100 protein-coding genes are annotated in these 115,343 nt (G+C 64.1%); 72 read left to right on the forward strand and 28 right to left on the reverse strand.

All coding sequences use genetic code 11. From position 1 onward, the window contains the following. The 9 genes from P9254_RS17755 to P9254_RS17795 all read left to right on the forward strand — a co-directional run. On the forward strand, positions 1 to 1,892 hold a 1,892-nt coding region (locus tag P9254_RS17755; protein ID WP_278056086.1), incomplete at its 5' end, for a VCBS domain-containing protein. Positions 1,893 to 2,028: 136 nt separating this feature from the next. Next, complete coding sequence (locus P9254_RS17760) at positions 2,029 to 3,768, forward strand: type I secretion system permease/ATPase (RefSeq protein WP_278056085.1); 1,740 nt, start codon at positions 2,029 to 2,031, stop codon at positions 3,766 to 3,768. Further along, positions 3,765 to 5,105: an HlyD family type I secretion periplasmic adaptor subunit gene (locus P9254_RS17765; protein ID WP_095824821.1), complete on the forward strand. Its 1,341-nt coding sequence runs from the start codon at positions 3,765 to 3,767 to the stop codon at positions 5,103 to 5,105. The genes P9254_RS17760 and P9254_RS17765 overlap by 4 nt, the downstream gene beginning before the upstream one ends. Positions 5,106 to 5,598: 493 nt before the next feature. Beyond that, positions 5,599 to 8,040, forward strand: a complete 2,442-nt coding sequence (locus P9254_RS17770; RefSeq protein WP_278056084.1) for an ATP-binding protein — start codon at positions 5,599 to 5,601, stop codon at positions 8,038 to 8,040. Between the two features lie 5 nt (positions 8,041 to 8,045). Then, positions 8,046 to 8,432 carry a response regulator gene (locus P9254_RS17775; RefSeq protein ID WP_095801341.1) on the forward strand — a complete coding sequence of 129 codons (387 nt, stop codon included), beginning with the start codon at positions 8,046 to 8,048 and terminating at the stop codon, positions 8,430 to 8,432. Between the two features lie 183 nt (positions 8,433 to 8,615). Next, positions 8,616 to 9,008 carry a response regulator transcription factor gene (locus P9254_RS17780; RefSeq protein WP_067000929.1) on the forward strand — a complete coding sequence of 131 codons (393 nt, stop codon included), beginning with the start codon at positions 8,616 to 8,618 and terminating at the stop codon, positions 9,006 to 9,008. Then, positions 9,008 to 10,756, forward strand: coding sequence for a YaiO family outer membrane beta-barrel protein (locus P9254_RS17785; protein WP_278056082.1), 1,749 nt, complete (start codon positions 9,008 to 9,010; stop codon positions 10,754 to 10,756). Before P9254_RS17780 ends, P9254_RS17785 begins: the two co-directional genes overlap by 1 nt. Before the next feature lie 2 nt (positions 10,757 to 10,758). Continuing rightward, entirely contained in the window at positions 10,759 to 11,796 is a 1,038-nt protein-coding gene (locus tag P9254_RS17790; protein ID WP_278056081.1) for a HEAT repeat domain-containing protein, read from the forward strand. Continuing rightward, on the forward strand, positions 11,793 to 13,220 hold the full coding sequence (locus P9254_RS17795; protein WP_067329678.1) for a glycosyltransferase family 2 protein: 1,428 nt from the start codon (positions 11,793 to 11,795) through the stop codon (positions 13,218 to 13,220). Before P9254_RS17790 ends, P9254_RS17795 begins: the two co-directional genes overlap by 4 nt. A gap of 15 nt (positions 13,221 to 13,235) precedes the next feature. On the opposite strand, the gene P9254_RS17800 is transcribed toward P9254_RS17795, so the two are convergent. Beyond that, on the reverse strand, positions 13,236 to 13,541 hold the full coding sequence (locus tag P9254_RS17800) for an Hpt domain-containing protein (protein ID WP_082954100.1): 306 nt from the start codon (positions 13,539 to 13,541) through the stop codon (positions 13,236 to 13,238). A gap of 42 nt (positions 13,542 to 13,583) precedes the next feature. On the opposite strand from P9254_RS17800, the gene P9254_RS17805 reads away from it, so the two are divergent. Then, on the forward strand, positions 13,584 to 14,336 hold the full coding sequence (locus P9254_RS17805) for a class I SAM-dependent methyltransferase (protein WP_278056080.1): 753 nt from the start codon (positions 13,584 to 13,586) through the stop codon (positions 14,334 to 14,336). Positions 14,337 to 14,491: 155 nt separating this feature from the next. Next, the gene (locus P9254_RS17810) at positions 14,492 to 16,264 is read left to right on the forward strand and encodes an SLC13 family permease (protein ID WP_127325847.1); all 1,773 of its coding nucleotides are present in this window, start codon (positions 14,492 to 14,494) and stop codon (positions 16,262 to 16,264) included. 51 nt (positions 16,265 to 16,315) lie between these two features. Here P9254_RS17810 and P9254_RS17815 read toward each other — a convergent pair whose 3' ends face one another. After that, positions 16,316 to 17,395, reverse strand: coding sequence for a mechanosensitive ion channel family protein (locus P9254_RS17815; RefSeq protein WP_127239984.1), 1,080 nt, complete (start codon positions 17,393 to 17,395; stop codon positions 16,316 to 16,318). Positions 17,396 to 18,063: 668 nt separating this feature from the next. On the opposite strand from P9254_RS17815, the gene P9254_RS17820 reads away from it, so the two are divergent. From P9254_RS17820 to P9254_RS17845, 6 genes are read left to right on the forward strand one after another with little or no spacing between them, the layout of a single operon-like run. Beyond that, a complete protein-coding gene (locus tag P9254_RS17820; RefSeq protein ID WP_067330146.1) occupies positions 18,064 to 18,840 on the forward strand; it encodes an amino acid ABC transporter ATP-binding protein in 777 nt (258 codons plus the stop codon). A 41-nt stretch (positions 18,841 to 18,881) separates the two neighbouring features. Next, positions 18,882 to 19,700, forward strand: a complete 819-nt coding sequence (locus P9254_RS17825) for a transporter substrate-binding domain-containing protein (RefSeq protein WP_278056079.1) — start codon at positions 18,882 to 18,884, stop codon at positions 19,698 to 19,700. A gap of 54 nt (positions 19,701 to 19,754) precedes the next feature. Continuing rightward, positions 19,755 to 20,468 carry an ABC transporter permease subunit gene (locus P9254_RS17830; RefSeq protein ID WP_095801181.1) on the forward strand — a complete coding sequence of 238 codons (714 nt, stop codon included), beginning with the start codon at positions 19,755 to 19,757 and terminating at the stop codon, positions 20,466 to 20,468. Between the two features lies 1 nt (position 20,469). Continuing rightward, the gene (locus P9254_RS17835; protein WP_067329696.1) at positions 20,470 to 21,189 is read left to right on the forward strand and encodes an ABC transporter permease; all 720 of its coding nucleotides are present in this window, start codon (positions 20,470 to 20,472) and stop codon (positions 21,187 to 21,189) included. Continuing rightward, complete coding sequence (locus P9254_RS17840) at positions 21,177 to 21,530, forward strand: cupin domain-containing protein (protein WP_278056076.1); 354 nt, start codon at positions 21,177 to 21,179, stop codon at positions 21,528 to 21,530. The genes P9254_RS17835 and P9254_RS17840 overlap by 13 nt, the downstream gene beginning before the upstream one ends. Before the next feature lie 47 nt (positions 21,531 to 21,577). Next, positions 21,578 to 22,909, forward strand: a complete 1,332-nt coding sequence (locus tag P9254_RS17845) for an NAD(P)/FAD-dependent oxidoreductase (protein ID WP_278056075.1) — start codon at positions 21,578 to 21,580, stop codon at positions 22,907 to 22,909. Positions 22,910 to 23,095: 186 nt separating this feature from the next. On the opposite strand, the gene P9254_RS17850 is transcribed toward P9254_RS17845, so the two are convergent. Next, positions 23,096 to 23,770 (reverse strand): FadR/GntR family transcriptional regulator, encoded by a 675-nt coding sequence (locus P9254_RS17850; protein WP_095783156.1) that lies wholly within the window; start codon positions 23,768 to 23,770, stop codon positions 23,096 to 23,098. A gap of 164 nt (positions 23,771 to 23,934) precedes the next feature. On the opposite strand from P9254_RS17850, the gene P9254_RS17855 reads away from it, so the two are divergent. From P9254_RS17855 to P9254_RS17880, 6 genes are all read left to right on the forward strand, one after another. Next, the gene (locus P9254_RS17855) at positions 23,935 to 25,404 is read left to right on the forward strand and encodes an NAD-dependent succinate-semialdehyde dehydrogenase (protein WP_278056099.1); all 1,470 of its coding nucleotides are present in this window, start codon (positions 23,935 to 23,937) and stop codon (positions 25,402 to 25,404) included. A 324-nt stretch (positions 25,405 to 25,728) separates the two neighbouring features. Continuing rightward, positions 25,729 to 26,784: a LacI family DNA-binding transcriptional regulator gene (locus P9254_RS17860; RefSeq protein ID WP_278056073.1), complete on the forward strand. Its 1,056-nt coding sequence runs from the start codon at positions 25,729 to 25,731 to the stop codon at positions 26,782 to 26,784. Positions 26,785 to 26,857: 73 nt separating this feature from the next. Then, positions 26,858 to 28,096 (forward strand): ABC transporter substrate-binding protein, encoded by a 1,239-nt coding sequence (locus tag P9254_RS17865; protein ID WP_442920332.1) that lies wholly within the window; start codon positions 26,858 to 26,860, stop codon positions 28,094 to 28,096. A gap of 396 nt (positions 28,097 to 28,492) precedes the next feature. After that, positions 28,493 to 29,416 carry a carbohydrate ABC transporter permease gene (locus P9254_RS17870; protein ID WP_095801185.1) on the forward strand — a complete coding sequence of 308 codons (924 nt, stop codon included), beginning with the start codon at positions 28,493 to 28,495 and terminating at the stop codon, positions 29,414 to 29,416. Next, entirely contained in the window at positions 29,416 to 30,273 is an 858-nt protein-coding gene (locus tag P9254_RS17875) for a carbohydrate ABC transporter permease (RefSeq protein ID WP_127241144.1), read from the forward strand. Before P9254_RS17870 ends, P9254_RS17875 begins: the two co-directional genes overlap by 1 nt. 28 nt (positions 30,274 to 30,301) lie before the next feature. Continuing rightward, entirely contained in the window at positions 30,302 to 32,299 is a 1,998-nt protein-coding gene (locus tag P9254_RS17880; RefSeq protein ID WP_127246872.1) for a glycoside hydrolase family 127 protein, read from the forward strand. Positions 32,300 to 32,309: 10 nt separating this feature from the next. Here P9254_RS17880 and P9254_RS17885 read toward each other — a convergent pair whose 3' ends face one another. Beyond that, complete coding sequence (locus P9254_RS17885; RefSeq protein WP_082954104.1) at positions 32,310 to 33,110, reverse strand: endonuclease/exonuclease/phosphatase family protein; 801 nt, start codon at positions 33,108 to 33,110, stop codon at positions 32,310 to 32,312. Between the two features lie 25 nt (positions 33,111 to 33,135). Continuing rightward, complete coding sequence (locus P9254_RS17890) at positions 33,136 to 34,593, reverse strand: phospholipase D-like domain-containing protein (protein ID WP_278056071.1); 1,458 nt, start codon at positions 34,591 to 34,593, stop codon at positions 33,136 to 33,138. Positions 34,594 to 34,628: 35 nt separating this feature from the next. Between P9254_RS17890 and P9254_RS17895 the strand changes: the two genes are divergently transcribed. Both P9254_RS17895 and P9254_RS17900 read left to right on the forward strand, forming a co-directional pair. Next, entirely contained in the window at positions 34,629 to 37,553 is a 2,925-nt protein-coding gene (locus P9254_RS17895) for a PAS domain S-box protein (RefSeq protein WP_278103895.1), read from the forward strand. A gap of 40 nt (positions 37,554 to 37,593) precedes the next feature. Then, positions 37,594 to 38,055 (forward strand): response regulator, encoded by a 462-nt coding sequence (locus P9254_RS17900; RefSeq protein WP_082954105.1) that lies wholly within the window; start codon positions 37,594 to 37,596, stop codon positions 38,053 to 38,055. Here the strand turns inward: P9254_RS17900 and P9254_RS17905 are convergent. Together P9254_RS17905 and P9254_RS17910 are read right to left on the reverse strand one after the other, a co-directional pair. After that, a complete protein-coding gene (locus P9254_RS17905; RefSeq protein WP_245322385.1) occupies positions 37,986 to 38,315 on the reverse strand; it encodes a hypothetical protein in 330 nt (109 codons plus the stop codon). The genes P9254_RS17900 and P9254_RS17905 overlap by 70 nt on opposite strands. A gap of 76 nt (positions 38,316 to 38,391) precedes the next feature. Further along, complete coding sequence (locus P9254_RS17910; protein ID WP_067329733.1) at positions 38,392 to 39,141, reverse strand: DUF899 domain-containing protein; 750 nt, start codon at positions 39,139 to 39,141, stop codon at positions 38,392 to 38,394. Positions 39,142 to 39,276: 135 nt separating this feature from the next. Here P9254_RS17910 and P9254_RS17915 point away from each other — a divergent pair, with 135 nt between their 5' ends. From P9254_RS17915 to P9254_RS17925, 3 genes are all read left to right on the forward strand, one after another. Further along, positions 39,277 to 40,497: a helix-turn-helix domain-containing protein gene (locus tag P9254_RS17915; RefSeq protein ID WP_278056068.1), complete on the forward strand. Its 1,221-nt coding sequence runs from the start codon at positions 39,277 to 39,279 to the stop codon at positions 40,495 to 40,497. Between the two features lie 31 nt (positions 40,498 to 40,528). Next, positions 40,529 to 41,188 (forward strand): Vgb family protein, encoded by a 660-nt coding sequence (locus P9254_RS17920; protein WP_067329739.1) that lies wholly within the window; start codon positions 40,529 to 40,531, stop codon positions 41,186 to 41,188. A gap of 109 nt (positions 41,189 to 41,297) precedes the next feature. Next, positions 41,298 to 41,486 carry a DUF1059 domain-containing protein gene (locus tag P9254_RS17925; RefSeq protein ID WP_278056067.1) on the forward strand — a complete coding sequence of 63 codons (189 nt, stop codon included), beginning with the start codon at positions 41,298 to 41,300 and terminating at the stop codon, positions 41,484 to 41,486. Between the two features lie 13 nt (positions 41,487 to 41,499). On the opposite strand, the gene P9254_RS17930 is transcribed toward P9254_RS17925, so the two are convergent. The 3 genes from P9254_RS17930 to P9254_RS17940 all read right to left on the reverse strand — a co-directional run bounded on the left by P9254_RS17930 (position 41,500) and on the right by P9254_RS17940 (position 44,662). Beyond that, on the reverse strand, positions 41,500 to 42,588 hold the full coding sequence (locus P9254_RS17930; RefSeq protein ID WP_278056066.1) for an acyltransferase family protein: 1,089 nt from the start codon (positions 42,586 to 42,588) through the stop codon (positions 41,500 to 41,502). 113 nt (positions 42,589 to 42,701) lie between these two features. Then, entirely contained in the window at positions 42,702 to 43,934 is a 1,233-nt protein-coding gene (locus P9254_RS17935) for an MFS transporter (RefSeq protein WP_442920328.1), read from the reverse strand. After that, complete coding sequence (locus tag P9254_RS17940; RefSeq protein WP_278056065.1) at positions 43,931 to 44,662, reverse strand: MBL fold metallo-hydrolase; 732 nt, start codon at positions 44,660 to 44,662, stop codon at positions 43,931 to 43,933. The genes P9254_RS17935 and P9254_RS17940 overlap by 4 nt, the downstream gene beginning before the upstream one ends. Before the next feature lie 101 nt (positions 44,663 to 44,763). On the opposite strand from P9254_RS17940, the gene P9254_RS17945 reads away from it, so the two are divergent. The 8 genes from P9254_RS17945 to P9254_RS17975 all read left to right on the forward strand — a co-directional run bounded on the left by P9254_RS17945 (position 44,764) and on the right by P9254_RS17975 (position 52,765). Continuing rightward, a complete protein-coding gene (locus tag P9254_RS17945; RefSeq protein ID WP_067000409.1) occupies positions 44,764 to 45,429 on the forward strand; it encodes an ArsR/SmtB family transcription factor in 666 nt (221 codons plus the stop codon). 285 nt (positions 45,430 to 45,714) lie between these two features. Next, positions 45,715 to 45,843, forward strand: coding sequence for a twin-arginine translocation signal domain-containing protein (locus P9254_RS29105; protein ID WP_095801195.1), 129 nt, complete (start codon positions 45,715 to 45,717; stop codon positions 45,841 to 45,843). 123 nt (positions 45,844 to 45,966) lie between these two features. Continuing rightward, complete coding sequence (locus P9254_RS17950) at positions 45,967 to 46,986, forward strand: ABC transporter substrate-binding protein (protein ID WP_278056062.1); 1,020 nt, start codon at positions 45,967 to 45,969, stop codon at positions 46,984 to 46,986. Between the two features lie 46 nt (positions 46,987 to 47,032). Then, positions 47,033 to 48,040: an ABC transporter substrate-binding protein gene (locus P9254_RS17955; RefSeq protein ID WP_127215904.1), complete on the forward strand. Its 1,008-nt coding sequence runs from the start codon at positions 47,033 to 47,035 to the stop codon at positions 48,038 to 48,040. Positions 48,041 to 48,060: 20 nt separating this feature from the next. Continuing rightward, positions 48,061 to 48,621 carry an SCO family protein gene (locus P9254_RS17960; RefSeq protein WP_156751159.1) on the forward strand — a complete coding sequence of 187 codons (561 nt, stop codon included), beginning with the start codon at positions 48,061 to 48,063 and terminating at the stop codon, positions 48,619 to 48,621. Then, the gene (locus P9254_RS17965; protein ID WP_278056061.1) at positions 48,587 to 51,241 is read left to right on the forward strand and encodes a GAF domain-containing protein; all 2,655 of its coding nucleotides are present in this window, start codon (positions 48,587 to 48,589) and stop codon (positions 51,239 to 51,241) included. Before P9254_RS17960 ends, P9254_RS17965 begins: the two co-directional genes overlap by 35 nt. Next, positions 51,238 to 51,603: a response regulator gene (locus P9254_RS17970; protein WP_095783172.1), complete on the forward strand. Its 366-nt coding sequence runs from the start codon at positions 51,238 to 51,240 to the stop codon at positions 51,601 to 51,603. Before P9254_RS17965 ends, P9254_RS17970 begins: the two co-directional genes overlap by 4 nt. 13 nt (positions 51,604 to 51,616) lie before the next feature. Further along, complete coding sequence (locus P9254_RS17975) at positions 51,617 to 52,765, forward strand: response regulator (protein ID WP_127335691.1); 1,149 nt, start codon at positions 51,617 to 51,619, stop codon at positions 52,763 to 52,765. Positions 52,766 to 52,961: 196 nt separating this feature from the next. Here P9254_RS17975 and efp read toward each other — a convergent pair whose 3' ends face one another. Next, on the reverse strand, positions 52,962 to 53,531 hold the full coding sequence (efp, locus tag P9254_RS17980) for an elongation factor P (protein ID WP_067000944.1): 570 nt from the start codon (positions 53,529 to 53,531) through the stop codon (positions 52,962 to 52,964). A 129-nt stretch (positions 53,532 to 53,660) separates the two neighbouring features. Here efp and epmA point away from each other — a divergent pair, with 129 nt between their 5' ends. The 7 genes from epmA (at position 53,661) to lpxK (ending at position 60,577) form a co-directional block, all read left to right on the forward strand. Further along, on the forward strand, positions 53,661 to 54,704 hold the full coding sequence (epmA, locus tag P9254_RS17985; RefSeq protein ID WP_278056060.1) for an EF-P lysine aminoacylase EpmA: 1,044 nt from the start codon (positions 53,661 to 53,663) through the stop codon (positions 54,702 to 54,704). A gap of 217 nt (positions 54,705 to 54,921) precedes the next feature. Next, entirely contained in the window at positions 54,922 to 56,265 is a 1,344-nt protein-coding gene (locus P9254_RS17990; RefSeq protein WP_278056059.1) for a TldD/PmbA family protein, read from the forward strand. Between the two features lies 1 nt (position 56,266). Beyond that, positions 56,267 to 57,061 (forward strand): 3'(2'),5'-bisphosphate nucleotidase CysQ, encoded by a 795-nt coding sequence (locus P9254_RS17995; protein WP_128293274.1) that lies wholly within the window; start codon positions 56,267 to 56,269, stop codon positions 57,059 to 57,061. A 75-nt stretch (positions 57,062 to 57,136) separates the two neighbouring features. Next, positions 57,137 to 57,382, forward strand: coding sequence for a DUF4170 domain-containing protein (locus P9254_RS18000; RefSeq protein WP_040973997.1), 246 nt, complete (start codon positions 57,137 to 57,139; stop codon positions 57,380 to 57,382). Positions 57,383 to 57,387: 5 nt separating this feature from the next. Then, on the forward strand, positions 57,388 to 58,164 hold the full coding sequence (locus P9254_RS18005; RefSeq protein WP_278056058.1) for a lysophospholipid acyltransferase family protein: 777 nt from the start codon (positions 57,388 to 57,390) through the stop codon (positions 58,162 to 58,164). Then, a complete protein-coding gene (waaA, locus tag P9254_RS18010; RefSeq protein ID WP_095824794.1) occupies positions 58,161 to 59,477 on the forward strand; it encodes a lipid IV(A) 3-deoxy-D-manno-octulosonic acid transferase in 1,317 nt (438 codons plus the stop codon). Before P9254_RS18005 ends, waaA begins: the two co-directional genes overlap by 4 nt. Positions 59,478 to 59,539: 62 nt before the next feature. Next, on the forward strand, positions 59,540 to 60,577 hold the full coding sequence (lpxK, locus tag P9254_RS18015; protein WP_278056055.1) for a tetraacyldisaccharide 4'-kinase: 1,038 nt from the start codon (positions 59,540 to 59,542) through the stop codon (positions 60,575 to 60,577). 6 nt (positions 60,578 to 60,583) lie between these two features. Here lpxK and P9254_RS18020 read toward each other — a convergent pair whose 3' ends face one another. Further along, positions 60,584 to 60,817 carry a DUF2093 domain-containing protein gene (locus P9254_RS18020; RefSeq protein ID WP_278056054.1) on the reverse strand — a complete coding sequence of 78 codons (234 nt, stop codon included), beginning with the start codon at positions 60,815 to 60,817 and terminating at the stop codon, positions 60,584 to 60,586. A 113-nt stretch (positions 60,818 to 60,930) separates the two neighbouring features. On the opposite strand from P9254_RS18020, the gene P9254_RS18025 reads away from it, so the two are divergent. Next, positions 60,931 to 61,518 carry a hypothetical protein gene (locus P9254_RS18025; protein WP_278056052.1) on the forward strand — a complete coding sequence of 196 codons (588 nt, stop codon included), beginning with the start codon at positions 60,931 to 60,933 and terminating at the stop codon, positions 61,516 to 61,518. Between the two features lie 10 nt (positions 61,519 to 61,528). Here the strand turns inward: P9254_RS18025 and P9254_RS18030 are convergent, their stop codons facing one another. Next, positions 61,529 to 62,455 carry a LysR substrate-binding domain-containing protein gene (locus P9254_RS18030; protein WP_127335420.1) on the reverse strand — a complete coding sequence of 309 codons (927 nt, stop codon included), beginning with the start codon at positions 62,453 to 62,455 and terminating at the stop codon, positions 61,529 to 61,531. A gap of 90 nt (positions 62,456 to 62,545) precedes the next feature. On the opposite strand from P9254_RS18030, the gene P9254_RS18035 reads away from it, so the two are divergent. Then, on the forward strand, positions 62,546 to 63,439 hold the full coding sequence (locus P9254_RS18035) for a DMT family transporter (RefSeq protein WP_095801347.1): 894 nt from the start codon (positions 62,546 to 62,548) through the stop codon (positions 63,437 to 63,439). A 184-nt stretch (positions 63,440 to 63,623) separates the two neighbouring features. Here P9254_RS18035 and mutL read toward each other — a convergent pair whose 3' ends face one another. Together mutL and P9254_RS18045 are read right to left on the reverse strand one after the other, a co-directional pair. Beyond that, the gene (gene mutL, locus P9254_RS18040) at positions 63,624 to 65,501 is read right to left on the reverse strand and encodes a DNA mismatch repair endonuclease MutL (RefSeq protein WP_278056048.1); all 1,878 of its coding nucleotides are present in this window, start codon (positions 65,499 to 65,501) and stop codon (positions 63,624 to 63,626) included. 45 nt (positions 65,502 to 65,546) lie between these two features. Then, positions 65,547 to 66,449 (reverse strand): LysR substrate-binding domain-containing protein, encoded by a 903-nt coding sequence (locus P9254_RS18045; RefSeq protein ID WP_067000463.1) that lies wholly within the window; start codon positions 66,447 to 66,449, stop codon positions 65,547 to 65,549. 90 nt (positions 66,450 to 66,539) lie between these two features. Between P9254_RS18045 and P9254_RS18050 the strand changes: the two genes are divergently transcribed. Further along, positions 66,540 to 68,090 carry a trimethylamine methyltransferase family protein gene (locus P9254_RS18050; RefSeq protein ID WP_095801209.1) on the forward strand — a complete coding sequence of 517 codons (1,551 nt, stop codon included), beginning with the start codon at positions 66,540 to 66,542 and terminating at the stop codon, positions 68,088 to 68,090. A gap of 52 nt (positions 68,091 to 68,142) precedes the next feature. On the opposite strand, the gene P9254_RS18055 is transcribed toward P9254_RS18050, so the two are convergent. Further along, positions 68,143 to 68,826 carry a GntR family transcriptional regulator gene (locus tag P9254_RS18055; protein ID WP_278056047.1) on the reverse strand — a complete coding sequence of 228 codons (684 nt, stop codon included), beginning with the start codon at positions 68,824 to 68,826 and terminating at the stop codon, positions 68,143 to 68,145. A 247-nt stretch (positions 68,827 to 69,073) separates the two neighbouring features. On the opposite strand from P9254_RS18055, the gene P9254_RS18060 reads away from it, so the two are divergent. The 5 genes from P9254_RS18060 (at position 69,074) to P9254_RS18080 (ending at position 74,036) form a co-directional block, all read left to right on the forward strand. Beyond that, complete coding sequence (locus tag P9254_RS18060) at positions 69,074 to 70,114, forward strand: trans-3-hydroxy-L-proline dehydratase (RefSeq protein ID WP_127246889.1); 1,041 nt, start codon at positions 69,074 to 69,076, stop codon at positions 70,112 to 70,114. Between the two features lie 217 nt (positions 70,115 to 70,331). Next, the gene (locus P9254_RS18065) at positions 70,332 to 71,981 is read left to right on the forward strand and encodes an ABC transporter substrate-binding protein (protein WP_067329806.1); all 1,650 of its coding nucleotides are present in this window, start codon (positions 70,332 to 70,334) and stop codon (positions 71,979 to 71,981) included. Between the two features lie 100 nt (positions 71,982 to 72,081). Then, positions 72,082 to 72,555: a DUF3828 domain-containing protein gene (locus tag P9254_RS18070; RefSeq protein WP_067000473.1), complete on the forward strand. Its 474-nt coding sequence runs from the start codon at positions 72,082 to 72,084 to the stop codon at positions 72,553 to 72,555. Between the two features lie 4 nt (positions 72,556 to 72,559). Then, complete coding sequence (locus P9254_RS18075) at positions 72,560 to 73,147, forward strand: hypothetical protein (protein WP_278056043.1); 588 nt, start codon at positions 72,560 to 72,562, stop codon at positions 73,145 to 73,147. Between the two features lie 124 nt (positions 73,148 to 73,271). Next, positions 73,272 to 74,036: an alpha/beta hydrolase gene (locus P9254_RS18080; protein WP_278056042.1), complete on the forward strand. Its 765-nt coding sequence runs from the start codon at positions 73,272 to 73,274 to the stop codon at positions 74,034 to 74,036. A gap of 16 nt (positions 74,037 to 74,052) precedes the next feature. Here the strand turns inward: P9254_RS18080 and queF are convergent, their stop codons facing one another. Beyond that, positions 74,053 to 74,514: a preQ(1) synthase gene (queF, locus tag P9254_RS18085; RefSeq protein ID WP_067330169.1), complete on the reverse strand. Its 462-nt coding sequence runs from the start codon at positions 74,512 to 74,514 to the stop codon at positions 74,053 to 74,055. Positions 74,515 to 74,713: 199 nt separating this feature from the next. On the opposite strand from queF, the gene P9254_RS18090 reads away from it, so the two are divergent. Both P9254_RS18090 and P9254_RS18095 read left to right on the forward strand, forming a co-directional pair. Then, positions 74,714 to 76,759, forward strand: coding sequence for an oxidoreductase (locus P9254_RS18090; RefSeq protein ID WP_095801215.1), 2,046 nt, complete (start codon positions 74,714 to 74,716; stop codon positions 76,757 to 76,759). Positions 76,760 to 76,864: 105 nt separating this feature from the next. Beyond that, positions 76,865 to 77,602, forward strand: coding sequence for a hypothetical protein (locus P9254_RS18095; RefSeq protein ID WP_278056040.1), 738 nt, complete (start codon positions 76,865 to 76,867; stop codon positions 77,600 to 77,602). A 124-nt stretch (positions 77,603 to 77,726) separates the two neighbouring features. Here P9254_RS18095 and P9254_RS18100 read toward each other — a convergent pair whose 3' ends face one another. Continuing rightward, a complete protein-coding gene (locus P9254_RS18100; protein ID WP_095801217.1) occupies positions 77,727 to 78,134 on the reverse strand; it encodes a hypothetical protein in 408 nt (135 codons plus the stop codon). 170 nt (positions 78,135 to 78,304) lie between these two features. On the opposite strand from P9254_RS18100, the gene P9254_RS18105 reads away from it, so the two are divergent. Next, a complete protein-coding gene (locus P9254_RS18105; RefSeq protein WP_127239989.1) occupies positions 78,305 to 78,733 on the forward strand; it encodes a MarR family winged helix-turn-helix transcriptional regulator in 429 nt (142 codons plus the stop codon). Here P9254_RS18105 and P9254_RS18110 read toward each other — a convergent pair. Further along, positions 78,730 to 80,799, reverse strand: coding sequence for a putative bifunctional diguanylate cyclase/phosphodiesterase (locus tag P9254_RS18110; RefSeq protein WP_278056037.1), 2,070 nt, complete (start codon positions 80,797 to 80,799; stop codon positions 78,730 to 78,732). The genes P9254_RS18105 and P9254_RS18110 overlap by 4 nt on opposite strands. A gap of 299 nt (positions 80,800 to 81,098) precedes the next feature. On the opposite strand from P9254_RS18110, the gene P9254_RS18115 reads away from it, so the two are divergent. From P9254_RS18115 to tdh, 3 genes are read left to right on the forward strand one after another with little or no spacing between them, the layout of a single operon-like run. Then, a complete protein-coding gene (locus P9254_RS18115; RefSeq protein ID WP_095801220.1) occupies positions 81,099 to 82,286 on the forward strand; it encodes a glycine C-acetyltransferase in 1,188 nt (395 codons plus the stop codon). 27 nt (positions 82,287 to 82,313) lie between these two features. After that, positions 82,314 to 82,757: an SRPBCC family protein gene (locus P9254_RS18120; protein ID WP_278056034.1), complete on the forward strand. Its 444-nt coding sequence runs from the start codon at positions 82,314 to 82,316 to the stop codon at positions 82,755 to 82,757. Positions 82,758 to 82,797: 40 nt separating this feature from the next. Then, positions 82,798 to 83,832, forward strand: a complete 1,035-nt coding sequence (tdh, locus tag P9254_RS18125) for an L-threonine 3-dehydrogenase (protein WP_067000502.1) — start codon at positions 82,798 to 82,800, stop codon at positions 83,830 to 83,832. Positions 83,833 to 83,914: 82 nt separating this feature from the next. Here the strand turns inward: tdh and P9254_RS18130 are convergent, their stop codons facing one another. Then, entirely contained in the window at positions 83,915 to 84,358 is a 444-nt protein-coding gene (locus P9254_RS18130) for a MarR family winged helix-turn-helix transcriptional regulator (RefSeq protein ID WP_164746692.1), read from the reverse strand. A gap of 135 nt (positions 84,359 to 84,493) precedes the next feature. On the opposite strand from P9254_RS18130, the gene hmgA reads away from it, so the two are divergent. From hmgA to P9254_RS18155, 5 genes are all read left to right on the forward strand, one after another. After that, a complete protein-coding gene (gene hmgA, locus P9254_RS18135; protein WP_095801224.1) occupies positions 84,494 to 85,807 on the forward strand; it encodes a homogentisate 1,2-dioxygenase in 1,314 nt (437 codons plus the stop codon). A 106-nt stretch (positions 85,808 to 85,913) separates the two neighbouring features. Next, positions 85,914 to 86,939: a fumarylacetoacetate hydrolase family protein gene (locus P9254_RS18140; RefSeq protein WP_278056031.1), complete on the forward strand. Its 1,026-nt coding sequence runs from the start codon at positions 85,914 to 85,916 to the stop codon at positions 86,937 to 86,939. 4 nt (positions 86,940 to 86,943) lie between these two features. Next, positions 86,944 to 87,480, forward strand: coding sequence for a DinB family protein (locus P9254_RS18145; protein ID WP_127246895.1), 537 nt, complete (start codon positions 86,944 to 86,946; stop codon positions 87,478 to 87,480). 75 nt (positions 87,481 to 87,555) lie between these two features. Then, positions 87,556 to 87,816, forward strand: a complete 261-nt coding sequence (locus tag P9254_RS18150; protein ID WP_095783194.1) for a BrnT family toxin — start codon at positions 87,556 to 87,558, stop codon at positions 87,814 to 87,816. Beyond that, positions 87,803 to 88,123 (forward strand): BrnA antitoxin family protein, encoded by a 321-nt coding sequence (locus P9254_RS18155; protein WP_095801227.1) that lies wholly within the window; start codon positions 87,803 to 87,805, stop codon positions 88,121 to 88,123. Before P9254_RS18150 ends, P9254_RS18155 begins: the two co-directional genes overlap by 14 nt. Before the next feature lie 29 nt (positions 88,124 to 88,152). On the opposite strand, the gene hppD is transcribed toward P9254_RS18155, so the two are convergent. Next, positions 88,153 to 89,268 (reverse strand): 4-hydroxyphenylpyruvate dioxygenase, encoded by a 1,116-nt coding sequence (gene hppD / locus P9254_RS18160; RefSeq protein WP_278054840.1) that lies wholly within the window; start codon positions 89,266 to 89,268, stop codon positions 88,153 to 88,155. A 138-nt stretch (positions 89,269 to 89,406) separates the two neighbouring features. Here hppD and P9254_RS18165 point away from each other — a divergent pair, with 138 nt between their 5' ends. Then, positions 89,407 to 89,874 (forward strand): Lrp/AsnC family transcriptional regulator, encoded by a 468-nt coding sequence (locus P9254_RS18165; RefSeq protein ID WP_278056030.1) that lies wholly within the window; start codon positions 89,407 to 89,409, stop codon positions 89,872 to 89,874. Between the two features lie 77 nt (positions 89,875 to 89,951). Here the strand turns inward: P9254_RS18165 and P9254_RS18170 are convergent, their stop codons facing one another. The 4 genes from P9254_RS18170 to aztA all read right to left on the reverse strand — a co-directional run bounded on the left by P9254_RS18170 (position 89,952) and on the right by aztA (position 93,095). Then, entirely contained in the window at positions 89,952 to 90,290 is a 339-nt protein-coding gene (locus P9254_RS18170) for a TIGR01244 family sulfur transferase (RefSeq protein ID WP_278056096.1), read from the reverse strand. A gap of 144 nt (positions 90,291 to 90,434) precedes the next feature. Beyond that, positions 90,435 to 91,376 (reverse strand): zinc ABC transporter substrate-binding protein AztC, encoded by a 942-nt coding sequence (gene aztC, locus P9254_RS18175; protein ID WP_127215372.1) that lies wholly within the window; start codon positions 91,374 to 91,376, stop codon positions 90,435 to 90,437. Between the two features lie 25 nt (positions 91,377 to 91,401). Next, positions 91,402 to 92,277, reverse strand: coding sequence for a zinc ABC transporter permease AztB (gene aztB / locus P9254_RS18180; protein WP_067000522.1), 876 nt, complete (start codon positions 92,275 to 92,277; stop codon positions 91,402 to 91,404). After that, the gene (aztA, locus tag P9254_RS18185) at positions 92,277 to 93,095 is read right to left on the reverse strand and encodes a zinc ABC transporter ATP-binding protein AztA (RefSeq protein ID WP_067330176.1); all 819 of its coding nucleotides are present in this window, start codon (positions 93,093 to 93,095) and stop codon (positions 92,277 to 92,279) included. The genes aztB and aztA overlap by 1 nt, the downstream gene beginning before the upstream one ends. Before the next feature lie 229 nt (positions 93,096 to 93,324). Here aztA and P9254_RS18190 point away from each other — a divergent pair, with 229 nt between their 5' ends. Continuing rightward, positions 93,325 to 93,669, forward strand: a complete 345-nt coding sequence (locus P9254_RS18190) for a RidA family protein (RefSeq protein ID WP_095778583.1) — start codon at positions 93,325 to 93,327, stop codon at positions 93,667 to 93,669. A gap of 51 nt (positions 93,670 to 93,720) precedes the next feature. Here the strand turns inward: P9254_RS18190 and hutC are convergent, their stop codons facing one another. Together hutC and P9254_RS18200 are read right to left on the reverse strand one after the other, a co-directional pair. Next, a complete protein-coding gene (hutC, locus tag P9254_RS18195) occupies positions 93,721 to 94,467 on the reverse strand; it encodes a histidine utilization repressor (RefSeq protein WP_095824772.1) in 747 nt (248 codons plus the stop codon). A gap of 5 nt (positions 94,468 to 94,472) precedes the next feature. Then, positions 94,473 to 95,828 (reverse strand): formimidoylglutamate deiminase, encoded by a 1,356-nt coding sequence (locus tag P9254_RS18200; protein WP_095824868.1) that lies wholly within the window; start codon positions 95,826 to 95,828, stop codon positions 94,473 to 94,475. 98 nt (positions 95,829 to 95,926) lie between these two features. Here P9254_RS18200 and hutI point away from each other — a divergent pair, with 98 nt between their 5' ends. From hutI to P9254_RS18240, 8 genes are all read left to right on the forward strand, one after another. Then, positions 95,927 to 97,156: an imidazolonepropionase gene (gene hutI / locus P9254_RS18205; protein WP_278056029.1), complete on the forward strand. Its 1,230-nt coding sequence runs from the start codon at positions 95,927 to 95,929 to the stop codon at positions 97,154 to 97,156. Further along, the gene (hutH, locus tag P9254_RS18210) at positions 97,153 to 98,688 is read left to right on the forward strand and encodes a histidine ammonia-lyase (protein WP_095801232.1); all 1,536 of its coding nucleotides are present in this window, start codon (positions 97,153 to 97,155) and stop codon (positions 98,686 to 98,688) included. The genes hutI and hutH overlap by 4 nt, the downstream gene beginning before the upstream one ends. 220 nt (positions 98,689 to 98,908) lie before the next feature. Further along, the gene (gene hutG, locus P9254_RS18215; RefSeq protein WP_067329862.1) at positions 98,909 to 99,724 is read left to right on the forward strand and encodes an N-formylglutamate deformylase; all 816 of its coding nucleotides are present in this window, start codon (positions 98,909 to 98,911) and stop codon (positions 99,722 to 99,724) included. A gap of 37 nt (positions 99,725 to 99,761) precedes the next feature. Further along, a complete protein-coding gene (gene hutU, locus P9254_RS18220) occupies positions 99,762 to 101,432 on the forward strand; it encodes a urocanate hydratase (protein WP_278056028.1) in 1,671 nt (556 codons plus the stop codon). A gap of 4 nt (positions 101,433 to 101,436) precedes the next feature. Beyond that, a complete protein-coding gene (locus P9254_RS18225; RefSeq protein WP_278056027.1) occupies positions 101,437 to 102,024 on the forward strand; it encodes a HutD/Ves family protein in 588 nt (195 codons plus the stop codon). Positions 102,025 to 102,294: 270 nt separating this feature from the next. Beyond that, positions 102,295 to 110,874, forward strand: a complete 8,580-nt coding sequence (locus P9254_RS18230) for a GH36-type glycosyl hydrolase domain-containing protein (protein WP_278056026.1) — start codon at positions 102,295 to 102,297, stop codon at positions 110,872 to 110,874. A gap of 373 nt (positions 110,875 to 111,247) precedes the next feature. Next, entirely contained in the window at positions 111,248 to 113,017 is a 1,770-nt protein-coding gene (locus P9254_RS18235; RefSeq protein WP_067000546.1) for a glucan ABC transporter ATP-binding protein/ permease, read from the forward strand. Positions 113,018 to 113,215: 198 nt separating this feature from the next. Next, the gene (locus P9254_RS18240) at positions 113,216 to 113,974 is read left to right on the forward strand and encodes a heme ABC transporter permease (RefSeq protein ID WP_067000549.1); all 759 of its coding nucleotides are present in this window, start codon (positions 113,216 to 113,218) and stop codon (positions 113,972 to 113,974) included. A gap of 236 nt (positions 113,975 to 114,210) precedes the next feature. Here P9254_RS18240 and P9254_RS18245 read toward each other — a convergent pair whose 3' ends face one another. Continuing rightward, complete coding sequence (locus P9254_RS18245) at positions 114,211 to 115,269, reverse strand: D-TA family PLP-dependent enzyme (protein WP_278056025.1); 1,059 nt, start codon at positions 115,267 to 115,269, stop codon at positions 114,211 to 114,213. Positions 115,270 to 115,343: the final 74 nt, after the last annotated feature.

Here is a 115,343-nt window from a genome sequence, read left to right on the forward strand (position 1 = left end):
GCTTCACGGTGACGAGCCAGGACGGCACGGCGACGGGAACGGTGACGGTGACCATCACCGGCACCAACGACGCGGCGGTGATCACCGGCGATGCGAGCGGCTCGGTCACCGAGGCCTCCGGCGTTGCCAATGGCACGGCCGGCACCTCGCCGGCGACCGGCGACCTCGACGCCAGCGACGTCGACAGCGGCACCGACTTCTCGGTGGTAAGCAACGGCGTGCACGGCACGCTGACCATCAATGCCGCCGGCGAGTGGAGCTACGCGCTCAACGAGAACGATGCCGCGGTGCAGGCGCTCAACGCCGGCGATCCGGCGCTGACCGACACCATCACCGTGCAGACCTCAGACGGCACCCAGCAGAACATCGTCATCTCGATCAACGGTGCCAACGACGCGGCGGTGATCACCGTCAACGGCGCCCAGGATGTCTCAGTCACGGAGAAGAGCGGCGTCGCCAACGGCACACCTGGCGATGCTTTCGCTTCGGGCGACCTCAATGCGACCGACGTCGACAATCCCGCGACCTTCAACATGCAGGCCGCAGTCGCCAAAAGCTATGGCACTTTCTCGATCGATGCCAACGGCGCCTGGAGCTACACGCTCGACGACAACAATGCGACCGTTCAGGCGCTCAACAGCAGCGGCGCGAACACCACGCTGCATGAACTGGTGACGGTCTCGACCGTCGACGGCACGCAGCAGGTGATAGACATCACCATCCACGGCGCCAACGACGCCGCGGTGATCAGCGGCACCTCGGCGGGGACCGTCATCGAAGCGGGCACCTCCAATGGCGGAGGCACGCCGACCGCCACCGGGGACCTTCTGTCGGCTGATGTCGACAACAGTACGGACGCCTTCCAGGCCGTCAATTCAGCGACGGCCAGCGCGCTCGGCTACGGCAGCTACACCGTGACCGCCGCGGGAGTCTGGACCTACACGCTCGACAACTCGAATCCGACGGTCAATGCCTTGACCGGCAGCCAGTCCTTGAGCGACAGCTTTACTGTCTTCTCCGAGGACGGCACGGCGAAACTGGTCTCGATTACCATTAATGGCGCTGACGACGGCGCACCGCGCTTTGCTCCGACTGACATCCAGCTTACACCAAGCACCACCACCGGGGATGTGAACTTCAGCTCGTTCCAGTTCACCGGAACACTAAGCGCCACCGATCCGGACCCCGGCAGCTTCGTCTACAGCATCACTTCGCAATCAGACCCGGGGCTGTTCTCGATCACCGGCAGCACGCTGAATTCCGGAGATCTTTCGCCGAGCAAGGCCTATTCCATCACCGTGCAGGCAACCCAAGTGGGCGACCCCGCAGGACCACCGTACCAGTATAGTGAGACGTTCCAGGTCATCACTGGCAGCAACGGCAATTCAAGCGACGCCCTTAACGGAGCCAACGGTGGCGATGACGTCCTCTACGGCAACGGCGGCGCAGACATCATTCTCGGCATGGCGGGCAACGACACGCTGTTCGGCCAAAGCGGCAATGACACGCTCAACGGTGGCGATGGCATTGACAAGCTTGTCGGCGGGGCCGGCACTGACACGCTTACGGGTGGTCTGGGAGCAGACACCTTCTACTATGGCTCAGCCTTTTCGGATTCGCCCGCAACCGCCGCAAACGACACCATCACCGACTTCGTGCACGGCGTCGACAAGATCGATCTCTCCTCGATCGACGCCAGCTCAGCAGCCGGCGACCAGGCTTTCCTGTTCGGCGGTCAGACCTCGGCCACCGTCGCCAACAGCATCACCTGGTCCGAAGTCGGCGGCAACACGATCGTCCGAGCCGACGTCAACGGAAGCGGTGGCGCAGAGTTTCAGATCACGCTGACCGGCGTCAACCTCGGACTGACGGCCAGCGACTTCGTGCTGTAACCAAAGAGGTGAGCCACGCCCGCGCGGCTCACCTGTATCCCGCTACAGGATTCAGCTTACGAATTAAGGTTTACGACAGGTTTACCAGCGGATCGCGTGGCCGGGCGAGGGATCCGGAGTAGTATCGTTCCGGGCCATGCAGTTTGGACAGGGGGCGGTTCTGCCGCTGGGTATTTTGAGTCTCGACAACAAATCCAGGATCGTCAGGGAAGCGCTTGGCGCCTGCCGCCGCTATTTCCTGTTTGCGGCGGTGTTCAGCCTGGCCATCAATCTGCTTTACCTCGCATCGCCGTTCTACATGCTGCAGATTTACGACCGGGTGGTCACCAGCGGCAGCGAGACGACGCTGGTGATGCTGACGCTGGTGCTGCTTGCGGCGTTCCTGGCGCTCGCCGGTCTGGACCTCGTGCGCGCCGCGATCCTGACGCGCGCCAGCGCGCGGCTCGACCGGCTGCTTTCGGCCAGGATCCTGGCGGCTTCCGTCGAGACCCCGTCGCAGGGTGCCTCGCCAAGCCAGCCGGTCCGCGATTTCGACACCTTCCGGCAGGTGATCACCGGCAGCGGTATTCATGCCCTGTTCGACCTGCCCTGGTCGCCGATCTATATCGGCATCATCTTCCTCCTGCATCCCTGGCTCGGCTTCTTCGCGTTGGGCTCCTCGCTGCTTCTCATCGCCATGGCGGTGCTCAACGAATATATCGTGCGGGCGGCGCTGAAGCAGGCCAACGACCTTGCCACGGCCAACTACAATTTCACCGAAATGAGCCTCAGGAACGCGGAAGTCATCCGCGCCATGGGCATGATCGACGGCCTCGTCCGGCGCTGGGGGCGCGATCGCGGCCTGGCGCTCGGCCAGCAGGGGCGGGCGAGCGACCGGGCAGCGGTCATGTCCGGGCTGATCCGCTTCCTGCGCCTCACCATGCAGTCGCTTATCCTCGGCCTCGGGGCCTATCTGGTGATCGAGCGACAGATCACCGGCGGCTCGATGTTTGCGGCCAGCCTGCTGCTGGGCAGGGGGCTGCAGCCGGTCGAGCAGATCGTCGGCCTCTGGCGCAGCCTGATCCTGGCGCGGGCCGCCCTTGGCAGGGTCGAGAGGCTGCTGGACGGCGGCGCGCAGGGCGAACGCTCGTTCAACCTGCCGAAGCCCTCCGGCAAGGTCGCCGTCGAGCAGTTGAGCTTCGCCATTCCCAGCCTGCAGAAGGTGCTGCTGCGCGATGTGTCGTTCCGGCTCGAAGCAGGCGAGGCGCTCGGCATCGTCGGCCCTTCCGGCGCCGGCAAGTCGACGCTGGCGCGTCACCTAGCCGGCATCATGCAGCCGAGCCGCGGCACGGTCAGGCTCGATGGCGCCGACATGACGCAGTGGGGAAGGGAGGCGCTCGGCGACCATATCGGCTACCTGCCGCAGGACATCGAGCTGTTTTCAGATACGGTGGCCGCCAATATCGGCCGCTTCAAGACCGATGTCGACCGCGAGGTGATCGAGGCGGCACGGCTCGCCGGCGTGCATGAGATGATTACCCGGCTGCCGCAAGGCTACGAGACGCAGATCGGCGAGGGCGGGGCGGTGCTGTCCGGCGGCTACCGGCAGCGCATCGCGCTTGCCCGCGCCGTCTTCGGCCTGCCGAACCTCATCGTGCTCGACGAGCCGAGCTCCAATCTCGATGCCGACGGCGATCGCGCGCTGGCCGAATGCGCGCTGGAGCTGAAGCGTCGCGGCAGCACGGTGATCATCGTCTCGCACCGGCCCTCGACTTTGGCCAATGTCGACAAGATCCTGCTCTTGCGGGATGGCGCGGTCGAAGCCTTCGGCATGAGAAACGAGATCGTGGCGCTGCTCAACCAGCGCGCGGCACCGATCACGGTGGCGGCCCAATGACCGATATCGCCGCTACCTATCGCAACCTCGCCGGCACCGAAGATGCGGGCGCCAATGCGGACTCGATCCGGGCACCGGTGTGGATCGGCCTGCTCATCATCGCCGCCTTCTTCGGCGTGTTCGGCGGCTGGGCCGCGGTCGCGCCGCTCAATGGCGCGGTGCTTGCCGATGCGGTGGTGAAGGTCGAAGGCAACCGCAAGAGCGTCCAGCATTTCGATGGCGGCACGGTGAAGGAAATCCGGGTCAAGGATGGCGACATCGTCAAGGCCGGCGATGTGCTGGTGCTGCTCGACGACACCCGCGCCCGGTCGGAATTCAACCTCTATTCCCAGCAATATGCGCTGCTGCGCGCCACCGATGCCCGCATCCGCGCCGAGCTGGACGGCCATGAGGCGGTTGCCTTCCCGAACGACATCACCGCCGAGCACCAGGCCTATCTGCAGGACGCCATGGCCAACCAGATTGCCGACCTCGAGAGCCAGCGCGCCTCGATGGCCGGCGCCAGGCAGATCCTGCAGAAGCGCATCGCCGAGCTCGACGAGCAGATCGATGGCAAGCAGGCGCGCGTCGAATCCTTTCGCGCGCAGCTCAAGTCGACGATCGACGAAAAGGCAAGCCTCAACAAGCTGCTGAAGGCGGGACTGACGACGAAGCCGCGTATCCTGGAGCTCGACCGCTCGGCCTCCGATCTGCAGGGCCTGATCGACCAGGCGCTCGGCGAGATCGCCGGAAATCGCCAGAGCAAGGCCGAACTCGAAAGCCAGATCGCGCAGCTCACCAACGAGCGTCGCGCAAAACTTTCGGCCATGCTGATCGACACCCAGTCGAACCTTGCCGATCTGGTGCCGAAGATGTTTGCCGCACAGGCCACGGTGGACCGCGCCGAAGTGCGCGCGCCCTATGACGGCCAGGTGATGGACTTGACCGTCTTTTCGACCGGCGCGATCGTCGCGCCCGGCCAGACCATTTTGGATATCGTGCCGACCAGGAATTCGCTGATCGTTCAAGCGCAGGTCAAGGTCGAGGACATATCCAGCCTGCGCGCCGACATGACGGCCGAGGTCCGCTTCACCTCGTACAAGCAGCGCACGACGCCGGTCATCCACGGCCGCGTCACCCGCGTCTCGGCGGACCGCGTCACCGATGCCAAGACCGGCTTTCCCTATTACGTTGCCGACGTGGCGGTGAATCAGCAGGAACTCGCCGCCGCGCCGCAGATCCAGCTCTATCCCGGCATGCCGGCGCAGGTCATGATCGTCACCGAGGAACGCACCGCGCTGGACTACATTCTGGGGCCGCTGACCACGTCGCTGCATACGGCCTTCCGGCAGAAGTAGCGCGCGGAACTGAAATCCTCGGGTCAGCTCTTCGGCTCTATGCGTCGGTACTCCAGCGCCACTACGCCGTTGCTGAACGGCACAGCAAAAACCAGCTTCAGTGCAAGCGGCTTGTAGACGGAAACAGCGGCTTGCCGCGGCCCGCAGCCGCAGGCCGTCGCCGAGGCCCGAATCTGCATGTCGTTGTGGCAGTTTGCCCGCTGATGTGGCCCACCTGGCAGCCGGCGGCAAGCTCACCGGCCTTCTGCCCGAAGCGGTCGCCAGTGTAAAGCAACAAAACGTCGGCAACCTCGATGTGGAGCGCAGCTTGAGCATTGCCCGACAATGCTCGGCCACGGGCGATGCAGGCCAGACACGATCAGGCCACTTTGACGGTCGATCGCTGCCCTTCGCCAAGCGCTCACCACCCCGCAAACTAGGCCGGTCCCGCTCCCTCTTTAGACCTCGGATAGGTTTTGCCGGTATTTGTCGGAAAAAACGGAGCCGGAAAATCATGACCGAGATCTGGCACTCACTGCTGGCCAATCTTGCGCTGGTCTCCATCCTTATCGTCGCCTGGGACCTTGTGGCGGATTTCACCGGGCGTCTCTCGCGGCGGGCACAGTCGCTGCTTTTGGGCGTGGTCATGTGCGCGGGCGCGGTCATTTCCATGGCGACGGCCTTGTCCGTCTCCGGCTTCATCGTCGACCTGCGTGCCGCGTTTATCGGCGCGGCCGCGTTCTTCGGCGGATGGCCGGCGATGCTCATCGCCGCTGCCGGCTCCATCGCCTATCGTCTTCACCTGGGCGGTCAGGGCGCCGAAGTCGGCGTCATGAGCATCCTGATCACCGCCGTCGTCGGTCTGGCCTGGCACCACATCGTCGCGGTCCGCTCGCGCACCATGTTCGACATATTCGGCCTCGGCCTGTCGGTCGCGCTGGCCGGGCTCATCACGCTTCTGGTCATTCCCTCGCAGGTCGTGACCGGCTTCGTGCAGCAGAGCACGTTGCCGTCGCTCCTGTTCCGCTTCCTGAGCACCTTCATCATTGCCGTGCTGCTCGACCGGCAGCAGCGGCGACGCGATCTCGCCATGTCCAACATGATATTCCGTGCCATGGTTCGCGAGCTGCCGGACAGTCTCAACGTGAAGGATGCTCAGGGGCGCTTCATCGCGGCCAATCCAGCCACCGCCGAACTGGTGCGCGCCGCCTCCGTCGAGGACCTCATCGGAAAGACGGATTTCGATTTCTATCCCAAGGACGTGGCCGAGCGCTTCAGGCAGGATGAAATGGGCGCGCTGGAGGCCGGGCAGACGTTGCGCATCGATCAGCCCGCGCTCCTGCCTGACGGCAGGCAGGGCTGGCTTTACACGCTGAAGGCGCCGTTCCGCGACGAGGCCGGCAAGATCGTCGGCGTCATCACCTACAATCGCGACATCACCGAGCAGAAGCGAAACGCCCAGCTCAAGAACGACTTCATTTCCACGGTCAGCCACGAATTGCGAACGCCGCTGACATCCATCCGCGGCTCGCTTGGCCTGATCGCAGCCGGCGTCGCGGGCGAGCTGCCGCCCAAGGCCGCCAACCTCGTCAACATCGCCCACAACAACAGCGAAAGGCTGGTTCTCCTCATCAACGACATTCTCGACATGGAGAAGATCGAGTCGGGCGTCATCACCTTCAAAATCAAGCAGATGCCAGTGCGTGCGGTCCTGGAGCAGGCCATCGCCGCCAGTTCCAATTACATGGCCGATAGCGGGATCCGCATCGTCCTGGTCGACGATGCCCCGCGCGCCGAAGCCAATATCGACCCCGATCGCCTGCACCAGGTGATGGCGAACCTGCTGTCGAACGCGATCAAGTTCTCCGATCCCGGCGGCACTGTCATGGTGAAGCTCCAGCGTCGCGAGCGCGACATGCTGCGCATCTCCGTTGTCGATGAAGGCGCCGGCATCCCGGAAGCGTTCCGCAGCCGCATATTCGGCAAGTTCGAGCAGGCCGATGCCTCCAGCACCCGCAAGAAGGGGGGCACCGGCCTGGGCCTGAGCATCGTCAAGACCATCGTGGAAAAGCTCGGCGGCGCCGTTTCCTTCGAAAGCGAGGAAGGCAAGGGGACCTCGTTTCAAGTCGATCTTGCCGAAGCGCAGAGAAGTGTCGAGAAGCCGGTTTTGGTCGAGCGCCGGTCGCGAAAGCGCGATGGCCGCCTGCGCGTCCTCATCTGCGAGGATGAGCCCGACATCGCTGCGGTGATCGCAGCGCTTCTCGACGCCGACGGCTTTTCCAGCGATGTCGCCCCCGATATCGGTACCGCAAAAGCGCTCCTGAACTCCCGCGACTATGTGGCGCTGACGCTCGACATCAAGCTGGCCGGGGAATCCGGCATCAAGCTTTTCCACGACATCAGGGTCTCACCGGTGAATTCCGAGATTTCGGTCATCGTCATCTCCGCCATCGCCGACGAGGCCAGGCGCTCGCTGAACGGAACCGCCATCGGCATCGTCGACTGGCTGGAGAAGCCGGTGGATTCAGCGCGCCTTCACGCCGCTCTCGCCAAGATCCTCGCCAGCAAGGTCGAGCGGAGGCCGAGGATCCTCCACGTCGAGGACGACGAGGGCGTCCTTGCCGTGATGTCAGCTGGCTTGGGTCCGGGCGTCTTGATCGCTTCCGCCAAAACGCTGCAGGAGGCGCGGAAGGCGGTCGCAAAGCATCGCTTCGACCTGGTCATCCTGGACATACTGCTTCCCGACGGATCGGGACTGGATCTGCTCATCGATCTGCCGCTGGAAACCCAAGTCATCGTGTTCTCGGCGGCCGAGTTGGATCAGAACCTCGGTGACCGGGTGCAGGCGATGATGACCAAGACTAAGGCGTCGGAGATCGATGTCGCCAGGCTGGTCAGGAGCATGTTGGTCTCATCGCTCGATAGCGCCAGACCCGCCTCCAGTGCCAAGGAGTGATGATTATGCCGGCAAGGATCCTCTATGTGGATGACGAGGACGACATCCGCGAAATCGCCCAGATGTCGCTGGAACTCGAGCCGGAATTCGAGGTGCGGTCCAGCGCCTCGGGCATCGCAGCGCTGACCGATGCCGCCGATTGGCGCCCTGACCTCATCCTGCTCGACGTGATGATGCCGGACATGGACGGGCCGGAAACACTGAGGCGCCTGGCCGATTCGCCGCTGACGGCCGCGATTCCGGTGGCGTTCATCACGGCACGCACCCAGACGCATGAGGTGGAGCGTTATCTCGCCATGGGAGCCGTGGGAGTGATCGCCAAGCCGTTCGACCCGCTGGCGCTTGCAGGCGAGGTGAGAAGGCTGCTTTTGGGGCGTTCCGGCCCGGTTTAGCCGGCGAGAAAGCCGCGCAAAAGATGCCTGTCGGCAAGGTCGGTTTTGCGTTTGCCGCTCCTATACCATGGCCCAATATTCATCTAGTGATTGTGTCGAAATGCGGCCGCCGCGAATCGGCTTTATCTAAGATCGCGCGGCGTCATCTCTCCGGGGGGCGATGGAACCGGAGCAGGACTGGTGGTGGATGGAGCGAAGGCAAGAGTTCTGATCTGCGATGATGATCCCTTGTTGCTCGAGCTGATGGAATTCAGGCTGAGGGCGAAGGGCTACGAGGTCATCAAAGCGGTAGACGGCGCCGAGGCGCTGGCGAAGGCGGAGCAGGATGGCCCCGACATCATCGTGCTCGACGCGATGATGCCCAAGGCCGACGGCATCGAGGTGCTGGCGCGCATCAAGGGCGACCCGGTGCTGTCGAAGACTCCGGTGGTGATGCTGACCGCGCGCAAGGCCGAGAAGGACATCGTTTCGGCGCTTGAGAAGGGCGCCGACGATTATCTGGTGAAGCCGTTCATTCCCGAGGAGCTACTGGCCCGGCTGGCGCGTCTCATCGCCCGCAAGGGCGGGAAGCGCTGATGCGGCGCGGCCGGCGCTCAGCCTTAGCCGCATGTCTGATCCTGGCGATCGCCGCCGCTCCCGGCGCGGCGCTGGCGCAGACTGTCGACGAGCTCTACGCATCCGGCGTCAAGGCCAGGCAGGCGCAGCATTTCGACGAGGCCGCCGATCGTTTCCGGCGCGCGCTGGCGTTGAAAGCTGACAATGCCGACGCTCTTGTGCAGCTTGGCTTCGCCGAGCTCGGCCGCAACGATCTGCCGGCGGCGCGCGACGCCTTTTCCAGGGCGCTTTCCCTTGCCCCGGCCTATCGCGATGCGAGCTTCGGCATGGCCCAGGTCGAATTCCGCTCCGGCAATCTGGATGCGGCGCTGCCGCTCGCCGAGAAGGTCGCTGAGGCAGAGCCCGGCAATGCCGACGCGGCAGCGCTTCTAGAGAACATCCGCAAGGCCAAGCAGGCCAGCCAGGCGAAGCCGGTTCCGGCTGCCGCGGCGCCGGCGAAGAAGCCGCCCCACCGGCGGCCCGATCCCGTCGCCATCCAGTTGGAGCAGGGCAGGCGGTTGCGGGCGGCGGGAAAGCTGCCCGAGGCCGAGACCGCCTATCGCCGCGCGCTCAAGCTGTCGCCCAGGAACACTGACACCCTGGTCGCGCTCGGCCTCGTCGTCGGCTCCACCCAGCGCTTCGACGAGGCCGGGCGGTTTTTCGACCGCGCGCTTGCGATCAGGCCCGGCCTTCTCGACGCGCGGTTGGGCAAGGTGCGCCTGGCGATCTGGCAGGGCGACGCGCCGCGCGCCCGCGCCCTGGTCGGTGATGTGCTGGCCTCGGCGCCGGACAATGTCGAGGCGCTCAGCCTTGATGCGAGAATCGCCTTGCTCGAGGCCGACTACCAGCGGGCCGGGCAATCGTTGCAGCGCGCGCTGGCGCTGGATCCACGCAATGCCGAGGCGCTGGTCGGGCTCGGCGATGTGCGCCGTGCCGAGGGCGACGACGAGGCCGCGCGGCAGGCCTACAGCCTGGCGCTCGCCATCGAGCCCGGTTCCGCCGATGTCGAGCAAAGGCTGGCCGTGCCGCCGCCGCGCAAATGGCGGCTCGACCTCGGCAGCGAGGTAAGCGATCTCACCGACGGGCTTGGCGACTGGACCGACAGTTCGGCCGGCCTTGCCTATCGCTTGTCGCCCCAAACGACGATCTCCGGCCGCACGCGGCTCGCCACCCGCTTCGACCACACCGACGTCCAGATCGAGGGCCGCGTCGACCAGGCCTTCTCGCCGGCCTTCTCCGCCTATGCGCTGGCCGCGGCGACGCCGGATGCCGACTTTCTGGCGCGCTATTCGCTGGGCGCCGGCGCTTCGTGGCAGGTCGTGGCGCCGGCGAAGGTCTTCGGCCCGCTGTCGCTCAACATCGACGCCCGCTACGACAATTTCGCCGACGCCGACGTCACCAGCATCCAGCCCTGGCTGCAGGGCTATCTCCTCGACGGCCGTCTGGGGCTTTCCGCCCGCTGGGTGCATGCCGAGGACGATATCGGGACGCGCGCGGACGGCTATGTGCTTCGTGCCGACCTCGCGGTGACGCCGCATGTCAATCTCTTCGGCGGCTATGCCGACGCCCCCGAAATCTCCGACGGCACGCTGGTGCCGACGCGCACCGTCTTTGGCGGCCTCTCCGTCGACGTCAGCGATCCGCTGACGCTGCGCGCCAGCATCGCGCATGAACAACGCCCGACATTCGACCGAAGCATATTCGGGCTCGGGCTGACGGCGCGGTTCTGACCATGTGGTACGTCTGGAATCTCTCCATACTGCTCAGCGCGCTCTCCCTGGTGATCATGCTGTTTTTGATCGCGCGCCGTTTGCTGCGGGAGCGCCGGGACAGCGCCAGAGCCGGACAGCGGCGCCAGCTTCTGACGGCGCTGATCGCCTTCACCGAAGATCGCGACCGCCAGACGCTGAAAACGGCCATTCTTTCGGTGCCGCCGGGCGTGGCGATCGAGGCCGGCTTCGAGTTCGTTTCGCTGCTGCGCGGCGAGGAGCGTGACGAGGTCCTTGTCGCCTTCAACGAATGCGGCCTGCCGGCCCTCGTCGGCAGGCAGCTGGAACGGGGCAATGTGGCCGAACGCATCCACGCGGCCGAGATGCTGGCGGCGCTGGGGTCGCAGAATGCGACGGCTAGCCTGCTTTCGGCGCTGGACCAGGACCGCTCGCGCGAAGTCAGGATCGCCGCCGCCATCGCGCTTTGCGATCTCGGCAGCCTGCCCCTGCTCGGCGTCGCGCTGGACAAGATCGGTGTGGCGGGACAGCGCTCGCGGCGCCTGATCGAACTGTTCAGGCGCTTTCCGCGCACGCGCTTCAACGAGCTTGCGATCCATGCATCGCGCGTCGACGCCGTGCCCTTCATCAGGGCGGCCGCGATCGACGCGCTCGCCCGCGCCGGCGGCTTCGGCTTTGCCGCCTTCTTCGCCGGCTTGGCCGGCGATGCCTCGCCCGAGGTTGTCGCCGCGGCGCTGCGCGCGCTGGGCCTCACCGGATACGCCGATGCGCCGGCGATCCTGACGAGCGCGATGGCAAACGACGACTGGGACGTGCGCGCCGCCGCCGCCGAGTCCGCGCGACGCCTCGGCCTTCCCGAACTTGCCCCGCCGCTGTCCAGGCTGCTGGACGACGAGGTCTGGAACGTGCGTTATGCCGCCGCCAAAGCGCTGCGCTCCTTCGGCCAGCCGGGCGAGCGGCTGCTGCGCCAGATTGCCGACAGCGAGGTCTCGCGCAGCCAGCGCACCGCCTCGCTCATTCTTGCCGAGGGGCCGGCCGCATGATTGCCGACTGGAGCGACGAGATCGTCCTTGCCGCCACCATCCTGTCCTGGTTAATCATCGCGGCGGGGCTGGCGCAGACGACAATCTATCTGCTGCAGCTCGTCCTCGCCGGCTATGCGCTGTCCAAGCGCCCGCCGGTGGCGCGCTCGGCGCTGCTCTGGCAGCGCTACGGCGAGGTCGCGCCGCCAATCGCGCTTCTGGTGCCGGCCTATAACGAGGAAGTGAATGTGGTGGAGAGCGTCCATTCGATGCTGGCGCTCGAATATCCGAATTTCGAGGTCATCGTCGTCAATGACGGCTCGAAGGACCAGACCTTGCAGCGCCTGATCGAGGGCTTCAAGCTGGTGAAGTTCCATCGTCCCTACGAGGACGCGCTGGCGCACAAGCCGATCCGCGGGCTCTATTCCTCGCCGATGACCGAGCGGCTGTTCGTGGTCGACAAGGAGAATGGCGGCAAGGCGGACGCGCAGAATGCCGGCATCAATGTCTGCCGCGCGCCGCTCTTTTGCGTGATCGACGGCGATTCCATCCTCGAACCCGACGCGCTGATGCGCGCCGCCCAGCCTTTCATCGACGATCCCGAGCGCACCATCGCGGTGGGCGGCACGATCCGCATCGCCAACGGCTCGAAGATCGAGGCCGGCAGGGTGCGCGAGGTCCATTTGCCGAGCCGCCTGCTGCCGCTCTTCCAGGTGGTCGAATATCTGCGCGCCTTCCTGATGGCCAGGCTTGCCTGGAGCAGCGTCAACACGCTGATGCTGGTCTCCGGCGCCTTCGGCATGTTCCGCCGCGCCGAAGTGGTGGCGGTGGGCGGCTTCACCAAGGGCTCGATGGGCGAGGACCTCGACCTCGTGATCAAGCTGCACCGCCACATGCGCGACAAGAAGCGCAAATACCGCGTTCAGTTCATTCCCGAGCCGGTGTGCTGGACCGAGGCGCCGGAAACGCTGAGCGTTCTGGCGAGGCAACGCACGCGCTGGCAGCGCGGCGCGCTCGAATGCTTCTTCCGCTACCGCGCCATGTTCTTGAACCCGCGCTATGGCCGCGTCGGCTTCCTCGGCTTCGGCCACATCTTCATCGTCGACGTTCTGGGGCCGGTGGCGGAGGTGCTGGGCTATATCCTGATCCCGGCCTTCTGGCTGCTCGGCATCCTGTCGGCCGAATATCTCCTGGCCTTCACTTCGCTGATCTTCACCTATGGCGTCTGCGTCAGCGTCTGCTCGCTCATCCTGGAAGAGGCCGAGCTGCAGCGCTTTCCGCGCGCCAGGGATCTCGCCGTTCTGACGGCGGCCGCCGTGGTCGAGAATTTCGGCTACCGCCAGCTCAACAATTTCTGGCGCGTGAAAGGCTGGTGGCAATTCTTGCGCGGCAACCAGGGCTGGGGCGAGATGACCAGGACCGGCCTCGGCGCCGCCAAAAAGTGAGCCCGGCGGGTGCCGTCAGGCCAGCGTCCGCTCGATCTCCCCGATTAAGGCATCGAGCGCCGCGCGGACATCGCCGCCTTCCGCCTGCTCGATGAGCAGCGTTTCCAGCTCTGACGCCCGCACGCTGATCTCCGCAAAGCCGAAAGTGCCGGCCGCGCCGGCGAGCGAATGCGCGAGCTTGGTCACGTCGGAGCCGGGCAGCGCCTCGCGCGCCGCCTGCAACTGCGCGAGCTGACCGGCGCAGCGGGTGAGGAAACGTTCGCGAAGAGGGGCGAAGGGATCGGTTGAGATGGAGATTCTCCCGAGCGAATGAGGAGATATTGAAACAGAAAGCGAGGCGAAGAGGAATGGCGGGTAGGCTGCTTGTTGCTCATCTGCCGCCCTTGCTTGGCTGCGTCGCCGGCCCCGCCGGTTACGCTGCGTTTAGCGCCGCCGTATAAGAAAGGGAATCCGGAGGGCAGCACACTGATGTTGGACAATTACGAGATGGACCGATTTGGCGTGATCCACCAAATCGACTTCACGCCGATCAAATACGACAAGCAATATATTTCCTATTACGAGGACCTGAGCGACCGGACGATCAAGCTCGGATATCAGCGGCTTGGCTGGGTGCTGGGATTGACCGGCGCGATCCCCCGCTCGGTGCTGGAGGTTGGATACGGCACCGGCACGTTCATCGAAGCCGCGAAGATAACCGGGGTCGCCGATTGCGCCGGCTACGACATCGCCGAGTTCCCGCTGCCCGCGGGCGTCCGCTTTGTCGGTTGGGACGAGGCGCTGGCCAGTTCGTGGGATCTGGTCGCCATGTTCGACGTGCTCGAACACATCCCGGATCTGGGTTTCCTCGGCCGCCTGCAGACCCGGCACCTGGCCGTCGCCGTCCCTTATTGCCGCTGGCGCGAGCTCGGCGCCGACGGCGACGCCTGGTTCCGAAGCTGGCGTATGCGTCTCCCCAACGAGCATTTGCACCACTTCGACCGCGACTCGCTGGTGGCGTTGCTCGCCCACAGCGGCTTCGAATGCGTGACGCTGAACTGCTTCGAGGACGGCATCAGGCTGCGGCCCGGCGAAGCCGGCCCGAACATTCTGTCCGGCTTCTTCAGCAAGCGATAGGGCAATTTCGCCCGCGCGCGAGGGCAGAGCCGGGCGATGGGCCGCGCTCATGCGCGATGGCCTTCAGCTCCGCCAGCAGCCCAAGACCGTCGGGCCAAAGCAACAAAGGAGCAGTCTGGGCGTTCTGATCAGCCGCTTGCGGAGCAGCCGAAGACATGACCATGCCGCAAATCCTGTCGTTCGCCGTCACCTTCGTGATGATGGCAGCGTTCGTATGGGGCCGCTATCGCTATGATCTCGTCGCTGCCGCGGCGCTGTTGCTCGCCCTCGCCGTCGGGATTGTGCCGTTCGACAAAGCCTTCAGCGGGTTTAGCGACGATATCGTGATCATTGTCGGCAGTGCTCTGCTGGTGAGCGCAGGCATAGCGCGATCGGGCATCATGGAACTCGCCATCGCGCGCTTTGCTCCGAAATTGTCGGGAGTTCGCTCGCAACTGGCGCTGCTGGTGATCGTGGTGACGTGCCTGTCTGCCTTCGTCAAGAATATAGGCGCGCTGGCGATCATGATCCCGATCGCCTTTCAGTTCGCGCGCCGGTCCGGCACCTCGCCATCGATATTTCTGATGCCCATGGCATTCGGGTCATTGCTCGGCGGTCTCATGACGCAGGTGGGCACGTCCCCGAACATTGTTGTCTCCCGGGTGCGAGAGCAGCTGACCGGAACGGCGTTCACAATGTTCGACTTCGCGCCTGTTGGAGCGGCCGTCGCCGCCGCCGGAATGATCTTTCTGCTGTCTTTCTATTGGCTGTTGCCGGTGCGCGAAAAGCTCGGCGGGGCGCTGAATGAAGCCCTCGACATCAAGGACTACCTTACAGAGGCGCGAGTTGTCGGCGATTCCACCGTGCTCGGGAAAACCGTCGCCGACGTCATCAAGCTTGCCGGAGGCGATGCCGTCGTGACGTCGATCCTGCGCAATCGCACGATGCGGATGACGCCGCTGCCCGATGCCGTCCTTAAGGTGAACGACATCCTGTTGCTCGAAGGCGACCCGGCAGCGCTGGATCGCCTTGTCTCGCAAGGCAAGCTCAGCGTCACGGGCGATCGGGTGAATGAAGAGGTCACCACCAGCGAGATGGTCGCTATCGAGGCCGTCATTGGCGAAAGCTCGCCTTTGATCGGCTGGACGGCCCAGCGACTTGCCCTCTACGATCGCTTCAACGTCAACCTCCTGGCTGTCAGCCGTCGCGGCCAGCGCCTCGATCGCAGGCTCGCCAAGGTCGAGCTAAGGCTCGGCGACGTCGTCGTGTTGCAGGGCAATGCAACCACAATGCCCGAGACACTGCGCGGACTAGGCTGCCTGCCGCTGGCGGAAAGGCCTATCCTTCTTGGCAGCGTGCGCAAGGGTATCGTGCCCGTGGTAATCCTCGCCCTTGCCATGCTCACGACTGCCGTGGGTCTGCTCCCTGTTCCCGTCGCTTTCTTTGCGGCCGCGGTCGGGATCGTGCTGTTCAAGGTCATCCCGCTCCGCGACGTCTACCAGTCGCTGGATGGCCCAATCCTGGTGATGCTCGCCGTTCTCATCCCGGTGAGCGATTCGCTGCGCACTACGGGGGCGACCGCGCTGGTCGCCGCAGAGCTTGCCAGGTTCGGGACCATTCTTCCGGCGCCCGGCGCACTGATGCTCATCCTCGTTGCCGCCATGGCCGTGACGCCATTCCTCAACAATGCCGCCACCGTGCTTGTCATGGCGCCCGTCGCGTCGGAATTCGCCGCCGATCTGGGCTACAGGCCGGAAGCATTTCTGATGGCTGTCGCCATCGGCGCCGGCTGCGACTTCCTCACGCCGATCGGGCACCAATGCAACACCCTTGTCATGGGGCCGGGAGGCTATCGTTTCAGCGACTATCCGCGTCTGGGGCTGCCGCTGTCGTTTCTTGTCGTCATTGTTGCCGTGCCGATGCTGGCGATCGTCTGGCCAATGAACTGACAAGCCATGGACGGATACGAACGACCTCGCTCTACCAAGCTGCCGGGAAGTTCACCGCAAATTGCTCTTCGGAAACAGCACGCGATCGGGTTCTGCATTCATTCGCGCCAGCATTTCCTTGATCAAGCGTGTTTTGGTGCGCCCAGCTTCCTTCGGCGGCACGAGGTAGCGCACGATGGCTTCGAGCCAGGTATTTTCACTGACGCGAAAATGCACCACCGGATGCTCCTTCACTTGCAACTCGTCCACCGGCGTTTTCGACAGGATGTCCTTATAGACCTTCACCTTCTGGCTCATGATGTCGCCGATCTGCTCGTCCACGACCTCTCGCATGGTTTTCGCCACGAATTCCAGATCGCTGTCGTAGGCGAGCTGGAACTTGATTTCGTTCCAGACATAAGGAAACAGCGGCCAGGAATAGTTGAAGACCGGCGTGTCGAACACGGTGGAGTTCGGGAATTTGATGACTCGTCCGCTCGGATGATCGGTCCAAAGATGTTCGCCGCCGAATTCCCACAACGTCGTGTCGAGATAGCTGACGTCGATGACATCGCCATGGGCGTCGCCGATGCGAATCCGGTCGCCGACGCGATAGGGCGCCCGGGCCAGAATATAGATCCAGGCGATGAAACTGGAGATCGGCATCTGCAGCGCGAAGCCGAGAGTCAGTGAAATCAGCCCGAGCGAAACGACGGCGGCGTACCAGTTCACGAACAGAACCGAGATGGCCACGAAGACGACGGCGACCACGACGATCAATCGAAAGATTCGTTTCAGGTTGAAGCGCGAAACGCGATTGGGAATTCGGCCGATGAGAAAGACTTCGACGATATTCGCTATCGTCAACATGACGAAGATGAGAAGGCCGCCCCAGACGTAGTTCAGCACGCGGGCGCGCAAAGGCGCCTCAAACCATTCCACGCGCCAATTGATGAGAAGTTGGACGGCAAAGAGCAGCAAGGCTACGGCAGCGAAACCAGCCGTCCACCAGAGGTCTTCCTTGCGGAAGCTGAAGCGGAACTTTTCCTCGGGCTTTTTCGCCTGCTGCTGGATCGTTTTCGGATCGGCAGTCCGCTGCGCGGCCCGTTCGAGCCGGGAAAGGTTCTCCTGTTCCTTGTCGCGCCGTTCCATGGATTCGCCATCCGATGTCGCATCAACATCGAGCAGCGGCTAATCGTTCCGCAACGGCGGCGTTGGAATGAGGCGTTTGCCGGCGCGTGGGATCTCGTCGCTATGTGGACGTGCTCGAACCGGATCGGGTTCCCCGACCGCTGCCGACCCGTCACCTTGCCGCCGCCGTCCCTTATTGCCGCTGGCGCGGGCTCGGCGCCGGCGGCGACGCGTGGGCGGCCCGGCGGAGCGGGCCCGAACATTCTGTTTAGGAAGCGATAGGCGAGTCTATGTTCGCCTGAGGCCGGGCGAGGGGCGGATTATCTGCGATGATCTTCATTCCGCGAATTGGATCCGACGCGCCAAATGTAAGCTGTTCCTGTAGATTTTTCTCGCAACCAATTTGATCTATCTTGACACCGGTTGCGATACCAATGTCATATTGGTACTAAGAATCCCGAGATTGGTTTCAAATAGTTGCTAGAGGCAGCGAGCCGATGAACGTGACTGACAGCAAGGGATATCGAACCGTTTCGAGGAGGAGCGCCATAGACGGCGCCGTCACCGACGAAAGTGGGAGCGATGGTCACAGTCGCCTAACACTTAACGAACTCGCGCAGACGATGGACAGCCGGGGCCAGCCCCATGTTGAGAAGGTGCGATCTGAATGGAACCGAAGACGCCATGACATGGCCCCGGTTCTAAAGGTCCATGAACTCAGTAAGAATTTCGGCGCGGTCAGGATCCTTAACGACGTCACTTTCCAGATGGCGGAAGGGGAGGTCATATCCCTTATCGGCGCGTCTGGCTCGGGAAAGAGCACGTTGTTGCGCTGCATAAATTTTCTGGAGACGCCGACCTCAGGGAGGATCGAGGTGATGGGCGACGCAATCTCCATCACCACCAATCGACCGGGCAAGAGCGAAATCACCAACCGCGCGAAGATCCGGCTCTTTCGCCAGCGGACTGGCATGGTGTTCCAGAACTTCAATCTCTGGCCGCACCGGACCGTGATCGGCAACGTGACAGAGGCGCTCGTCTACGTGCTCGGGAAAGGAAGGCGGGAGGCCGAGGATATGGCGCTTTCGGCGCTTTCCAAGGTGGGGATGGCCGAATTCCGCGACCGCTATCCCAGTCAGCTTTCAGGCGGTCAACAACAGCGCGTGGCGATCGCACGGGTGCTGGCGATGCGACCAAAGATCATGCTTTTTGACGAGCCCACATCCGCGCTCGATCCGGAACTCGTGGGCGAGGTGCTGAAGGTGATCCGCACGCTGGCCGAAGAGGGGGCGACCATCCTTCTCGTCACCCATGAAATGCGGTTTGCGCGCGACGTGTCGAGCCGAATGATATTCCTGCGCAAAGGTATCCTTGAGCAGGACGATGCGCCGGAAGAGTTGTTTCGCAACCCTGCCTCGGAGGCGGTGAAACGGTTTCTCTCCAGCGTCATGCCAGCCGCCGCGTGATCGCGGTTTTCTTCAGCAGAACAAGAAAAAGGGTAACACTCATGCTTTCAGTTCAAACGTTTCGTTCGATTTTCGTATCCGGTTTCATGCTCGCCGCCGCAGCCGGTGCCGCGCGCGCCGAGGAAGGCGTCCTACGCGTCGGCACGGAAGGGGACGCGCCGCTGTTCAGCATGGCCGACGCCAACGGAAACGTCACCGGCTTCGACGCCGACGTTGCCAACGGTATCTGCGCCGAACTCAAGATGAAGTGCAAATTCGTGGTGCAGGCTTTCAGTTCGCTGGTTCCCTCAATGGATAGCGACCGCTTCGACGTGATCATTTCCGGCCTTGGCATCACTGCCGAGCGCCAGAAGAAGATCGACTACTCCATCCCGTACGCCACCACGCCGCTCTATTTCGTGGTCCCCAAAGATTCCGCTCTTGCCGGTCTCAAGAGTCTCGAGGAGATCGAAAAGGCGCTCGCGGGAAAGAGTGTCGGCGTCGTGACAGGCACGACCTATGCCAAATTCATCGGCAAGCGGGCGACCAGCGCCGATCTCAAGACTTATGATGCCACCACTCAGCAGACCGCTGATCTTGCGGCTGGCCGCCTGGATGCCGCTTTCGGCGACTCCCCGACCTGGATGGATTTCCTCGCTACGCCGGACGGCGCCAACTTCACGAAGATCGATGTGAAGATTACGGCGATGAGCGATCCTGAAACCCTCGGCCACGGCATGGGTGTCGGCATGCGCAAGGGGAATGCCGAACTCAAGGCTAAGGTAGATGCCGCGCTCTGCAACATGATCGATGGAGGTAAGATCAAGGAGTCTTCCCTCAAGTGGTTCAAGGACGACTACACCATTCCGTGCAATAAGTGATCCTCTCGCAACAACTGGCCGTCGCAGCCCGCGGCGGCCCGACGGGTGTCATCCATGTTTGAAACTATCTGGTCGCTGGTTGTGGAGCAGGGCTGGGGACTCGCTTTGCTGCGCGGCGCCTTCGTGACGATCTGCATCGGGCTGGTCGGCATGATGATCGGGTTGATCGCAGCCGTCCCGTTTGCCATAGCGCGCTGGCAGCGGCTCCCGGTGCTGTCCCAGATGATCGATGTCTACAGCATCGTCGTCCGCGGCGTGCCGGGTCTTCTTGTGATCTATCTCCTGTTCTTTGGCTCTGTCGACTGGGTGCAGAAGATAGCCGTTGCCTTCGGCTACCGAGACATGGCTGAAAGTGCCTACCCGTCCATTATCGGCATCCTCGCCATCGCGACCATTTCCTGCGCCTATTCGATCGAGGTGATGCGAGGCGCTTTGGAAGCCGTTCCCAACGGTCTTCTTGAAGCCGCGAAATCTTTGGCGTTGCCTCGATCGGTCGCCTTTTTCAGAATCACGTTGCCGCTCGCGTTGAGACTTGCTCTCGGCGGGATCAACAATGTCTGGCAGATGACGATCAAGGATACTTCACTCGTTTCCATCGTCGGCATGCAGGAACTCATGCGTATGGCGGCTATCGCGGCGGGCATCACGCGCTCGCCACTTCTCTTTTACTGCATCGCTGCCTCGCTGTTCTTCGCCATGACAGCAGTCAGCCAGACCCTGTTCGGCCTGGCTGAGCGCCATATCAATCGCGGCTTCAGCGGAGGTTAGAATGGATTTCACCATTATTGCCTATGCGATTCCGTTCCTTCTCACCGGCGCAAAGACAACGCTTCTGATCTCGGTGTTCGGCGTGGGCTTAGGACTGCCATTCGGCATCCTGGTGGCGCTCGCGCGCACTTCGCGCAATCGCTTGGTTTGCACGGCGGCCGACGCCTATTGCGCCGTCTTTCGCGGCACGCCCATGCTGGTGCAGATATTCGTGATCTACTACGGATTAGGGCAGGTCGGGTTCTTTCGCTCCAACCCGGTGATTTGGTGGCTGATCGGCGACGGCCTGCACGCAGCCATTCTCGCGGTCCTGTTGAACACCGGTGCCTACACAGCCGAAATCTTTCGAACCGCGTTTTTATCCCTGCCGCGCGGGCTGATCGAGGCGGCGGAAGCCTGCGGCATGTCGCCTTGGATTATCTTGCGCCGGATTAAGTTCCCGCTGGCTTTGCGACAAGCGCTGCCATCCTACAGCAGTGAGGTTGCCATCATCGTCAAAGAATCCAGCCTCGCTTCGACCATCGCTGTGCTCGAAATCACCGGTTGGGCCAAACGCCTGATGAGCGAAACCTTCGCCATTATGGACATTTTCATCATCACCTCCGTCTTCTACCTCACCCTCAATGTCGTCGGACTGACTGCCTTGAAGCTTTTGGAGCGGCAACTTTGGTTCGAACGGCGTTCAACGCGCAGAAAGGCCACATCCCTATGTCCAAGTTGACGTTCATCGACCAGAATGTTCTTCCGCGCCCACGCGAAGGGCAGCCTCTGCCCGACCGCCTTGTGGAGGGCGATCCACGTTTTCTGAGCTGGGATATCGCCCAGACCGCAGACGGCGCCGTGAAGGCAGGGGTCGGGGAGGTCACGCCTGGCGCCTATCGTTCGATTAAGGGCGAGACTTTCGAGTTCTGCTACATCCTTTCGGGTGTCTCCGAACTCACTGAGGATGGCTGCCCGCCGCGCCGCATCGCGGCTGGCGACGCCTTCGTCATGCATCCGGGATTCACCGGCGTATGGCGTGCCATCGAAACCACGCGCAAACTCTGGGTCTCACGTGATTGACCGGTTTGCGCTTGCCCGCCGACCCGACCAAAAGCTGGTATGTTCCCATGACCGCCGATTCCGCTGGCCCCTTCAAATCCACGCCCTATTGGTGGGAGGATTGCACCTTCTCTCCCCTCCCAGTCCGCCGGGTCGCCTCCAAATGCGACGTGGCGATCGTTGGGGGAGGCTATGCAGGACTTTCGGCGGCCATCGAGCTTGCTCGTGCCGGTCGCAGTGTTCAGCTTTTCGATCGCCAGTCGCTGGGGCAGGCGGCTTCCAGTCGTAATGGCGGCATGGCGAGCGGGAGCATTCGACCCGGGCGCAAGGAATTGATCAGAAGATTCGGCGAGGCCCGCGCCACCGAGATCCTGATGGAGGGAAAGGCCGCACGGGAAGACCTGTGGGCCTTTCTGAAGGAGGAGAAGGTGGAGTGTGACTTCCATCTCTCCGGCCTGTTCGTCGGCGCGATCAACGCTGATGAATGCGACGAACTCAGCCGCTCCGCCGATCTACTGCGGCGCTTTCTGGGCATCGAGGCTCATCCCGTCGGCCGGTTGGACGTGCCGACCTATATCGGGACGGATTTCTACACGGGTGGATTCGTGCGGATGGATACCGGTGGCCTGCATCCGGCCAAGCTGCTTGCGGGTATTATACGGGTGGCAATGGCAACCGGAGCGGTAATCCATGAGAACACAGCCGTTACGGGAACCATCGCCGAGGCCGGCGGGGTCCGTGTGAGAACGTCGCGCGGTGACGTTCTCGCCAGGAAGGTGCTGATCTGCACGGATGCCTATACCGACGGCTTCGATCCTTGGCTGCGACGCCGTATTGTGCCGGTGCGCAGCCGCATCATCGCTACCGAGCCATTGGCAGAAGGCGTCATGGACCGGTTGATGCCGAAGCGCATGATGTATGGCGATATGCGCCAGCTCAGCTATTACTATCGCCCTTCGGCGGACGGATCGCACATCCTCTTCGGCGGCAGGGACGGCACCACGGCGGGTGACGCGCTGGCGCCGACCACTCATTTGCGCAGCGAACTTGGCCGAATTTTCCCCGAACTGAGGGGCGTCGGCCTGACGCATAGTTGGTTTGGCCAGGTCGCCATGCATCGCGACATGGTGCCTCGGATTTTCACCTCGGGCGATACGGTTTACGCCACCGGCTTCTGCGGCTCCGGAGTGGTCTGGGCCCGCTGGCTGGGCAAGAAGGCCGCCTTCAAGATCCTCGGCGAAACCGAAAAGGCGCAGTCCGCCTTCGATTTCGACCCCGCTCCGAAGGCCGTGCCGTTTTACCGCGGCAAGCCATGGTTCATCCCGCTTGTCTATTCCCTTTACGAATGGCGGGATAAGCGTGCGATGCGCCGTCGCCAGCCCGAAGCAAAGAGGCGATAACGTTGCTCTTCCTTGGGGACGGGCCCGCCGGGTACAGGAACCTCATCTTGTCTGGATGGCGCGCACCGCGTCCGTCGTGAAAACAGTGTCAGATGCCCCGCCTTGAATAGAACGACAGGCGATTAGCGTTCGAACGCGCCATTCCGCTCGGTTCGGCAATCTCAAAATTTTGGCGATGAGGCCTACTCACCCCATTGTCTCCGATCCGAGTATGTTGGCTCTCGCGGTCAAGATATGGCTATGCATTCTTTGTTCGGCCTGCCCACCATCGCGGTCAGTGATCGCCTGTAAGATCGCGCGATGATGAGCCGTATACTCCTGCATACGCTCTTTCGTCAGAGACAGCTCTTTCATGCGCCCCCAAAGACGCCCCGCCCGCAGCGAGTGAATACCTTCGTAGAGCGAGGCCAGCAATCCATTGCGGGCCGCCACCACTACCAGTTGATGGAACGCGGCGTCCCAACGCTCGAACTCCGCCAGCGTCGCGGCGGTACTGCCATGCTGGATGACCTTGTGCATCTCTTCAGTTTCATAGGGGGTCGCCCGCAACGCCGCGAGCGCCGCCACCTTCGGCTCGATGATTAATCGTGCTTCGAAGACCTCAGCGGGATAGGTCCACAGTTCTTTCCGGGAGGCATCGTGTGCGCGATACGGAGCGCTGGCAGTTGCCCCTCGCTCGGCGACGAAAGTGCCGCGCCCGACATGGCGAAGCAGGCGCCCCTCTTGCTCCATCTCGGCCAGCATGCGCCGGAGGGCCGTGCGGGGTAAACCTAGCTTGAGCGCGAGATCGCGCTCGGGCGGCAGCCGGTCGCCTGGCTGCAGTCCGGCCGCCTCGATGAAATCCCTCAAAACGACGGTCATGCGGCCACTCCACTAAGAAACGGGCGGATTTCTCTGCAACCAATTTGATCTATATTGACACCGGTTGCAATACCAATTTCATATTGGTTCCAGCAATCGACAGACTGGTTGCGCATGTTTTCTAAAGCCGCGAGAGGATGGGTGTGAGTCAGACAGCAAGAGATATCGAATCGTTTTGCGCGGATGCTGCGGCTATCATTGCAAGCGCTCCTGTGGATCTGCTGGTGGGCGGCAAATGGACAGGTGCAACCGGCGGCAATCGGTTTGATGTCGCCGATCCATCCAACGGGCTCACGATCGCGTCTGTCGCAGACGGCGCAGTCGCCGACGCAATCCGGGCGATCGATGCTGCGGAGGCTTCTGCGACGATGTGGAGGCAAACCCCCTCACGCCGGCGATCGGACATGCTGATGTGCTGCCATCAGCTCATGCTCGATCGTGCCGAATGGCTGGCGCAACTGATATCTCTGGAGAACGGCAAGGCCCTCCCAGACGCTCGCGCGGAGGTAACGTATGCCGCGGAGTTCTTCCGATGGTACGCCGAGGAGGGGGTGCGTACTCTCGGCGACATCGGCCACGCGCCGGGCGGTGCAAACCGAATCCTGGTTCAATACCAGCCGATTGGCATCGCCGTTCTCGTCACGCCCTGGAATTTCCCTGCGGCCATGGCGACCCGCAAAATCGCCCCGGCGCTCGCGGCGGGTTGCACGTGCGTACTGAAGCCGGCGGCTGAGACTCCACTGACCGCGTTGGCGATCGGTGCGATCCTCATGGAAGCCGGTTTGCCCGAAGGTGCCCTCAACATCGTGACGACCACGGCCGCGGGGCCTGTGGTGAGCGCGATGCTGCACGACAATCGGGTGCGCAAACTGTCATTCACGGGTTCGACCGCCGTTGGGCGCATCCTGTTGCGTGAGGCCGCCAACCGGGTCATCAGCTGTTCCATGGAACTCGGCGGCAACGCTCCTTTCATCGTGTTCGATGATGCGGATCTGGACGATGCCGTGGCCGGCGCCATGGTCGCCAAGATGCGCAACGGCGGAGAAGCCTGCACTGCGGCGAATCGCTTCTATGTGCAGCGCGGCATTTACGACGCTTTTGTCCGCCGGCTTACCCAGGAAATGTCGTCGCTTTCAGTGGGGCCGGGTCTTCAAGCGACGACCCAGCTCGGGCCCCTTATTACCGCGACGGCCGTGGAGAAGGTTGATCGCTTGCTGAAGGATGCCGTTGCCCGTGGGGCGCGTATCGAAACGGGCGGCAAACCGCGGCCTGGCGAGGGCTTCTTCTATCCTCCGACAGTCCTAGCTGACGTTTCCCCCGATTCCGACATCGCGAAGGAAGAGATCTTTGGGCCGGTCGCAGCGGTCACGCCGTTCGATACGGAGGACGAGGCTGTCCGGCTGGCGAACGACACGGAGTATGGCCTCATATCCTACGTCTACAGTAGTGATCTCAGACGCGCCCTGAGGGTCGCCGAACGCATCGAAAGTGGAATGGTCGGCGTCAATCGTGGCCTAGTTTCGGACCCGGCAGCGCCGTTCGGGGGGATGAAGCAAAGCGGGCTCGGCCGCGAGGGAGGGCATCACGGCCTGCTTGAATATCTCCAACCAAAATACATCGCGACCAACTGGTAAAACCGCAAAATCGCTTCTCCGCCGAGTTGCGCCACATATCGGTCGTGCAGGTTACGCTAGCTACTTCTGGGAAACCGACAAGCCTGCTTGCGGGCCCATCCGGTCCTTCGAGACTGGAACTTAAGATGTCCTCGCGCACGTCAACCATTAGGCGAAAAGCCGCGTCGCAGTTCCTGACCCCTTGCCAACCCCTCCCGCTTCCCCTAATCTCCCTTTTGAGAAAACCTTTTCCCAAATCGCCTCCCGGCTGCTGACCTCACCCGTCATCTTCGCGCAGGACGATAAGGGAAAACCTTTTCCCAACTTAGGGATGCGCCTCGAACTATGTCTTCCGACGCCGAGCCAGCGCCAGTTTCCGCCAAGCCGCCGGTGACGCTGCGCGAGGTGGCGGCTGCGGCCGGCGTCAGCGTGGCGACGGCGTCGAAGGCGCTGAACGGGCAGGGGCGGATGACCGCCGAGACGCGCGAGCGCATTCGTGAGGTGGCGCAGCGTCTCGGCTTCCGGCCGAACCACCTGGCGCAGAGCCTGCTGCGCAAGCGCTCCTTCACCGTCGGCCTGCTTACCAACGATACCTATGGCCGCTTCTCGCTGCCGCTGATGGCCGGCGTTTCGGATGCGCTGGTCGACAATGGCGTCTCGGTGTTCCTGTGCAATGTCGAGGACGACACGCGGCTCGGCCAGCTGCATGTCGAGGCTATGCTCGACAAGCGGGTCGACGGCATCATCGCCACGGGAAAGCGCATCGACCGCCATCTGCCGATCGATCTCTCCAATCTGCGCATTCCCGTCGTCTATGCCTTCACCCAGCCGGATCCCGGCGCGGTCGGCCTGGTTTCCGACGACGCCGGCGGCGCGCGGCTCGCGGTCGAGCATTTTTTGCGGCTCGGGCGCCGCCGCATCGCCCATGTCACCGGACCGGCGGGCTTCACCGTGGTGCATGCGCGGGCCGAGGCTTACCGGGAGGTGCTCGAGGCGCACGGCCTGCCGGTCGGCGAGCCGCTGCTCGGCGCCTGGTCGGAAGCCTGGGGCCACGATGCGGTGGCGAAACTGTTCGGCAACGGCCGGGGCAGGCAAGGCTGGCCGGATGCCGTCTTTTGCGGCAACGACCAGATCGCCCGCGGCGTCATCGACGCGCTGCGCGAGCGCGGCATTCGCGTGCCTGACGATGTCGGCGTCATCGGCTTCGACAATTGGGAGATCGTGGCCGAGGCGACGCGCCCGCCGCTGACCTCGGTCGACATGAACCTTTCAGCGCTCGGCCGCGAGGCCGGGCTCGCTCTGCTTTCGCTCGTGGGCGGCCAGCCGGCCGCGCCGGGCATCAGGAAACTGCCGTGCCGGCTGGTGGTGCGTCAGTCATGCGGCCGTCCGCCGGACGGCTGAGGCATCGAACGAACGGCCGTCGCGCAACGGCCAAATTGGGAGGAGAACCATGAGGAGGAATACCGTGAAAACCATGTTTGCCAAGCTGGCCTTGGCCGCAGCCGTGATCGGCGGCGGCCTGCAGGCGGCGTCCGCCGAGACCGCCAACATCTGGGTGCGCGCCGACGGCTCGAATTTCATGCCGCGCATCGTCGACGCCTTCAACAAGGCGCACAAGGACCAGATCAAGCTCGACATCATCCCGAACGCCGAGATCATCCCGAAATATGGCGCGGCCGCCGCCGGCGGCACCGCGCCCGACGCGCTGTCGCTCGACCTGATCTACACGCCGTCCTTCGCCGCCGCCGGCCAGCTGGAAGACATCACCGACTGGGCGAAATCCTTGCCCTATTTTTCGAGCCTGTCGCCGGCGCATGTGAAGACCGGCACCTATAAGGGCCGCATCTACGGCCTGCCGTTCTCGGCCGATTCTTCGGTGCTGATCTGGAACAAGAAGCTGTTCAAGCAGGCCGGGCTCGATCCGGAAAAGGGGCCGAAGACCTGGGCCGAGATCGAGGCCGACGCCGAGAAGGTCAACGCGCTCGGCGGCGACATCAAGGGCTTCTACTTCTCCGGCAATTGCGGCGGCTGCAACATCTTCACCTTCACGCCGCTGGTCTGGGCCTCGGGCGGCGACATCCTCTCCGAGGACGGCTCCAAGGCGACGCTCGATAGCCCGCAGCTGCGCGGCGCGATCGACCTCTACCGCTCGATGGTCAAGAAAGGACTGGTGCCCGAGGGTGCGCAGACCGACACCGGCGCCAACTTCTTCGCCGCCTTTGCCGGCGGCAAGATCGGCCTCTCGCCGTCCGGCGCCTTCGCCATCGGCGCGCTCAACACCCAATACCCTGATATCGACTACGGCATCACCTTCCTGCCGGGCAAGGATGGCGGCTGGTCGTCCTTCGCCGGCGGCGACAATTTCGTCGTCACCAAGGGCACCAAGAAGATCGCCGTGGTGAAGGAGTTTTTGGACTTCGCCTACTCGCTCGAGGGCCAGACCATCCTCGCCAAATATGGTAGCCTTCCGGTGCGCGGCGACATCGCCAAGGAAGCGCTCAAGGACCTCGATCCGCGCTACCAGGTGGCGGCCGAGGCGATGGCCAAGGGCCGCACGCCCTATTCGGTGGTGTTCAACGACCTGATCAACTCCGCCAACGGGCCGTGGACGCAGATGGTCAACGAGGTCTTCTTCGGCGACGATGTCGACGGCGCGATTTCGAACGCGCAGGAGACCATGCAGTCGATCATCGACCAGGCGCCGAACAAGTAAAGCGCGGCCCTAAACCTCCCCCTCGAGGGGAGGTCGGGCCGCAGGTCCGGGTGGGGTCGCCCGCGAAGTACGCCGACGCTATCTCCCCGTAGGCGCACTTCACAGCGGACCCCACCCCGGCCTTCGGCCGGACCCTCCCCTCAAGGGGGAGGGGGACGCCGCGCTAAATGGCAGGATTATCGCGTTGAGAAAGCTCACTCATCATCATCGTCAAGTTGAGGCGCCGCGAGGTTCGCTTCCTCTTCTCCCCTTGTGGGAGAAGGTGGATCGGCGCGCAGCGCCGAGACGGATGAGGGGCGTTCCAGGGAACACCAGCATCTCACTCCGCTGGAACACCCCGCATCCGTCGCCTTCGGCGACACCTTCTCCCACAAGGGGAGAAGGGGGAGCTCAGCCATGACCTCCATCGCCGCAACCCACGCGCCCGCCCGAGCCAGACGCATCGGCGTCAGCCGCCGGCAATGGGTGGGCCTGCTCTATGTCCTGCCGGCCGTCGCCTTCGTCACCGTCTTCTTCGTCATCCCGCTCGGCATGACGGCGTGGATGTCGCTGCACAACTGGCCGCTGATGGGCGAGCACGCTTTCATCGGCCTCGACAATTACTTTGCCATCCTGCGCGACACGCGCTTCTGGAACGCGCTCAAATTCACCTTCTACTACACGCTGATCGTCACCATCGCGATCTTCGCCGTCGCCTTCCCGCTGGCGATCTTCATCGAGCGGCCGCGCCCGCTCACCAATCTCTACCGCACAGCCTTCTTCATGCCGGCGGTGGTGGGCTTTGCTTCCGCAAGCCTGCTGTGGTCGTGGCTGCTGAACGTCGATTCCGGCCTGTTCAGCCCGGCCGCTTACGACCTCGGCCTGACCGAGAGGAAGGTCAATCTTCTCGCCACCTTCCAGCCGGCGTTCTGGTCGATCATCGCCATGGTGGTCTGGAAAGTGGCCGGCTTCACCATGATCATCCTGATGACCGGCCTGCAGTCGATCCCGCAGGACCTGCAGGAGGCCGCCGTCATCGATGGGGCAGGGCCGTTCGCCCGCTTCAGGGCGATCACCCTGCCGCTGATGCGCCGCACCTTGGCGCTGGCGCTGATCCTGTCGGTCGCGGGCTCGATCCTCGCCTTCGACCAGTTCTACATCATCCTGCGCGGCGGCCCGCGCAACCAGACGCTGACGGCGGTCTACTGGATCTTCAACCAGTCCTTCGTCTCGTTCAAGCTCGGCTACGGCGCGGCACTTTCCATGGTGCTGCTGGTCATCCTGGTGGCGCTCAGCCTCATCCAGCTCTGGCTGCTGCGCAAGCCCGAGGGGCTCGACTGATGGCCGAGACGATGTCGCAGCACCGCAAGGCGGCCTTCAGCCTCGCCAGGCATTCCACCGGCATCATCGCCTCGGTGCTGTTTTTGGCGCCGATTGTGTGGACGGTGCTCTCCACCTTCAAGCCGGCGCAGGAAGCGCGCCAGCCGCCGCTGCCGCCCTGGCCGACCACCGGCTTCTCGGTCGAGAACTATCAGACGCTGAACACCTTCGGCGACGGGCTTTGGGCCTCGGCGCAGAACAGCATCTATGTCTCGGTGATGACAGTATTGCTCTCCGTGCTGGTCAGCGTGCTCGCCGGCTACGGCTTCTCGCGTTTCCGCTTCCCGTTCCGGGACTTCTTCTTCATCCTCATCCTGTCGACGATCATGATCCCGTTCCAGTCGATCCTGACGCCGATCTTCCTGGTGCTGACGAAACTCGGTCTCCACAACACGCTGACCGGCCTGGTCTGCGTCTATGTCACGCTGCAGCTGCCGTTCTCGATCTTCATGATGCGCAACGCCTTCGACGCCGTGCCGCGCGAGATCGAGGAGGCGGCGCGCATGGATGGCGCCAACAATGTCACCATGCTGGTCAAGGTGATGCTGCCGCTGGTCTGGCCGGGCGTCGTCACCATTGCGCTCTTCGCCTTCCTCGGCGCCTGGAACGAGTTCCTGGCCGCGCTGGTGCTGATGACCGACCAGTCGAAATTCACCCTGCCGGTGATGATGACCGCGCTCCAGTCTGGCCGCTTCGGCGCCATCGATTGGGGCGCGGTGCAGGCGGGCGTCACGGTGATGATGGTGCCCTGCCTGATCCTGTTCCTGGCGCTGCAGCGCTTCTACATCCGCGGCCTGATGGCCGGGGCCGTCAAATGATTTTCCCGCATTCGAATGGAGTGACGTTATGACCGCAGCACAATCCGCCACCGCAGCCCAGGCAGCCGCGACCGCGAAGCCGAAGCTTGCCTTCCGGCCGCTGCCCGTGCCCCAGGTCGATGTCCGCGGCTTCTGGGGCGACCGGGTCGACGCGGTCGCCGCCAAGACCGCCGGCATCCTCTACGACCGCTGCGTCGAGGCGCGCATGCTGGAGCAGATCGATCCCGACCGGCCGTCGCCCGGCGTCGTCATTCCGTTCCATTCGCCGTCGCCGGACGAGGCCGACGTGCAGGGCGCCGAGTTCACCGGCTCGACGGTGACGACCCAGATGTTCTGGGATTCCGACTGGGGCAAGACCATCGAGACCGCCGCCTACTCGCTCTACCGGCGCCGCAATCCGGAGCTGGAGAAGAAGATCGACGCCGTCATCGACATGTACGGCAAGCTGCAGCAGGAGGACGGTTATCTCTCGAGCTGGTACCAGCGCATCCAGCCGGGTCTGCGCTGGACCAACCTGCGCGACTGCCACGAGCTCTACTGCGCCGGCCATCTGATCGAGGGCGCCGTCGCCTACTTTCAGGCGACGGGCAAGCGCAAGCTGCTCGACATCATGAGCCGCTACGCCGACCACATCGCCTCGATGTTCGGCCCGGAGCCCGGCAAGAAAAAGGGCTATTGCGGCCATGAGGAGATCGAGCTGGCGCTGGTGAAGCTCGCGCGGGCGACGGGTGAGAAGAAGTACATGGATCTGGCGAAGTACTTCATCGACCAGCGCGGCCAGCAGCCGCATTACTTCGACGAGGAGGCGCGCGCCCGCGGCGCCGACCCGAAGGCCTATCATTTCAAAACCTACGAATACAATCAGTCGCACAAGCCGGTGCGCGAGCAGGACAAGGTCGTCGGCCACGCTGTGCGGGCGATGTACCTCTTCTCCGGCATGGCCGACATTGCCACCGAATATGGCGACGACAGCTTGCGCGCGGCGCTCGACAGGCTGTGGGACGATCTGACCACCAAGAGCCTCTATGTCACCGGCGGCCTCGGGCCGTCGGCTCACAATGAGGGTTTCACCAGCGACTACGACCTGCCCAACGAAACCGCCTATGCCGAGACCTGCGCCTCGGTCGGCCTGGTGTTCTGGGCGAGCCGCATGCTCGGCATGGGGCCGAACCGCCGCTATGCCGACATGATGGAGCGGGCGCTCTACAACGGCTCGATCTCGGGCCTGTCGCTCGACGGCTCGCTGTTCTTCTACGAGAACCCGCTGGAAAGCCGCGGCGGCCACCACCGCTGGAAATGGCACCGCTGCCCCTGCTGCCCGCCCAATATCGGCCGCATGGTGGCCTCCATCGGCAGCTATTTCTACGGCCTCGCCGACGATGCGCTGGCCGTGCATCTCTATGGCGACTCCACCGCACGCTTCGAGATCGCCGGCCGGCCGGTCAGCCTGGTCCAGACCAGCAATTATCCCTGGGACGGCGCGGTCTCGATCGAGTTCGAGGCACAGACACCGGTCGAATTCACGCTTTACCTGCGCGTGCCCGCCTGGTGCCGCAACGCGGCGCTGAAGCTGAACGGCAACATGCTAGATCTCGATGCGGTCACGGTCGACGGCTATGCCGCGATCCGCCGCGAATGGCAAAAGGGCGACCGCGTCGAGCTCGACCTCGAAATGTCGATGGCCCGCCTCTTCGCCAATCCGGAAGTGCGGCAGGACATCGGCCGCGTCGCGCTGTCGCGCGGCCCGCTGCTCTACTGCGTCGAGGAGACCGACAATGGCGGTGGCCTGCACCGCATTGCGCTGCCGCGCACGGCCAGGCTGGAGGCGCACAAAGAGCCTAACCTGCTCGGCGGCATCGTCACGCTTTCGGCGATCGGCAGCCGGGCCAAGGCGGAGACCTGGGGCGGCGATCTCTACCGCCCCGAGCCGCCAGAAACCGAAGAGACGACGCTCAAGGCAATTCCTTACTTCGCCTGGGACAACCGCGATCCCGGCGAGATGCTGGTCTGGCTCAGGGAAGGATAAGCTACTCTCCCTATAGATGCACGTAAGCCGTGAGCGGCAGGTGGTCGGACGCCACGCGCGACAGCGGCGTGTCATGCGCTTCCACCGCCGACACCATGCCGTCGCGGTTCCCCATGATCCGGTCGAGCGCCAGCACCGGCAGGCCGGACGGAAAGGTGGGCACAGCGGGCAGCGAGGGGCCGAAGGTGGTGTGCAGCGTGTTGAGCGCGGAGCGGTTGCCCAGCCGCCATTCGTTGAGGTCGCCAAGCAGGAGCGTCGGCCTTTCGTCCGCGCTGCTCATGATATCGAGCACGACGCGCGCCTGTTCCGAGCGCGAGCGGCGCAACAGGCCGAGATGCGCCGCGATCACGCGCAGCGTCCGGTTCTCGTCGAGGTCGATCTCGGCGACCAGCGCCCCGCGCGGCTCCAGGCCGGGCAGCTTGATCTGGTGCACGTCGCGCACCGTGCCGCGCTTGAACAGAAGCACGTTGCCGCGCCAGCCATGTGCCTTGCCGTTTCCGGTGACCGGCACCGGGACCAGCCCTGTTTCGATTTCGAGGCGGTTGAGGTCGAGCAGTCCGGCGCGGTCGCCGAAGCGGTTGTCGGCCTCCTGCAGCGCGATCACATCGGGGCTGATCTCGCGGATGACGCGCGCGGTCCGCTCGGGGTCGAACTTGCGGTCGGTGCCGATGCATTTGTGGACGTTGTAGGAGGCGACCACCATCTCGGCGCCGCCGACCCGTTTCGGCGCCGTGGCTTTCGCTTTCCGCATCTTTCTGCCGCGGATCGACAGGAGCACGGTTTCGGGGAGGGTGCGTCCGTTTCTCTCCATGGTTCCTGCTGCTCGTCTTTCTTGCCTACAGATAGGGCGATCCCAGCCACAGCAATCGGTCGAGGACACGAATGACGAAGGCTCTGGCCCTCAGCATCTGCAGCGTCACCGGTTTCGCCGACGCGATCGCCGCGTCGATACGCGCCTCGATCGCCCGGGCGAAGTTGGCATCCAGGACCTCCATGTCGATCTCGAAATTCAGCCTGAGCGACCGGGCGTCGAGATTGGACGAGCCGACATAAGCCCACGCGCCGTCGATTGCCATAAGTTTCGAGTGATCGAAGGGGCCTTCGTGCCGCCACACCCGGCAATAATGCTTCAGCACCTGGTCGAATTGTGCCGTCATGGCGCGGTCGACGAGGAAAAGGTTGTTCACCGCCGGCACCACGATGTCGATCTCGACACCGCGCGCGCCGGCCGTGGTCAGCGCGCTGATCAGCTCGCGGTCCGGCAGGAAATAGGGCGACATGATGCGGATCGATTTGCGGGCGACCGAAAACGCACCCATCAGCAGCTTGTGGTTGGTTTCGTTCGCGGCATCCGGTCCTGTCGCCACGGCTCTGACCAGCATCGGCTGGCCGGGCGGCGGGGCGGTTCGCTCGACCTGCCAGGCGTCGCCCTTCAGCGCCTCGTTGCTGGCGAAGCGCCAGTCCTCGGCGGCGACTGAGAACAGGTCGGCCACCACCGGCCCGGTGACCTCGAAATGCGTGTCCCTGGAGCTGTCGGAACCGGCGAATTCGGCCGAGAACCCCTTGCGGATGTTCATGCCTCCGGTAAACGCCACTGTCGCGTCGATGACCAGGACCTTCCTGTGGGTTCTGAGATTCGCATAAGGAAGTCTCAAGCCCATGACGATGTTGCCGTTGAAGAGATCGACGGCGACGTTGGACTCCCTGAGCTGCTTCAGGATGCTGGGTACCGAATAGCGCACGCCGACGGCGTCGATCAGCACGCGCACGGCAAGGCCGCGTTTGACCGCGGCGGAGAGCGACTGCGCGAACATCTGTCCGACGGCGTCGTTGTCGAAGATGTAAGTTTCGAGAAGCACGCTCTTTTGCGCGCCGTCGATCGCCCGGCACATCGCCATATAGGCCTCGTCGCCGGTCTCGAGCACGGCGATCATGTTTCCCGAAGTCAGCGGACGCCGCGCCACCCTGTCGCCCAGTGTCTTCAATCCGACGAAGCGCTGGCCGAATTGGGCCTCGATCAAGGCTTCGACGGCGACGTCGCGATTGTGCCCCTCATCCGCCGAACCGGCGCTGGGCCGCATGGCGCTGATCGTCGCGCGGCGGATGCGGTTGATGCCGGCGATGGCGTAGATGATCGCGCCGAGGAAGGGCGACAGAAGCATCACGCCGACCCACCCCGTGGCGGCGCGCACGTCTTCCTTCGTCATGATGGCATGGACGATGCCGACCGCCGCCATCGCCAACGACAGGAGAAGGATAAGCGTCTGCCAGTGACTCGCTACCGCCTCGAACATCGGCCCGACTATTGTGCGAGCCGACGCGGAAGGCAATGCGCCAGGTCAAGGCGGCCCGGATTCGCATGCAGCTCTTCCACCGATTGCAGGAGCGGATCCCGCCAGGTGTGACCGGTCGTTCGGACGCTCGGCGCCTCTGTGCGAAAATCGGTCCACCAGGCAAGACGAAATCGTCGTCGGCATTATGTCGGCGCTGCCTCAGTGCCGAAGTGTCGGAGCTCACGCGGGAACCTTCGGCGATCCGATGCGTTTGGCTCTTCGTTGCCGAGCGGGAATGGGAGATGCGCATCGAAAGCCTTCAAGGAACCGAGGGGTTTATCCGTACCCCGCAGGACGCCGTCGCCCTGCAAATCCCGCCCGACTTCATCGAGACGCTGCCCATTGCGATCTACGCTTGCGACGCGCAAGGCCGATTGCTTTGGTTCAACAAGCGCGCTGCCGATTTGTGGGGGCGAACGCCCTTGCTTGGCTCGGACAGCGAACTCTATTGCGGATCCCACAGGCTCTATCTCGATGGACGGCAGATCGCGCGCGCCCAAACCCCGATGGCCGCGGTGCTGCGAACCGGCATTCCCGTCAGGGGGGTTGAAGGAAAGCTCGAGCGGCCGGACGGCACGGCGATATGGGTGATGGTCCACATCGAACCGATCGAAGACGAGGACGGTCGGGTCGTCGGAGCCATCAACTGTTTCCATGACGTCACGGACCGGCGTCTGACCGATGAGATCATTGGGCAACAGGAGCAGCGGCTCGCTGCAACTTACCAGCATGCGGCGATTGGCATCGCTGAAGTCAACGCGAAGGGCGAACTCGGGCGCGTCAACGGCTACCTGGCCGACCTGCTCGGCTATTCCGCCGATGAACTTGTCGGCAGGTCGGTGTTCGATGCCACTCTGGCGGAGAATGTCGATGCGGACCTGCGTCAGTTCGAGCGTCAGGTGCGAGGCGAGATCGACAGCTACCGGCACGAAAAGCGCTTCATCCGCAAGGACGGGGCAAGAGTCTGGGTCGCGGTCACGTCCTCGAGCGTAAGGGACTCCGAAGGCCGCTTCTTGTATGCGGTGCGCGTCCAGCAGGATATCACCGCCCGCAAGAAGGCCGAGGCCGCGCTCGTCCGGCATCTGGAGCAGCAGGCGGCGCTTTACGAATTCACGGACAGCCTTCAGCGCGCGGCGAATCTCGGCGAGGTTCACGAGATAGCCCTCAGCACCATCATTCGCGCATTGGGTGCGGACCGGGCCTCCATACTCTTCTTCGACAACACCGGCTTCCTCAGATTTGCCGCCTCGCGAGGCCTGTCGCAAGCTTACAGAACGGCCGTCGAAGGCCATTCCCCCTGGTCGCGCGACACACGCGATCCCGAACCGATCGCTATTGCCGACGTCGAGCAAAGCGGATTGCCGGACGACCTCAAGGCGGCTGTGCGGGACGAAGGCATTGCAGCGCTGGCTTTCATTCCGATCTCGGTGCGCTGTCAGCTGCTCGGCAAGTTCATGTCCTATTACGATCATCCGCACGATTTCGTGGAGTCCGAGCTTCGTTTTGCGCTGACAGTGGCCGGACAACTCGGCTTCGCGGTCGACCGCGTACGGCTCGAGACCGCCCGCCAGACGACGGAACGCGCGGCAAATCAGCTCGTGGCCGTTGTCGAATCCTCTCACGACGCGATCATCAGCAAGGACCTCAACGGCATTATCGCCTCATGGAATGCCAGCGCGGAGCGGCTGTTCGGCTTCACGGCCGACGAGGCGATCGGCAGGCACATCACGATGATCATCCCCGATGACCGGCTGGGCGAGGAGCCGGAGATCATCAGGCGCATCAGCAGCGGCGAAAACGTCGATCACTTCGAAACGGTGCGTCGCCGCAAGGACGGCAATCTCGTCGATATTTCCCTGACGATTTCGCCGATCCGCAACAGCCAGGGCCTCATCATCGGCGCCTCGAAGATTGCGCGCGACATCACCGACCAAAAGATGGCTGAAGCCAAGCTGCGGGCGAGCGAGCGTCAGCTGCGCGACCTGCTGGCGGCAATTCCGGCGGCGATCTACACGACGGATGCCGACGGCACGATAACCTTTTTCAACGAGGCGGCCGTCGAGCTTTCCGGGCGCGTTCCGCAGATCGGCAAGGATAAGTGGTGCGTGACGTGGAAACTGTTCTGGCCGGACGGAAGCCCGCTTCCTCACGACCAGTGCCCGATGGCGGTCGCCCTGAAGGAGGGGCGTCCGATACGCAACGCTGAAGCCGTCGCCGAGCGCCCGGACGGCGTGCGCATTCCCTTCATCCCGTATCCGACGCCGCTGCGCGATGAAGATGGCAAGATCGTCGGCGGCATCAACATGCTGGTCGATATCAGCGAACGCAAACAGGCCGAAACACAGCAGCGGCTGCTCTTCAATGAGCTCAATCATCGTGTGAAGAACAACATGCAGATGCTGCAGTCACTGCTGAGCTTGGCGGGTCAACGGGCAGCGAACCCGCAAGCGCGAGAAATCTTGCGTGAAGCCGGCAACCGCGTCGCGGCCATGGCCGCTGCTCAGCAGGTCCTGTACGAGACGGTCGATTCGACGCAGTTCAACGCGAAGGGTTTCTTGCTTGCGGTTTGCGGGACAATAAAGCAGACCTTCCCGAAGGAAGTCGCGGTTGAGTTCGAGGCTGATGATGCAAAGCTTTCGAATGACGTTGCAATGCCGCTGGCGCTGATCCTGAACGAGCTTCTGACCAACGCCATAAAATATGGAACTCCCGACGGAGCCGGCACAATCCGGGTCGGGCTTCGGCGCGATGTCGACGGCTTCCAGGTATTCGTCGAAGACAGCGGTCCCGGCTTTGACCTGGCTTCGGTCCGCGACCGTTCGTCCGGATTGAAGCTGGTTCAGGGCTTGGCGCGGCAGCTGCACGGCAAGCTTGTCGTTACCAAGGAACCGAAGACGCGCTGCAGCATTCGGTTCTCATGAAGCTCTTGCCGGCTCTTCTTCAGTTCCTGGATGGCTCTCGATGACCGAGCTTGCTGCCCCACACGGACGCCGTCGGCCAATCCCAACGAAAGCCGCGTCGGCCGAACCTGTGGCCGCCGCATTGCCCACGCGGATCTTGGTCGTCGAGGACGATTTTCTCATCTCCCTCGAGATGGAGAGCACTCTGACCGCGGCCGGTTTCGAGGTCGTGGTCGTTGGCTCGGGCGAGGAAGCGCTCGATAGCGCAGCTGCGGACCGGCCTGATCTGGTTGTGATGGATATCCGGCTGTCCGGCGCCATGGATGGAATTCAAACTGCCCTGGAGTTGTTTCGAATTTACGGTTTGCGGTCGGTTTTTGCGACGGCGCATTCCGATTCCGACGTCCGCGCCCGGGCAGCGCCAGCGGAGCCGCTGGGCTGGCTGGTAAAGCCCTACACGCCGGCATCCCTGCTCTCAGCCATCCGCTCCGCGCTTAGGTCCGGCAGCTCGTCGGCAGGTTGAAACGCCGAATCCGCCGCCCCTCTGGCGAGCAGCCGCAGCCAGGGCGCGAGGTGGAAGGCAGCCATCAGGAAATACATCGGCGCCATGCCGCTGAGCACGGAGGCTCCGGGCCCGGACATGCACATCGCGTCCGGTCCGCTACCGGCGGCCGTGAGCAACGCCATGACGGCAAAGGTCGGCGCCGCCGCGAGACATAACCAGTCGGCCAGGCCGAATCCGCTCAGGCCTGCCGGGCGAGGGGTGGGATTGTCGATGCTCATGATCTCCACCTTCCAACTGCTCTCAGGAAAGTTCGGCTCTGGCGGCGCGGGCGACGCCGCCAGAGTCGCTTCGCGTTCAGGCGTTCTTGTTGCGAAACGCCGCTTCGCCGGCATCCGAGACCTCGACCCATCGCTGGTCGGGCGCGGCGCCTTCCTCATAGTTGTCGTGCCAGTTCCACCACTTGTAGGTCTGGGTCTGCGGATAGCCCTCGGGCGAATCCTCCCACACCTCCTGGCGGCCGAGCGGGGTGACGTCGAGATAGCTCCACACCGTGCCGAACGCCTCGTCGCCGCGGTTGTTGACGAAATAGGTGCGGAAGATACGGTTTCCGTCATGGATGAAGACGTTGTGGCCGTGCCATTCGTCGACGCCGAAATCCTTGTCCCAGCTGTCGGTGATGGTGTACCAGGGCATCTTCCAGTCCATCCGCTGCTTCAGACGCTGAATGTCGGCCTGCGGCGCCCGGGACGCATAGGCAAGCGTAGTGTCGCGGGCGTTGAGATGGGCGAGGTTGCCGACCATGTCGGCGCCGAGCGAGCAGCCCCGGCAGGCGTGCTCCGGCCAGCCATAGACGCCGGGCTCGAAGAAGGCGCGGTAGATGACCAGTTGCCGGCGGCCTTCGAAGAGGTCGAGCAGGCTTGCCTTGCCGTTTGGGCCTTCGAACACATAGTCCTTCTCGACAGGCATCCACGGCATGCGGCGGCGTTCCGCAGCCAGCGCGTCGCGGGCGCGGGTGAGCGCCTTTTCCTTCACCAGCATTTCTTCATACGCGCCTTCCCAGGCTTCCGGCGAAACGACCGGTGGTGTCTTCATGTGTTGGGTCATTGCTCTTGTCCCGTTCTTGCGTTTGGTTGGGGGTGACAAGGGAAACTTACAGCCGGACGGCGCGATGGTGAGAGTTACAAGTGTGACGCGATTTGATCCGGCAGACCCGGAAGGGGGCATCGGGGCGGGCATTGCATGGACTCGATGATCAATGCCGCCGGCCGCGCGCTCGCGACCGGTGATCCGCTGGGCGCGCTGAAGCGCGTCGCGTTGCGCGACGACGCCCCCGCGCTGGCGCTGCGCGGCATCGCGATGGCGCAGCTCGGCGACTTCGCCAAGGCCAAGGCGTTGCTGAAGAGCGCCGCCCGCGCCTTCAGCCCGAAAGAGGCGGTGGCGCGCGCCCGCTGCGTCGTCGCCGAGGCCGAGATCGCGCTGGTCTCGCGCGATCTCGGCTGGCCGGACAAAGCGTTGCGAGCCGCCCGCACGACGCTTGCCGCGCATGGCGATCGGGTCAACGCCGCCTATGCCGGCAGCCTCGAAGCGCGCCGCCTCATCCTGATCGGCCGGCTCGACGAGGCCGAGCGGCTGCTTGCCGGCTTCGATCCGGGACCGTTGCCGCCGGTCGCACGCGTCGCGCATGAGCTCGCGGCCGCGGGCATCGCGGTCAGGCGCCTGCGGACGAGGGCCGCGCGCGCCGCGCTCGGCCGGGCCGCGCTCGCGGCCTACGAAGCCAATATCCCGGCGCTGAAGGCGGAGGTCGAAAGCGCGTCGCTGGTGCTGAACACGCCCGTCGCGCGGCTCGTGTCGAAGGGCACGGAGATGCCGCTGCAGCTCGACGAAGTCGAGGCGCTGCTCACCTCAGGCGCCCTCGTCGTCGATGCCTGCCGCAATGTCGTGCGCAAAGCCGACATGGTGGTCTCGCTGGCGACGCGGCCGGTGCTGTTTGCGCTGGCGCGCACGCTGGCCGAGGCCTGGCCCGCGGATGCGTCGCGGGAGGCGCTGCTGAAGCGCGCCTTTCGCGCCAGGCACGCCGATGAATCGCATCGTGCGCGGCTCAGGGTCGAGATGGGCCGGCTGCGCGCTGAAATGAACGCGCTGGCGGAAATCAACGCGACGGCGGCCGGTTTTGCGTTAATGCCGCTGACCGCAGCCGAGGTCGTGGTGCTGGCGCCGCCTGTCGAGGAGGAGCATGGCGCGGTGCTCGCCTTCCTCGCCGACGGGGAGTCCTGGTCGAGCTCGGCGCTGGCGATCGCGCTCGGTGCCAGCCCGCGCACCGTGCAGCGGGCGCTGGAAGCGCTTTCGGCCGACAACAAGGTGCAGGCGGTCGGCCGCGGCAGGGCGCGCCGCTGGATGACGCCGCCGGTGACCGGATTCCCGACTGTCTTGTTACTCCCGGGTCCGCTGCCGAGCGACTAGTCTGCGGCCATTGTTCGAATGGAGATCGAAAATGAAACGAGCCGCTGCCGAGATCCTGCGCGAATACGGCCCCTTTCCGGATGCCGAGCGCATCAATGGCGTCACCTATGACGGCAAGAATGTCTGGTTCGCCACCGGCGACAAGCTGAAGGCGCTTGACCCGGAGAGCGGCGCGATCGTGCAGTCGATCGACGTCGCCTCGCATGCCGGGACCGCCTTCGACGGCGAGCATCTCTACCAGATCGGCGAGGACCGCATCCACAAGGTCGACCCGAAGACAGGCAAGGTCGTCGCCACCATTCCCGCCCCCGGCAACGGCGGCGACTCCGGGCTTACCTGGGCCGAAGGTTCGCTTTGGGTCGGCGAATACAGGGCCCACAAGATCCATCAGATCGATCCTGAAACTGGCAAGGTGATCCGCACCATCGAGTCGAAGCGCGTCGTCACCGGCGTCACCTGGGTCGACGGCGAGCTCTGGCATGCCACCTGGGAAGGGGAGGAGGGCGATCTCTTGCGCATCGACCCCGAGACGGGCGATGTGCTGCAGGAGCTGGCGATGCCCTCCGGCGTGTCGGGACTGGAATCCGATGGCCGCGGCTGCTTCTTCTGCGGAGGCGGCAGCAGCGGCAAGATCAAGGCCGTGCGCCGTCCTGGGTACAACCATGACAAGGACACGACAGTCGGCAAATAGCCGGCCCTAGCCAGGCTTTGCACGGCGGTGGTCTTCAGTCTAAGACCAGTCCATTGACAAAGGTCTCGCCCCATCGCTCCATTAGGCGTTCCTAAAAACGGAGGCAGCGATGGCGTATACGTATCGGTGCAAGGACTATCCGGGAATGGAAGCCTGTCCCGGGACCTTCACGGCAGAAAACGCGGAAGAGGTGATGAAGCACGTTGAGCTTCATGCCCGGTCCGCGCATGGTGAAGACCCGAGCCAATGGTCCCAAGAGGACCGGAAGCAGCTAGAGGCGATGATAATCGGAAGCTAGGCGCGCTTCTGCATCAAGCCGCCTCGCGCGCCGGCCGGGCAACGCCCTTGTTTGAGATCTGGCCGGCAGTCGGTCTGTCGACATGCGCCCAGGCCGGTCGCTCGAACAGGAAGGTTCCGAAGCCGGTGCGCTTGACGATGAAGTAGAGAATGACCGGGCTGATGACCGAGACGAGCAGCACCGCGAGGCTGAGCATGCCGGTATCGGTCAGAAGCCCGCTTGCCAGCATGATCCCGCGGAAGATCGACATCGGGATGGTGAAGGCGACATAGACGACCAGTGAGTGCTCTCCCAGCCAGCGCAGCCATTCCATCGCGGCGAATTTCGACAGGAACCCGCCGGCTACGCAGAGCGCCACAGCGCCTGCGACGGCCAGCGCAAGATGAAGCGGCGGCCATGCCGCCAGGCCCATCTGCATGCCGACCGGCTCGACAGCGTAGCCCGGCGAAAACACGAGCAGGCCGTTGACGATGGCCCACACGATCAGCCCAGCAGCGGCGATCGCCGGACGGGCTTGCGTCCACGCGACCAGCCGGAACACCAGCGGCGCCATGACGAAGCCGAGATAGAAGAACACGAAATAGGCGGCGAATTGCGTGAGCGCATAGCTGTCCGAATGCGGCGCCCACATCTGCAGCGCGGCGGCAACCAAGATGACGATCCAGTGCGGCACGCCTAGGTCGCGCAGGACGCGCGCCACGAGGCCGAACACGGCCAGCATGTAGATGAACCACAGCACGCCATAGGGCTGGACGACAGCCACGGCGAGGTCGTGCAGCATGCCGGCGGGATCGCGGCTGAAGATGCCGATCTTCAGCCCGATCGAGATGACCGCCCACAGGACATAGAAATAGAGGTAGTGGACGACGCGCCGGTCGATATAGCGTCGCCAAGGCCGGTCGATCACCTGCGACAGGAACAGCCCCGAGATCAGGAAGAATTCCGGCATCCGGAACGGGGTCGCGAAGCCGATGACATAATGCAGGAAGCAGACGCCGCCGGTATATTCACCGGTGTTGTAGGCGGAATACATCATCACCACCAGGATGATCGAAAGACCTTTTGCCGTGTCCACCCACGGCATGCGCGTCGAAATGTTCATGAAAGACCCCGCAAAGGCACCCAGCGCCATAGTACCGGACAGGCGCGTCTCTAGCAGCATGAAGCTTCGGATATCGTAAACGCGGCGCTATCGGGCTGGAGCTCAGTGCCGGGTCAGCGGCTGGTCTCTCGCATCGCCACCGCCACGATTACACCCGAGAGGAAGGTCAGCGCCGCGATCGCCGCGATCGCCGCGGCGAAGCCGAAGAAGTCGGCGATGAGGCCCGCCGACAGCGCTCCGATTGCGTAGCCGAGATCGCGCCAGAAGCGATAGACGCTGAGCGAGCGCGCCCGCCAGGAGGGATGCGATGCGTCCGATACCGCCGCGATCAGGCTTGGATAGACCATCGCCGTGCCAAGGCCGAGCAAGAGGCTTGCCAGCAGCCACCAGCCGAAGTCCCGCGTCATGGCGGTGAGCAGAAGTCCGGCAGCCTGCACCCACATGCCGGCGACGATCAGGCCCTTGCGGCCCCAACGGTCGCTCAATGGCCCGGTTGCGACCTGCAAGACGCCCCAGACAGCGGGATAGACCGCCTTGAGGATGCCGATGCGCTCGACGCCAAGCCCGTTGGCGACGAAGAAGAGCGGAAAAAGCCCCCAGCTCATGCCGTCGTTCAGATTGTTGACCAGGCCCGCCTGCGAGGCCGCGAACAAATTGCGGTCCCGGAAAGAGGTCAGCATGAAGATCTCGCGAAAGCCGAGCGGGGAGACAGCTTTCGGATCGTTGGCCAGTTCCAGCCGCACATGCTCGCGCGTGTCGCGCACCAGAAGGATCGACAGCGCGGCACCCAGGATCGCATAGCCGATGCCGAGATAGATCGGCACCGGGCGCAGCCCGTAGCGGCTGGCCAGATAGCCGGTCAGAAATGCGGTGACGCCGACGGCGAGGTAGCCGGCGAACTCGTTGAGGCCGACGGCGAGCCCGCGCGATTTCGGCCCGACCAGATCGACCTTCATGATGACGGTCATCGACCAGGCAAGTCCCTGGTTGATGCCGAGCAGCGCGTTGGCGGCAATGATCCACCCCCAACTCGGCGCCCAGATGATCATGAAGGGCACCGGGAGGCCGAACAGCCAGCCGAGGATCAGCACGCGCTTGCGACCCCATGTGTCGGCAAGCTGGCCGGAGACGAGATTGGCGCAGGCCTTAACCACGCCGAAGCTCACGATGAACGAGGTGACGAGCGTCGTGGAAGCAACGTGGAATTCCTCCGCGCCGATCAGCGGCACGACGGTTCGCTCGATGCCGACCATGCCGCCGACAAAGGCGTTGATCAGCACCAGCAGCGCGAACTGTTTCCAGTTGGCCTTGAGGCCGAGCGCGACGGCAGGCGCCGTTGCGCTCACTCTCGCGATCCGGCGTTGGCGGCGCGGGTCCGGGCCGCGTCCGGCGGCGGGGGAGGGATGTCGGCGGTCATGGCGGCGATGAACTGGTCGACGTCCTCGATGCGGAAGGCCTTGTTGAAGCGCCGCTCAAAGCCGATGGTCGATGTCGGCTTGCCGCTGAGCGAGCGGCCGCACACCGAGCCGGAATAGGCGCCCGGCAGCACCTCGATGTGATCGGGCAATTCCTTCAGCCGGCGCACGCTGGCATAGAGCGCGCGGGCTCCGTCCTCGGCGCTCGAAGCAAGCTCGGTGCGACCGAGATCGCCAACCATCAGCGTGTGACCGGTGAGCACGAACCAGGGCTCGGTCGACCGCGTTCGGTCGGTGACTAAAAGGCTCAGATGCTCCGGCGTGTGGCCGGGCGTGTGCATCACGGTCGCCGTCACATTGCCGAGCTCCAGCACCTCGCCGTCCTTCACGTGGCGGAACGGGAAGCCCGCCTCGGCGCCTTCGAACAGCACGTATTCGGCGCCCGTCGCTTCGGCGAGCGCACGGCCTGCCGAGATATGGTCGGCGTGGATATGCGTGTCGACGACATAGAGGATGCGCATGCCTGTCGCGCGCGCCGCCTCGACATAAGGCGCGATCTCGCCGACCGGATCGACGACGGCAGCAGACGCCTTGCCGCCGCAGCCGAACAAATAGGAGGCGGCGACCGGGTCGGTATGCAGGAACTGCCTGAGAATCATCGCTTTTCTCCAAAGGGCAATTGCGGGTCGCTTGGCTTGACGGCAGGTCGAAACCATCATTCAATAATTACATTGAATGACGATGGGTCGCAGAAAGGTCGATGTCAATCCGCAATCCGAAGCTGGCGCTGTACGAACAGTTCGCGATCGTCGCCAAGGCGCTCGGCAATCCGCTGCGCCTGGAACTGATCGAGCATTTGGCGCAAGGCTCGCGCAGCGTCGAAGCGCTTGCTGCGAAGCTCGGCCAGCCGATCGCCAACATCTCCCAGCATCTGCAGGCGCTGCGCCGCGCCGGCATCGTCTCGGCCGAACGCGACGGCAAATACGTGCGCTATTCGCTGAGCGATGCGAGCGTGCTGTCGGCCTTTGCTGCGGTGCGCGGCATTGCCGAGCGGCAGCTTGCTGAGGTCGATCGCATTGTGCGCGACTGTTTCGAGGCACGTGACGACATACAGCCGGTCACGCGCGGCGAGCTTCAGGCGCTGATGCGCGACGGGCTGGTGACGCTGATCGACGTGCGCCCGCCGGACGAGTTCGCGCTTGGCCACGTGCCCGGCGCGGTCAATGTTCCCCTCGGAGAAGTCAAGGCCTGGTCCCAGGGTGCCGACCCCGGACGGGAAATCGTCGCCTACTGCCGCGGCCCATGGTGCGTGATGTCCTTCGAGGCGGTGGCCGCGCTGCGCTCGCTTGGCCATTCCGTGCGCCGCCTCGAGGACGGCATGCCGGAATGGAAAGCCGCTGGCCTTCCGGTGGAAATGGCGGCCTGACGGTGTCGCTAACAAATGCATGTCGCCCAAAAATGGGCAGCGGTTCTGGGGCAAGAGGCGCGAGCAAGTTTTGGGCTCGCAGCCGACGCAAATTGGGCGTATCGTGACATATCGTCGGTTGCTAATAAATGAGCCGGCGACTGAGAGCGCAAGACTCCCGCACCGGACTGGGCGCTAGCATCCACACCGCTCGTTGCGCCCACAAAACCACCTGCCTCTGTCGAAACCTCTTTTGCTCGGTTCCGGCCAGAATTGCCCTTCGCAATTCGGAATGGGAGCGTTCCGATGCAGCAGATCACGCAAACCCGCCGACGATTCCTAGCCGGTGCTGCCCTGGCAGGCGCTGCCGGTGTCGTCGTCCATCCGAGGTCACTCCATGCGGAACCGCCGCTGGAGCGAGGGCTGAAGATGTGAGCAACAGGCAAGCCCAGAGCCCGCCATGCAGGCATGGCCGACACTCGGGCTTGTGCAGAACATAGCGTCCACGGGTCAGCGTTCTCGGTGTCGCACTGGCCACCATCTGGAAAGGAGGTTCCCATGCATACCGTATATCCCGGACGGTTCAGCCGACGGAGGTTCCTGCGTGGGATTACGCTGGCGGGGACAGCGGGGCTTCTGGGCTGGCACCCCAGGCACGCCGCTGCGGAGCCACCGCCTGAGACGACGCGAATCCGGCTCGTCCGGATTCCCAGCATCTGTCAGGCCCCCCCGTATGTAGCCGAAGAACTGTTGCGCAGCGAAGGGTTCACCGAGGTGCACTACCTCCAAAGAGAGGGGACGGCAGACATCGCGCCGGCCCTCGCCTCCGGTGAAGCCGACCTCAGTGCGCATTTCGCCGCCCCGCTCCTTCTCCGCCTGGAGGCGGGGGATCCCATCGTCATCCTGGCAGGCCTCCACGTCGGCTGCTTTGAGCTGTTCGGGACCGATCGCATCCAGTCGATCCGCGACCTCAAGGGGAAGACCGTAGCCGTGCCTGCGCTAGATTCCAGCCGATACGTCTTCCTCGCCACTATGACGGCGTATGTGGGCCTGGACCTCCATAAGGACATACACTTCGTCACGCATCCGGGACCCGAGTCCATCCGGCTCCTAGGTGAGGGGAAGATCGATGCCTATCTAGGCTTTCCCCCTGAACCGCAGGAGATGCGGGAGCAGCAGATCGGCCATGTGGTGATCAGCAGCACCGTGGACCGGCCCTGGTCGCAATACTTCTGCTGCATGCTGGCTGGGGAGCGGGAGTTCGTCCGTACGCATCCGGTGGCCACCAAACGCGCCCTCCGCGCAATCTTGAAAGCGGCGGATTTCTGCACCGGCGAGCCCGAGCAGTCCGCCCGGTTCTTGGTGCAGCAGGGCTATACTAAGCGCTATGACCATGCCCTTCAGGTCATGAAGGCGATCCCCTACGGTTGGCGTGAGTATAGCGCTGAGGACACCCTGCGCTTCTACGCCCTGCGTCTCCACGAGGTCGGGATGCTGAAGAGCACCCCCCAGAAGCTGTTGGCCAAAGGCACCGACTGGCGTTTCTTCAACGAACTGAAGCACGAGCTGAAGACCTGACTAGGCGGCCAGCCGCGTGCCCATTTACCACGCGAGGGAGAACCCCATGCAAATCATCCAGAACCGTCGCCACTTCATGGCCGGAGCTGCGGCAGCAGGCGCTTCAGCTCTCATCGGCACAACGACTGACGCTTGGGCCGAGGCACTCCCTGAAACGACCTCCGTTCGCTTGCCGCGGTGGATCGATGGTGCCTACTGCTGGGCAGGCATGTACCTGGCCGGAGAGTTCCTCAAAGCGGAGGGCTTCACCGACGTCCGCTACGTGCAGGGCGACGAAAAAGTCGATCAGGCGGTGTGGATTGCGCGCGGCGACACGGATTTCAGCATGAACTACGCGCCGGTCCATGTCGCGTCGATCGACGCGGGCGTGCCAATCAGGGTGCTTGGCGGTCTGCATTCCGGGTGCCTCGAGCTGATCGCCAACGACAGCATCCAAGGCATCCCGGACCTCAAGGGCAAACGGGTAGGCATGCATGACATCCATGCGCCGTCGCGCGTGCTGGTCGCCCTGATGGCCGCCTATATTGGCCTGGATCCCGTCAACGACATCGAATGGGTCGAGGAAAGCAAGCCGGTGGAAGCCTTCGCCGACGGAAAGTTCGATGCATATCTCTTCACGCCTCCGGAGACGCAGCAACTGCGCGCCAAGAAAATCGGCCACACGATCCTCAACACGACCCTCGATCGCCCTTGGTCGCAGCACTTCTGCTGCATGACCTCGGCCGCTGCGGACTACGTGAACAGATACCCGGTGGCGACCAAGCGCGTGCTCAGGGCCATCCTCAAGGGCGCCGACCTATGCATTTCGGATCCCGCATGGAGTGCAGCGCAAATGGTCGATCGAGGTTTCGTCCCCAGCTACGAAATCGCGCTGCAAACGCTGAGCGACACGCGGTACGACGTATGGCGGGACTACGATGCCGAAGCCTCGATGCGCTTCTACGCGCTGCGCATGCAGGAGACGGGCATGATCAAGTCGAGCCCACAGCAGATCATCGCCGAGGGAACAGACTGGCGATTCCTGGAGCAGCTGAAGCGTGAGCTCAAGACGTGAGCGGGTTGGCGGCCCGCATCTTGCTGCTGGCGCTGATGGCCGGGCCAGCGCAGGCGCATGACGCGCAGCACGATGAGCGATTGCCGGCAATCGGACCGGCTCCAGACTTTACACTGACATCGCAGGACCGGGAGCGCGTCTCGCTGCACGACTTTCGCGGCAAGGTGATCGCCATCGCATTCATCTATACGTACTGTGCCGACGTCTGTCCCATGCTGACCGCCCAGATGGCCAGCGTGCAGGAAAAGTTGGGCAGTGCGTTCGGACCCAAGATCGCCTTCATTTCGATCACCGTCGACCCAGAGCGCGATACGTCCGATGTTTTGAAGCAATATGCGCAGAATTTTGGCGCCGATCTGAAGGGCTGGTCGTTTCTTACCGGCGATCCGGCGATTGTCCATGAGGTTGGACGGAAATATGGGGTCTTCGCGAAGCAGGCGGCGAACGGTGATGTCGACCATACCTTGTTGACCTCGCTCGTAGACCCGAATGGCATCTTGCGAGTACAATATCTTGGCGTCCGGTTCGACTTGGAGGAGTTCCGGGGTGACCTTCTCGGCCTCTTGGACGAAACCAAATAGCATAACGAACTGGCTCGTTGGCTGGGTTGCCCGGCTGCCGGCGCGCGTCCAGACCAAGCTCTTGATCGCGTTCCTGTCGATCGTCGGCCTCCTGATCGTTCTCGGTGCCGTCGGGTTGCAGGTGCTGAGTGGGGTCAACGATCAGACCAACGAGCTGATCAAGCTGCAGCGCAGGATCGCGGCCTACCGCCAAGTACAGCACGATACGACCACCCAGCTCTACGGTATATCCACCGCCCTGTTGCTACAGGATAACCGGATGCTGGATACGGCGCTGCGCCAGCTCAATCAGTTCGGCTACGACCTCGAGCGCATGGAGTTCGTCGCCAAAGCCGAGGTGGAAGTGCTTGGCCAGGTCAGGCAAGAGTACGAAAAACTGACGGCCGGGGTGACGCACGTGGCAGAGCTTGTCCGCGCGGGCCGTACCGAGGAGGCGCGCAAGGTTCAGCTTGATGAAATCATACCGTCGGCTGATCGCCTAGAGCGGCTGACAAACCAGCTGGTCAACATGGCCGAAGCCGACATGGTGGCGGCCATCGAAACGACCGAGGGTGCGTACGGCACGTCCAGATTGATGGTGGTTTCGTTTGCCGTGGGCAGTATCCTGCTGGCGTTGGGGCTCGGTTACATCATCTCCTGGTCGTTGATCGAACCGGTCAAGAAGATCGAGACGCGTCTCAGCCAGATAGCGGCCGGCGACTTCGCGCAACGGGTGGCCGTCGCCAATCGCGACGAACTTGGAGTGCTCGCCGCTAACGTCAACCAGACCTCCGACCAGCTGGGGCGCCTGTATCAAGAGATTGAGACACGCACGCAGCAGCTCGACGAAGCCCTTCAGCAGCAGACAGCCACTGCAGACGTTCTGAAGGTCATCAGCCGCTCTACCTTCGATCTACAGGTCGTGCTCGATACGTTGGTGGAATCTGCTGTCAGGCTCTGTCGCGCCGACAAGGGTGGCATCGTGCAGTTGCTTGATGGCGTATTCCGCTATGTGTCGACGCTTGGCTACCCGCCCAGTTTCCGTGCCTATGTCGACGCCAATCCACTTCCAGCGCTTGCCGCTGGGCGAGGCTCCGCCGTAGGGCGCGTAATCGAAGAACGGCGGGTCGTGCAAATCGAAGACGTGACCGCTGATCCGGACTACCGCGTCGCCTTGATCGCTGAGGCAGGCGGATTCCGCACCGTCCTCGCTGCCCCGCTGTTGCGGGAAGGTGATCTCATTGGCGTATTCGTCATGACGAGGGCTGAACCGCAACCGTTCAGTCCCAAGGAGATCGCGCTCGTCGAGACATTCGCCGACCAGGCCGTGATCGCCATCGAAAATGCGCGGCTCTTCGAGGCGGTGCAGGCACGGACGCGCGAGCTTGCGGCGTCGGTTGGTGAGCTCGAGGCGCTCGGCGAAGTGAGCAAGGCGGTCAATTCGACGCTGGATCTCGACACGGTGCTGAAGACGATCGTTGCCAAGGCGGTCCAGTTGTCGGCGACGGATGCTGGCACGATCTATGTGTTCAGCAGCACGCGGCAGCAATTCCGCCCTCGCGCAAACTTTGGGATGAGCGATGAGCTTATCGCCGCAGTCTCGCAGCAGACGATCGGGCTGGCCGATATGGGTATTGGCGACGCGCCCGGACGGTGCATGCCGGTGCAGTTTCCCGACCTCGGCAAGGAAACCTCATCCTTCCTTGTGAGAAAGACGATCCTCGACGCCGGATATCGCGGCATCCTGATCGTTCCGCTGCTGAGGCCCAACAAGATCGTCGGTGCATTGGTCGTCAGGCGCCACAAGCCAGGCGCCTTCGATGAGCAAGTTGTTCACCTGTTGGAGACCTTCGCAGCCCAATCGGTGGTCGCGATCCAGAATGCCAAGCTGTTCCGCGAGATCGAGGAGAAAGGCGAGGAGCTGGAAGCAGCCAGCCGCCACAAGTCCCAGTTCCTGGCGAATATGAGCCACGAACTCAGGACACCGCTCAATTCAGTTCTGGGCTTCACAGAACTGCTGGTCGACGGCATCTATGGCGAACTCCCGGACAAGGCAAAGGCGACCGTCGCGCGTGTGCAGGCAAACGGCCGTCACCTCCTCGGGCTCATCAACGACGTGCTCGACCTGTCCAAGATCGAAGCCGGCCAGCTCACGCTGGCGATCGAGGACTACTCCGTCGCGCAGATTGTCCGATCGACCCTTACGGCGGTCGAGCCGCTGGCACGGGCGAAGGGTCTTGAGCTTTCAGCGACTGTTGCCGAGAACCTTCCAATCGGCCGTGGGGACGAACGCCGTTTGACGCAGATTCTGCTCAATCTCGCAGGCAATGCCGTCAAGTTCACCGAAACAGGTGCAGTCGACATTCTTGCCGATGCGGTCGATGGGAACTTCGAGATCGCCGTCCGAGACACCGGTCCCGGCATTGCGTCCAAAGACCAGGCTCTCATCTTCGAAGAATTCCAGCAAGTCGACAACAGCAGCACCAGGCAGAAAGGTGGCACAGGTCTTGGCCTGGCGATCTCGAAGCGCATCGCCGAAATGCATGGCGGAACCTTAGACGTCGAGTCCGTGATCGGGTCAGGGTCGACATTCCGTCTGAAGGTCCCGATCAGGATGAATGAGGACGTGAGGGCCGCATGAGCAAACGAATCCTGATGGTCGAAGACACCGAGGACAACCGCCAAATCATCCGCGATCTCATTGCCACCACCGAGTACGAACTGATCGAGGCGGCGGACGGTGCCGCCGGCATCGCTGCAGCCGCAGCACACAGGCCAGACCTGATCCTTATGGACATTCAGCTCCCGGTGATCGACGGGTATGAAGCGGCCCGCCGCATCAAGGCCGACCCGGCGCTCCGGCACATTCCGATTATCGCCGTCACCTCCTACGCGTTGTCGGGCGACAAGGCGAAAGCCCTTGCTGCTGGGTGCGATGGTTACATTGCCAAGCCATTCAGTCCACGCCAGCTGCTTTCCGAGATTCGCGGTTTCCTTTCTTGAGGGAGGCAACACCTTGCACGATCCGCCTCGCATTCTCGCGGTTGACGATACTCCGGAAAACCTCGAGATCCTGCGCATGCGTCTCGAGGCGAATGGCTATGAAGTTGTAACCGCCGCCGATGGTGAAGAGGGGTTTGCGAAAGCCCGCGAACTCACGCCGGATCTGATCCTGCTCGACATCATGATGCCGAAGCTCGACGGCATCAGTGTGGTCCGCATGCTCAAGCAGGATCAATCGCTGCGATCGATCCCCGTCATTCTGGTCACCGCGAAAGCCGACACGCGCGACGTGGTCGAGGGGCTGGACGCCGGTGGCGACGACTATCTGACAAAGCCCTTCGAGCACAGGGCGCTGCTGGCGCGGGTGCGCTCGATGTTGCGCCAGAAGGCGCTTCACGACACTGTCGCGAGCCAAGCCAAGCGCCTTGAGGACCAAGCCGCGCAACTTTCCGACTGGAACCGCTCGCTCGAGGAAACCGTCGCCGGCCAGGTGACGGAGCTCGAGCGAATGGCGCGGCTCAGGCGGTTCCTGCCCGAACAGGTCGCCGACCTCATCGTTGCGGCGGGCAATGGAGATGCGCTCTTGCAGAGCCACCGCCGCGAGGTGACGGTTGTCTTTTGCGATTTGCGCGGCTTCACGGCGTTCGCAGAGACCGCCGAACCCGAAGAAGTCATGACAGTTCTGGCCGAGTATCATTCCTGTCTCGGCGAACAAATCGTCCGTCACGAGGGGACGCTCGAGCGGTTCGTGGGCGACGGTATCGTCGTGGTTTTCAACGATCCAATGCCATGTGCCGACCACAGTGAGAGAGCTGTCTCGATGGCTGCCGCAATGCGCGAAGCGATTGACGAGCATTCCGAGCGATGGCGCAAGCGGGACTATTTGCTTGGCTTTGGGATCGGCATTGCCAGGGGCCACGCAACCATCGGGCGCATCGGTTTTGATCAGCGCTCGGACTATGCCGTCATCGGCACTGTGTCGAACCATGCCGCCCGTTTATGCGAGGAGGCCAAATCGCGCCAGATTCTTGTTAGCCAACGAGTCCTCGGAGCTGTCGAGTCGTTGGTCGAATCCGTTCCTGTTGGCGAACTGACGCTGAAGGGCTTTCGCCGCCCGATGCCTGCCTATGAAATCGTGCGGTGGATCGGTCGGCCAATCTAGCGTTGAGCGCACTCCGGCTTCGTTCGAGAGATGCGGTGCGTCGAACCACCGGCGCCGCGGCGCGGATCTGCCGTTCACGTCGCGGCAACCGCAAATCCGCTTCGGGTCAGGGCCTCACGCCCAGACGGCGGACAAACCGTGCTGACGATAGGCCCGCCTGGCCGCAGGCGAGCTGTGATAGTTGACTGCTGTACCCTCAGTCCTTGGCGCGCTCGACATAGGAGCCGTCGGCGGTCATCACCACCACGCGCGTGCCGGTCGTGATGTGCGGCGGCACGGCCGTGCGCACGCCGTTGGAGAGCACCGCAGGCTTGTAGGACGAGGACGCCGTCTGGCCCTTGGTGACCGGCTCGGTATCGACCACCTCGAAGACAGCGCGCTGCGGCAGCGTCAGCGAGATCGGCGCGCCGTTGAACTGCGCCAGCTGCACCGCCATGCCTTCCTGCAGGTAGGGCGCCATGTCGCCGACCACGCTTTCTGAGGCCACGACCTGGTCGTAGCTTTCCGGGTTCATGAAATGGAAGCCTTCGCCGTCGGAATAGAGGAAGGTGTGCTCGCGCTCCTCGACATAGGCGCGCTCGACCATCTCGGTCGTGCGGTAGCGCTCCGAGATCTTCACCCCGTCGCCGATGCGGCGCATGTCGAGCTGCGTCACCGGGGTGCCCTTGCCAGGGTGGATGTTTTCGGCAAAGAGGATGACATAGAGCTTGCCGTCCTTATCGACGACGTTGCCTTTGCGTAGGGAACTGGCGATGACCTTGACCACGATATTCAATCCCAATCGAGTTTTTCGGCCTGCAAGCGTCTTTGCCCACGAAGCGCCGACGGCGGCCATCGCGTGCGCCGTAGCGCATCTTGCGTCGAACCGCCAGCCTCCTCGGCGATTTTCCCGCCCATGACCGCCGCTTCGCGATGGTGGACGCCGCATGTTCATGCCGACCGCCGGCCAAGGCTGATGGCGCGCAACGCCATTGCCGCCGCCTTGCGCGGTTGGTTCGCGGAGCGCGATTTCGTTGAGGTGACGACGGCCGCCCTGCAGGTTTCGCCCGGCAACGAGGCGCACCTTGCGGCCTTCGCCACCGAGGCGATCGCGCCGGACGCGTCGCGCCAGCCGTTATACCTTCACACCTCGCCGGAATTCGCCTGCAAGAAGCTGCTTGCCGCCGGCGAGAAGCGCATCTTCAGCCTGGGCTCCGTTTACCGAAACCGCGAGCGTGGGCCGCTGCATCATCCCGAATTCACCATGCTCGAATGGTACCGCGTCGGCGAGGCCTATGAGCGCCTGATGGCCGACTGCGCCGAATTTCTGGCGCTCGCCGCGGAGAAGGCCGGGGCCAAAAGCTTTCGGTTTCGTGGCCGCGAGGCCGATCCCTTCGCCGAGCCGGAGCGGCTGAGCGTGGCGGAAGCATTCATGCGCTATGCCGGCATCGATCTGCTGGCGACCGTCGGCGCCGACGGCAGCACCGACCGCGAAGCGCTCCACCAGGGCCTGGTCCGCGCCGGCCTGCGCACCGCGCCCGACGACAATTGGGCCGACCTGTTCAGCCGCGTGATGGTGGAAAAGGTCGAGCCGGCGCTGGGGCAGGGACGGGCGACAATCCTCTATGGCTATCCAGTCTCCGAGGCGGCCCTTGCCCGGCCGAGCGCGGAGGACCCGCGCGTCGCCGAACGCTTCGAGCTCTACTGCTGCGGCGTCGAGCTCGCCAATGCGTTTGGCGAGCTCACCGATCCGGCCGAGCAGCGCCGCCGCTTCGTCGCCGAGATGGACGAGAAGGAGCGCATCTATGGCGAGCGCTATCCGCTGGACGAGGATTTCCTCACCGCGCTTGCCATCATGCCGCAGGCGAGCGGCTCGGCCCTCGGCTTCGACCGGCTGGTGATGCTGGCAACCGGCGCCGCCAGGATTGAAGATGTGATCTGGGCGCCGGTGGCCGGCTAATCCGCACTGTTCACGCGGTTACGGCGGGGCAGTGCGCTGCGAAGGGCCGCGATTGCCTTGAGATTGCCGCATCCGCCATTGCACAAGCGGTGGTGGAACAATAGATGGTGCAGCAGCATCCAAACGATTGTGCGGGCTTCCAGAGATGGCGGCCCGACATCCATGGATGTGCGGCAGCATCTGCCCTCCCGCACAGCTTGAACAAACAGGACTAACCATGACCAACACGCTCGACGCAGGGAAACTGACCGGCCGCGTCGCGGCGCTCGTCGAGGCGGCCAAGCGCGCCGGGGCGGACGCCGCCGACGCGGTCGCCGTGCGCGCCCGTTCGGCCGGCGTGTCGGTGCGGCTGGGCAAGGTCGAAGGCACCGAATCGTCGGAAAGCGAGGACGTGTCGCTGCGCGTCTTCGTCGGCCAGCGCGTGGCGAGCGTCTCGGCCACCGCCGCCTCCGACCCGAAGGCGCTTGCCGAGCGCGCCGTCGCCATGGCGAGAGTCTCCCCCGAGGATCCGTTCCAGGGCCTTGCCGACTCGGCGCTGCTCGCCCGCAATTTGCGTGATCTCGACCTCTTCGATCCGACCGAGGTGTCGGCCGATCAGCTCAAGGAGGCGGCGCTGGCAGCGGAAGCGGCGGCCCTTGCCGTCAAGGGCGTCACCAATTCCTCCGGCAGCAGCGCCAGCGCCGGCCTTGGCGGCCTGGTGCTTGCGACCTCGCATGGCTTTGTCGGCCAATATGTCGCGTCGCGCTTTTCGCGCTCGACCAGCGTCATTGCAGGCCAAGGCACGGCGATGGAACGCGACTATGAATTCTCCTCGCGCCAGCATTTCGCCGATCTCGACGCGCCGGAGGAGATCGGCCGCAAGGCCGGCGAACGCGCCGTGCGCCGCCTCGGCGCCCGCAAGGCGGCGACGGGCCCGGTCGACGTCGTGTTCGACCCGCGTGTTGCGCGCGGCATTGCCGGCCATCTCGCCGGCGCCATCAACGGCGCCGCGGTGGCGCGCAAGACCAGCTTCCTGCGCGACATGATGGGAAAGCAGGTAGCCTCAAGCGAGATCACCGTCACCGACGAGCCGCTGCGGCGTCGCGGCCAGGCGTCGCGGCCCTTCGACGGCGAAGGCGTCGAGGGCGACAAGCTGTTGATGGTCGACAGAGGCGTGCTCAACCACTGGTTTCTGTCGACCTCGGCCGCGCGCGAGCTTGGTCTCGTCACCAACGGCCGTGGCTCGCGCAGCGGCTCTTCGGTTTCGCCGTCCTCGACCAATCTGGCCATCGAGCCCGGCGATCGCGCGCCGGAGGAGCTGATCGCCTCGCTGCAGCGCGGCTTCTACGTCACCGAGGTCTTCGGCCAGGGCGTCGACATGGTGACCGGCGAATACAGCCGTGGCGCCTCCGGCTTCTGGATCGAGAACGGCGCGCTTGCCTATCCGGTGGCCGAGGTGACGATCGCCTCCAATTTGAAGACCATGTTCCTCAACATGGTGCCGGCGAGCGATCTCGACCGCAATTTCGGCACTGCCGCGCCGACGCTGCTGATCGAGGGGATGACCCTTGCCGGCGCCTGACATGGTCATCTCAGCCGAGACGCACGAAGACCTTGCTCTGCTGCGCGACGCCGCCCGGGAGGCGGGCACCATCGCCATGCGCTATTTCGGTCAAAACCCCCAGGTGTGGATGAAGGGCGGGACCTCGCCGGTCAGCGAAGCCGACCATGCGGCCGACGCCTATCTGCGCGAGACCCTGCTCAAGGCGCGGCCGAATTATGGCTGGCTGTCCGAAGAAACCGCCGACGATCATGCCAGGCTGTCGGCCCGCCGCACTTTCGTCGTCGACCCTATCGATGGCACGCGCGGCTTTCTCGATGGCCTGCATTCCTGGTGCGTCAGCGTCGCCGTGGTCGAGGATGGCCGCTCGCTGGCCGGCGTGCTCGAATGTCCGGCCAAGCGCGAGACCTATTGGGCGCTGCCGGGCGAGGGCGCGTTCCTCAACGGCAAGCGCATCCAGGTCCGCCAACTCGGCGATACCGTCGAGATCGGCGGGCCGAAGCCGCTGGTCGAGCGCATGCCCGCTTCCTGGCAAGCCCGGATGCGCCGCGTCGCTTACATACCCTCACTCGCCTACCGGCTGGCGATGATCGCCAACGGCAAGCTCGACGCGACCTTCGTCAAGCCCAACGCGCATGACTGGGACATCGCCGCCGCCGACCTTATCCTCCGCGAAGCGGGCGGCGCCTTGCTCGACCGTACCGGCAAGCCGCCGCGCTATGCCGGCGAGGTGATCAACCATGGCGCGCTCGCCGCCGGCAGCGGCGAACTGCTGGGTGTCCTGGCCGGCGTCATTGCCGGAGCTGATCAAGGGTGAGTCGGCCCACGGTTTCAAAATCGGCGGCTTTGGTCTAAACGTTTCACAAAATTCATGAATCTGCGAAGGATCGGCATGGCCGTGGAAGACGGAAAGAAACAGCTTTTGCACCTGGTGTTCGGCGGCGAGCTGAAAAAGCTGGGTGGAACCGAGTTCCGTGATCTGGATGCGCTCGACATCGTCGGCATCTACCCCGACTATCAATCGGCGCACGCCGCGTGGAAGGCGAAGGCGCAGGCCAGCGTCGACAATGCCCATATGCGCTATTTCGTCGTTCACCTGCACCGGTTGCTCGACCCGGAAACAAAGGCAGCCGGTTGACATCGATGGAACATGAAGCGGTGAAAGGAGCGACGGGGCGCGCCGCCGGGCGGGGCGGGACTCGCACGCTGTGGCGCCGCATCCGAGAGCCGCTCGCCCAGTCGCGATTCGTCAAGAATTTCATCGCCAGCCTGTTCGCCTGGTTCGTGCGGCTGATTCGCATCACCAGCCCGCTGGTGAAAGGGTCGACGCAGGTCGCCGGCGGCGCCTATGCGCATCTCGAACCGGGCATCATCGCGCTGTGGCATGGCCAGCATCTCTTGACGCCGGCTTACTATCCGAAGGGCCGGCCGCTGGTCGCCATGGTCTCGCGCAGTGCCGACGCCGAGCTCAACGCGCTGATGCTGAACAGATTCGGCATCGACGCGGTGCGCGGCTCGGGTGGCCGCGACAGTTCGAGGCATCTCGACAAAGGCGGCGCCAAAGCCTTGATTGCGCTCAAGAAAGCGCTCGTGGCCGGCAAGAATGTTGCGATGATCGCCGACATTCCGCATGGCACGCCGCGCGATGCGGGGCTGGGCATCGTGCTTTTGGCCAGGCTTTCCGGGCGCCCGATCCTGCCTTCGGCGATCGCCACCAGCCGCCGCAAGGTGCTGGAAAAGAGCTGGGACAAGACCACCATCAACCTGCCGTTCGGCCGCTCCGCCGTTATTGTCGGACAGCCGGTCTTCGTGCCGTTCAACGCCGACGACGCCGAGATGGAGCGCAAGCGCCAGGAGGTCACGGCCTCGCTCAACGCCGCAACCGCCGAGGCCTACCGCCTCGTGGACGGCGACAAATGAGCGAGCGCTGGGCGCGCGCGGCCCTGACCGCCTATCGTTACGCCGGGGCCGTCGCCTATCCGCTGATCGGACCCTATGTCGCCTGGCGCGCCTCGCGCGGCAAGGAAGACCGCGTTCGCCGCCGCGAGCGCTACGGCGTCGCCGGCCGTCCGCGTCCGGAAGGACCGGTGATCTGGATCCACGCCGCGAGCGTCGGCGAGACGATCGCCGTCGTGCCGCTGGTCGAAAGCATTCTCGATTACGGCGTCAACATCGTGCTGACGACCGGCACCGTGACCTCGGCCAAGGTCGCCGACGAGCGGCTTGGCAGTCGCATCATCCACCAATATGTGCCGCTCGACCTCAAGCCCGCGGTAAGCCGCTTCCTCGATCACTGGCTGCCGGAGCTGGCCATCATAGCCGAATCGGAGATCTGGCCGATGACCATCCTGGAACTCGGCGCGCGCAACGTGCCGCAGGTCCTGGTCAACGGGCGGCTGTCGGACCGTTCCTTCCGGTCGTGGAAGAAGCGCGCCGGCGTCGCCGAGGCGCTGTTCGAGAATCTTGCCCATGTCGTTGCCCAGTCGGATGTCGACGGCGAGCGGTTCCGCGTCCTCGGCGCCCGGCCGGTGACCGTTTCCGGCAATCTCAAGGTGGACACCAACCCGCCGCCGGTCGACGAGCGGGCGCTGGCGATCCTGCAGCGCCAGATCGGCTTGCGCCCGACCTGGGCGGCGATCTCGACCCATGACGGGGAGGAGGTCGCCGCGGCGGAAGTCCATGCGACCTTGCACAAGCGCCACCCTGGACTGTTGACCATCGTCGTGCCCCGCCATCCCGACCGCGCGGACGCGCTGGCCGCGCAGATCTCCGGCATGGGGCTGAAAGTCGCGCGCCGCAGCAAGGGCGACCGCATCACGTCCGACACCGATATCCTGCTCGGCGACACGATCGGCGAGATGGGACTTTATCTAAGGCTGACCGAGATCGCCTTCGTCGGCCGCTCGCTGACCTCCGAGGGCGGCCAGAACCCGCTGGAGCCGGCGATGCTCGACACGGCGGTGCTGGCCGGCCGCAACGTGCAGAATTTCCGCGAAGCCTATCAGCGCCTGCTCGATCGCGGCGGCGCCAAGCTGGTGCGCGACCGCGACATGCTGGCCGGCGCCGTCAATTTCCTTTTGACCAACGAGGCGGTGCGCCACGAGATGATGGCGGCGGGCGCGGCGACCGTCGACGAGATGCGCGGCGCGCTTCAGCGCACGCTGAAGTCGCTCGAACCCTACATCCAGCCGCTGGTCGTCAAGGCGCGCCTGAAAGGCGCCAACGGGCGCTAGCGCATGGCCCAAAAATTCGGATCCGATCTTTGGAAAGGGTCATGCGCCATGGAAGTCGCGCCATGACCAGCGAAGCGCCGCCCTTCTGGTGGGAAAAGCCGGACTGGCGCGTGCTGGCGCTTTCGCCGGTGTCCGCGATGTATGGAATGGTGGCTGGGCGCCGCATGCGGCGCGCGCCGCGCGAGAAGGTCGCGGCACCTGTGCTGTGCGTCGGCAACTTCACCGTTGGCGGCAGCGGCAAGACGCCGGTCGCCATCGCGCTGGCTAAACAGGCAAAGCGCATGCAGCTCACGCCCGGCTTCCTGTCGCGCGGCCATGGCGGTTCCTTCGCCAAGCCGCATGTCGTCGATGCGCATCACGACGCGGCCAAGCATGTCGGCGACGAGCCGCTGCTGCTTGCCGAACATGCGCCGGTCGCGGTGACGGCCAACCGCGCCGCCGGCGCCAAACTGCTGACGGCAGAGCATGGCTGCGACTTCCTGATCATGGATGACGGTTTCCAGTCGGCGCGCATCCATATCGACTACGCGCTGGTCGTGGTCGACGCGCGTTTCGGCATCGGCAATGGCCGCGTCATTCCGGGCGGCCCGCTCCGGGCCAAGATCGTTGATCAACTGGTGTTCACCGGCGGCTTGCTGAAGATGGGCGAGGGGAGCGCCGCCGATACGGTGGTGCGCCAGGCGGCGCGCGCCGGCCGGCCGATCTTTTTGGCCCATGTCGAGCCGGCGAACCCGGCGCGCTTTGCCGGCGGGCGCTTCCTTGCCTTTGCCGGCATCGGCCATCCGGAAAAATTCTTTGATACGCTGCGCGGCGCCGGCGGCGAGGTCGCGCTGTCGCGTGCTTTTCCCGATCATCATTTCTACGCCGCGGACGAGCTTGCCGATCTCGCGGCGCTTGCCAAGCGCGAGGGGCTTCGGCTTGTCACCACGGCAAAGGATGCCGCGCGGCTTCGCCACGGCGCCGCACCCGCCGGCTTCCTGGAGCAGCTCGACGTGCTTGAGATCGACGCCGTGTTCGAGATCGACCACGTGCCGGAGCGCATCATCAATGAGACGCTGGATGCATGGCGGCAGCGCAAGATGAGACCGTCCTCATCCTAGGAGGTTCTACCCCCGCTTGCGCAGTTCCGGATGCGTCTCGATCTCACGCCGCAGCGACGCTGCCGCGTTCACATATGGCTCCTGCCTGGCGACGCTCCAATATTTGAGCTCGTCCAGCGGAATGCTCTCGCCGGTCACCGCGCAGCGCACGAACGCGCCGGGGCTCGTCACCTGGAAGTCGCCGTCGAGATAGCGGATGCGCGCTTCCTTGCCGCCGGGGCCTTCAAAACGGTTCATCATGGAATGGCGCATAGGTTCATAGGGGTTCAATCGCCACAAATCGAAGGCAAGGTCAAGCTTGGCGCAATGCTCATGTAGTATGCCGGTTGGCACAATGGTTGTCGGGAAGCGCCATGGACATCACCAATGCCAGCGTGACGTCGCTGCTGAAAGAGGCGCTGGCGCCGCAGCCGGTGCCGTCGCCCAAGGCCGAACCTGCGACCGCGGCGCTGGTCAAGGCGCTCGTCCAGCCGCCGCCGGCGCCGTCCGTCGTGTCCTCCGCACAGGTGGCCGCGCAGGCGCTGAACGGCACGTTGCCGGCCGCTCGACCAACTCAGCGTCTGTCCTCGGCCGAGATCGAGAACGCCTACAGAGCCGTCCTGGAATCCGATGCCGGCCCTGATGGCGCCTCGACGAAGTCTCCGGTTGGCAGGTCGGCGGCTGACGCCGATCAGCTTTCGCGGGCGCTGCCCCAGGTTCCACCGCCGGCCGCCGATGGCACCGCAAGGGTCGTGGCGGCGGCGCCCTCTTTGTTCTCGCCGGCGCTTGCGTCCGGAGTGCTGCTAGCGGCCAACGCCAATGCGCCGCCGCGCGGCGGCGTTCGCAGCCCCGGCCATGCCCCGCGATCCGAACCCGGCCAGACGCCGCTGTGGATGATATCGATCGTGACGGCCGTCGTCTCGGCTGCGACGACCACGATCGTGCTGATGCTGCTTCGCTGATCCGGGCGATCTAGCCCTCGTCCTGCAGGAAGGCTTCGAGCTTCTCCGGCGCCAGGCCCGCCTGTTCGGCGATGCGTCGGGCGAGATCAGCGGCGGCCGCGCGCGGCCGGCCGACCGGGCGGTCGAGCCAGTAGGACACCGGATTGAGCGCGACCCGCTCGTCAACGGGAACAATCCGGCCCGACTTCAACTGGTCTGCCGTCAGCGGCGGCCGCGCCAGCGCGATGCCGAGCCCGTGCGCCGCCGCGTCGAGCACCAGATTGTAGTCCTCGAAACGCCGGTCCTGCGGGCGCGGGCGATAATCGACCCCCTGTGCCGCGAACCAGGCGCGCCAGGCGGACGCGTCGGAATCGTTGATCAGCGGGAATTTGAGCAGCCGGTCCGGGTCGCCGTGCCCGATCTCCTCCGCCAGCTCCGGCGAGGCGATCGGGAAGATGTGCTCCTCGAAAAGCTGGACCGAGACGCGGCCCGGAATGCGGCCGCGCCCGCAGCGCACCGAAAGGTCGATGCCTTCGTCGGCAAGGTCGGCCTGGCGGTTGTCGACGTCGAGCACGATGCGCAGCCGCGTCGGGTTGTTTTCGAGCGCCGCCATGCGCGGCATCAGCCAAAGGCCGCTGACCGAAGGGATCGAAGCCAGCCGCACCACCGCGGTGCCGCGCGGCTCGACCCAGCGGTCGGAATTGACCGAGATCAGCGCGAAGGCCTCTGTGGTGCGCAGGTGCAGCCGGTTGCCCTCATTGGTCAGCGTCACGCCGCGCGCGTTGCGCTCGAACACCTTGAGCCCGAGCCAGTCCTCCAGCTTGGCGATCTGACGGCTGATCGCGCCATGGGTGAGGTTGAGCCTTTCGGCCGCCGCGGAAAAGCTTCCGGTCCGCGCCGCCGCGTCGAAGGCGCGCAAAGTCTCGAGCGGCAATAGCTGGTCAGAGCTGTGAAGCATGCTCACAGCTGACCCTCGAATTGCTCGTTTGTCAATCGGCGGGCAATGGCGTTTTCTCTCTCCATGACACTGAAGGACGAGGATTCAGCAATGAGCGCGTACACCGGCACGTTGAATGAGACACAGCGCATGGACACCACGGCCGCGATCGCGGTGGCGCTGACGGTGGTCGGCTGGGCGTCTGCCTTCCCGGCGATCCGCGCTGGCCTTGCCGCCTTCCAGCCGCTGGAACTCGGGGCGCTGCGCTTCGCCATCGCGGCCGTGCCGGCAGCGATCTTCCTTGCGGTCAAGCGTCCGGCGCTGCCGAGGATCGATGAGCTGTGGCGTTTCGGCTTCGGCGGTGCCATCTTCGTCGCGCTCTACACCGCCATGCTCAATTTCGGCGAGCTCACCGTCTCGGCGGGCGCCGCCGGCTTCATCATCAATGTCAGCCCGATCTTCACGGCCATCATGGCCATGGCGCTGCTCGGCGAGCGCTTTTCCGGCATGGCCTGGCTTGGCACGGTGATCTCGTTTGCCGGCATCGGCATCATCGCGGTGGCGGACGGCCATGGCCTGCATTTCAACACCGGAGCGCTGCTGGTGCTGGGCTCGGCCCTTTGCTCGGCCGTCAACACCATCGTCCAGAAGCCGCTCTTTGCCCGCCACCATCCGCTGACGATCGCCGCTTCCAACATGGTGCTCGGCGCGCTCTGCCTGTCGCCCTTCCTGGCGGAAGCGTTTTCGCAGGCTGCGGTCGCCGACATGGCCGGCCTCGGCGCCGTCATCTATCTGGGCATTGTGCCCAGCCTGATCGCCTACGCCGCCTGGGCCACCGCGCTGTCGCGCCTGCCGGCCGCGCGCGCCTCGAACTTCCTCTATCTGGTCTCGCCGACCTCCGCTCTGATTGGATTCTTCTGGCTCGGCGAAGTACCGACTCTGCTCGGCATGCTCGGCGGCGCGCTGGCGCTCGGCGGTGTGATCGTGGTGAATTTGAAGCGGTAAGTCAAAGGGTTGAGGCCGGTGCCTTGAGTAAAGGAAAGAGCCGCCTCGAGCGGCCCTTTTCTTGCCCCTCATCCGGCCGCTACGCGGCCACGAGAACGGGTTGGTGCTGGCGCTGAAGGTCTCCTCTCCCCATAGGGAGAAGTCAGCGGAGTGAAGCGAGGCTGGGTGAGGGGAATTGGCGCGCTCACCTTCGCCCGAACAATCTTTCAATGTCGGCGAGTTTCAGCTCAATATAGGTCGGCCTGCCATGGTTGCAGGTGCCGGAGCCGGGAGTCGCCTCCATTTGGCGCAGCAGCGCGTTCATCTCCTCGGCCTTGAGCAGGCGGCCCGAGCGCACCGAGCCGTGACAGGCCATGGTCGCGGCTATTCTGTCCAGCCGTTCCTTCAGCGTCTCGACCGTGTCGTTGTCGGCGATCTCGTCGGCGAGGTCACGCACCAGTTGCTGCACATTGGTTTCGCCGAGCATCGACGGCGTCTCGCGCACCGCCACCGCGCCCGGGCCGAAGCGCTCCAGGCCGAGGCCGAATTTGGCCAGTGTCTCGGAATGCATCGCCAGCCGTTCGGCATCCTCTTCCGGAAGGTCGACGATCTCGGGCAAAAGCAGCATCTGCGAAGGCACGGCGCGAGAGTGCAGCGCGTTCTTCAAGGCCTCGTAGACCAGCCGCTCATGTGCGGCATGCTGGTCGACGATGATCAGCGAGTCCCGGGTTTGGGCGACGATATAGTTCTCATGCACCTGAGCGCGCGCCGCGCCCAGCACCGTGCCGAGCAGCGCCTCGGCCGGCCCGGCGATGCCCGCCCGCGCGTCGGCGCTTGCCAGCGGCCCGGTGTCGAAGGCAGCCTGATCGTTCTCGGCGAAGCCGCCTCGCGCCGGCCGCGCTTCGCCCATGTCGAGCGGCCGCTGCGGCGAGCGCGCCAAATTCGAACCGTGGTCGAAGCTGGAGCCGGAGGCGCGAAAAGCGGCCTCATAGCTGCGGTGGCCATTGGCCGGTCCGGGATGCGAATAGGACGCCGCGCCGGGCCGGAAAGCCGCCATCATGCCGGCCGCGCCGGTGGTCGCGGCCCGGATGCCGGCGCCGGCCATCGCCTCGCGGATGGCGCCGACAATCAACCCGCGCACCAGGCCCGGATCGCGGAAGCGCACATCGGCCTTGGCCGGGTGGACGTTGACGTCGACGGTTGCCGGATCGAGCGAAAGGAACAGCACGGTCACCGCATGCCGGTCGCGCGGCAGCACGTCGGCGAAAGCGCCGCGGATCGCGCCGGCGATCAGCTTGTCGCGCACCGGCCGGCCGTTGACATAGGCATATTGCTGCAGCGCGTTGGCGCGGGTGTAGGAAGGGATCGAGACATGACCGGCAAGATGCACGCCGTCGCGCATGGCATCGATGGCAATGGCATTGTCGGGAAAGTCGGCGCCCATCACTTGCGCGATGCGGGCGAGCCGGCCCTCCGGCGTGCCGCCGGTCGCCGGCAGCTCCAGCGTCGAGCGGTCGGAACCGGCAAGCGTGAAGCGCACGGCGGGGAAGGCGATGGCGATGCGCTTCACCACGTCGCCGGTGGCCGAGCATTCGGCGCGCTCGCCCTTCATGAATTTGAGCCGTGCCGGCGTGGCGAAGAACAGGTCGCGCACTTCGACGGTGGTGCCGCGGTTGGCCGCCGCCGGCTTGACGGCCGACACCCGGCCGCCCTCGATGCTGATCTCGGCCGCGCTGTCGCCGGCGGCCGTGCGCGAGCGGATCGAAAGCCTGGCCACCGAGCCGATCGACGGCAACGCCTCGCCGCGGAATCCGAGCGAGCGGATGTCGTGGATATCGTCCGACAGCTTCGACGTGCAGTGTCGGGCAACTGCCAGCGCCAGTTCGCGCTCGGGAATGCCCGAGCCGTCATCGGTGACGCGGATGAGCGAGAGCCCGCCGCCGGCGGTGACGATCTCGACGCGCGACGCGCCGGCGTCGAGCGCATTCTCGACCAACTCCTTCACCACGCTTGCGGGACGCTCGATGACCTCGCCGGCGGCGATCTGGTTGATCATCGTTTCGGAAAGCTGGCGAATGGGCATCCGAGGATTATAGGCGGATTCGAACGGTGTGGGGGAGGGGCTACTTCATGCCTGCGCCACCAGCCAGTCCCTGACCTTGCGCGCGTTGTCGCTGAGCTCGCGGTTCTTCGGCCAGATGACGTGGAAGCCGATGCCGGTCCTCATCACATGGTCGGTCACCGGCACCAGCAGCCCTGATGCCACCAGCCGCTCGACCAGATGCCGCCAGCCAAGCGAGATGCCTTGCCCTTCCATCACCGCCTGGATCACCAGGGCATAGTCGTTGATGCGCAGGCCGCGCTCGGCATTGCGCAGGCTGGTTCCGGCCGACGCGAACCATTCGTCCCAGTTCGGCGCCTCGCGATAGGGCTCCTCGAGATGGATCAGCCGGTGGGTGGCCAGTTCCTCCACCGTCTTCGGCATGCCGAATTTGGCGAGATAGCTCGGTCCCGCGACGGGGAAGATCTCTTCGTCGGACAGCGACAGCGAGTGATAGTCCGGCCAGTCGCGCGGCACACCGCCGCGCACGCCGAGCGGAATGCCCTCGGCGATGATGTCGAGGTCGCGGTCGGCGGTCTGGATGCGCAGGTCGATGCCCGGCAGTTGGTCGCGGAACTGCTGCAGTCGCGGCATCATCCAGAACGAGCCGAAGGCCGTCGAGGCGGCAAGGGTCACATGGCCGCCGGTCGCCTGCAGGCGAAGGTCCTCGGCAGATTTGCGGATATGCGACAACCCCAGCGAGACGTCCGCGTGGAAGCGCTCGCCGGCCTCGGTCAGGAGCACCTGGCGGTGGCGGCGCTGAAACAGCTTGGCGCCGAGCTGTTCCTCCAGTCCGCGCACCGCATAGGATACGGCCGCCTGGGTCATGCCGAGCTCGCGCCCGGCCGCGGTGAAGCTCGACAGCCGGCCTGCCGCCTCGAAGACGACGAGGCTGCCGGCCGAGGGCAGGAGGTGGCGCAGGCTTCGCATAAGCGCAGCTTATACAAGAGATCAGGATTTTCCAGCGTCACATCCATATTTCGTGTCGCTAACTTGGTCGGGCGGGATGAAGGAGACAACATGAACGCACCGGCCGCTGAATTGACTGAGCCGACCCACCGTCGCGGCGGCGGCCGCCTTGGGCGCAAGGCGCTGAGAAGCGCGCCGGTCGCGTCTTTCCCGACGCTCGTTCGCCAGATTCCGGCCTATGAGATCGTGCCCGACGAGGCTGTGGAGCTGATCCACGAGGAGTCGCTCAAAATCCTCGAGGAGGTTGGCTGCGAGTTCCGCGACGACGAGGCGATCGCGCTCTGGAAGGCTGCGGGCGCCGACGTCAAGGACACACGCGTCCGCATCGATCGCGCGCTGCTGATGGAGCTCGTCTCGAAGGTCCCGCCGGAATTCACGCTCAATGCGCGCAACCCCGAGCGTACGGTTCGCGTCGGCGGCAAGAACTCGATCTTCGTGCCGATGTATGGCGCGCCCTATGTGCGCGACCTCGACAACAAGCGGCGCTACGGCACGCTGAACGACCTCAACAATTTCCACAAGCTCGCCTACATGGCGCCGGCGCTGCATTCGTCGAGCTCGATCATCTGCGAGCCGATGGAGATCCCGGTGCCGAAGCGGCACCTCCACATCATTCATTCGGCGCTCAAGCACTCCGACAAGCCGTTCATGGGCATCGTGACGTCGAAGGAGCGGGCCGAAGACACGATGGCGATGGCTGCGATCGTGTTCGGCGAGGAGTTCGTGCGCGACAATCCGGTGCTGGTGGCGATCACCAATTGCAATTCGCCGCTGGTGTGGGACGCCACCATGCTTGACGCCATGCGGGTCTATGCCCGCCACAACCAGCCGCTGATCCTGGCACCGTTCGCGCTCTGCGGCGCCTCGACCTCGGCCTCCGCCGTCGGCGCGGTCGCGCAGGTGAATGCCGAGGCGCTCGCCGGTGTGGCCTTCACCCAGCTCATCCGTCCCGGCTCGCCGCAGATCTATGGCCAGTTCATGGTGACGGTGGACATGAAGACCGGCGCCCCGATGGGGGGCACGCCGGAGGCCGCGCAGATGATGTATCTGATGGGCGCGCTGGCGCGGAAATACAAACTGCCGTGGCGCACCTCGGGCTTCCATGTCGGCTCCAAGCTCAACGACGCGCAGGCCGGCTATGAGGCGAACATGCTTATGCATGCCGCGATCCTCGCCGGCGCCAATTACATCTGGCACTCGGCCGGCTGGCTCGAGGCGGGCCTTACTTGCGGCTATTCGAAATTCGCCACCGACTGCGAACAGCTCGTCGGCTGGTACAAATATGCCGGCGGCGTCCCCTTCGACGATTTCAAGGAAGCCATGGCGGCGATCCGCGAGGTCGGCCCGCAAGGGCATTTCCTCGGCACGCAGCACACGCTCGAGCATTTCGAGCGCGCCTTCTTCATGCCGAGCATCATGGACTTCAATTCCTTCGAACAATGGACAGCCGAGGGCGCGAAGGATCACGACACGCGCGGCCGCGAAAGGGCGCGCAACATGCTCGCCGACTACCAGGAGCCGAAGCTCGACGACGGCATCGCCGAAGGTCTCAAGGATTTGATCGCACGGCGCGAGGAAAAGCTGCCTGATACCGTTAGTTGACAAAATATGGGCAAAGGCCGTCGGCAATCGTGACTGACAGCAAGCCAATGGCTCAGCCAGCGCGCACCTTGCCGTTCGCAAGGTGTTTCTGAAGCGATTGACAGGCGTTCATAATATGATCGTAGACCAACTTTGCGGCCTGTTCGGTCTCGCCAGCGCGGCAGGCGGCCAGGATTTCGCGATGTTCTCGATCCGCAAGCTCATGACCGCCGGAAATCGTCAGCTGAACTCGCAGATAGCGTTCGATGCGATCGTTAACCGACCGGATCATGCGGAGCAGATATGGTCGCCCGGCGTCTAGATAAAGACTGGAATGGAACTCCCAATTTAGTTCCGCCCAGCGGCCGACGTCGGTTTCCTTCGCGAAGGAGTCGCAACTTGCTTGCGCTTTATCGAAGGTCTGCTCGTTCATGTGAGGAAGGGAAAGCCGAATTGCGTTCGATTCCAGCATGGCTCGGACCTCGAAAATCTGCACGATCTCCGGTTCCGACATGCTGGCGACAATTGCGCCCTTGTTTCGCTGAAATGCCACGAATCCCTCTGCCTCGAGCCGCTTCAAAGCTTCGCGCACCGGAATCTTGCTGATGTTGAACATGCGGGCGACGTCGTCTTGCCTGATCGGTTCGCCCTCATCAAGCGACCCGGATATGATTGCTCCGCGGATGAACTTCAAAACCACGTCGGAAGCGGTGGGGGCGGCACCCAGATCGGGAATGTCGGCAAATGCAAATGGCACGTGTAGAGTCTCCGCACGGAGCGTCAGATCTGCAAACATAGATATCGTAGACGATGTTCGCGATCAAATACGCTCGCGATTCTGCTCAACCCGAGTGTCTGTATGGCCTGAGATGCCGTCCGGCGTGGGCTCTTTTGAGCCCGGCCGATCAGCAGCAACTGGCGCATTTCCCTTCAATCGAGCCTTGACGAGAGCCGAAGATCGTATACGATATCCAATCGGAAGCCGCGGCTCTGGGGACTCCCGAATGCGAAGCACGAAAGTCATCCATGTTGTTTCCTGCCACGCGGAGGGCGAAGTCGGGGATGTCATCGTTGGCGGGGTGTCTCCTCCACCGGGAGACACTGTCTGGGACCAGCGCAAATGGATCGCAGAAGACAACCGACTTCGTAACTTCGTTCTTAACGAACCGCGCGGCGGCGTCTTCCGGCACGTCAACCTTCTGGTCCCTCCGAAGCATCCCGATGCGCAGATGGCTTGGATCATAATGGAACCGGAAGATACGCCCCCGATGTCCGGCTCCAATTCGATCTGCGTGTCGACGGTAATTCTGGACACCGGGATCATCCCCATGCAGGAGCCGGTAACCGAAATGGTGCTCGAGGCGCCGGGCGGTCTGGTACGCGTGCGGGCCGACTGTGCCGGAGGAAAAGCCCAGCGCATCACGGTCGAAAACGTACCATCATTCGCCAACAGGGTCGGTGTGCCGCTTGAGGTCGATGGCCTCGGTACCATCACGGTCGACACGGCCTATGGAGGCGACAGTTTCGTCGTCGTGGACGCACCTGCCCTAGGGTTAGCGCTTGAAACCGACGAGGCTCGTGATCTCGCCGAACTTGGGGTGCGCATCACCGATGCGGCCAATCGACAAATGGCGTTCTCCCACCCTGAGCGTCCCGATTGGCGCCACCATTCGTTCTGTCTTTTTGCCGGCGCCATCACCCAGGATGGCAACCGCCTCCGCGCAAAATCGGTCGTTTCGATAAAACCTGGCAAGCTCGACCGATCGCCGACCGGAACGGCGGTGTCGGCCCGCATGGCGCTCTTGCACGCGAAGGGTCAAATGACAGCCGAGGATTGGTTCACCGGTGTGTCCATCATCGGGTCAGAATTTCACGGCAAGATTCTCGGCACCACGCAGGTTGTCGGTATGCCCGCAATACGCCCCCAGATCAGCGGTCGCGGTTGGATCACCGGCATCCATCAGCACATGCTGGATCCTGAAGATCCTTGGCCGGCGGGCTATCGCGTGGCGGACACCTGGCCGATGAAGCGTGCGAAGGTGTGAAGGTGGTTCTTCGCCCGGCATCTTTCTCCAGCTCATGCCCCAAGAAGCTTGACGCTCAACAAGGCTCGTATACGATATTCGAAATGCCGCAGGATGGAGCGAGTTCTCACTATCTCAGGCAAGGCAGCGTCTGGACGCACACTCACGCTGCAGGCGCCATCTACAGCTGAAAAAAGTGCACCAGGATGGCCAATGTTTCGCAACATGGGAGGAAAAAATGACAATCTTCAAAAGCAACGGTGATCGCGTTCCTGCCGCCATCGAGGCGATGGCTAAAGAAGCGCGCGCGGGCCGCGTGGACCGGCGCGAATTCCTGGCGCTGGCAAGCGCCTTCGGCGCGTCGACGGCGTTCGCCTATGGCATGATCGGCCTTGCCGCGCCGACAAAAGCCCTGGCGCAAGAGCCGAAGAAAGGCGGAACGCTGCATGTCGCGATGTCGGTCAAGGCGCAGAAGGACCCGCGCACGTATGACTGGACCGAGATGGCGAACGTCACCCGCACCTGGCTAGAGCCGCTCGTGCGCTACACGCACCAGTTCACTTTCGAGCCGGTGCTGCTCGAAAGCTGGGACGTCAACGACGACGCCACCGAATACACGCTGCATCTGCGCAAAGGCGTCACCTGGAACAACGGCGATGCCTTCAACGCCGATGACGTCGTCTTCAACCTCAATCGCTGGTGCGAGAAGGGGGCTTCCGGCAATTCCATGGCCGCCCGCGTCGGCGCGCTGGTCGACGCCAAGACCGGCAAGGCAAGGGATGGCGCGATCACCAAGGTCGACGACCATACGGTCAAGCTGAAGCTGTCCGAGGCCGATATCGCGATTATCCCGGGTTTCACGGACTATCCGGCGCTGGTCGTGCATCGCAACTTCGACAAGGACGGCGCCGATCCGATCAAGAAGCCGATCGGCACCGGGGCTTTCGAGCTGGTGTCTTACGATGTCGGCCAGAAAGCCGTGGTCAAGCGCCGCGAGAACGGCAAGTGGTGGGGTGGCGAAGCGCCGCTCGACGGGGTCGAGTTCATCGACTACGGCACCGACTTCAACGCCACGCTGAATGCCTTCGATTCCGGCGAGATCGACCTCGATTTCGAGACGCCGGCCGACTTCATCGACCCCCTCGACAAGATGGAGCTGGTGAAATCGGAAGTCGCGACGGCGACCACGCTCGTTGCGCGCACCAACATCACCCACAAGCCTTACGATGACAAACGAGTGCGCAATGCGCTGCAGATGGCCGTCGACAACAACCAGGTCATGCAGCTCGGCTACGCCGGCCGCGGCACGGTCGGCGAAAACCATCATGTCAGCCCGATCCATCCGGAATATTACCCGCTGCCGAAGAAGGAACGGGACGCGGCGGGCGCCAAGAAGCTGATGGCCGACGCCGGGCAGGCCGACTTCGAGCACGAACTGATCACCGTCGAGGACGAATGGCAGAAGAACACCGGCGACGCGATTGCCGGCCAGTTGCGCGATGCCGGCATCAAGGTGAAGCGCACGGTGCTGCCCGGTTCGACCTTCTGGAACGACTGGACGAAATATCCTTATTCCATGACCATCTGGTACATGCGCCCGCTCGGCGTGCAGGTGCTGGCGCTGGGCTATCGCACCGGCGAGGCCTGGAACGAGACCGCGTTCTCGAACCCGGATTTCGACGCCAAGCTCAAGGAGGCGCTGTCGCAGATCGACGTCGCCAAGCGCAAAGAGGTGATGAAGGACGTCGAGCAGATCCTGCAGGACTCCGGCGTCATCATCCAGCCGTTCTGGCAGAAGCTCTACTGCCACATGAACAAGAAGGTGAAGAACTACGCCATGCACCAGACCTATCAAATGGACTTCCAGAACGTCTGGCTGGAAGCTTAAGGCGCGCAGCGCAAGGACTTCATGCGCGGTGAAAAAGCCGATATGCAGGATGCGTGGTGGTGATCGTGCCACCACGCCGCCGACCATCCGGAGATCCTGCATGAGACCGATGATGCTGGCAGTTGCCATCTCGATCGCCTTGCCTGCCGCGGCACTCGCCGGGCCGGCTTCCAACGCCGTGAAGTTCTTCTATGTGCCTGAAGTGAAGTTCGAGGCGGACGCGAAATACCGCGACCGCTTCACCGAGCCGGTCACCAAGCTCTTCGAAGCCAACGACAAGGCCCGCAAGGAGAAGCCCGACGAGGTATCCTGCATCGACTTCGACCCAGGCCTCGACGCCCAGGATTTCGACCAGAAGACCGTGTCGAAGACGCTGAAGCTTGCCGAGGCCGTCAATGGCGACACCGCCGAGGTGACCGCAAGCTTCAATCTTTTCCCGGAAGGCGATGACTCCAAACGCGAAATGGTGTGGTCGCTGAAGAAAGTGGACGGCAAGTGGAAGATCGCCGACATCACCTCCAAAACCAGCGACTGGACGCTCAGCGCGCTGGAATGCGGCTCCTCGACGGAGTGACGCCGTGCTTCGGCGTCTGGTCCTCGCGCTGTCGAGCTTGTCGATGCTGACCGCGGGGCTGAACGGCGGCGCCTACGGGCAAGGACTGTTCGGCTCGCCGTCGCCGAACGCGTCCTCTGGCGACAATGCGCCGGCGATCGAGAAGTCGGCGCCGGCCACAACGCCTGAAAGCAAGCTGGCCGAACCGGCGCCAGCTGCGCCCGTCCTGCCCGGATCGCCGACGGCGGTGGTGAAGCCCTTCTACGAGCATCTCGGGCTGGAATTGGACCCCAGCCAGCGCAAGAACTTCAGCGATCCGGCGAAGAGCGTACTCGACAAAGCCGACGCGCTGCGCGCCTCGGGTCAGGGCGAGTGCCTCGATCCCAACATGGCGCTCGACAATGCCGATTACGACAAGCTCGCCATCGACAAGAGCCTGCGCACCATCGAAGCGATCAATGGTGACGAGGCCAAGGTGGTGGTCGTCTTCGTCGTCGAAGGCCACCAGCACCGTCTCGAATGGAAGCTGAAGAAGGTCGGCGGCGACTGGAAGATCTCCGACCTCCTGTCGGTCACCGGCGAATGGGCGCTCAGCCAGTACCAGTGCGAATGATGAAGTCGCGGTCAGGGCATCACAGATGAAACTCCGTGCTATCCTTGCGGCGGCGATTATCGGATTTTGCGCGGCCGACTGGGCGGCTGGAACAACGCTGATCGCCCGCGGGCTCCGTCAGAACTTGACGGCGCCGAGCGAGGTGCCCGTCGAGCGCGTCGTGCTCAACCAGGCTGGTGCGCCCGAACTTGTCGGTTGGGTGATTGGTCGAAAGGACAGTTGCGGTGCGATCGTCCTGTTGCACGGGCGCGGCGCCAACAGGCTAGCGATGCTGCAACGCGCAAAACTGCTATCCGATAGCGGCTATTCGGTTGCCCTGTTCGATCTGTCGGGGCACGGCGAGAGCGGCGGAACCGTACAAGGCTTCGGCTACTTTGAAGGGCAGGACGCTGTCTGCATCCTGACATATGCCCGACAGCGCTTCCCCGGGCAAAAGATCGGCGCCGTGGGATCCTCGCTGGGAGCGGCAGCCTTTGTCTTTGCTGCACCGAAGGCGATCGCCGATGCCTACGTGCTGGAACAGCTCTACGCGACATTGCGCGAGACGACGGCTCGTCGAATGCCGTTCAGCATGCTGCGTAGCCTCCAAGCGGATGTCCTTCTGGCGCAGATGCCGCTTCGGCTCGGAATAAGCGCCGACGATGTCAGGCCGGTCGACCGCCTCGGCAAAATCGGCAAGTCGTTACTCTTGCTCGCCGGCGGCGAGGATCCCTTTATAGACCACGGGCAGGTAATGGCGCTGAAAAAAGCCGCTGCCTCGCAATTGGTCTGGTTCAACGGCGTCGGTCATGTCGATCTGTTGCGCCACGACCAGCAACGCTATCGCATTTCGGTCGTTCCGTTTCTTGCGACCAACCTGTGCCGAACCAATGCGGCCGGCCATGTCTGATGGCCGCTCGATAAACTCACCCGCGCCCGCGATATGGCGCGACCCCGGTGTCGGGCAGCCAGGCGCCTTCGGGCGGCGCGCCGGTCTGCCAGAAGACGTCGATGGGGATGCCGCCCCGCGGGAACCAGTAGCCGCCGACGCGCAGCCAGAGCGGCTTGGTCGCTTCGACGATGCGGCGGCCGATCATGACGGTGCATTCCTCGTGAAAGGCGCCATGGTTGCGGAACGAGGTCATGAACAGCTTCAGCGACTTCGATTCCACCAGCGTCTTGTCGGGCGCGTAGTCGATGACGATGTGGGCGAAGTCGGGCTGGCCGGTGACCGGGCAGAGCGAGGTGAATTCCGGGCAGGTGAAGCGCACGATCGCGGGCGGGCCGTCGCCTCGCTCGAACGGCACGGTTTCCAGGACTGCCTGTTCGGGACTCTGCGGCGTCTCGACGTGTTTGCCGAGCTGGGTCAGGTTTTTGGCGTCGGTCATCGATGGCTCCTCGCTGCCGCCGATGATTGCAAGGGCGGCAGGTGCAATCAGTTGAAAGTGCGCCGCGATCGAACGGACCCGGCGTGTTTGGCGGCTCATTAGCATTGGAGCGAAAGCCGCGCAGCGGTTTTCGGATGAATCCGATGCGTGAAATGGAAGCGGGAGCAGCGCCCGCGCAATTTGATACGGCAGGAAGACGATGACCAGCAACGACCCGCTTCTCCAACCTTATCCGCTCAAGCACCTGACGCTGAAGAACCGGGTGATGTCGACCAGCCATGAGCCGGCTTATTCCGAGGACGGCATGCCGAAGGAGCGCTACCGGCTCTACCACGCCGAGAAGGCCAAGGGCGGCATGGCGCTGACGATGACAGCGGGCTCTGCCATCGTGTCACGCGACAGCCCGGCCGCCTTCGGCAACCTGCATGTCTATGACGACGCCATCGTGCCGTGGCTCGCCGAACTTGCGGATGCCTGTCATGAGCATGACTGCAAGGTCATGATCCAGATCACCCATCTCGGTCGCCGCACCGGCTGGAACAAGGCCGACTGGCTGCCGGTGCTTTCCGCCTCGCCGGTGCGCGAGCCGGCGCATCGCGCCTTTCCCAAGACCATCGAGGACTGGGACATCGAGCGCATCGTTGCCGATTATGCTTCCGCCGCCCAGCGCTGCCAGGCGGCCGGCCTCGACGGCATCGAATTCGAATCCTACGGCCATCTGATGGACGGCTTCTGGTCGCCCGCCACCAACCATCGCGACGATGATTTCGGCGGCTCGCTCGACAACCGGCTGCGCTTCACCAACATGGTGCTGGATGCGGTTCGCGCCGCGGTCGGCGAGAAATTCGTCGTCGGCATCCGCATGGTCGCCGACGAGGATTTCGAAAAAGGCCTGTCGAAGGAGGAGGGCGTCGAGATCGCGAAACGTCTGGCTCGCTCCGGCAAGGTCGATTTCCTCAACATCATCCGCGGCTCGATCGAGACCGACGCGGCGCTGACCAAGGTCATCCCGGTGACCGGCATGCGCTCGTCGCCGCATCTCGATTTCGCCGGCGAGGTGAGGGCGGCGACGAAATTCCCGACTTTCCACGCGGCGCGGATCTCCGATGTCGCGACCGCGCGTCATGCGATCGCCTCCGGCAAGCTCGACATGGTCGGCATGACGCGCGCCCATATCGCCGATCCGCATATCATCAGGAAAGTGATGGAAGGGCGCGAGCACGAGATCCGGCCTTGCGTCGGCGCCACCTACTGCCTCGATCGCATCTATGAAGGCGGTGAGGCGCTCTGCGTCCACAACGCCGCCACCGGCCGCGAAGCGACGATCCCGCATGTCATCGCGAAAAGCGAAGGGCCGAAGAGGCGGGTGGTGGTCGTCGGCGCCGGGGCGGGCGGTCTGGAAGCCGCGCGTGTCGCCGCCGAACGCGGCCATCAGGTGATGGTCCTCGAAGCGTCCAGCCAGGCCGGCGGCCAGGTGCGGCTCGCGACGCAAAATCCCCGCCGCAAGGAACTGATCGGTATCATCGACTGGCGGCTTGCCGAGCTCGATCGCCTCGGCGTCGAGATCCGCTACGACACATGGGCCGAAAAGGACGATGTCCTCGCACTTTCGCCGGATGTGGTGATTGTCGCCACCGGCGGCCTGCCGCAGAACCCGCCGCTGGCAGCGGGCGACAATCTCGTCACCTCGAGCTGGGACATTATGGCCGGCAGCGTCAAGCCGGCCGAGAACGTGCTGCTCTATGACGACAATGGCGGCCATCAGGGCATGGGCGCGGCGGAATTGATTGCCAACAGCGGCTCGAAGCTGGAGCTGGTCTCGCCCGAACGCTTCTTCGCGCCGGAAATGGGCGGCCTGAACCACGTGCCCTATATGCGGGCTTTCCACGAGAAAGGCGTCACCGTCACCATCAACACTCGTCTGCGCTCCGTGCGACGCGAGGGTAACCAGCTCATCGCCGAGCTGGCGTCGGACTTCGCCGATGGCTGGCGCGGCGAGCGGCGCGTCGACCAGGTGGTGGTCGAGCATGGCACCGCGCCGCTCGACGATCTCTACCTCGCGCTGAAGCCGCTGTCGAAGAATGGCGGCGCGGTCGACTACGAGCGGCTGGTAAGCGGCGGCGACATTTTTCCGCCGCGCAATCCGGAAGGCGGCTTTGTTCTGTTCCGCATCGGCGACGCAGTCGCCTCGCGCAACATCCACGCCGCTATCTATGACGGCATCAGGTTCGGCATCCGGATCTGAACCTCGGTCCTCCAATGGCCAGGCTAGACCTGACAGATCTTATTTGCAATTTTCGGGCGCGGATTCGGAGGGCTGCAACCGGGGTCGCATAGTCGGGGGGCTTGCTTGACCGGAAAAGATCTGTTCGTTCCGCGCCAGACCAATACGGCGCTCTATATCCAATTGCACGAGTCCGGGCACTCGTTGGGCGATCTTCTACGCGTGCAGAAGGCCTATCGCGTGGCATGCGCGATGTTCAACGGCCGCTATCGAAAGTCAGGACGGCCCTTTATCTGCCATGCGGTAGGCGCCGCCTCGTCTGTGGCGCATTTCGAAAGGGATCTCGATTTCGTCCTCGCGGCGATGTTCCATGCTGCCTATGATAGCGGCCAGTATCCGGACGGCAGGTCCAGCAGGCGCAGCGAGGCGCACCGGAAATGGCTGGAGGCGCGGATCGGGCCGAGGGCTGAAGGCCTCGTCGCCCGCGTCGGCGCCATGAAATTCGACACCGGCGACCCCGAGCGCCTTCTGCAGGAGGGCGTGCCGGCCGGCGATGAGGACATCCTGTTCCTGCAGCTTGCGCACGAGGTCGACGACCTCGCCGACGGCGGCTTGGCATTCGCACCCAAATATGGCCGCTCGATCGAAACGCGGGTCGCGGCCTGCGCCATCTTGGCCAGGCAACTGGGCCACGAGGATCTCGCCGCGACGATCGAAACATATGGCGGCCGTTATGAAGCGCTTGGCTGGGCGGCAGCGCTTCAGGACGTCAGACTGGAAGGTTTTCGCATCGCGCCGAATATGCGGACCTATATAAAGCTGCGACGGGAAAAACTACGCGGCGGTTCCGTTGAGGTGATCTGATGCACCGGTGACGGCCGCACCACGGAAACGCACCGGACCTTCAAGGAGAGCCACCTGCCGCGTTGGTCCGGTGCGCCGCGCGCGGCCGCCGGCCTGCACCGGTACCGCGCGAGCCGTTGAGGGGTCAGAACATCCTGGCCGTGGCCATGCACAATACGGTGATGACCAGCAGCCCGCCGGCGAGGCGTTCGCTTTTGGTCATTTTCGCGCGCAACTGCGTTTGCGTCGCTGCATCGGCACCGGCCAATCGCCTGCTGGAAGAGGCGACCAGGGCGCCCTGCACGCCGGCGGCGATCAGCGCCGTCGCAATGCCCAGCGCCAGCACCATTTCCATCGGGCCGAAAGCGCCTTCGTGGAAGAAATACCAAAGCAGCAGACCGGTCAAAAAGACCATGCCGGAGGCGCCGAGTTGCGGCCGGATAAAGCGCTCCGCCTTGATCTCCGGATCACGGGCAACCGCAATGGTCGTGCCGGCCCAGAAGACGCCGGCCATAACATGCAGGCCGATGACGACGATGTAGACATATTGCATGACCGCATTCCTCTCGTTCGCCCCGCCACCGGTGTGACGCTTTGCCTGTCGGTTTTTGTCTGTCGGCTGGGTCCGACAACGTTAATAAGGCAAAGTTAGATATCTAATAGTTAGATGTCAATGCTTCATGCGGAGTTCCGCCAATCCATTGCTTGTTCTAGTGTCCAGCCATGACGCCATTTGATCGCCCGCCCATCGGCATGAATCTCGCTCGCACCGCCAAACTGGTGGCGCAGGCCTTTGACGCTGCCTTGGTGGAAGTCGGCGGAACGCTGCCGGTCTGGGTGACCTTGCTCTCGGTCAAGTCGAAGGAACTGGCCAACCAGCGCGAGCTTGCCGGCATGATCGGCATCCAGGGCGCGACGCTGACGCATCACCTCAACGCCATGGAGGCGCAAGGGCTGCTGACGCGCCGCCGCGATCCGCAGAACCGCAGGGTGCATCAGGTGGCGCTGACCGAAACCGGTGAAGCGCTGTTCGAGAAGTTGCGCCTCGCGGCCGTCGCCTTCGACAAAAGGCTGAGAGCTGGGCTGCCGGACGACCGGCTTGCGGAATTCGCCGAGGTGCTGGCGGCGCTTCGGGCGAATGTGGGAGGTTAAGCCCGGCTGCCCTGCAGCACCTTGAGCTTCGCCTTCTTCGGGCTGCGCGCGGTAAGCCATTCGCGCGCCTTGTCCTGAGGCATCGGGAAGGCGATCGAATAGCCCTGCACCTGGTCGCAGCCGATCGCCATCAGCGAGTCGAGCTCGGCCTCGGTTTCCGCGCCCTCGGCGACGATCGAGATGCCGAGGCCGCGGGCAAGCTCGGTGATGGCGCGCACGATCTTGGTGTTGTCGCCGTTCTCGTTGATGTTCTGGACGAAGCGGCGGTCGATCTTCAGCCGATCGATCTCGTTCGGGTTGACATGGCTGAGTGAAGCATAGCCCGTGCCGAAATCGTCGAGCTCGAGATGGACGCCCGCCGCGCGGATATGCCTGAGCTTGGCGGCGATGCCGGTCTTCTCGTCGTCGAGGATGACGGATTCAACGATTTCCAGCGACAGCTTCTGCGGCGCAAGCCCGGCTCGCTCCAGCGTTCCGAACAGGAAATTGTCGAAGTCCGGCTCGCGCAGCTCGGTGCCCGAGACATTGACGGCGATGCGTCCGAAATCGATGCCGGCGCGATCCCATTCGGCGGCTTCGTTGATCGCCTTGCTGATGACGATGCGGCCGATATCCGGCATGAAGCCGCACTTCTCCGCCACCGGGATGAATTCGCCGGGCGAGATCATGCCGCGCGTGGCGTGCTTCCAGCGCACCAGTGCTTCGATACCGCTGATCTTGCCGCTGGTGAGCGACACTTGCGGCTGGAAATAGACCTCGAAGGTCTTTTCCGCGATCGCCGTGCGGATGTCCTGCTCGAGCTGCTTGCGGTAGTCGAGCTCGCGCCGCAGCTCTTCGGAGAAGAAGGAGAAGCTGCCGCCGCCGAGCTTCTTGGCCGAATAGAGGGCGAGATCGGCATGGACGAGCAGGTCCTGCGCGTTGTCGGCGTCGACTGGATAGACGGCGATGCCGGCGCTGGCGCCAGGCATTATGGTCGTGCCCTGGAAGGTGATCGGCTCGTTGATGTTGGCGATGATGCGCTTGGCCAGTGCATGGATGTCCTCGGTGCTGCCGGCGCCGTTGAGGATCATCACGAACTCGTCGCCGCCGAGACGGGCGCAAAGATCCGATGCGCGGCAGGAATCGCGCATGCGTTGCGCGGTGACGACAAGCACATAGTCGCCCGCCGCGTGCCCCAGCGTGTCGTTGATCTGCTTGAAGCGGTCGAGGTCGAGTTGGATCACCGCCAGCCGCTCGCGGCGACGATGCGCGCCCTTGATCAGCGTGTCGAAATGATCGGTGAGGAAGGTGCGGTTGTGCAAGCCGGTCAGGCCGTCATGCACGGCGATGAAGGCCATCGAATTGCGGGCGTCGACCAGTTCATGCGTCTTGCGCAGGATGGCCTTGGACATCGGCCGGAAGATGAATAGCGCGACCAGCACGATGACGCCGATGGTGGCAAAGAACAGCGTGCGGTGCAGGCTGAGCATCTCATCCGACCGCTCGGTGGCGAAGGCGCTGATGCGCTGGCCGAGCGCGGCATAGCCGGACAAAGTCGCATTGGCGACGGAGGCGTCGAGGCCAACGCGCTCGCCGCCGCCCTTATAGCCGTCGCTTTGCATGCCAAGCTGGGATGCAAATGATGAAACCAGTCGATCGCCGTTGGCGATAAGGCCGACCGAGAAATAGTCGAGATGGAACGGCTTGCTAAACAGCACATATTCGATCGATTGCGGATCGTTGCGCGACGGCGATAGCGGATCGGCGCCGGTCTCCTTGAGCAGCCGGTCGTAATTGGTCTCGAACTCGCCCGTTGCCTGCTTGAGCGCTGTGACCAGCGCCGGCTGCTTGTCGCGCGGGGCGGCACCGGTCGCGCTGGCCAGGAAAACGATGCGCTGCGACAGCGCTTTCTGCGTGGAGACGATGTTGAGCAGTGCGTCATTGTGCTGCTGCTGCGCCATCAACTGCTGCAGCAGGATGAAGGAAGCCATCACCATGGCGGCGATGATCAGCAAGGCCAGCCAGTAGCCGCTCTTGATCAGCAGAATCAGCTTGCGCGAAACGCTGTGCACCGGCTGCTTCGACATAACTGAGTGACCCCTCCCGATCGACGGATTCCTGCCATGAATATGCGGCGCCAGAACCCTTGACGTGAAAGGGTTAACAGCTCGGCAAACCGGCACGGTGCCGGAGCCGGCGGCGCGACAAAGCTGAGAGGATGGTTATTATGTCCTTTCGCAGATCGTCGCATTTGAACACATCCTTGTCCGGCTGCGCTGAAGGAGCTGCGGCGCGGCTTGCGCAACGCCACCGAAGCGGTCGTTTTTGCGATGGATTTTTCTTGTCCGCAGCGCGACAGTCCGCATCGAACAAACAGGGCCAGACCATGAGCGCAGCGTTTCTCTCCCACATCGACAACGAGCTTGAAGGCCTGAAATCGGCCGGGCTCTACAAGTCCGAGCGCGTGATTTCCTCCACGCAGTCGGCCCTGATCGATGTTGCCGGCCAGAAGGTGGTGAATTTCTGCGCCAACAACTATCTCGGCCTCGCCGACAGCCCCGAGCTGCGCGATGCGGCGAAGCAGGCGCTCGACCGCTACGGCTACGGCATGGCGTCGGTGCGCTTCATCTGCGGCACCCAGGAAGAACACAAAGAGCTCGAAGCCACCATCTCATCCTTCCTCGGCATGGACGACACCATTCTCTACGGCTCCTGCTTCGACGCCAATGGCGGCCTGTTCGAGACGCTGCTCGGCGAGGAGGATGCCGTCATCTCGGACGCGCTGAACCACGCCTCGATCATCGACGGGGTGAGGCTCTCCAAGGCCAAGCGCTTCCGCTACGCCAACAACGACATGGCCGACCTCGAGGCGCGGCTGAAGGAGGCGAAGGACTGCCGCTTCCGACTGATCGCCACCGACGGCGTGTTCTCGATGGACGGCATCATCGCCAACCTGCAAGGAGTCTGCGACCTCGCCGAGAAATACGACGCCATGGTCATGGTCGATGACAGCCATGCCGTCGGCTTCGTCGGCAAGAACGGCCGTGGCTCGGCCGAGCACTGCGGCGTCGAGGGCAGGGTGGACATCATCACGGGCACGCTCGGCAAGGCGCTGGGCGGCGCGTCCGGCGGCTATACCGCGGGGAAGAAACAGGTGGTCGACTGGCTGCGTCAGCGCTCGCGGCCCTATCTCTTCTCCAACACGCTGATGCCGGCGATCGCCGGCGCCTCGCTGAAAGTCTTCGAGCTGATCCGCAATGGCGATGCGCTGCGCCGCCGCCTATATGCCAATGCGGAACGCTTCCGGTCTCAAATGGGCAAGCTCGGCTTTACGCTTGCCGGCGCGAATCATCCGATCATCCCGGTAATGCTGGGCGACGCCGCCCTTGCGCAGGAGATGGCGGCTCGCATGCTGAAGCGTGGCATCTACGTCATCGGTTTTTCGTTCCCGGTGGTGCCGAAGGGCCAGGCGCGCATTCGCACCCAGATGTCGGCGGCGCACTCCGGCGCCGATATCGATCGCGCCGTCGAGGCGTTCGGCGAGGTCGGGAAGGAACTGGGTGTAATCGCTTGACGCTACCGCCGGCAATGGAAAAGGGCCATGGCGATCGATGTAACGAGGAGTATCGAGATCGCCAGGCCGCGCGCGGTTGTCGCCGCCTTTTCTTCCGATCCGGACAATGTTCCGCGCTGGTACGTCAACATCAAGTCGGTGGAATGGAAGACTCCCCGACCGGCCCAGATAGGATCGAGAATTGCACTCGAGGCGCAGTTCCTCGGACGGCGGCTCGCTTATACCTACGAGATCCTGGATCTCGTGCCGGGCGAGAGGCTGGTGATGCGATCCGACGAAGGACCGTTTCCGATGGAGACGAGCTATGGATGGCGGGATTCCGGCGAAGGCCGCACGCATATGACGCTCCGGAATCGCGGCTCGCCGGCCGGCTTTTCCCGTCTCATGACCCCGCTCATAGCCGTGGCTGTCCGGCGTTCGACCGATCGCGATCTGCTGCGACTGAAGAGCATCCTGGAAGCGGCAGGTTGATGATCCGTCAGGACAGGGAAGATTTTCTGGAGAGTGTTCGATGTCCAACATGATGAAGGCGCTGGTGAAGGCCAAGGCCGAGCCGGGCATCTGGATGGAAGAAGTGCCGGTGCCGGAAATCGGCCCCAACGACGTGCTGATCAAGGTCAGGAAGACCGCGATCTGCGGCACCGACGTCCACATCTACAATTGGGACCAGTGGGCGCAGAAGACCGTGCCGGTGCCGATGGTGACCGGCCATGAATTTGTCGGCACCGTCGCGGATTTCGGCGCGGCCGTCACCGAATACAAGGTCGGACAGCGCGTCTCGGGCGAGGGTCACATCGTCTGCGGCCACTGCCGCAACTGCCGCGCGGGGCGAGGGCATCTCTGCCGCAACACGCTCGGCGTCGGCGTCAACCGGCCCGGCGCCTTCGGCGAGTATGTAGCGATCCCACAGCACAATGTCGTGCCGATCCCCGACGACGTGCCGGACGAGATCGCGGCGATCTTTGATCCATTAGGCAACGCCGTCCACACCGCACTGTCCTTCGACCTGGTCGGCGAGGATGTGCTGGTCACCGGCGCCGGCCCGATCGGCATCATGGGCGCGCTGGTCGCGCAATGCGTCGGCGCGCGGAAAGTCGTCATCACCGACATCAACCCGGTCCGGCTGGAACTGGCGCGCAAGCTCGGCGTCCAGCATGTGGTCGACGCCTCGAAGGAGAAGCTGCGCGACGTGATGCCGGCACTCGGCATGACCGAAGGTTTCGACGTCGGGCTGGAGATGTCGGGCGCCGCGCCAGCCTTCCGCGACATGATTGACACCATGAACAATGGCGGCAAGATCGCCATCCTCGGCATCGCTCCCACCGGCTTCGAGATCGACTGGAACAAGGTCATCTTCAAGATGCTGCATCTCAAAGGCATCTACGGCCGCGAGATGTTCGAGACCTGGTACAAGATGATCGCCCTGGTGCAGGGGCCGCTGGATGTCTCGGGTCTGATCACGCATCGCATCGGCATCGACGATTTCCAGGTTGGGTTCGATGCGATGCGCAGCGGCAGTTCCGGCAAAGTGGTGATGGACTGGTAGGGTTTGGTTGAAGCAGCATCCTGGCAATGCTGCGGGACAGCTCCCTCTTTGGCCTGCCGGACAGAGGGGGTGTGAAGGATCGCTACGAAGAAGATAAAGCCTCTTCCAGTGCTGCCACCCCCCTGACAATCGCCGCTCTCTCTTCCTCGCTCAGCCTCGCCAGCAGCTCCCTTTCAAACGCCTTCGCCAGCGGCACCATTTCCCGGTAAGCGGCGAGCCCCGCCTTGGTCAGCGTCAGATGCTCGACGCGGCGGTCGTTCTCGTCCGGCGCTCTTGTCAGCCAGCGCCGGCGTTCGAGCTCGGCGACCGCGCGCGACACCTTGGTCTTGTGCATGGCCGACTGCTCGCCGAGTTCCGTCGCCGTCATCATCCCGCGCTGCCCGAGGCCTGAGAGCGTGCGCCATTCCGGCCGCGTCAGACCGTGGCGCTCCTTGTAGATGCGCGAGAATTCGCGGCTCACGGTGTCGGCCAGCCGGTAGAGCCGGTAGGGCAGGAAGTTTTCTAGCTCGAGAATTTCCGGTTTCATTTGGCGCACCATCGATGCGGGGTTCGGCGTTGATAGTTACATTTTCGATGGTTACAAATGAAACCAGTTTGGTCAACATCACCGGAAAGCCTTCCTCAACGCTGAGGGCGGCAGCCCGGGATCAGGGAGGATCGGATGGCCTTTTCCTATATGCCGGGCTTCGGCAATGATTTTGAGACCGAGACGCTGCCGGGATCGCTGCCGCAGGGCCGCAACTCGCCGCAGCGGCCGGCCTACGGGCTCTATGCCGAGCAGCTTTCGGGCTCGCCCTTCACCGCGCCGCGCGGCACCAACGAGCGCTCCTGGCTTTACCGCATCCGTCCCAGCGTGAAACACACCGGCCGCTTCAAGGGCGCGAGCTATCCCATGTGGAAGACGGCGCCCAACGTCGGCGACCACGAGCTGGCGCTCGGCCAATACCGATGGAACCCTGTTCCGATCCCGACCGAGCCGACCGACTTCATCTCCGGCATGCGCACCATGACCACCGCCGGCGACGCGGTCGGCCAGTCCGGCATGGCGGCGCATGTCTATGTCGCCAACCGCTCGATGGTCGACGACCATTTCTTCAATGCCGACGGCGAGCTCATGATCGTGCCGCAGGTCGGCACGCTGCGCTTTGTCACCGAGATGGGCGTCATCGAGCTTCGCCCCGGCGAGATCGCGGTGCTGCCGCGGGGCCTCGTCTTCAAGGTCGAGCTCGCCGACAGTCAGGCGCGCGGCTATGTTTGCGAGAACTACGGGGCAAAATTCACCATGCCCGACCGCGGCCCGATCGGCGCCAATTGCCTAGCCAATCCGCGCGACTTCAAGACCCCCTGCGCCTGGTTCGAGGAGAAGGAGACGCCATGCCGGCTGATCGTCAAATGGTGCGGCACTTTCCACGTCACTGAGCTCGGCCATTCGCCGCTCGACGTCGTCGCCTGGCACGGCAACTACGCGCCCTATAAATATGATCTGGCGACGTTTTCGCCGGTCGGCGCCATCCTGTTCGATCACCCTGACCCGTCGATCTTCACCGTGCTGACGGCGCCGAGCGGCGAGGAGGGCACCGCCAATGTCGACTTCGTCATCTTCCCGCCGCGCTGGCTGGTGGCGGAAAACACTTTTCGGCCGCCCTGGTACCACCGCAACATCATGAGCGAGTTCATGGGCCTGATCCACGGCCAGTACGATGCCAAGGAGGAAGGTTTTGTCCCCGGCGGCATCAGCCTGCATAACCAGATGCTGGCGCACGGACCCGACGCCTCCGGCTTTGAGAAGGCCTCCCGCGCCGACCTGAAACCGGTCAAGCTCGACAACACCATGGCCTTCATGTTCGAGACGCGCTTTCCGCAGATGCTGACGCGCTACGCCGCCGAGCTCGAAACCTTGCAGGAGAACTACATCGACTGCTGGGCCGACCTGAAGAAGCGCTTCAATGGCACGCCGGAAGGCGACTGGCCCTGATTGGTGAGGTCAGAGTCAGGAAAACATCGGCGGGTGGCTTGACGATCACTCGCCACGGCCTTGTTGTGGGACGAGCGGCGCGAAGCCCGCGAGGAGAGGAAACCGCATGAAGCTTGCCACTTTGAAGAACGGGACGCGCGACGGAAAACTGGTCGTGGTCTCGCGCGATCTGACGCGGTTCACCGACGCTTCTTTCCTGGTGCCGACGCTGCAGGCTGCGCTCGACAATTGGGAGCGCTTGGCGCCGCATCTGGCGGCGATGGCGGAATCGCTCGAGACCAACGCGGTGCCCTCGGCCCGCTTTCACGAGCATGACGCCCATTCGCCGCTGCCGCGCGCCTATCAATGGGCGGACGGCTCCGCCTATGTGAACCATGTCGAGCTGGTGCGGAAGGCACGCGGCGCCGAGATGCCGGCGAGTTTCTGGACCGATCCGCTGATCTACCAGGGCGGCTCGGACTCCTTCCTTGCGCCGCGCGATCCGATCCGCATGGCCGACGAAGCCTTCGGCATCGACATGGAGGCGGAAGTTGCCGTCATCGTTGGCGATGTGCCGATGGGCGCCGGGCTGGGCGAGGCACGCGAGGCCATCCGCCTCGTCATGCTGGTCAATGATGTGACGCTTCGCGCCATCACGGGGCCGGAACTGGCAAAGGGCTTCGGCTTCTTCCAGTCGAAGCCGTCTTCTGCTTTCTCGCCGGTCGCGGTGACGCCGGACGAGCTTGGTGATGCCTGGGACGGCGGCAAGGTCAGCCTGCCGCTGCTCGCCGATCTCAACGGCAAACCGTTCGGCCGTGCCAATGCCGGCATCGACATGACCTTCGATTTCCCGGCCTTGATCGTGCATGCCGCGAAAACGCGGCCGCTCGCCGCCGGCGCCATCATCGGCTCCGGCACCGTCTCCAATAAGCTGAATGATGGGCCAGGCAAGCCGGTCGCGGCAGGCGGCGCCGGCTATTCGTGCATCGCCGAACTGCGCATGATCGAGACCATCGAGAGCGGCGAGCCGAAGACACCGTTCCTGCGCTTCGGCGACACGGTGCGGATCGAGATGAAGGACAAGGCCGGCCATTCGATCTTCGGCGCCATCGAGCAGAAGGTCGAGAAATACGAGGGGGAGAGAGGAACCTGAAAGGGTGACCTTGCTCGAGCACCTGCGCCGGATGGCGCGCAACAATTTGTGGTCGAACGACCGGCTCTACCGCGCCGTGCTGGAGCTTCAGCCCGGCGAGTTCGAGGCCGGTCGAACCAGTTTCTTTCCCTCGATCAAGGAGACGCTCAACCACATCCTTGCGGTCGATTGTCTCTATCTCGATTTTCTGACCGGTGGCGGCCTCGGTGCTGCGGCCTATGACGACTTCATACCGTTTGACGATGCGTCAAGCCTGGCCGCTACACAGACCGATTTTGACCGCAGGCTTGTCGCCTTCTGCGACGGCCTGTCGGAGGCAGATCTCGACCGCCGCGTCATCACCGACCGCCGCGAGGACGGCATGATCCCCGAAAGGATCGGCGACATCCTCGCCCATGTCTTCCTGCACGACATCCACCATCGCGGCCAAGTGCACGCGATGCTGTCGGGCACCTCGGTTGCACCGCCGCAATTGGATGAGTTCTTGCTCGATTACGACATTAAGCTCAGGAAGGACGAGGTCGAGCGGCTTGGGTTGTGAACAAGTGAGAACGCTTCGGGAATTATTGTAGTTACGAAAATTATTGACTTAATTCATGTAGGTACATAAATTCAGATGCAGATCGTCTGGGATGAACCTAAACGGTTGGCCAACATTGACAAACACGGCTTGGATTTCGCGGCGCTAGACGAGGAGTTTTTCCTTGCCTCGGCGATCCGGGCGGCCAAATCCGGCCGTTTCATGGCGATTGGTCGGGTAGTCGGCGGCGGCGTTGTTGCAGTGGTCTTTTCCCGGCTTGGCTCCGAAGGCATCTCGGTTATTTCAATGCGGGCGGCCAACCAGACGGAAAGGAGATTGTTCGATGGCGAAAGCTAAGCTGAACACTACAAAGCTGGACAACGGATTCAAGTCAGGCAAGGGATTCACCGAGGAAGATTGGGATGCGGTTTCGGACAATCCCGAATGGACCGAGGAGGATTTTCGGAATGCTCGTCCCTTCGCCGACGTGTTTCCGGACCTTGCCGAAAGCATTCGCCGCTCACGTGGTCGGCCGGCACTCGACAATCCGAAGAAGCAGGTAACGCTGCGCCTCGACAGCGATGTGGTTGCTCGTTTCCGTGCCAGCGGGCCCGGCTGGCAGAGCCGAATCAACGAAATTCTGAGGAAGGCCGCCGGCCTTTAGAGTAGCCGGCGGCTTGGTCTTTCGGCTGACTACGCCGCCCTGCCATCCAGCTTGATCACGCCACGCTTGATCTGGTCCTGCTCGATCGATTCGAACAGCGCGCGGAAATTCCCTTCGCCAAAACCTTCGTCGCCCTTCCTTTGGATAAATTCGAAGAAGATCGGCCCGATCACCGTCTTCGAGAAGATCTGCAGCAAGATCTTGGTCATACCGCCGTCGACGACGCCTTCGCCGTCGATCAGGATGCCGTGCTTCTTCATGCGCTCGATCGGCTCGTCATGGCCGTGCACGCGCTCATGCGACATCTCGTAATAGGTGTCGGGCGGGCCGGGCATGAACTTCAGCCCGTTGGCGGCGAGCTTGTCGGTGGCATCGTAGATCGCGTCCGTACCGACGGCGATGTGCTGGATGCCCTCGCCATTGTACTTCTTCAAATACTCGGCGATCTGGCTGGTTTCGTCCTTGGACTCGTTGAGCGGAATGCGAATCTTGCCGCAGGGCGAGGTGATCGCCCGGCTGACCAGTCCGGTGATCCTGCCGTCGATGTCGAAGAAATGGATCTGCTTGAAGCCGAACAGGTCACGGTAGAAATCCCACCACTTGTCCATGTTGCCGCGATAGACATTGTGGGTCAGGTGGTCGAGATAGTAGAAGCCGACGCCTTCGGGTTTCGAATTGCGCTCGCCCAGCCACTCGAACTCGGCATCGTAAGCCGAGCCCTTGTCGCCATAGGTTTCGATGAAATAGAGGAGCGATCCGCCGATGCCGACGATCGCCGGCGCGTCGAGCGCCTTGTCGGTGCCCTCATAGGGCACAGCACCCTTCGACACGGCATGGTCGAAGGCATGCTTGGCATCGACCACGCGCCACGCCATCGAGGCGGCGCAGGGGCCGTGCTTTTCGACGAATTTCATCGCATGCGAGCCTGGCTCGGCATTGACGACATAGTTGATGTCGCCCTGGCGCCAGACGGTGATGTCCTTGGTGCGGTGCTTCGCCACCGCGACATAGCCCATGCGGGCGAAGAGCTCGGCGAGTTTTGCCGGGTCTGAATGCGCGAACTCGACGAATTCGAAGCCGTCGGTGCCGGCGGGATTCGCCTTGCTGATCTTGGCGGGCGGGGCGTCATGCGGGAAGGGGCCCATGGCAGTCCTCCGAAAGCTGTTAAGGCCGTGCTTGGCCAGCTTTCACTATAATAACGCTGGACGGCTGCATGGTGCTTGCATTCAACCGCCTGGAATGCCCATCATGTGCGCAGATTGTGCATGATTGGGGAGAAAATCATGGATGATGCGCGCCTTGATCAATTTGACCGCAAGATACTGGCGCTCCTGCAGGGCGATGCGCGGCTCACCAACAACGACCTTTCGGAGCGTGTGAACCTGTCGGCCTCGCAATGCTCGCGCCGCCGCCAGCGGCTGGAGGAAGATGGCTATATCAGGGGCTATCGCGCCGTGCTCGACCGCGACCGTCTCGGCTTTTCGCTGGTCAATGTGATTTCGGTGACCTTGGCCACCCACAACCGCGACAATGCCCGCCGCTTCGGCGAGCTGGTGGCGCGGCTACCCGAGGTGCAGGAAGCGCACGCGCTGACCGGCGAGATGGATTACATCCTGAAGGTGGTGACGCCCGATCTCAAATCGCTTTCCGAGTTCGTCAACCGCGTGCTGCTGCCGCATGAATCGGTGCAGCACGTCAAGACAGCGATCGTGCTGGAAACGCTGAAAGAGACCGGCGCGCTGCCGATTTAGTTTGCCGAGATCTTTGTTGGATGCGGCGGCGACGGAACGGGAACCTGCGGAATTGGCTCTCGCCAATGCGCAAGCTTTCACCCCCGCTGCTGCTGGATCAGCCCATAGAGGTTGGTGCAGCGCGCGCCGGAGCGGCAATAGGCGAAGACCGGGCCTTCGAGCTCGTCGAGCGCCTCGGCCTGATCCTCGACATTGTCCATGGTGAGCTGGCCGCTGATCACCGGGATGTAGCGGAAGGCGAGCCCCGCAGCTTCCGCGGCCGTCTTGACGCTGTCGGCAGAGGGCTGGCCGGGCTGCTCGTCGTCCGGCCGGTTGCAGATGACGCTCTTGAAGCCGGCGTCCTTGATGGCAACGATGTCCTCGGGCTGGATCTGCCCCGAGACCGAATAGTCTTCGCTGATCTGGCGGTATTCCATAGCGTCGTCCTCGCAATCCTTGGCCGCAGTCATGCCACCGCGCGGCATTAGCGGCAATCCGTAGCACCGGATCTCTCTGCCAAATAGAGAGTGCGGGGCGGAAAATCCAACCGGGCCGATTTTAGCCCGGTTGGGTGATGCCGCTTAGCTTCCGAGCAGCGCGCCTTTGAACTGCTCGATGTTGTTGTGCATCATGTCGATATAGGTCGAGGCCGGGCCGTCGGGCGGCGACAGCGCATCGGAATAGAGCGTGCCGCCGACCTTGATGCCGGTCTCACTGGCGATCTGCTCGATGAGCCTGGGGTTGGTGATGTTCTCGATGAAGATCGCCGCCGCCTTGTCCTGCTTGACCTGGTTGACCAGCTTGGCCACGTCGGCGGCCGAAGGCTCGGAATCGGTCGAGATGCCTTGCGGAGCAAGGAAGGTCAGGCCGTATGCATGCTCGAAATAGCCGAAGGCGTCGTGCGAGGTGATGACGACGCGCTTGGCCTCGGGGATCGCCTGGATCGCCGCGGTCACTTCGCCCTCCAACGCGTCGAGCTTCTGCGTGTAAGCGGCGGCATTGGCCTTGTAGCTGTCGCAGCCCGCGCTATCGGCGGCGCAGAATGCATCGGCGATATTCTTCACGTAGATCTTGGCATTGGCAATCGACTGGAAGGCGTGCGGGTCGTTGACCGTCTTGCCGCCGCCGGTGCCGGCGCCTTCGGCCGCGTCGGCATCGGCGAATTCCGGCTTGAAGGCGATCGGCGTCACGCCCTTGGTCAGCGTCACGATCGTCGCCTTGGTGGCGCTGGTGTCGACCAGGCGCTGCAAAAAGCCTTCGAAATGCAGACCGTTGACCAGCACGACATCGGCGCCGGCCATCGCCACCGCATCGGCGGGGGTCGGCTCGTAGACATGCGCGTCGCCGTCCGGGCCGACGATGGTGGTGATGTTGACGCGGTCGCCGCCGACATTTTTCGCAAAGTCAGCGATCACCGTGAAGCTCGCCACCACCTTGAGCGGCGCCGCAAAAGCGGACGATGTGGCGAAAGCGCTTAATGTTATAACGCTCAGCGCCAGGGCGGCGCGGAAGGATTTCAACATTGGGAAGAGTCTCCTTGCTTGGGGATTAAGCTGTGCGGTGGCGGTGATGCACGATACGGGCGCGCAGCGCGCCGCGCGTGCCGAACAGGATCGAGCAGAAATAAACGACGCCGGCCGAAAGGATGATAGCCGGGCCGGACGGCAGTGAGGCGTGATAGGACAAAAGCAGTCCGGCTATGCAGGAGGCAAAGCCGATCAGCACCGCCAGCGCGCACATCGGCTCGACGCGAACCGTCCAGAAGCGGGCGGCGGCGGCCGGCAGCATCATCAGCCCGACCGAGAGCAGCGTGCCCAGCGCCTGGAAACCGCCGACGAGGTTGAGCACGACCAGCCCAAGAAAGATGAAATGGACCGGGCTGCCCATGCGGCTCACCGAGCGCAGGAACAGCGGATCGAGGCATTCGGCGACCAGCGCCCGCCAGAAGATGGCGAGGCAGGCGAGCGTCACAACCACGATGCCGCAGATCAGGATCAGCGCCTCGTTGTTGAGCGCCAGCACGGTGCCGAACAGCACATGCATCAGGTCGACGCTCGAGCCGCGGATCGACACCATAAGCACGCCGATGGCGAGCGAGATCAGATAGAAGGCCGCCATCGAGGCGTCCTCGCGCTGGATGGTGAAGCGCGAAACCGCCCCTGCGCCGAGCGCGACGATGATGCCGGCGATCAGCCCGCCGACGGTCATCGGCAGGATCTCGAGGCCATAGAACAGGAAGCCCGCGGCGGCGCCGGGCAGGATGGCGTGCGCCATTGCGTCGCCCGACAGGCTCATGCGCCTGAGCATCAGGAAGACGCCGACCGGGCAGGCGCCGAGCGACAGCATCAGCGAGCCGAACAGCGCCCGTTGCATGAAGGCGAAATCGGCGAAGGGCTGGATGAACAGGCCGTAGAGAAACTCCATCACGCCGCCCTCGGTCCGGAGCCATGGCCGTGATGATGATCATGCGCGTGCGCGTGGTCATGATGTTCGTGGTCATGGCCATGGTCATCGGGCTCGCACCAGGGCGCGTTCTCTTCCCAGGCCTCGTGAAAACGCCGCGCCTTGAGCAGGTTTTCAGGCCTGAGCGTCTGTTTTGTGTCGCCCCAGGCGACAGGCTGGCGGGCGAGCAGCAGCGTCTCGGGAAAATTCCGCCGCACGAGATCGAGGTCGTGGACGACCACCATGATCGTGCGCTCCTCGCCATGCCAGCGCTTTATCAGCTGGATGAGGTCGCCGACGGTCTTGGCGTCGACGGCATTGAACGGCTCGTCGAGCAGGATGAGGTCGGCATCCTGCAACAGCACGCGGGCAAACAACGTGCGCTGCAGCTGACCCCCGGAGAGCGTGTCGATCGGCCGCTTCTCGAAGCCGCCGAGCCCGACCGCCATCAGCGCCTTGCTGACCGACTCGCGATCCTCTTTGGTGTAGCGGCCGAGCATGCCGCGCTTCGGCCACAGGCCAAGCGAGACAAGGTCGACCACCCGCGCCGGGAAGCTGCGGTCGAGCTCCGACTGCTGCGGCAGATAAGCGGTGCGCACGCCGGGCGCGCGGACAACCGTGCCCTCCATCGGCTTCAGCACGCCGACAATGCCCTTCATCAGCGTCGACTTGCCCGAGCCGTTGGCGCCGACAACGGCAGTCAGCGAGCCTTTTCGGACCGTGCCGTTGAGGTGATGAATGGCCGGATGGCTGTTGTAACCGAGCGTCAGGTCGCGGAAGGTCAGGCAGGCATTTGTCATCAGGCGTTCCGGATCGGACACGAATTCGAGAGCACTCGTCGATATGTGATGTTATTACATTAGTCAACATGCCGGTTCGGCAGAATTGTGTCCAGATCGGTCAACTCGCCGTGTACACGGAAGCGGTCCGGAGCCGATAAATTGGCTCAATCGGTTTCGCGCCGGTCGGCCTTGCCCGGAGCCGGCACGAACTCTAAACAGGCGCGACCCTAGAAAGAAGGAACCTCCCATGAGCATTCGTCGTATCGATGTCGGCCCGCGCATGAGCCAGATCGTCATTCACGGCAACACTGTCTATCTGGCCGGCCAAGTCGGTGAGCCCGGCGGCAACGTCGCCTCGCAGACTCGCGACATCCTGAAGACCATCGACGAATTGCTGGCCAAGGCTGGCACCGACAAGACCAAGATCGTGCAGGCGATCATCTGGCTGGCCGACATGGGCACCTTCGCCGAGATGAATTCGGAGTGGGACAAGTGGGTGCCGCAAGGCCACACGCCCGCCCGCGCCACCGGCGAAGCCAAGCTCGCCACCCCGGAATATCTGGTCGAGATCATTATCACGGCGGCGCTGTAAGGCGCTGGATCCGCCAATCTTCCCCTCGTGGGCCCGCGAGGGGAAGATTGCTCATCCCTGCGAAGGCGTGAACCGCGCCACAAGCGTGTGGCTTTCCGCCGGATAGATGAAGCGCACATGCGTGACCGGATGCTCGGCGCTCCAGGTGCGGCGCTCGACCACCAGGCAGGGCGCACCGGGATCGATGTCGAGCGTGTCGGCGATAGTTTCGTCAGCCGCCATGGCGCGGATACGGTGCTCGGCCTCGCTCCACGGCACGCGGCCGATCAGCCAGGGGCCGGGCGCGATGTCGAGAAATTCTTCCTCGCTGGCCTCGCCCACCGCCGAAAGATTGATCAGGCGCTGCTCGAGCGCGAATGGCCGTTCGCCGGCAAAATGCAGCCCCTCCAGCCAAAGCACTGGACCCGTGGCAGATAGCCCAAGCAGCGACCGATCCTCGGCATTGCCGCGTCGTTTCATGCGCTCCAGCCGTTCATAACGATAGGGCAGGCCAAGCGCCTCGACCTCGATCCTGATGTCGTGCAGTTCCAGCACCGCCGCCTGCGACTGCGGCTGGCGCACGAAGCTGCCCGAGCGGCGGCGGCGCTCGATCAACCCCGCCTTCGCGAGCTGCGACAGCGCCTTGTTCACAGTCATGCGCGAACAATCATACTGAGCCGTCAGCTCGTGCTCGAACGGGATGCGGTGGCCGGGCGCCCATGCACCCGACAGGATTTTTTCCCGGATGTCGGACAGGATCCGCTGGTGCAGCGACAGGGTCTCGCCGTCTTCCATCTCTGCCGTTTCGGTCATGCTCATCGGGATCAGCCCTCGGAAAGCGCCATCATCACTTTGCGGAAGCGCCCGGCGACCGCCTCGCGTTTGACATGCCTGCCGCCGCTCACTTGCTTCTTGCCATGCACCCAGACACAATCGACCTTGCCGCCATTGGCAAAGATCCAGGCGTCTAGGATGGCATCGCCCGCCTTGCCGGCAAGCGAGGGATGACCGGCGTCGAGCGAGACGAAATCGGCGGGCCTGCCTACGGCGAGAGTTGAGGGGCCGGCGCCGAGCGCGATGCTGCCGCCATCGAGCGCGGCATCGAACAGCGCGCGGCCGGTAGAGCCGCCGGCGCGCGCCAGCACATTGCGAGCGCGGTGGGCAAGGCGCTGCGAATATTCGAGCTGCCGAAGCTCGTCCGGCAGGCCGATCAGCACATTGGAGTCGGAGCCGATCCCGAAGCGGCCGCCATGTTCGATGAACGAGGGGGCGGCGAAAGTGCCGTCGCCGAGATTGGCTTCGGTGACGGGGCACAGCCCAGCGACGGCGCCGCTCTTGGCCATGGCGATCGTCTCGGCCTCGGTCATATGCGTGGCGTGGATCAGGCACCAGCGCCTGTCCACCTCAGCATGTCCGAGCAGCAACTCGACCGGACGCTTGCCTGACCAGGCGATGCAGTCCTCGATTTCCTTCACCTGCTCGGCGACATGGATGTGGATCGGCCCGTTCGGCGCCATTGCTGCAACCGCGTTGAGTTCGTCCGGCGTTGCGGCGCGCAGGCTGTGCGGCGCGACGCCGACGACGGCTTGCTCCAGCGAGCGAACGCCTTCGCGAGTTTTCTCAAGCAGACGTTCGAAGCGTCCGACATCATTGATGAATCGCCGCTGGCCTTCGTTGGGAGCAGCGCCGCCGAAGGCCGAATGGGCATAGAAGACCGGCAGCAGCGTCAGTCCGATGCCGGTGTCGGCGGCGGCAGCCGCGATCCGCTCCGCCATCTCGGCGATGTTGGCGTAAGGCTGCCCGTCGCGGTCGTGATGCAGATAGTGAAACTCGCCGACGCGCGAAAACCCGGCTTCCAGCATCTCCACATAAAGCTGCGCCGCGACCGCCTCGACCTGGTCCGGCGTCATCGACAGCGCGAAGCGGTACATCACCTCGCGCCAGCTCCAGAAACTGTCGGCCGAGGGACCGCGCAGTTCGGCAAGCCCCGCCATGCCGCGCTGGAAGGCGTGGCTATGCAGGTTGGGCATGCCGGGCAGGACGATGGCGTGGCGTTCGTCGCCGGCGTGTGCCGAAGAGCCCGCTTCGACTTCAGAGATACGGCCGCCGTCGAAAGCGATCCTCACATTGCCCCGCCAACCGCCGGGCAGCAGCGCCTGTTCCGCAAAGATCGCCGTCACGTCCAAACTCCCAATCCGAATGCCCGAGCGACATTAACACTTGCGTCGCGTTTCAATATGTATATACATAATCGTTATCCTTTCAAATGGAAAAGATGATGGGTGGAGCAAACGGAAAGAGCGGCCTTCGTCTGTGGCGCAATGCGCGCCTGGCGACTATGGCCGAGGGTGCTGCCGGTCTCGGCATCGTCGAGAAAGGTGCGATCGCCGCGCGCGACGGGCTGATCGTCTATGCCGGATCGGAGGCCGACCTGCCGGCAGCCGCCGGGCAGGGCGCCGAAACGGTCGATTGCCAGGGCCGCTGGATCACCCCTGGCCTGATCGATTGCCACACCCACCTTGTCTATGCAGGCAACCGCGCCAACGAATTCGAGATGCGCTTGGCCGGCGCCACGTATGAGGAGGTGGCGAGGGCAGGGGGTGGCATCGTTTCCTCGGTCAAGTCGCTGCGCGCCGCGAGCGAAGACGAGCTCGTCTCACAGACGCTGCCCCGCCTCGACGCGCTGATGGCCGAGGGCGTGACGACCGTCGAGGTCAAGTCCGGCTACGGCCTCGATGCCGACAATGAAAAAAAGTCGCTGCGCGCCGCGCGCCGTCTGGCCGGTGAGCGCTCCGTCACGATCCGTACGACCTGTCTCGCCGCCCATGCGCTGCCGCCTGAAGCCAGGGGCGACAAGGACGCTTTCATCGATCTCGTCGCCGGCACGATCCTCCCGGCGGTTGCCGCCGAAAAGCTCGCGGACGCCGTCGACGGTTTTTGCGAGGGCATTGCCTTCTCACCGGAACAGATCGCGCGCGTCTTCGATAAGGCGAAAGCGCTTGGCCTGCCGGTGAAGCTTCACGCCGACCAGTTGTCCAACCTGCATGGCGCCGCGCTTGCCGCGCGCTACGGCGCGCTGTCGGCTGATCACCTGGAATACACCGATGAGGAGGGCGCCGCGGCGATGGCCGGATCCGGCACCGTCGCGACCATCCTGCCCGGCGCCTACTATTTCATCCGCGAGACCAAGAGGCCGCCGGTCGATCTCTTCCGCCGCCACGGCGTGAAGATGGCGGTCGCCACCGACTCCAATCCCGGCACCTCGCCGCTCACCTCGCTGCTGCTCACCATGAACATGGCCGCGACGCTCTTTGGCCTGACCGTCGACGAATGCCTCGCCGGCGTCACCCGCGAGGCCGCGCGTGCGCTGGGGCTTCTCGACAGGACCGGCACGCTGGAAGCCGGCAAATCGGCCGACCTTGCCGTCTGGGACATCGAGCGTCCGGCCGAACTTGTCTACCGCATGGGCTTCAATCCGCTCCATGCCCGCATCTGGAGAGGACAATGACCGAACTGATCCTGAAGCCCGGCAGCGCAACGCTTGCCGACTGGCGCGCCATCTATCGCGGCGCCGTGCCGAAGCTCGACGATGCCTGCCGGCCGAAGATCAAGGCCAGCGCCGAAGCCGTCGCCCGCATCGTCGCCAAAGGCGAGCCGGTCTACGGCATCAACACCGGCTTCGGTAAGCTCGCCAGCGTTCGCATTCCGGCAAACGATCTTGAAACGCTGCAACGTAACATCGTGCTTTCCCACGCCGCGGGCGTCGGCGAACCGATGCCGGCCCCCGTGGTGCGGCTGATGATGGCGTTGAAGCTGGCGAGCCTCGCCCAGGGCGCTTCCGGCGTGCGCGCCGAGACCATCGACCTGCTCCAGGGGATGCTCGCCAACGACGTCATCCCGGTGGTGCCGGCGCAAGGTTCTGTCGGCGCCTCGGGCGACCTTGCGCCGCTCGCGCATATGACGGCCGTCATGATCGGCGTCGGTGAATGTTTTACCCCGCATGGTCGCTTCCCGGCCAAGGTCGCCTTCGTCTCGCATGGGCTGGAACCGGTCACGCTCGGCGCCAAGGAAGGCCTGGCGCTGCTCAACGGCACCCAGTTCTCGACCGCCTTCGCGCTCGCCGCCTTGTTCGAAGCAGAGACGCTCTACCAGTCGGCGCTGGTCGCCGGCGCGCTGTCGACCGATGCTGCCCGCGGCTCCGACGCGCCTTTCGATCCGCGCATCCATCTGTTGCGCAAGCATCGCGGCCAGATCGAGACCGCGGACGCGTTGCGCAATCTGATGGCCGGCAGCGCCATTCGTGAATCGCACCGCGTCGGTGACGAGCGCGTGCAGGATCCATACTGCCTGCGCTGCCAGCCGCAGGTGATGGGCGCCGCGCTCGACGTCCTGCGCAAGGCGGCCGACACGCTGGAGACCGAAGCCAACGGCGTCACCGACAACCCGCTGATCTTCGCCGAGGACGACACCGCGCTCTCGGGCGGCAATTTTCACGCCGAGCCGGTGGCCTTTGCCGCCGACATGATCGCGCTTGCCGTCTGCGAGATCGGCTCGCTGTCTGAGCGCCGCATCGCCATGCTGGTCGATCCGGCGCTCTCCGGCATGCCGGCTTTCCTGACGCCGAAGCCTGGCCTCAATTCCGGTTTCATGATCCCGCAGGTGACGGCGGCGGCGCTCGTTTCGGAAAACAAGCAGAAGGCCTATCCGGCGAGCGTCGATTCCATCCCGACCTCGGCCAACCAGGAAGACCATGTCTCGATGGCTGCCCACGGCGCGCGCCGCCTGCTCGGCATGATCGAGAATGCAACGGCCGTCATCGGCATCGAGCTGTTGGCAGCCGCGCAAGGCTGCGATTTCCATGCCCCGCTCGCTTCGAGCGAAGCGCTGGAAACGGTGCGCAAGCTGGTCCGAGCCGAGGTGCCGCATCTCGACAACGACCGGCATTTCCATCCCGACATGGAAAAGGCGATCGCCCTGGTCCGCAGCGGCGCGGCGGTTAAGGCGGCGGCTGCGGTGGCGCTGCCGGGGATTGCGTCATGAGATTGAATGCTCTGATAGGTCGCGATCCTTCACGCCCCCCTCTGTCCTGCCGGACATCTCCCCCACAAGGGGGGAGATTGGCAACTTTGGCGCCCCGCTCCTTCTTGCAACGTGGACGATTGGCGAAAGCCGGCGTGATATCTGATCTCCCCCCTCGTGGGGGAGATGTCCGGCAGGACAGAGGGGGACGCCGTAGAGCTCCAACCCGTGGAGAGCTCCAATGACCACGCCCTGGCTCACCATCACACGCGGTACGGCGCCGCTGCTGGTCTCGATCCCGCACACCGGCATAGATCTTGCGGGCCTCGACAGCCGGTTGGTCTCGCCGTGGCTCGGCCGCCGCGACTGCGACTGGTGGATCGACAAGCTGTACGACTTCGCGAACGATCTTGGCGCCACGGTCGTCCACACCGCCATCTCGCGCACCGTCATCGACGTCAACCGCGACCCCTCCGGCGTCTCGCTTTATCCTGGACAGGCGACGACCACGCTCTGCCCCACCGACACGTTTGATGGCGATCCGCTCTACCGCATGGGCGAGGAGCCGACGCCGTCCGAGATCGACCTGCGCCGCGAGACTTACTTCGCGCCTTACCATGCCGCCCTGCAGGCTGAGATCGACCGTCTGCGCGGCATGCACGAGAAGATCGTGCTCTATGACTGCCATTCAATTCGCTCGGTGCTGCCGCGCCTGTTCGAAGGCACGCTGCCGGTGTTCAATCTCGGCACCAATGACGGCAAGAGCACCGAACCATCCCTGCAGGAAAAGGTGGCCGCCATCCTCGCGGCGAGCAGCCAGTCCTGGGTGGTCAATGGGCGCTTCAAGGGCGGCTGGATCACCAGAAGTTTCGGCCGGCCGCAGAGCGGCGTCCATGCGCTGCAGATGGAGCTCTCGAACCGCGGCTATATGCGCGAGCCGTCGGAAAAGGGCGCGCCAGACAACTGGCCGGTGCCTTACGACCCAACCTACGCGGCGCCGATCCGCGCCACGCTGAAAACCATTCTCGAAACCGCGATTGCCTGGGCCGCGCGCTGACGCTCCCGCCGCACCTGATCGAAAGGGAACTGCCGACATGACCGACCCTCGCCACAACATCCGTGAAGTCCGCGCGCCGCGCGGCGACAAGCTCAACGCCCGCTATTGGACGACCGAGGCGCCGCTGCGCATGCTGATGAACAATCTCGATCCGGAGGTCGCCGAGAACCCGAACGAGCTCGTGGTCTATGGCGGCATCGGCCGGGCGGCGCGCACCTGGAACGATTTCGACCGCATCGCCGCGTCACTGAAGACGCTCGGCGAGGACGAGACGCTCTTGGTGCAGTCGGGCAAGCCGGTCGGCGTCTTCCGCACCCACAAGGACGCGCCGCGCGTCTTGATCGCCAATTCCAACATCGTGCCGCACTGGGCGACCTGGGAAAAATTCAACGAGCTCGATAGGAAGGGCCTGATGATGTACGGCCAGATGACGGCCGGTTCCTGGATCTATATCGGCACGCAAGGCATCGTTCAGGGCACCTACGAGACCTTCGTCGAGGCCGGCCGCCAGCACTATGGCGGCAATCTCAAGGGCAAGTGGATCCTGACCGCCGGCCTCGGCGGCATGGGCGGCGCCCAGCCTCTGGCCGCCGTCATGGCCGGCGCCTCCTGCCTCGCCATCGAATGCAATCCGGACTCGATCGACTTCCGCTTGCGCACTCGCTACCTCGACGAGAAGGCCGAGACGCTCGACGAGGCGATGGGAATGATCGAGCGCTGGACCAAGGCCGGCGAGGCGAAGTCCGTCGGCCTGCTCGGCAATGCCGCCGAGATCGTGCCGGAGATGTTCAGGCGCGGCATCCGCCCCGATATCCTCACCGACCAGACCTCGGCGCATGACCCGATCAACGGCTATCTGCCCAAGGGCTGGACCATGGCCGAATGGCGCGAGAAGCGCGTCAGCGATCCGAAGGCAGTGGAGAAGGCGGCGCGCGCGTCGATGCGGGAGCATGTCGAGGCGATGGTGGCGTTCTGGAACGCCGGCGTGCCGACGCTCGACTACGGCAACAACATCCGCCAGGTCGCCAAGGACGAGGGTTTCGAGAATGCCTTCGCCTTCCCCGGCTTCGTGCCAGCTTACATCCGTCCGCTGTTCTGTCGCGGCATCGGCCCGTTTCGCTGGGCTGCGCTCTCGGGCGATCCGGAAGATATCTACAAGACGGACGCCAAGGTGCGCGAACTCACCCCCGGCAACACGCATCTGCACAATTGGCTCGACATGGCGCGCGAGCGCATCTCCTTCCAGGGCCTGCCGGCGCGCATCTGCTGGGTCGGGCTTGGCGACCGACATCGATTGGGGCTCGCCTTCAACGAAATGGTGGCCAAGGGTGAGCTCAAGGCGCCGGTCGTCATCGGCCGCGACCATCTCGATTCCGGCTCGGTCGCCTCGCCGAACCGCGAGACCGAGGCGATGAAGGATGGCTCCGACGCCATTTCCGACTGGCCGCTGCTCAACGCGCTGCTCAACACCGCGTCCGGCGCCACCTGGGTCTCGCTGCATCACGGCGGCGGCGTCGGCATGGGCTTCTCGCAGCATGCCGGCATGGTGATCGTCGCCGACGGAACGCCTGACGCGGCCAGGCGCCTGGAGCGCGTGCTGTGGAACGACCCGGCGACCGGCGTCATGCGTCACGCCGATGCCGGTTACGACATCGCCATCGAGTGCGCGAAGGAGCACCAGCTCAACCTGCCGGGCATACTGGGTTGAACCGATGCGCATCCTTCGTGCCGCCGGCTATCGCGTCATGCCGTGGAAGAACGGCGGCGGCACGACCACCGAGATCGCCGTCTCGCCTGATGGCGCCGGTCTCGAGGATTTCGACTGGCGCATCTCCATGGCGCGCGTCGAGACCAGCGGGCCATTCTCCAGCTTCGCCGGGGTCGACCGCACGCTGTCGGTGCTGGAAGGCGACGGCATTATGCTCGACATCGCCGCTCGACCGCCGGCGCGGCTGACGCCAGCCTCGGCGCCGCTTCCTTTTCCCGGCGACGTGCCGACCCGCGCCACGTTGATGGGCGGCCCGATCACCGATCTCAACGTCATGAGCCGCCGCGGCTGCATCAGCCATACGGTCGAGCGCTTGCCTGTTTCGGGTGAAGTCGAGATAAGGTCGACCGACGGCACGACGATTATCTTGCCGGTTGGCGGTGGCGTCACAGTCCTCACGGACACCGCTGCCAGCCTCGGACCGCTTGATGCGCTCGTCCTCGATCAGCAGAGCCAGAAACTGCGCCTCCAGCCTGAAGGGCATGAGCTGATTTTTGTGATCCGCCTGCGCGTCACCGCCGCCAATGGTTAACGGCTGTTGCCAAACATGATCGCGGCGCGGGCGAAATATCGCCTGGCCCCTTGCATGTATCACGAAAAAGCCTGAATCCTTTCCCTGATCGGACCCGGGGCGGGAAGCGAGGGGCGTTCGCCCTTGAGTTGTCGAAAGGGGACGCCCCTGTCATGGAGCGCAAACAAACTTTCGGCCGAACCTGCCATGCAACAGATTGCATTTGAACCGGTTTTAGGGCCATTGCCGTGGCGGTGACGCCGCATCGCGCCCCGCCTTACGGAATAATCAATGAACATCCAGACGAATCCCGCCAAGATTGAACAAACTAGTGCCGGCTTCCCGACCGTCACGGAAGCGCCGATACGCTCCAATTTCCTGCCGGAAGACCGGCTGCGCGCGCTGGGCGCAGCACTCGCCAAGGGCGATGTCAGGGACCTGTTCGGGCTTTCGCCGTTCGAATTCCAGGCCCGCATCCGTGATAGCGCCAAGAAGATTCTCGAAGTCTACCGTTCGACCAACGCCGCCCAGGCCAAGGGCGAGACGATCACGCCCGCGGCGCAATGGCTGCTCGACAACAACTACCTGGTCGAAGAGACCATATTTCAGGTCAAGCGCGATCTGCCGCGCCGTTTCTACCGCCAGTTGCCGACACTCAAGCTTGCGGGCGGCACGGCGTTGCCGCGCGCCTTCGTCGTCGCCTGGAGCTATGTCGAGCATTCCGACAGCGCCGTCTCGGCGACCATGTTCAAGGCCATCGTCGAGGGCTTTCAATCGGTCGAGCCGCTGAAGATCGGCGAGCTCTGGGCGCTGCCGTCGCTGCTGCGGTTCGTGCTGATCGAAAACCTCCGACGCATCGCAGTGCGCGTCAACCGTACCAGAGAGATGCGCCAGATCGCCAACGAGGTCGCCGACCGGGTTCTGGCGACCGACGACAATGCCGACCGGACCAGGATCCTGTCGAGCTACGCCGCGCATGCGCAGGATACCACTTTCGCCACCCAGCTCCTTTATCGCCTGCGTGACGGTTCGCAGAACGCCGGCCGCGCGCTGGAATGGCTGGAGGGCGAGCTCGAGAAGACCGGCTCTGACGCCGAGGAGATCATCATTTCCGAGCATCAGACGCTGTCCAGCGGCAACGTCACCACCGGCAATATCATCCGCGGCCTGCGCCTCATCAACGACGTCGACTGGACGGTCTGGTTCGAGGGCGTCAGCCGCATCGACACGCTGCTGCGCGAGAAGACCGATTTCGCCGCGCTCGATTTCTTCTCGCGCGATCAGTATCGCACCGCGATCGAGCAGCTTGCGCGCCGCTCCGACCTTTCCGAATTCCGCGTCGCCGAAACGGCGATCGAGCTTGCAGGCCACACGCCTGGGGTCACCGATGCGTCCGGCGTGCCGGAAACTGCCGACCCCACCGTGCATACCGATGTCGGCTTCTTCCTGGTCGGACCGCGTCGGCCGGAGCTGGAACAGGCGATCGGCTACCGGGCTCCCTTCTATGTGACTTTCAAGCGCGCCTTTGCCGCCACCGGCTGGCTCGGCATCGTCGTGCCGGTCTTCCTGCTGACGGTGCTCCTGCTTGTGCTGTCCGGCAACGCGCTTGCCAATCTCGGCCTCTCGGCGGGGGCGATCACGCTGATGCTGGCTTTGTTCGCGGTGCCGGCGAGCGAAGGCGCGTTGGCCTTCTTCAACACCGTCGTGGCGCTCTTCCTCAAGCCGACGCGGCTCGTCGGCTATGACTACAAGCACGGCATCCCCACCTCAGCGCGCACGCTGGTCGTCGTGCCTTCGCTCATCGGGTCGCGCGACGACGTCGAGGAAAACATCCGCAACATCGAGGTGCATCATCTCGCCAACACGGCAGAAGAGATCCATTTCGCGCTTTTGTCCGACTGGCCGGATTCCAAGACCGAAATCGACGCAGCCGACATCGAGATCCTGCAATATGCCCGCGACGAGATCGCCAGGCTGAACGCCCGCTATCCGTCGGAAGGCGCTCCGCGCTTCTATCTTCTGCATCGCCGCCGGCTCTACAATCAGGCCCAGGGCTGCTGGATGGGCTGGGAACGCAAGCGCGGCAAGCTGCACGAGCTCAACCTTCTGCTGCGCGGCGACAGCGACACCACCTTCCTGCCGCTCGATGTGCCGCTGCCGGACAAAGTCACCTATGTGATGACGCTCGACGCCGACACGCGCACCACCCGCGACGCCGTCTCGAGCCTTGTCGGCAAGCTCGCGCATCCGCTCAATCGTCCGCATTTCGATCCGGCAAAGCGCGTCGTCACAGCCGGCTACACCATCCTGCAGCCGCGCATCACCGCCTCGCTCACCAGCGGCGACGATGCCTCCTTCTTCCAGCGCGTCTTCTCGGCCAATCGCGGTCTCGACCCGTACGTCTTTGCCGTGTCCGACGTCTATCAGGACGTCTTCGGCGACGGCACTTTCACCGGCAAGGGCCTCTACCATATCGACGCCTTCGAAACGGCGCTGAAGGGCCGCATCGAGGAAAACACCATCCTCAGCCACGATTTGCTCGAAGGCGCCCTGGCGCGCGCCGCGCTCGTCACCGATGTCGAACTGGTCGAGGACTATCCGACCCGCTACTCGGTCGACGCCTCACGCCACCACCGCTGGGCGCGCGGCGACTGGCAATTGCTCGGCTTCATGTTCGATCCGCGCTCTGGCGTTCCGGCACTGTCGCGCTGGAAGATGGTCGATAACCTCCGCCGCTCGGTGACCCCGATCTTCTGGGTGATGGCCTGTATCGCCGGCTGGACGCTGCTGCCGTTCACGCAGGCCGCGCAGTGGCAGGCGCTGATGATCCTCAGCCTGTTCATGGCCCCGACTTTCGACATCGTCAACGGCATCCTGCCGAAGAGCGGCGACCAGACGCCGCGCGGCCATTTCTCGGCGCTGGCGCGCGACACTGTGTTCGGCACCGCGCTGGTGGCGCTGAAGGTGCTTTTGATGGCGCACCTTGCCTGGATGATGGGCGATGCCATCGTCCGCACTCTTTACCGGCTCTTCGTCAGCCGCCAGAACCTTCTGGAGTGGCGCACCGCCTCGCAGGCGCACAAGACCGGCGGCAGCGATCTCGGCGCCTATTACAGCATGATGTATGGCGCCGTGATCATCGGCGTCGTCGGCCTTGCCGTTCCGGTGCTGGCCGATTCCACCGGCGCGTTCGTCGCCTTCTTCTTCGCGATTTTCTGGATCGGCTCGCCCGCCGTCGCCTGCTGGATCAGCCGCTCGGCCGAGACCGAGGACAGGCTGCGCATTTCCGCCGCCGACATCCATGCGCTGCGCACCGTGGCGCGTCGCACCTGGCATTATTTCGAGACCTTCGTGACGGCCGAGCATCACCATCTGCCGCCCGACAATTTCCAGGAAAGCCCGGCGCCGGTGGTGGCGCCGCGTACCTCGCCGACCAACATCGGCGTCTACCTGCTCTCGGTGGTTTCGGCGCGCGACTTCGGCTGGATCAGCCTGTCGGATGCCATCACCCGCATCGACGCCACGATGACGACCATCGAGAACATGCCGCGCGATCGCGGGCATCTCTACAATTGGTACGACACGACGACGCTGAAGCCGCTTTATCCGCTCTATATCTCGGCGGTCGACAGCGGCAATCTCGCCGGCCATCTGGTCGCCGTGGCCGCGGCCTGCGCCGAATGGGCCGAGGCGCCTTCCGTCCACCTGCAGGGCGATTTCGAGGGCATCCTCGACACCGTCACCATCCTCGACGAGAGCCTGGAGGAACTGCCCGACGACCGCCGCCAGCTGAGGCCGCTGCGCCAGCGTCTTGCCGACCGCCTCGACGGCATGCGCCGGGCAGTGATGACCATCAAGGCGCAGCCCGAGATGGCCTCGATCCGCACGATCAATCTCGCGGTGCTGGCCGGCGAGATCCGCAAGCTCGCCACGGCCATCCACGTCGAGGCGGCGTCGCCCAAGAGCGACGTCATCGCCGACTGGGCGGCCAGGCTGGAGGCGACCTGCGAGGCGCATGTGCACGATTCGCACAATGACGAAAGCGCGGTCTCGGCGCTCCGCACCAAGCTGCTCGCGCTGCGCGGGCGCTGCCGCCGCTACGCCTTCGAGATGGATTTCTCCTTCCTGATGCGGCAGGAGCGCAAGCTCCTGTCGATCGGCTATCGCGTCGAGGAGCACCAGCTCGACGAGAGCTGCTACGACCTGCTCGCCTCCGAGGCGCGGCTGACCAGCCTGTTCGGCATCGCCAAGGGCGACCTGCCGACCGAGCACTGGTTCCGGCTCGGCAGGCCGATTGTCGAGATCGGCTTCAAGGGCGCGCTGATGTCCTGGTCGGGCTCGATGTTCGAGTATCTGATGCCGCCGCTGGTGATGAAGGAGCCGCAGGGCTCGATCCTCAATCAGACCAGCAAGCTCATCATCAAGCGCCAGATCCAGTATGCGCGCTCGAAGAACGTGCCCTGGGGCATCTCGGAAGCGGCCTACAATGCCCGCGACCGCGAGCTCACCTACCAGTACACCAACTTCGGCGTGCCCGGCCTCGGCCTGAAGCGCGGCCTCGGCCAGAACACCGTGATTGCGCCTTACGCCACCATCCTGGCGGCGCAGTTCAACCCGCGCGAGGCGGTGCAGAACCTGATGCGGCTGCGCGCGATCGGCGCGCTCGGCCGGCACGGCTTCTACGATGCGGTCGACTTCACGCCGCAGCGCGTGCCGGAAGGCACCGACCATGCCGTCGTCCAGAACTACATGGCCCACCATTCCGGCATGTCGATCGCCGCCGTGGCGGACGCCATCTTCGAGGGTCGGCTGCGCGAACGCTTCCACAGCGATCCGGTGATTGAGTCGGCCGAACTCCTCTTGCAGGAGAAGGCGCCGCGCGACATCCCGACCGCCACCGTCAGGACCGAGGCCGACGAGCGCTCCAAGGACGAGACCGAGACCGAGAGCCCGGACAGCCGCATCATCCTTGACCCGATCAAGGCGCTGCGCGCGACCAACGTCATGTCGAATGGCCGTTACTCGGTCATGGTCACCGCCACCGGCTCCGGCTACAGCCGCTTCGGCGAGCTTGCCATCACCCGTTGGCAGCCGGACCCGAGCGAAGACCGTCTCGGCTCCTATATCTTTTTGCGCGACACCGCGACCGGCGACTGGTGGTCGGCCACCGCCGAGCCGAAGCGCGCCGAGGGCGAGCGCGTGCAGACGCTGTTTGCCGACGACAAGGCGAGCTTTACCAAATCGATCGGCTCGCTGCGTTCGGAGGTCGAGTGCATCGTCATCTCCGAAGGGAACGGCGAAGGCCGGCGCGTCACGCTTTACAATGACGGCCCCACCGACCGGCACATCGAGGTGACGTCCTTTGCCGAGCTGGTGCTGGGCAACGAAGCCTCCGACAACGCCCATCCGGCGTTCTCGAAGATGTTCGTCGAGACCGAGATCTCCGCTAACAACGGCGCGATCTTCGCCACCAGGCGCAAGCGCGAAAAGAACGAGCCCGACCTAACCATGGTGCATTTCGTCACCGATCCGTCGGGTCCCTCGCGCGACGCCGAGGCCGAAACCGATCGCCGCGCCTTCATCGGCCGTGGCCGCACCATCGCCGACGCTGCCGCCTTCGACCCCGGCGCCCGGCTCTCCGGCAGCCACGGCTTCACGCTCGACCCGGTGGCGGCACTTCGCCGCCAGGTGCGCGTGCCGGCCAACAAGAAGATCTCGCTGACCTTCTGGACCGTCGTCGGCGCCAACCGGGGCGAGCTCGACGAGGCGATCGGCCGCCTCGACCATCAGGAGAGCTTCGCCCGCCAGGCGATGCTCGCCTGGACGCGCAGCCAGGTGCAGACGCGCCATCTCGGCCTCAGCCTGACCGATGCCGCCAATGTGCAGAAGCTGGCGCGTTACCTGATCTATCCCGATCCGTTCCTGCGTCTGCCCGCCGACTCCATCGCCTCGGGCCTCGGCCGCCAATCGAGCCTCTGGCCGACCAGCATCTCCGGCGATTTCCCGATCTTCCTGGTGCGCATCGGCGACGTCGCCGATCTCGAGATCGTCGCCCAGGCGCTGCGCTTCCAGGAATACATGCGCGCCCGCGGCATGATGATCGACTTCGTCGTCGTTAACGAGCAGGCATCCTCCTACGTGCAGGACCTGCAGCGCGCAGTGGAGACGCTGTGCGAGAACAGCCGCCTGCGTGGTCGCGAGCTTGGCCCGCGTCAGCACATCTTCGCCGTGCGCCGCGACCTGATGGACGAGCCGACCTACAAGACCCTACTGTCGGTCGCGCGTGTTGCGCTCCACACCCGCAACGGCACCATCTTCGACCAGCTCGAGCGGGCCGAAACGGCGGCATTGCAGGCTCGCGATGCTTTGCAGCAGGCGGAAGGCGTTCCGGCCCGCCAGCCGTCGCCGCCTTTGCCTGAGCCGACGCGGGCAAGCGAGGGGGGAGCCGATATTGCCGCCGACGGCACCGGCCTCAGCCTCTGGAACGGCTTTGGCGGCTTCGACGGCGACGGCCGCCACTACGTGACGCGGCTGACCGGCCGTCGTGTGACGCCGCAGCCCTGGATCAACGTCATCTCCAACGCTTCCTTCGGCTTCCACGTCTCTGCCGAGGGCGCCGGCTTCACCTGGAGCCGCAACAGCCGCGACTACCAGTTGACGCCGTGGTCGAACGACCCGGTGTCGAACCGGCCGGGCGAGGGCTTCTATATCTACGACCAGTTGAGCGGCAAGGCGTTCTCGCCGATGGCCGCGGTGGTGCGCGATCCCTCGATGACCTACGAGACCTGGCACGGGCAGGGGTTCTCGACCTTCCGCTCGAAGCGCGGGCCGCTGTCGATGGATCTGACGCAGGTCGTCGACCCGGTGGATCCGGTGAAGATCACGCGGCTGCGCATCCAGAATGCCGGCCCCGCGCCGGCAAGGCTGCGCGTCTATGCCTATGCCGAGTGGGTGCTCGGCGGCCATCGCTCGCGCACGGCGGCAACCATTGTGCCGACCAGGGACGCCGCGACGGGCGCCATGCTGGCGCAGAACCCCTACGGGCTCGACTTCGGCGAGCGGGTGGCTTTCCTCGCCGCGACGGCGCCTGTTCATTCGGTGACCGCCGACCGCGGCGAGTTCGTCGGCAGGCACGGCACGACCGAATATCCGCAGGCCGTGCTTGGCGGAGTTGCTTTGTCCGGCCGCGTCGAGGCAGGCGACGATCCGTGCGCGGTGATCGCCAGCGACATCGACATCCCGGCCGGCGGCGACGTGACGCTGTTCTGGCTGCTTGGCGACGCCGCCACGGCCGCCGAGGCGAGCGCCCTGGTCCAGACCCACAGGGACAAGGATTTCGACCGGCGTCTGGCCGACAATGAGCGCGTCTGGCGGGGCTTCCTCGACACCATTCAGGTCGAAACGCCGGACAAGGCGCTCAACGCCATGGTCAACCACTGGCTGCCCTACCAGAGCCTGGCCTGCCGCATCCGCGCGCGGTCGGCCTTCTACCAGGCGAGCGGCGCCTTCGGCTTCCGCGACCAGTTGCAGGATACGCTGGCCTTGCTGGCGCATGATCCGAAGCTGGCGCGCGACCAGATTCTCAACGCCGCCCGCCGGCAGTTCCAGGAGGGCGACGTGCAGCACTGGTGGCTGCCCCGCACCGATGCCGGCGTGCGCACCATGATCTCGGACGATGTCGTGTGGCTGGCGCACGCGACGGCCCGCTACATCGAGGTGACGGGCGATGCCGCCATCCTCAAGGAGCAGATACCGTTCATCGACGGGCAGGAGCTTGGCGAGGGCGAGCACGACGCCTTCTTCACGCCCGAGATCACCAAGACCACAGCCTCGCTTTACGAGCACTGCGCGCGGGCGCTCGATCTGGCCATCAAGCGCAGCAGCCCGGCCGGCCTGCCGCTGATCCTCGGCGGCGACTGGAACGACGGCATGAACCGTGTCGGCGAGGGCGGCAAGGGCGAAAGCGTCTGGCTAGGCTGGTTCCTGCTGAAGACGCTGGGTGACTTCGCCCCCATCGCCAAGGGACAGAGCGATGGCAAGCGGGCGCAGGCCTGGACGAAGCACGCGGACCTGCTGAAGCGGGCGCTGGAGAGCACGGCCTGGGACGGCCAGTGGTACCGGCGCGGCAGCTTCGACGACGGCACGCCGCTTGGCTCCCGCAATTCGGATGAGTGCAAGATCGACTCCATCGCCCAGTCCTGGAGCGTGCTGTCGGGCGAGGGGGATCCTGCCCGCTCGACCACGGCCATGGAACAGGCGACGAAGATGCTCGTCGACGACAAGCACAAGATCGTCAAGCTGTTCACGCCGCCCTTCTCGAACAGCGACAAGGATCCCGGCTATATCAAGAGCTACCCGCCGGGCGTGCGCGAGAACGGCGGCCAGTACACCCATGCCGCCACCTGGTTCGTCATCGCGCTGGCCGAGATGGGACGCACCGACGAGGCTTATCGCTGCTTCTCGATGCTGAACCCGGTCAACCACGCCTCGGACGAGGCGGCGGCCGAGCATTACCGCGTCGAGCCTTACGTCGTGGCGGCGGACATCTACGCCGGCGAAGGAAAAGGCGGCCGCGGCGGCTGGACCTGGTATACGGGGTCGGCCGGCTGGCTCTACCGGGCCGCGGTGGAAGGAATCCTCGGCATCGAGCGGCGCGGCAAGCAGATCACGTTTAGGCCGAAGCTGCCTGGCCACTGGGACGGCTACGCCGCCACACTCAAGATGTTCGGCGGCGAAATCAAGGTTCGCGTCATCCGCGACAAAAAGACCAAGTCGATCGCGCTTGAAGTCAATGGTTCGAAGACCAAATCAGGGTCTTTCGAACCGAAGGCCGGTGAGATGACCGACGTCGTCGTCAAGATACCTGCGTAGGATCAAAGACTTGACTTGCAGGCCGCGCTCTCGGGATGCGCGGCCGAGCTTGGCGTTTTACTTTGCCAATGGGCCGGGCAGCGTGCGCCCACGTTGCTTCAGGCACGGCTAAGCAAGCGCCAAGTGATTAAAAATGTGGCAGCGCTGGGCAGGTGCCATTGTTTTGCCGCAAGGCTGACATTTCACCTTTTATCTCAAACCGTTAGGTGATCACGTCAGATTTCGCACCGTCGTCATCTTTTGTTCGCTAAATGGGAACGGAAGGGATAGACGACGCATTGTTTCGCGACACATAAACCGGTACGTGTCAAAAAATGGTGCGGCGCACAATACCGACATTGAGCACGGACAAGAGTTTGGCGGAGTAGCTGAAGTGTCACTTCTGCAGATCTACTTTAGAGCGCTGAGTTATCTGGCTGCGGACAAGAAGCGCGTCGCGCTGATCTGCGGCGCCAACGTCGCGCTTGCCGCGATCGCCATTCTCGAGCCGATCCTTTTGGGCCGGGTGATCGGCGCCATTTCCGAAAAAGGTCCGGTGTTTTCGACGCTCGCCGTCTGGGCCGCTCTCGGTGTCTTCAATGTCATAGCTTTCGTGCTGGTGTCGCGCGGCGCCGACCGCTTCGCCCATGCCCGGCGTTCGGAAGTGCTGTGCCAGTCCTTCGAGCGCGTCATCACCATGCCGCTCGCCTGGCACCACCAGCGCGGCACGTCCAATTCGCTGCACACGCTGCTGCGCGCCGTCGAAACCCTGTTCAGCCTGTGGCTCGAATTCATGCGCGTGCATCTCTCGACGGCCATTGCGCTGGTGCTGCTGGTGCCGACCGCGCTTTCCATGGACATCCGCATGTCAATCGTGCTGCTGGGCCTGGGCGTGCTCTACGTCGGAATCGGCCGTATCGTCATGCGCCGTACCAAGTCGGGGCAGACCGCCGTCGAGCGCCACTACCACACCGTCTTTGCCCATGTGACCGACAGCGTCAGCAACGTCGCCGTGCTGCAGAGCTATAACCGCATCGGCCATGAGACCGCGACGCTGAAGCGCTACGTCAAGGACCTGCTCGACGCGCAGAACCCGGTGCTCGACTGGTGGGCTATCGCCAATGCGCTGAACCGCCTGTCGTCGACCATCTCGATGATGATCGTGCTCTCGATTGGGGCTTATCTCGTCACCCGTGGCCAGCTCCGTGTCGGAGACGTCGTCGCCTTCACCGGCTTTGCCGGAATGCTGATCGCCCGTCTCGACCAGATGTCCGCCTTCACGACGCAGATTTCCGAGGCCCGCGCCAAGCTCGAGGATTTCTATCGCCTCGAGGACTCGGCCGCCGAAACCGCCGAGCCGGACGGCCTGCGCGAGTTGACCAACGTCACCGGCCGTGTGCGCTTCGAGGACGTCAGCTTCGAGTTCGCGAATTCGGGCCATGGTATCGAGAATGTCTCCTTCGAGGTGCCGGCCGGCAAGACCGTCGCCATCGTCGGCCCGACCGGCGCCGGCAAGACGACGCTTATCAACCTGCTGCAGCGCGTGTTCACGCCGTCCAGCGGCCGCATCCTGATCGACGGCATCGACACTCGCACGGTGACCCGCAAGTCGCTGCGCCACTCGATCGCCACCGTCTTCCAGGACGCCGGCCTGCTCAACCGCTCGATCGAGGATAACATCCGGGTCGGCCGCGCCGATGCGAGCAATGACGAGGTGCACGCCGCCGCCAATGCCGCCGCCGCACAGGACTTCATCCTGGCCAAGAGCAGCGGCTACGACACCGTCGTCGGCGAGCGCGGCGGCCAGCTATCGGGCGGCGAGCGCCAGCGCATCGCCATCGCCCGCGCCGTGCTGAAGGATGCGCCGATCCTGGTGCTCGACGAGGCGACCAGCGCGCTCGACGTCGAGACCGAGGACCGAGTCAAGGAAGCGATCGACGAACTGCGCCGCAACCGCACGACCTTCATCATCGCCCACCGCCTGACCACCGTGCGCGACGCCGACTTGGTCGTCTTCATGGACAAGGGCAAGGTGGTCGAATACGGCGGCTTCACCGAGCTGTCGCTGCGCAACGGCCGCTTCGCAGCCCTGCTGCGCGCCGGCGGCCTGCTCAACGACGAGGAGGTCCGTCGCCTCAGCCGTCCGGTGACGGAAGCGGCGTAAGCTTTCTTCCCTGTGGGACAAGGTGTCGCCGCAGGCGACAGATGAAGGTGTTCCAGGAAGATCAGCGTCTCACTCCGTCGCGCACCCTATCCGTCTCGGCGCTCGCGCGCCGATCCACCTTCTCTCACAAGGGGAGAAGGAGAGAGTGCGTCAACCATCCGATTGCCCCTGATGCATCGCCGGTCTATTTAGATCGGCATGAGCGACACCACCTCACGCCTCGCCGGCTGGATCGATCTCGCCAACCCGACGCGCTTCGTCGGGCTGGCCGACAAGGTTATTCCGTGGCTCGCGGCGACCGCGGCGATACTGCTCGGCGTCGGCCTCTATATGAGCTTCACCGCGCCGGAGGATTTCCAGCAGGGCATCACGGTGCGCATCATGTACATCCACGTGCCTTTCGCCTGGCTTGCGATGATGTGCTACACCATCATGGCGATCTCGGCGCTCGGCACGCTGGTCTGGCGCCACCCGCTGGCCGACGTGGCGCTGAAGGCAGCGGCTCCGATCGGCGCCACCTTCACCGCGCTCGCGCTGATCACCGGCTCGATCTGGGGCAAGCCGATGTGGGGCACCTGGTGGGTGTGGGACGCTCGGCTGACCTCGGTCTTCGTGCTTTTCCTCATGTATCTTGGGATTATCGCGCTGACCCGCGCACTGGACGACGCCGGCCGCGCCGCCTGGGCCGCCGCCATCATCACGCTGGTCGGCTTCATCAACATCCCGATCATCAAATTCTCGGTCGATTGGTGGAACACGCTGCACCAGCCGGCCTCGGTCTTCCGCCTCGGCGGCCCGACCATCGACCCTTCGATGCTGTGGCCGCTCGCCGTGATGGCGCTTGGCTTCACCGTGCTGTTCTTCGCGCTGCACCTGATGGCGATCCGCACGGAGATTTTCAGGCGCCGCGTGATCGCGATGCGCAGGGTTGCGGCGCGGCAGGCGGAACGGCAGTAGATTTTCGGACCAATAGCGGTCTGTCGCGTTCCTTCTCGCCCCCCTCTGTCCTGCCGGACATCTCCCCCACAAGGATGGTGCGATTGCTTTCGGCAACTTTCAGCGTTTGGAGGAGGGCGCGACGCCCGAGCCGCCAATCTCCCCCCAAAGTGGGGGGGAGATGTCCGGCAGGACACGGGGGGCGCTGTCCCGCCAGCCTAGACGAACTTAAAACATCTGCGTGCGTCTCAGGATCCTCAAGCCATCTTCCCCCGCGCCGCCACTGGCAGCGTTTCCAGCACCTTGTCGCCGTCGATCAGATGCACCTGGTCGAACAAATTCGTCACCACGCAGCAATGATCGGGAACTACGCGCACGCGCTCGCCAATGCGCAGGGCGGCGCCGTCTGAAAGCGTGACGTTGCCGTGCTCCTCGCTCAATCCAGTCACTCGCGCGTCGGGTACGCCGAGCAGCTCGCCGAAATCCGGCAGTCCTAGCGTATCGGAGGACAGAGCCTTGCTGCCGCTGTCGAGGATGGCGCGGGAGGGCGTCGGGTGGCTGACCACGGTGGCCAGCACCGTCAGCGCGCAATTGTCGAGCGTGCCGACGCCTTTGGCGACCTGGTAGCGGTCGAGATAGATGTAGGTGCCGGGCCTATATTCGGTGACGACGCTGTCCTCGCCCGAGCGCCACATGTCCGGCGTGCCTCCGCTGGAGATGCGCCGGCATTCGAGCCCGGCCGCCGCAAGCGTCTCGCGCGCGTTCCGCAGCCACGCCTCGGCTTCGGCGGCGCGGCCCGCCGCCGGATAAGTCATCAGCCCGCCGAAGGTCAGGCCCTTGGCCTGGTCGATCACTTTCGCCAGTGCAACCGCTTCGGCCGGGCTCTGCACGCCGCAGCGCCCCATGCCGGTGTCGCATTCGACCAGCACCGGCAGCGGGTGGCCGGTATCGGTGAAGGTCGCGGCTAGCCCTGACAGCGTTTCGTGGCTGTCCGCCGTGACCGACAGCGTGACGCGGCCATGCAGTGCCTTCAGCCGCTCCAGCTTGGCGCGGCCGAGAATGTTGTAGGGCAGGAAAATGTCCTCAAGCCCGGCATCGGCCATCACCTCGGCCTCGCCGATCTTCTGGCAGGTTATGCCGACCGCGCCAGCCGCGACCTGCTTCTTCGCCCAGTAGGGCAGCTTGTGCGTCTTGATATGCGGGCGGAGCTTCAGCCCGTGGCGGTCGGCATGCGCCTGCGCCTTTGCGATGTTGGCTTCGGCGCGGGCCGCGTCGATCAGGATCGCCGGCGTGTCGAGATCGTCTATGCTTGCCATGAAGATCACCGTTCAAAAGCATGTCTCCCGAAAGTGGGAACCGGTTTCGGGATAAAGACATGCGCAATCAAAAA

The organism is Mesorhizobium sp. WSM4983, from assembly GCF_029625765.1.
In the GTDB taxonomy this organism is placed as follows: domain Bacteria; phylum Pseudomonadota; class Alphaproteobacteria; order Rhizobiales; family Rhizobiaceae; genus Mesorhizobium.

What these genes read in the sequence shown, in the direction of transcription:
- P9254_RS17760 (WP_278056085.1), top strand. Translation starts at nt 2,029, where the DNA reads ATGCAGTTTGGACAGGGGGCGGTTCTGCCGCTGGGTATTTTGAGTCTC.
- P9254_RS17765 (WP_095824821.1), top strand. Translation starts at nt 3,765, where the DNA reads ATGACCGATATCGCCGCTACCTATCGCAACCTCGCCGGCACCGAAGAT.
- P9254_RS17770 (WP_278056084.1), top strand. Translation starts at nt 5,599, where the DNA reads ATGACCGAGATCTGGCACTCACTGCTGGCCAATCTTGCGCTGGTCTCC.
- P9254_RS17775 (WP_095801341.1), top strand. Translation starts at nt 8,046, where the DNA reads ATGCCGGCAAGGATCCTCTATGTGGATGACGAGGACGACATCCGCGAA.
- P9254_RS17785 (WP_278056082.1), top strand. Translation starts at nt 9,008, where the DNA reads ATGCGGCGCGGCCGGCGCTCAGCCTTAGCCGCATGTCTGATCCTGGCG.
- P9254_RS17790 (WP_278056081.1), top strand. Translation starts at nt 10,759, where the DNA reads ATGTGGTACGTCTGGAATCTCTCCATACTGCTCAGCGCGCTCTCCCTG.
- P9254_RS17795 (WP_067329678.1), top strand. Translation starts at nt 11,793, where the DNA reads ATGATTGCCGACTGGAGCGACGAGATCGTCCTTGCCGCCACCATCCTG.
- P9254_RS17810 (WP_127325847.1), top strand. Translation starts at nt 14,492, where the DNA reads ATGACCATGCCGCAAATCCTGTCGTTCGCCGTCACCTTCGTGATGATG.
- P9254_RS17815 (WP_127239984.1), bottom strand. Translation starts at nt 17,395, where the DNA reads ATGGAACGGCGCGACAAGGAACAGGAGAACCTTTCCCGGCTCGAACGG.
- P9254_RS17820 (WP_067330146.1), top strand. Translation starts at nt 18,064, where the DNA reads ATGGCCCCGGTTCTAAAGGTCCATGAACTCAGTAAGAATTTCGGCGCG.
- P9254_RS17825 (WP_278056079.1), top strand. Translation starts at nt 18,882, where the DNA reads ATGCTTTCAGTTCAAACGTTTCGTTCGATTTTCGTATCCGGTTTCATG.
- P9254_RS17830 (WP_095801181.1), top strand. Translation starts at nt 19,755, where the DNA reads ATGTTTGAAACTATCTGGTCGCTGGTTGTGGAGCAGGGCTGGGGACTC.
- P9254_RS17835 (WP_067329696.1), top strand. Translation starts at nt 20,470, where the DNA reads ATGGATTTCACCATTATTGCCTATGCGATTCCGTTCCTTCTCACCGGC.
- P9254_RS17840 (WP_278056076.1), top strand. Translation starts at nt 21,177, where the DNA reads ATGTCCAAGTTGACGTTCATCGACCAGAATGTTCTTCCGCGCCCACGC.
- P9254_RS17845 (WP_278056075.1), top strand. Translation starts at nt 21,578, where the DNA reads ATGACCGCCGATTCCGCTGGCCCCTTCAAATCCACGCCCTATTGGTGG.
- P9254_RS17850 (WP_095783156.1), bottom strand. Translation starts at nt 23,770, where the DNA reads ATGACCGTCGTTTTGAGGGATTTCATCGAGGCGGCCGGACTGCAGCCA.
- P9254_RS17860 (WP_278056073.1), top strand. Translation starts at nt 25,729, where the DNA reads ATGTCTTCCGACGCCGAGCCAGCGCCAGTTTCCGCCAAGCCGCCGGTG.
- P9254_RS17865 (WP_442920332.1), top strand. Translation starts at nt 26,858, where the DNA reads ATGTTTGCCAAGCTGGCCTTGGCCGCAGCCGTGATCGGCGGCGGCCTG.
- P9254_RS17870 (WP_095801185.1), top strand. Translation starts at nt 28,493, where the DNA reads ATGACCTCCATCGCCGCAACCCACGCGCCCGCCCGAGCCAGACGCATC.
- P9254_RS17875 (WP_127241144.1), top strand. Translation starts at nt 29,416, where the DNA reads ATGGCCGAGACGATGTCGCAGCACCGCAAGGCGGCCTTCAGCCTCGCC.
- P9254_RS17880 (WP_127246872.1), top strand. Translation starts at nt 30,302, where the DNA reads ATGACCGCAGCACAATCCGCCACCGCAGCCCAGGCAGCCGCGACCGCG.
- P9254_RS17885 (WP_082954104.1), bottom strand. Translation starts at nt 33,110, where the DNA reads ATGGAGAGAAACGGACGCACCCTCCCCGAAACCGTGCTCCTGTCGATC.
- P9254_RS17890 (WP_278056071.1), bottom strand. Translation starts at nt 34,593, where the DNA reads ATGTTCGAGGCGGTAGCGAGTCACTGGCAGACGCTTATCCTTCTCCTG.
- P9254_RS17895 (WP_278103895.1), top strand. Translation starts at nt 34,629, where the DNA reads ATGCGCCAGGTCAAGGCGGCCCGGATTCGCATGCAGCTCTTCCACCGA.
- P9254_RS17900 (WP_082954105.1), top strand. Translation starts at nt 37,594, where the DNA reads ATGACCGAGCTTGCTGCCCCACACGGACGCCGTCGGCCAATCCCAACG.
- P9254_RS17905 (WP_245322385.1), bottom strand. Translation starts at nt 38,315, where the DNA reads ATGAGCATCGACAATCCCACCCCTCGCCCGGCAGGCCTGAGCGGATTC.
- P9254_RS17910 (WP_067329733.1), bottom strand. Translation starts at nt 39,141, where the DNA reads ATGACCCAACACATGAAGACACCACCGGTCGTTTCGCCGGAAGCCTGG.
- P9254_RS17915 (WP_278056068.1), top strand. Translation starts at nt 39,277, where the DNA reads ATGGACTCGATGATCAATGCCGCCGGCCGCGCGCTCGCGACCGGTGAT.
- P9254_RS17920 (WP_067329739.1), top strand. Translation starts at nt 40,529, where the DNA reads ATGAAACGAGCCGCTGCCGAGATCCTGCGCGAATACGGCCCCTTTCCG.
- P9254_RS17925 (WP_278056067.1), top strand. Translation starts at nt 41,298, where the DNA reads ATGGCGTATACGTATCGGTGCAAGGACTATCCGGGAATGGAAGCCTGT.
- P9254_RS17930 (WP_278056066.1), bottom strand. Translation starts at nt 42,588, where the DNA reads ATGAACATTTCGACGCGCATGCCGTGGGTGGACACGGCAAAAGGTCTT.
- P9254_RS17940 (WP_278056065.1), bottom strand. Translation starts at nt 44,662, where the DNA reads ATGATTCTCAGGCAGTTCCTGCATACCGACCCGGTCGCCGCCTCCTAT.
- P9254_RS17945 (WP_067000409.1), top strand. Translation starts at nt 44,764, where the DNA reads ATGTCAATCCGCAATCCGAAGCTGGCGCTGTACGAACAGTTCGCGATC.
- P9254_RS29105 (WP_095801195.1), top strand. Translation starts at nt 45,715, where the DNA reads ATGCAGCAGATCACGCAAACCCGCCGACGATTCCTAGCCGGTGCTGCC.
- P9254_RS17950 (WP_278056062.1), top strand. Translation starts at nt 45,967, where the DNA reads ATGCATACCGTATATCCCGGACGGTTCAGCCGACGGAGGTTCCTGCGT.
- P9254_RS17955 (WP_127215904.1), top strand. Translation starts at nt 47,033, where the DNA reads ATGCAAATCATCCAGAACCGTCGCCACTTCATGGCCGGAGCTGCGGCA.
- P9254_RS17970 (WP_095783172.1), top strand. Translation starts at nt 51,238, where the DNA reads ATGAGCAAACGAATCCTGATGGTCGAAGACACCGAGGACAACCGCCAA.
- epmA (WP_278056060.1), top strand. Translation starts at nt 53,661, where the DNA reads ATGACCGCCGCTTCGCGATGGTGGACGCCGCATGTTCATGCCGACCGC.
- P9254_RS17990 (WP_278056059.1), top strand. Translation starts at nt 54,922, where the DNA reads ATGACCAACACGCTCGACGCAGGGAAACTGACCGGCCGCGTCGCGGCG.
- P9254_RS17995 (WP_128293274.1), top strand. Translation starts at nt 56,267, where the DNA reads ATGGTCATCTCAGCCGAGACGCACGAAGACCTTGCTCTGCTGCGCGAC.
- P9254_RS18000 (WP_040973997.1), top strand. Translation starts at nt 57,137, where the DNA reads ATGGCCGTGGAAGACGGAAAGAAACAGCTTTTGCACCTGGTGTTCGGC.
- P9254_RS18005 (WP_278056058.1), top strand. Translation starts at nt 57,388, where the DNA reads ATGGAACATGAAGCGGTGAAAGGAGCGACGGGGCGCGCCGCCGGGCGG.
- waaA (WP_095824794.1), top strand. Translation starts at nt 58,161, where the DNA reads ATGAGCGAGCGCTGGGCGCGCGCGGCCCTGACCGCCTATCGTTACGCC.
- lpxK (WP_278056055.1), top strand. Translation starts at nt 59,540, where the DNA reads ATGACCAGCGAAGCGCCGCCCTTCTGGTGGGAAAAGCCGGACTGGCGC.
- P9254_RS18020 (WP_278056054.1), bottom strand. Translation starts at nt 60,817, where the DNA reads ATGATGAACCGTTTTGAAGGCCCCGGCGGCAAGGAAGCGCGCATCCGC.
- P9254_RS18025 (WP_278056052.1), top strand. Translation starts at nt 60,931, where the DNA reads ATGGACATCACCAATGCCAGCGTGACGTCGCTGCTGAAAGAGGCGCTG.
- P9254_RS18030 (WP_127335420.1), bottom strand. Translation starts at nt 62,455, where the DNA reads ATGCTTCACAGCTCTGACCAGCTATTGCCGCTCGAGACTTTGCGCGCC.
- P9254_RS18035 (WP_095801347.1), top strand. Translation starts at nt 62,546, where the DNA reads ATGAGCGCGTACACCGGCACGTTGAATGAGACACAGCGCATGGACACC.
- mutL (WP_278056048.1), bottom strand. Translation starts at nt 65,501, where the DNA reads ATGCCCATTCGCCAGCTTTCCGAAACGATGATCAACCAGATCGCCGCC.
- P9254_RS18045 (WP_067000463.1), bottom strand. Translation starts at nt 66,449, where the DNA reads ATGCGAAGCCTGCGCCACCTCCTGCCCTCGGCCGGCAGCCTCGTCGTC.
- P9254_RS18050 (WP_095801209.1), top strand. Translation starts at nt 66,540, where the DNA reads ATGAACGCACCGGCCGCTGAATTGACTGAGCCGACCCACCGTCGCGGC.
- P9254_RS18060 (WP_127246889.1), top strand. Translation starts at nt 69,074, where the DNA reads ATGCGAAGCACGAAAGTCATCCATGTTGTTTCCTGCCACGCGGAGGGC.
- P9254_RS18065 (WP_067329806.1), top strand. Translation starts at nt 70,332, where the DNA reads ATGACAATCTTCAAAAGCAACGGTGATCGCGTTCCTGCCGCCATCGAG.
- P9254_RS18070 (WP_067000473.1), top strand. Translation starts at nt 72,082, where the DNA reads ATGAGACCGATGATGCTGGCAGTTGCCATCTCGATCGCCTTGCCTGCC.
- queF (WP_067330169.1), bottom strand. Translation starts at nt 74,514, where the DNA reads ATGACCGACGCCAAAAACCTGACCCAGCTCGGCAAACACGTCGAGACG.
- P9254_RS18090 (WP_095801215.1), top strand. Translation starts at nt 74,714, where the DNA reads ATGACCAGCAACGACCCGCTTCTCCAACCTTATCCGCTCAAGCACCTG.
- P9254_RS18100 (WP_095801217.1), bottom strand. Translation starts at nt 78,134, where the DNA reads ATGCAATATGTCTACATCGTCGTCATCGGCCTGCATGTTATGGCCGGC.
- P9254_RS18105 (WP_127239989.1), top strand. Translation starts at nt 78,305, where the DNA reads ATGACGCCATTTGATCGCCCGCCCATCGGCATGAATCTCGCTCGCACC.
- P9254_RS18110 (WP_278056037.1), bottom strand. Translation starts at nt 80,799, where the DNA reads ATGTCGAAGCAGCCGGTGCACAGCGTTTCGCGCAAGCTGATTCTGCTG.
- P9254_RS18115 (WP_095801220.1), top strand. Translation starts at nt 81,099, where the DNA reads ATGAGCGCAGCGTTTCTCTCCCACATCGACAACGAGCTTGAAGGCCTG.
- P9254_RS18120 (WP_278056034.1), top strand. Translation starts at nt 82,314, where the DNA reads ATGGCGATCGATGTAACGAGGAGTATCGAGATCGCCAGGCCGCGCGCG.
- tdh (WP_067000502.1), top strand. Translation starts at nt 82,798, where the DNA reads ATGTCCAACATGATGAAGGCGCTGGTGAAGGCCAAGGCCGAGCCGGGC.
- P9254_RS18130 (WP_164746692.1), bottom strand. Translation starts at nt 84,358, where the DNA reads ATGAAACCGGAAATTCTCGAGCTAGAAAACTTCCTGCCCTACCGGCTC.
- hmgA (WP_095801224.1), top strand. Translation starts at nt 84,494, where the DNA reads ATGGCCTTTTCCTATATGCCGGGCTTCGGCAATGATTTTGAGACCGAG.
- P9254_RS18140 (WP_278056031.1), top strand. Translation starts at nt 85,914, where the DNA reads ATGAAGCTTGCCACTTTGAAGAACGGGACGCGCGACGGAAAACTGGTC.
- P9254_RS18150 (WP_095783194.1), top strand. Translation starts at nt 87,556, where the DNA reads ATGCAGATCGTCTGGGATGAACCTAAACGGTTGGCCAACATTGACAAA.
- P9254_RS18155 (WP_095801227.1), top strand. Translation starts at nt 87,803, where the DNA reads ATGGCGAAAGCTAAGCTGAACACTACAAAGCTGGACAACGGATTCAAG.
- hppD (WP_278054840.1), bottom strand. Translation starts at nt 89,268, where the DNA reads ATGGGCCCCTTCCCGCATGACGCCCCGCCCGCCAAGATCAGCAAGGCG.
- P9254_RS18165 (WP_278056030.1), top strand. Translation starts at nt 89,407, where the DNA reads ATGGATGATGCGCGCCTTGATCAATTTGACCGCAAGATACTGGCGCTC.
- P9254_RS18170 (WP_278056096.1), bottom strand. Translation starts at nt 90,290, where the DNA reads ATGGAATACCGCCAGATCAGCGAAGACTATTCGGTCTCGGGGCAGATC.
- aztC (WP_127215372.1), bottom strand. Translation starts at nt 91,376, where the DNA reads ATGTTGAAATCCTTCCGCGCCGCCCTGGCGCTGAGCGTTATAACATTA.
- aztB (WP_067000522.1), bottom strand. Translation starts at nt 92,277, where the DNA reads ATGGAGTTTCTCTACGGCCTGTTCATCCAGCCCTTCGCCGATTTCGCC.
- aztA (WP_067330176.1), bottom strand. Translation starts at nt 93,095, where the DNA reads ATGACAAATGCCTGCCTGACCTTCCGCGACCTGACGCTCGGTTACAAC.
- P9254_RS18190 (WP_095778583.1), top strand. Translation starts at nt 93,325, where the DNA reads ATGAGCATTCGTCGTATCGATGTCGGCCCGCGCATGAGCCAGATCGTC.
- hutC (WP_095824772.1), bottom strand. Translation starts at nt 94,467, where the DNA reads ATGAGCATGACCGAAACGGCAGAGATGGAAGACGGCGAGACCCTGTCG.
- hutI (WP_278056029.1), top strand. Translation starts at nt 95,927, where the DNA reads ATGGGTGGAGCAAACGGAAAGAGCGGCCTTCGTCTGTGGCGCAATGCG.
- hutH (WP_095801232.1), top strand. Translation starts at nt 97,153, where the DNA reads ATGACCGAACTGATCCTGAAGCCCGGCAGCGCAACGCTTGCCGACTGG.
- hutG (WP_067329862.1), top strand. Translation starts at nt 98,909, where the DNA reads ATGACCACGCCCTGGCTCACCATCACACGCGGTACGGCGCCGCTGCTG.
- hutU (WP_278056028.1), top strand. Translation starts at nt 99,762, where the DNA reads ATGACCGACCCTCGCCACAACATCCGTGAAGTCCGCGCGCCGCGCGGC.
- P9254_RS18225 (WP_278056027.1), top strand. Translation starts at nt 101,437, where the DNA reads ATGCGCATCCTTCGTGCCGCCGGCTATCGCGTCATGCCGTGGAAGAAC.
- P9254_RS18230 (WP_278056026.1), top strand. Translation starts at nt 102,295, where the DNA reads ATGAACATCCAGACGAATCCCGCCAAGATTGAACAAACTAGTGCCGGC.
- P9254_RS18240 (WP_067000549.1), top strand. Translation starts at nt 113,216, where the DNA reads ATGAGCGACACCACCTCACGCCTCGCCGGCTGGATCGATCTCGCCAAC.
- P9254_RS18245 (WP_278056025.1), bottom strand. Translation starts at nt 115,269, where the DNA reads ATGGCAAGCATAGACGATCTCGACACGCCGGCGATCCTGATCGACGCG.